General features: G+C 69.0%; 99 protein-coding genes and 1 pseudogene. 50 read left to right on the forward strand and 50 right to left on the reverse strand.

Annotated elements, in window-relative coordinates:
* The 3 genes from EPN98_RS15735 to EPN98_RS15745 form a co-directional block, all read left to right on the forward strand.
* Positions 1-852, forward strand: an 852-nt coding sequence (locus EPN98_RS15735) for a CocE/NonD family hydrolase (RefSeq protein WP_293363857.1), incomplete at its 5' end; no start/stop codon positions are given.
* 68 nt (positions 853-920) lie between these two features.
* Complete coding sequence (locus EPN98_RS15740; protein ID WP_293363858.1) at positions 921-1976, forward strand: phosphotransferase; 1056 nt, start codon at positions 921-923, stop codon at positions 1974-1976.
* Between the two features lie 4 nt (positions 1977-1980).
* Positions 1981-2754, forward strand: a complete 774-nt coding sequence (locus EPN98_RS15745) for an SDR family NAD(P)-dependent oxidoreductase (protein WP_293363859.1) — start codon at positions 1981-1983, stop codon at positions 2752-2754.
* On the opposite strand, the gene EPN98_RS15750 is transcribed toward EPN98_RS15745, so the two are convergent.
* Together EPN98_RS15750 and EPN98_RS15755 are read right to left on the reverse strand one after the other, a co-directional pair.
* The gene (locus EPN98_RS15750; protein ID WP_293363860.1) at positions 2751-4337 is read right to left on the reverse strand and encodes an amidohydrolase; all 1587 of its coding nucleotides are present in this window, start codon (positions 4335-4337) and stop codon (positions 2751-2753) included. The two genes, EPN98_RS15745 and EPN98_RS15750, sit on opposite strands and share 4 nt — an antisense overlap.
* Before the next feature lie 70 nt (positions 4338-4407).
* Positions 4408-5997 carry a tetratricopeptide repeat protein gene (locus EPN98_RS15755; protein WP_293363861.1) on the reverse strand — a complete coding sequence of 530 codons (1590 nt, stop codon included), beginning with the start codon at positions 5995-5997 and terminating at the stop codon, positions 4408-4410.
* A gap of 127 nt (positions 5998-6124) precedes the next feature.
* Here EPN98_RS15755 and purL point away from each other — a divergent pair, with 127 nt between their 5' ends.
* Positions 6125-8350: a phosphoribosylformylglycinamidine synthase subunit PurL gene (gene purL / locus EPN98_RS15760; protein WP_293363862.1), complete on the forward strand. Its 2226-nt coding sequence runs from the start codon at positions 6125-6127 to the stop codon at positions 8348-8350.
* A gap of 6 nt (positions 8351-8356) precedes the next feature.
* Here purL and EPN98_RS15765 read toward each other — a convergent pair whose 3' ends face one another.
* Entirely contained in the window at positions 8357-9166 is an 810-nt protein-coding gene (locus EPN98_RS15765; RefSeq protein WP_293363863.1) for an SDR family oxidoreductase, read from the reverse strand.
* 178 nt (positions 9167-9344) lie between these two features.
* Here EPN98_RS15765 and EPN98_RS15770 point away from each other — a divergent pair, with 178 nt between their 5' ends.
* Positions 9345-10517 carry an alanine racemase gene (locus EPN98_RS15770; protein ID WP_293363864.1) on the forward strand — a complete coding sequence of 391 codons (1173 nt, stop codon included), beginning with the start codon at positions 9345-9347 and terminating at the stop codon, positions 10515-10517.
* Between the two features lie 47 nt (positions 10518-10564).
* Positions 10565-11077 (forward strand): tetratricopeptide repeat protein, encoded by a 513-nt coding sequence (locus EPN98_RS15775; RefSeq protein ID WP_293363865.1) that lies wholly within the window; start codon positions 10565-10567, stop codon positions 11075-11077.
* Here the strand turns inward: EPN98_RS15775 and EPN98_RS15780 are convergent.
* Genes EPN98_RS15780 through EPN98_RS15790 form a run of 3 tightly spaced genes read right to left on the reverse strand, consistent with a single transcriptional unit; the run spans position 11074 to position 14422 of the window.
* The gene (locus EPN98_RS15780; RefSeq protein WP_293363866.1) at positions 11074-12093 is read right to left on the reverse strand and encodes a helix-turn-helix domain-containing protein; all 1020 of its coding nucleotides are present in this window, start codon (positions 12091-12093) and stop codon (positions 11074-11076) included. The two genes, EPN98_RS15775 and EPN98_RS15780, sit on opposite strands and share 4 nt — an antisense overlap.
* Before the next feature lie 30 nt (positions 12094-12123).
* The gene (locus tag EPN98_RS15785) at positions 12124-13956 is read right to left on the reverse strand and encodes an NAD(P)/FAD-dependent oxidoreductase (protein ID WP_293363867.1); all 1833 of its coding nucleotides are present in this window, start codon (positions 13954-13956) and stop codon (positions 12124-12126) included.
* Positions 13957-14005: 49 nt separating this feature from the next.
* The gene (locus EPN98_RS15790; protein ID WP_293363868.1) at positions 14006-14422 is read right to left on the reverse strand and encodes a GNAT family acetyltransferase; all 417 of its coding nucleotides are present in this window, start codon (positions 14420-14422) and stop codon (positions 14006-14008) included.
* A 127-nt stretch (positions 14423-14549) separates the two neighbouring features.
* On the opposite strand from EPN98_RS15790, the gene EPN98_RS15795 reads away from it, so the two are divergent.
* Positions 14550-15575, forward strand: a complete 1026-nt coding sequence (locus EPN98_RS15795; protein ID WP_293363869.1) for an NADP-dependent oxidoreductase — start codon at positions 14550-14552, stop codon at positions 15573-15575.
* On the opposite strand, the gene EPN98_RS15800 is transcribed toward EPN98_RS15795, so the two are convergent.
* Together EPN98_RS15800 and EPN98_RS15805 are read right to left on the reverse strand one after the other, a co-directional pair.
* Positions 15572-15802 carry a DUF4287 domain-containing protein gene (locus EPN98_RS15800; protein WP_293363870.1) on the reverse strand — a complete coding sequence of 77 codons (231 nt, stop codon included), beginning with the start codon at positions 15800-15802 and terminating at the stop codon, positions 15572-15574. The genes EPN98_RS15795 and EPN98_RS15800 overlap by 4 nt on opposite strands.
* 68 nt (positions 15803-15870) lie before the next feature.
* Positions 15871-16362 (reverse strand): CinA family protein, encoded by a 492-nt coding sequence (locus EPN98_RS15805; protein ID WP_293363952.1) that lies wholly within the window; start codon positions 16360-16362, stop codon positions 15871-15873.
* 175 nt (positions 16363-16537) lie between these two features.
* On the opposite strand from EPN98_RS15805, the gene EPN98_RS15810 reads away from it, so the two are divergent.
* The 5 genes from EPN98_RS15810 to EPN98_RS15830 all read left to right on the forward strand — a co-directional run bounded on the left by EPN98_RS15810 (position 16538) and on the right by EPN98_RS15830 (position 19526).
* Positions 16538-17770, forward strand: a complete 1233-nt coding sequence (locus EPN98_RS15810) for a serine hydrolase domain-containing protein (RefSeq protein ID WP_293363871.1) — start codon at positions 16538-16540, stop codon at positions 17768-17770.
* A 77-nt stretch (positions 17771-17847) separates the two neighbouring features.
* The gene (locus EPN98_RS15815) at positions 17848-18324 is read left to right on the forward strand and encodes a DUF1579 domain-containing protein (RefSeq protein ID WP_293363872.1); all 477 of its coding nucleotides are present in this window, start codon (positions 17848-17850) and stop codon (positions 18322-18324) included.
* A 63-nt stretch (positions 18325-18387) separates the two neighbouring features.
* On the forward strand, positions 18388-18621 hold the full coding sequence (locus tag EPN98_RS15820; protein ID WP_293363873.1) for a BolA family protein: 234 nt from the start codon (positions 18388-18390) through the stop codon (positions 18619-18621).
* Between the two features lie 60 nt (positions 18622-18681).
* Positions 18682-19029, forward strand: a complete 348-nt coding sequence (gene grxD / locus EPN98_RS15825) for a Grx4 family monothiol glutaredoxin (RefSeq protein WP_293363874.1) — start codon at positions 18682-18684, stop codon at positions 19027-19029.
* Between the two features lie 77 nt (positions 19030-19106).
* A complete protein-coding gene (locus EPN98_RS15830) occupies positions 19107-19526 on the forward strand; it encodes a thioesterase family protein (protein ID WP_293363875.1) in 420 nt (139 codons plus the stop codon).
* On the opposite strand, the gene EPN98_RS15835 is transcribed toward EPN98_RS15830, so the two are convergent.
* The 6 genes from EPN98_RS15835 to EPN98_RS15860 all read right to left on the reverse strand — a co-directional run bounded on the left by EPN98_RS15835 (position 19527) and on the right by EPN98_RS15860 (position 25252).
* Positions 19527-19901 carry a hypothetical protein gene (locus EPN98_RS15835; RefSeq protein WP_293363876.1) on the reverse strand — a complete coding sequence of 125 codons (375 nt, stop codon included), beginning with the start codon at positions 19899-19901 and terminating at the stop codon, positions 19527-19529. It abuts the gene before it with no gap.
* An 87-nt stretch (positions 19902-19988) separates the two neighbouring features.
* Complete coding sequence (gene rpsD / locus EPN98_RS15840) at positions 19989-20606, reverse strand: 30S ribosomal protein S4 (RefSeq protein ID WP_293363877.1); 618 nt, start codon at positions 20604-20606, stop codon at positions 19989-19991.
* A gap of 156 nt (positions 20607-20762) precedes the next feature.
* Entirely contained in the window at positions 20763-22088 is a 1326-nt protein-coding gene (locus EPN98_RS15845; RefSeq protein WP_293363878.1) for a DUF1254 domain-containing protein, read from the reverse strand.
* Positions 22089-22134: 46 nt separating this feature from the next.
* Complete coding sequence (locus EPN98_RS15850) at positions 22135-23373, reverse strand: DUF1254 domain-containing protein (RefSeq protein WP_293363879.1); 1239 nt, start codon at positions 23371-23373, stop codon at positions 22135-22137.
* Positions 23370-24458 (reverse strand): nitronate monooxygenase, encoded by a 1089-nt coding sequence (locus tag EPN98_RS15855; protein ID WP_293363880.1) that lies wholly within the window; start codon positions 24456-24458, stop codon positions 23370-23372. The genes EPN98_RS15850 and EPN98_RS15855 overlap by 4 nt, the downstream gene beginning before the upstream one ends.
* Complete coding sequence (locus EPN98_RS15860) at positions 24455-25252, reverse strand: RNA methyltransferase (RefSeq protein ID WP_293363881.1); 798 nt, start codon at positions 25250-25252, stop codon at positions 24455-24457. Before EPN98_RS15860 ends, EPN98_RS15855 begins: the two co-directional genes overlap by 4 nt.
* Positions 25253-25352: 100 nt before the next feature.
* Between EPN98_RS15860 and bla the strand changes: the two genes are divergently transcribed.
* Together bla and EPN98_RS15870 are read left to right on the forward strand one after the other, a co-directional pair.
* Positions 25353-26309, forward strand: a complete 957-nt coding sequence (bla, locus tag EPN98_RS15865) for a class A beta-lactamase (protein WP_293363882.1) — start codon at positions 25353-25355, stop codon at positions 26307-26309.
* A gap of 89 nt (positions 26310-26398) precedes the next feature.
* Positions 26399-27613 (forward strand): NADP-dependent isocitrate dehydrogenase, encoded by a 1215-nt coding sequence (locus EPN98_RS15870; RefSeq protein WP_293363883.1) that lies wholly within the window; start codon positions 26399-26401, stop codon positions 27611-27613.
* A 61-nt stretch (positions 27614-27674) separates the two neighbouring features.
* On the opposite strand, the gene EPN98_RS15875 is transcribed toward EPN98_RS15870, so the two are convergent.
* Positions 27675-27935 carry a hypothetical protein gene (locus EPN98_RS15875; protein WP_293363884.1) on the reverse strand — a complete coding sequence of 87 codons (261 nt, stop codon included), beginning with the start codon at positions 27933-27935 and terminating at the stop codon, positions 27675-27677.
* A gap of 340 nt (positions 27936-28275) precedes the next feature.
* Between EPN98_RS15875 and EPN98_RS15880 the strand changes: the two genes are divergently transcribed.
* Positions 28276-29253, forward strand: coding sequence for a calcium-binding protein (locus EPN98_RS15880; protein ID WP_293363885.1), 978 nt, complete (start codon positions 28276-28278; stop codon positions 29251-29253).
* Here EPN98_RS15880 and EPN98_RS15885 read toward each other — a convergent pair.
* From EPN98_RS15885 to EPN98_RS15905, 5 genes are all read right to left on the reverse strand, one after another.
* Positions 29246-29851 (reverse strand): hypothetical protein, encoded by a 606-nt coding sequence (locus EPN98_RS15885; protein WP_293363886.1) that lies wholly within the window; start codon positions 29849-29851, stop codon positions 29246-29248. The genes EPN98_RS15880 and EPN98_RS15885 overlap by 8 nt on opposite strands.
* A gap of 56 nt (positions 29852-29907) precedes the next feature.
* Positions 29908-32553, reverse strand: coding sequence for an alanine--tRNA ligase (gene alaS / locus EPN98_RS15890; RefSeq protein WP_293363887.1), 2646 nt, complete (start codon positions 32551-32553; stop codon positions 29908-29910).
* 133 nt (positions 32554-32686) lie between these two features.
* Positions 32687-33598 carry a sulfite exporter TauE/SafE family protein gene (locus EPN98_RS15895; RefSeq protein WP_293363888.1) on the reverse strand — a complete coding sequence of 304 codons (912 nt, stop codon included), beginning with the start codon at positions 33596-33598 and terminating at the stop codon, positions 32687-32689.
* A 210-nt stretch (positions 33599-33808) separates the two neighbouring features.
* On the reverse strand, positions 33809-34888 hold the full coding sequence (gene recA, locus EPN98_RS15900; RefSeq protein WP_293363889.1) for a recombinase RecA: 1080 nt from the start codon (positions 34886-34888) through the stop codon (positions 33809-33811).
* Between the two features lie 152 nt (positions 34889-35040).
* Positions 35041-36165: a hypothetical protein gene (locus EPN98_RS15905; protein ID WP_293363890.1), complete on the reverse strand. Its 1125-nt coding sequence runs from the start codon at positions 36163-36165 to the stop codon at positions 35041-35043.
* Between the two features lie 183 nt (positions 36166-36348).
* Here EPN98_RS15905 and EPN98_RS15910 point away from each other — a divergent pair, with 183 nt between their 5' ends.
* Positions 36349-38046, forward strand: coding sequence for a class I adenylate-forming enzyme family protein (locus EPN98_RS15910; RefSeq protein WP_293363891.1), 1698 nt, complete (start codon positions 36349-36351; stop codon positions 38044-38046).
* Between the two features lie 104 nt (positions 38047-38150).
* A complete protein-coding gene (gene katG, locus EPN98_RS15915) occupies positions 38151-40355 on the forward strand; it encodes a catalase/peroxidase HPI (RefSeq protein ID WP_293363892.1) in 2205 nt (734 codons plus the stop codon).
* 49 nt (positions 40356-40404) lie between these two features.
* Here the strand turns inward: katG and EPN98_RS15920 are convergent, their stop codons facing one another.
* Together EPN98_RS15920 and EPN98_RS15925 are read right to left on the reverse strand one after the other, a co-directional pair.
* On the reverse strand, positions 40405-42651 hold the full coding sequence (locus EPN98_RS15920) for a TonB-dependent receptor (protein WP_293363893.1): 2247 nt from the start codon (positions 42649-42651) through the stop codon (positions 40405-40407).
* Between the two features lie 92 nt (positions 42652-42743).
* Positions 42744-43853: a Gfo/Idh/MocA family oxidoreductase gene (locus EPN98_RS15925; RefSeq protein WP_293363894.1), complete on the reverse strand. Its 1110-nt coding sequence runs from the start codon at positions 43851-43853 to the stop codon at positions 42744-42746.
* A 104-nt stretch (positions 43854-43957) separates the two neighbouring features.
* On the opposite strand from EPN98_RS15925, the gene EPN98_RS15930 reads away from it, so the two are divergent.
* Positions 43958-45235, forward strand: a complete 1278-nt coding sequence (locus EPN98_RS15930; protein ID WP_293363895.1) for an MFS transporter — start codon at positions 43958-43960, stop codon at positions 45233-45235.
* Here EPN98_RS15930 and EPN98_RS15935 read toward each other — a convergent pair.
* The 3 genes from EPN98_RS15935 to EPN98_RS15945 are packed head-to-tail and all read right to left on the reverse strand — an operon-like array spanning position 45232 to position 47779.
* Positions 45232-45804: an NADPH-dependent FMN reductase gene (locus EPN98_RS15935; protein ID WP_293363896.1), complete on the reverse strand. Its 573-nt coding sequence runs from the start codon at positions 45802-45804 to the stop codon at positions 45232-45234. The two genes, EPN98_RS15930 and EPN98_RS15935, sit on opposite strands and share 4 nt — an antisense overlap.
* The gene (locus EPN98_RS15940; RefSeq protein WP_293363897.1) at positions 45801-46874 is read right to left on the reverse strand and encodes an LLM class flavin-dependent oxidoreductase; all 1074 of its coding nucleotides are present in this window, start codon (positions 46872-46874) and stop codon (positions 45801-45803) included. Before EPN98_RS15940 ends, EPN98_RS15935 begins: the two co-directional genes overlap by 4 nt.
* The gene (locus EPN98_RS15945) at positions 46871-47779 is read right to left on the reverse strand and encodes an aldo/keto reductase (protein WP_293363898.1); all 909 of its coding nucleotides are present in this window, start codon (positions 47777-47779) and stop codon (positions 46871-46873) included. The genes EPN98_RS15940 and EPN98_RS15945 overlap by 4 nt, the downstream gene beginning before the upstream one ends.
* Positions 47780-47931: 152 nt before the next feature.
* Between EPN98_RS15945 and EPN98_RS15950 the strand changes: the two genes are divergently transcribed.
* The gene (locus EPN98_RS15950; RefSeq protein WP_293363899.1) at positions 47932-48933 is read left to right on the forward strand and encodes a putative sulfate exporter family transporter; all 1002 of its coding nucleotides are present in this window, start codon (positions 47932-47934) and stop codon (positions 48931-48933) included.
* On the opposite strand, the gene EPN98_RS15955 is transcribed toward EPN98_RS15950, so the two are convergent.
* The 5 genes from EPN98_RS15955 to EPN98_RS15975 all read right to left on the reverse strand — a co-directional run bounded on the left by EPN98_RS15955 (position 48930) and on the right by EPN98_RS15975 (position 58260).
* Positions 48930-49934, reverse strand: coding sequence for a LacI family DNA-binding transcriptional regulator (locus tag EPN98_RS15955; RefSeq protein ID WP_293363900.1), 1005 nt, complete (start codon positions 49932-49934; stop codon positions 48930-48932). The genes EPN98_RS15950 and EPN98_RS15955 overlap by 4 nt on opposite strands.
* A 38-nt stretch (positions 49935-49972) precedes the next feature.
* Positions 49973-51838 carry a ShlB/FhaC/HecB family hemolysin secretion/activation protein gene (locus tag EPN98_RS15960; RefSeq protein ID WP_293363901.1) on the reverse strand — a complete coding sequence of 622 codons (1866 nt, stop codon included), beginning with the start codon at positions 51836-51838 and terminating at the stop codon, positions 49973-49975.
* Entirely contained in the window at positions 51835-54978 is a 3144-nt protein-coding gene (locus tag EPN98_RS15965) for a filamentous hemagglutinin N-terminal domain-containing protein (protein WP_293363902.1), read from the reverse strand. Before EPN98_RS15965 ends, EPN98_RS15960 begins: the two co-directional genes overlap by 4 nt.
* A gap of 17 nt (positions 54979-54995) precedes the next feature.
* Positions 54996-57389: a CHAT domain-containing protein gene (locus EPN98_RS15970; protein WP_293363903.1), complete on the reverse strand. Its 2394-nt coding sequence runs from the start codon at positions 57387-57389 to the stop codon at positions 54996-54998.
* Positions 57390-57468: 79 nt separating this feature from the next.
* Positions 57469-58260, reverse strand: a complete 792-nt coding sequence (locus EPN98_RS15975; RefSeq protein ID WP_293363904.1) for an SDR family oxidoreductase — start codon at positions 58258-58260, stop codon at positions 57469-57471.
* A gap of 152 nt (positions 58261-58412) precedes the next feature.
* Between EPN98_RS15975 and EPN98_RS15980 the strand changes: the two genes are divergently transcribed.
* Together EPN98_RS15980 and EPN98_RS15985 are read left to right on the forward strand one after the other, a co-directional pair.
* Positions 58413-61763: a carboxyl transferase domain-containing protein gene (locus tag EPN98_RS15980; protein ID WP_293363905.1), complete on the forward strand. Its 3351-nt coding sequence runs from the start codon at positions 58413-58415 to the stop codon at positions 61761-61763.
* A 301-nt stretch (positions 61764-62064) separates the two neighbouring features.
* Positions 62065-63825, forward strand: a complete 1761-nt coding sequence (locus EPN98_RS15985) for an adenylate/guanylate cyclase domain-containing protein (protein ID WP_293363906.1) — start codon at positions 62065-62067, stop codon at positions 63823-63825.
* Positions 63826-63832: 7 nt separating this feature from the next.
* Here the strand turns inward: EPN98_RS15985 and EPN98_RS15990 are convergent, their stop codons facing one another.
* Together EPN98_RS15990 and EPN98_RS15995 are read right to left on the reverse strand one after the other, a co-directional pair.
* Positions 63833-65794, reverse strand: a complete 1962-nt coding sequence (locus tag EPN98_RS15990) for a toll/interleukin-1 receptor domain-containing protein (protein WP_293363907.1) — start codon at positions 65792-65794, stop codon at positions 63833-63835.
* Positions 65795-65797: 3 nt separating this feature from the next.
* A complete protein-coding gene (locus EPN98_RS15995; RefSeq protein ID WP_293363908.1) occupies positions 65798-66871 on the reverse strand; it encodes a PEPxxWA-CTERM sorting domain-containing protein in 1074 nt (357 codons plus the stop codon).
* A 283-nt stretch (positions 66872-67154) separates the two neighbouring features.
* Here EPN98_RS15995 and EPN98_RS16000 point away from each other — a divergent pair, with 283 nt between their 5' ends.
* The 13 genes from EPN98_RS16000 to EPN98_RS16060 all read left to right on the forward strand — a co-directional run bounded on the left by EPN98_RS16000 (position 67155) and on the right by EPN98_RS16060 (position 77701).
* Positions 67155-67730 (forward strand): XRE family transcriptional regulator, encoded by a 576-nt coding sequence (locus EPN98_RS16000; protein ID WP_293363909.1) that lies wholly within the window; start codon positions 67155-67157, stop codon positions 67728-67730.
* A 322-nt stretch (positions 67731-68052) separates the two neighbouring features.
* Positions 68053-70002: a methyl-accepting chemotaxis protein gene (locus tag EPN98_RS16005; protein ID WP_293363910.1), complete on the forward strand. Its 1950-nt coding sequence runs from the start codon at positions 68053-68055 to the stop codon at positions 70000-70002.
* Between the two features lie 3 nt (positions 70003-70005).
* Positions 70006-70284, forward strand: coding sequence for an STAS domain-containing protein (locus EPN98_RS16010; RefSeq protein WP_293363911.1), 279 nt, complete (start codon positions 70006-70008; stop codon positions 70282-70284).
* A gap of 5 nt (positions 70285-70289) precedes the next feature.
* Complete coding sequence (locus EPN98_RS16015; RefSeq protein ID WP_293363912.1) at positions 70290-70655, forward strand: response regulator; 366 nt, start codon at positions 70290-70292, stop codon at positions 70653-70655.
* Between the two features lie 55 nt (positions 70656-70710).
* Positions 70711-72921, forward strand: coding sequence for a chemotaxis protein CheA (locus EPN98_RS16020; protein ID WP_293363913.1), 2211 nt, complete (start codon positions 70711-70713; stop codon positions 72919-72921).
* Positions 72922-72968: 47 nt separating this feature from the next.
* Complete coding sequence (locus tag EPN98_RS16025) at positions 72969-73406, forward strand: chemotaxis protein CheW (protein ID WP_293363953.1); 438 nt, start codon at positions 72969-72971, stop codon at positions 73404-73406.
* Position 73407: 1 nt separating this feature from the next.
* The gene (locus tag EPN98_RS16030; RefSeq protein ID WP_293363914.1) at positions 73408-74292 is read left to right on the forward strand and encodes a protein-glutamate O-methyltransferase CheR; all 885 of its coding nucleotides are present in this window, start codon (positions 73408-73410) and stop codon (positions 74290-74292) included.
* Positions 74289-75311 carry a chemotaxis response regulator protein-glutamate methylesterase gene (locus EPN98_RS16035; protein ID WP_293363915.1) on the forward strand — a complete coding sequence of 341 codons (1023 nt, stop codon included), beginning with the start codon at positions 74289-74291 and terminating at the stop codon, positions 75309-75311. The genes EPN98_RS16030 and EPN98_RS16035 overlap by 4 nt, the downstream gene beginning before the upstream one ends.
* Before the next feature lies 1 nt (position 75312).
* Entirely contained in the window at positions 75313-75702 is a 390-nt protein-coding gene (locus EPN98_RS16040) for a response regulator (protein ID WP_293363916.1), read from the forward strand.
* The gene (locus EPN98_RS16045; RefSeq protein ID WP_366558485.1) at positions 75699-76262 is read left to right on the forward strand and encodes a chemotaxis protein CheD; all 564 of its coding nucleotides are present in this window, start codon (positions 75699-75701) and stop codon (positions 76260-76262) included. The genes EPN98_RS16040 and EPN98_RS16045 overlap by 4 nt, the downstream gene beginning before the upstream one ends.
* Positions 76262-76624 (forward strand): hypothetical protein, encoded by a 363-nt coding sequence (locus EPN98_RS16050; RefSeq protein WP_293363917.1) that lies wholly within the window; start codon positions 76262-76264, stop codon positions 76622-76624. The genes EPN98_RS16045 and EPN98_RS16050 overlap by 1 nt, the downstream gene beginning before the upstream one ends.
* A 4-nt stretch (positions 76625-76628) precedes the next feature.
* The gene (locus tag EPN98_RS16055; RefSeq protein WP_293363918.1) at positions 76629-77228 is read left to right on the forward strand and encodes a response regulator; all 600 of its coding nucleotides are present in this window, start codon (positions 76629-76631) and stop codon (positions 77226-77228) included.
* Complete coding sequence (locus tag EPN98_RS16060; RefSeq protein WP_293363919.1) at positions 77228-77701, forward strand: hypothetical protein; 474 nt, start codon at positions 77228-77230, stop codon at positions 77699-77701. The genes EPN98_RS16055 and EPN98_RS16060 overlap by 1 nt, the downstream gene beginning before the upstream one ends.
* A 45-nt stretch (positions 77702-77746) precedes the next feature.
* Here EPN98_RS16060 and EPN98_RS16065 read toward each other — a convergent pair whose 3' ends face one another.
* Positions 77747-78100, reverse strand: a complete 354-nt coding sequence (locus tag EPN98_RS16065) for a hypothetical protein (RefSeq protein ID WP_293363920.1) — start codon at positions 78098-78100, stop codon at positions 77747-77749.
* Between the two features lie 618 nt (positions 78101-78718).
* On the opposite strand from EPN98_RS16065, the gene EPN98_RS16070 reads away from it, so the two are divergent.
* The gene (locus EPN98_RS16070) at positions 78719-80887 is read left to right on the forward strand and encodes an ATP-binding protein (protein WP_293363921.1); all 2169 of its coding nucleotides are present in this window, start codon (positions 78719-78721) and stop codon (positions 80885-80887) included.
* Positions 80888-80918: 31 nt separating this feature from the next.
* On the opposite strand, the gene EPN98_RS16075 is transcribed toward EPN98_RS16070, so the two are convergent.
* Positions 80919-82154 carry an acyl-CoA dehydrogenase family protein gene (locus EPN98_RS16075; RefSeq protein ID WP_293363922.1) on the reverse strand — a complete coding sequence of 412 codons (1236 nt, stop codon included), beginning with the start codon at positions 82152-82154 and terminating at the stop codon, positions 80919-80921.
* A gap of 136 nt (positions 82155-82290) precedes the next feature.
* On the opposite strand from EPN98_RS16075, the gene tauD reads away from it, so the two are divergent.
* Positions 82291-83163 carry a taurine dioxygenase gene (gene tauD / locus EPN98_RS16080; RefSeq protein ID WP_293363923.1) on the forward strand — a complete coding sequence of 291 codons (873 nt, stop codon included), beginning with the start codon at positions 82291-82293 and terminating at the stop codon, positions 83161-83163.
* A 36-nt stretch (positions 83164-83199) separates the two neighbouring features.
* On the opposite strand, the gene EPN98_RS16085 is transcribed toward tauD, so the two are convergent.
* From EPN98_RS16085 to EPN98_RS16095, 3 genes are all read right to left on the reverse strand, one after another.
* Positions 83200-83418, reverse strand: a complete 219-nt coding sequence (locus EPN98_RS16085; RefSeq protein WP_293363924.1) for a hypothetical protein — start codon at positions 83416-83418, stop codon at positions 83200-83202.
* 65 nt (positions 83419-83483) lie between these two features.
* Complete coding sequence (locus EPN98_RS16090; RefSeq protein ID WP_293363925.1) at positions 83484-84506, reverse strand: SRPBCC family protein; 1023 nt, start codon at positions 84504-84506, stop codon at positions 83484-83486.
* Positions 84507-84535: 29 nt separating this feature from the next.
* Positions 84536-85852: an amino acid permease gene (locus EPN98_RS16095; protein ID WP_293363926.1), complete on the reverse strand. Its 1317-nt coding sequence runs from the start codon at positions 85850-85852 to the stop codon at positions 84536-84538.
* 115 nt (positions 85853-85967) lie between these two features.
* Between EPN98_RS16095 and EPN98_RS16100 the strand changes: the two genes are divergently transcribed.
* From EPN98_RS16100 to EPN98_RS16120, 5 genes are all read left to right on the forward strand, one after another.
* On the forward strand, positions 85968-86342 hold the full coding sequence (locus EPN98_RS16100; RefSeq protein WP_293363927.1) for a BlaI/MecI/CopY family transcriptional regulator: 375 nt from the start codon (positions 85968-85970) through the stop codon (positions 86340-86342).
* Positions 86332-87153, forward strand: coding sequence for a M56 family metallopeptidase (locus tag EPN98_RS16105; protein ID WP_293363928.1), 822 nt, complete (start codon positions 86332-86334; stop codon positions 87151-87153). The genes EPN98_RS16100 and EPN98_RS16105 overlap by 11 nt, the downstream gene beginning before the upstream one ends.
* A gap of 163 nt (positions 87154-87316) precedes the next feature.
* On the forward strand, positions 87317-88228 hold the full coding sequence (locus EPN98_RS16110) for a M56 family metallopeptidase (protein WP_293363929.1): 912 nt from the start codon (positions 87317-87319) through the stop codon (positions 88226-88228).
* A 21-nt stretch (positions 88229-88249) separates the two neighbouring features.
* Positions 88250-88810 carry a hypothetical protein gene (locus EPN98_RS16115; RefSeq protein WP_293363930.1) on the forward strand — a complete coding sequence of 187 codons (561 nt, stop codon included), beginning with the start codon at positions 88250-88252 and terminating at the stop codon, positions 88808-88810.
* Between the two features lie 89 nt (positions 88811-88899).
* Positions 88900-89931, forward strand: coding sequence for an amidohydrolase family protein (locus EPN98_RS16120; protein ID WP_293363931.1), 1032 nt, complete (start codon positions 88900-88902; stop codon positions 89929-89931).
* 137 nt (positions 89932-90068) lie between these two features.
* On the opposite strand, the gene EPN98_RS16125 is transcribed toward EPN98_RS16120, so the two are convergent.
* The gene (locus EPN98_RS16125) at positions 90069-90650 is read right to left on the reverse strand and encodes a TIGR00730 family Rossman fold protein (protein WP_293363932.1); all 582 of its coding nucleotides are present in this window, start codon (positions 90648-90650) and stop codon (positions 90069-90071) included.
* Between the two features lie 144 nt (positions 90651-90794).
* Between EPN98_RS16125 and EPN98_RS24540 the strand changes: the two are divergent.
* The 3 genes and pseudogenes from EPN98_RS24540 to EPN98_RS16135 all read left to right on the forward strand — a co-directional run.
* Positions 90795-91025: pseudogene (locus tag EPN98_RS24540) on the forward strand (cold-shock protein); the annotation flags it as partial.
* Positions 91026-91214: 189 nt separating this feature from the next.
* Positions 91215-91433, forward strand: a complete 219-nt coding sequence (locus EPN98_RS24545) for a cold-shock protein (RefSeq protein ID WP_366558486.1) — start codon at positions 91215-91217, stop codon at positions 91431-91433.
* A gap of 108 nt (positions 91434-91541) precedes the next feature.
* Positions 91542-92030, forward strand: a complete 489-nt coding sequence (locus tag EPN98_RS16135; protein WP_293363934.1) for a hypothetical protein — start codon at positions 91542-91544, stop codon at positions 92028-92030.
* On the opposite strand, the gene EPN98_RS16140 is transcribed toward EPN98_RS16135, so the two are convergent.
* Positions 92027-93118 (reverse strand): Ca2+-dependent phosphoinositide-specific phospholipase C, encoded by a 1092-nt coding sequence (locus EPN98_RS16140; protein ID WP_293363935.1) that lies wholly within the window; start codon positions 93116-93118, stop codon positions 92027-92029. The two genes, EPN98_RS16135 and EPN98_RS16140, sit on opposite strands and share 4 nt — an antisense overlap.
* A gap of 129 nt (positions 93119-93247) precedes the next feature.
* On the opposite strand from EPN98_RS16140, the gene EPN98_RS16145 reads away from it, so the two are divergent.
* The 3 genes from EPN98_RS16145 (at position 93248) to EPN98_RS16155 (ending at position 97528) form a co-directional block, all read left to right on the forward strand.
* Entirely contained in the window at positions 93248-94810 is a 1563-nt protein-coding gene (locus EPN98_RS16145; RefSeq protein WP_293363936.1) for an EAL domain-containing protein, read from the forward strand.
* A gap of 180 nt (positions 94811-94990) precedes the next feature.
* Positions 94991-97009, forward strand: coding sequence for an elongation factor G (locus tag EPN98_RS16150; RefSeq protein ID WP_293363937.1), 2019 nt, complete (start codon positions 94991-94993; stop codon positions 97007-97009).
* A 129-nt stretch (positions 97010-97138) separates the two neighbouring features.
* Complete coding sequence (locus EPN98_RS16155; RefSeq protein ID WP_293363938.1) at positions 97139-97528, forward strand: VOC family protein; 390 nt, start codon at positions 97139-97141, stop codon at positions 97526-97528.
* Here EPN98_RS16155 and EPN98_RS16160 read toward each other — a convergent pair.
* Together EPN98_RS16160 and EPN98_RS16165 are read right to left on the reverse strand one after the other, a co-directional pair.
* Positions 97500-98135: a glutathione S-transferase family protein gene (locus EPN98_RS16160; RefSeq protein ID WP_293363939.1), complete on the reverse strand. Its 636-nt coding sequence runs from the start codon at positions 98133-98135 to the stop codon at positions 97500-97502. The genes EPN98_RS16155 and EPN98_RS16160 overlap by 29 nt on opposite strands.
* A gap of 67 nt (positions 98136-98202) precedes the next feature.
* A complete protein-coding gene (locus EPN98_RS16165; RefSeq protein WP_293363940.1) occupies positions 98203-98814 on the reverse strand; it encodes a DUF2306 domain-containing protein in 612 nt (203 codons plus the stop codon).
* Positions 98815-98977: 163 nt separating this feature from the next.
* On the opposite strand from EPN98_RS16165, the gene EPN98_RS16170 reads away from it, so the two are divergent.
* A complete protein-coding gene (locus EPN98_RS16170) occupies positions 98978-99745 on the forward strand; it encodes a LytTR family DNA-binding domain-containing protein (protein ID WP_293363941.1) in 768 nt (255 codons plus the stop codon).
* 364 nt (positions 99746-100109) lie between these two features.
* On the opposite strand, the gene EPN98_RS16175 is transcribed toward EPN98_RS16170, so the two are convergent.
* The 7 genes from EPN98_RS16175 to EPN98_RS16205 all read right to left on the reverse strand — a co-directional run bounded on the left by EPN98_RS16175 (position 100110) and on the right by EPN98_RS16205 (position 109580).
* Positions 100110-101846, reverse strand: coding sequence for a hypothetical protein (locus EPN98_RS16175; protein WP_293363942.1), 1737 nt, complete (start codon positions 101844-101846; stop codon positions 100110-100112).
* Between the two features lie 92 nt (positions 101847-101938).
* Positions 101939-102172: a hypothetical protein gene (locus EPN98_RS16180; RefSeq protein WP_293363943.1), complete on the reverse strand. Its 234-nt coding sequence runs from the start codon at positions 102170-102172 to the stop codon at positions 101939-101941.
* A 24-nt stretch (positions 102173-102196) separates the two neighbouring features.
* Positions 102197-102976: an alpha/beta fold hydrolase gene (locus EPN98_RS16185; RefSeq protein WP_293363944.1), complete on the reverse strand. Its 780-nt coding sequence runs from the start codon at positions 102974-102976 to the stop codon at positions 102197-102199.
* Positions 102976-103890 (reverse strand): alpha/beta hydrolase, encoded by a 915-nt coding sequence (locus EPN98_RS16190; RefSeq protein WP_293363945.1) that lies wholly within the window; start codon positions 103888-103890, stop codon positions 102976-102978. The genes EPN98_RS16185 and EPN98_RS16190 overlap by 1 nt, the downstream gene beginning before the upstream one ends.
* A gap of 95 nt (positions 103891-103985) precedes the next feature.
* Positions 103986-105824: a DUF885 family protein gene (locus EPN98_RS16195; protein ID WP_293363946.1), complete on the reverse strand. Its 1839-nt coding sequence runs from the start codon at positions 105822-105824 to the stop codon at positions 103986-103988.
* Positions 105825-105829: 5 nt separating this feature from the next.
* Entirely contained in the window at positions 105830-107644 is a 1815-nt protein-coding gene (locus EPN98_RS16200; RefSeq protein ID WP_293363947.1) for a DUF885 family protein, read from the reverse strand.
* Positions 107645-107789: 145 nt separating this feature from the next.
* Positions 107790-109580 carry a DUF885 family protein gene (locus tag EPN98_RS16205; protein WP_293363954.1) on the reverse strand — a complete coding sequence of 597 codons (1791 nt, stop codon included), beginning with the start codon at positions 109578-109580 and terminating at the stop codon, positions 107790-107792.
* Positions 109581-109785: 205 nt separating this feature from the next.
* Here EPN98_RS16205 and EPN98_RS16210 point away from each other — a divergent pair, with 205 nt between their 5' ends.
* Positions 109786-111102, forward strand: a complete 1317-nt coding sequence (locus EPN98_RS16210; RefSeq protein WP_293363948.1) for a M20/M25/M40 family metallo-hydrolase — start codon at positions 109786-109788, stop codon at positions 111100-111102.
* Between the two features lie 9 nt (positions 111103-111111).
* Here EPN98_RS16210 and EPN98_RS16215 read toward each other — a convergent pair whose 3' ends face one another.
* On the reverse strand, positions 111112-111636 hold the full coding sequence (locus tag EPN98_RS16215; RefSeq protein WP_293363949.1) for a DUF2867 domain-containing protein: 525 nt from the start codon (positions 111634-111636) through the stop codon (positions 111112-111114).
* An 86-nt stretch (positions 111637-111722) separates the two neighbouring features.
* Between EPN98_RS16215 and EPN98_RS16220 the strand changes: the two genes are divergently transcribed.
* On the forward strand, positions 111723-112913 hold the full coding sequence (locus EPN98_RS16220) for a TIGR03862 family flavoprotein (protein WP_293363950.1): 1191 nt from the start codon (positions 111723-111725) through the stop codon (positions 112911-112913).
* 182 nt (positions 112914-113095) lie between these two features.
* Here EPN98_RS16220 and EPN98_RS16225 read toward each other — a convergent pair whose 3' ends face one another.
* Complete coding sequence (locus EPN98_RS16225; RefSeq protein WP_293363951.1) at positions 113096-113962, reverse strand: TauD/TfdA family dioxygenase; 867 nt, start codon at positions 113960-113962, stop codon at positions 113096-113098.
* Positions 113963-114018: the final 56 nt, after the last annotated feature.

The following is a 114018-nucleotide window of genomic DNA, read 5'->3' on the forward strand; positions in this document are numbered from 1 at the left end:
CTCAAGCTGCCCGGCGACACCGCCACCGAGTTCCGGCTGACGGTCATGAAGCCGTTCCTCGACGAACACCTGAAGACGAACGGCCCCAAGGCCAACATCCCGCCGGTCTTCATCTTCGACAGCGGGTCCATGCGCTGGGACCGCCTGCAGAAGTATCCGCAGACCACCCAGCTCAAGCCCATCTACCTCAATCCCGGGATGGGGCTGTCGTTCGACAAGGCCATGGCCAAGGGCGGACCGATGTTCGAGGAGTACGTCTCCGACCCGGCGAAGCCGGTGCCCTATGTGCGCCGCCCGGTGCGGTGGGACGACGCCGACCAATGGCGCTTCTGGCTCACGTCGGACCAGCGCCACGTGGACGGGCGCCCCGACGTGCTGACCTTCGTGACCGAGCCCCTCAAGGCGCCGCTCAAGATTTCGGGCGAGCCGGTCGTGAACCTCTTCGCGTCCACCAGCGGCACCGACAGCGACTGGGTCGTGAAGCTGATCGACGTCTACCCCGATACGGTCCCGTCCGACCCGCAGATGGGCGGCTACGAACTGGGCGTGGCCATGGAGATCTTCCGCGGTCGCTACCGCGAAAGCCTCGAGAAGCCGACGGCGATCCCCGCCGGCAAGGTGCAGAACTACCGCTACGAACTGCCGCCTACGAACCACGTCTTCAAGCCGGGGCACCGGATCATGGTGCAGGTCCAGTCCAGCTGGTTCCCCCTCTACGACCGCAACCCGCAGACGTTCGTGCCGAACATCTTCTTCGCCAAGCCCTCGGACTACCGGAAAGCCACGCAGAGGATCTACGTCAGCGGCGAGACGGCGTCCTCGATCGAGCTTCCGGTGATCCCGGCGAACTGAGGCGCATTGTACGGGGGTTCCGTGGCGTCCCCGTTGACCCGGGCGGCGGGATTGGGAGCATGGCGACCATGAGCACCTCCGAAGCCCTCGATCCCCCGGTCCGCGACGTCCTCCCGGCGCACCGGTTCGATGAAGCCCGCCTCGCCGACTGGATGGCGGCGAACGTCGAGGGTTATCGCGGTCCGCTCCGCGTCCAGCAGTTCCAGGGCGGAGCCTCCAACCCGACGTTCCTGGTGACGGCCGGTGATGGCCACCGCTACGTCCTCCGCAAGAAGCCACCTGGCCAGCTTCTCGCGTCGGCTCACCAGGTCGACCGCGAGTTCCGAGCCATGCGCGCCCTCGAAGGGCACGTCCCGGTCCCCAGGATGCGCGCACTGTGCGAGGACCCCGACATCATCGGCGCCACGTTCTACGTCATGGACTATCTGGAAGGCCGCATCTTCCGCGACGCCACCCTCCCCGGCCTGACGCCCAAGGATCGCGCCGAGATCTACGACGACTTGAACGCCACCCTCGCCAAGCTGCACCAGGTGGACTTCGAAGCCGTGGGCCTGGGCGACTACGGCCGGCCCGGCAACTACTTCGAGCGTCAGATCGCCCGCTGGACCCGCCAGTACGAAGGCGCCAAGACCGACGAGATCCCGGCCATGGACGCGCTGATCGACAAGCTGCCGGCGCGCATTCCCCAGGACCAGTCGGTCTCGATCGCCCACGGCGACTACCGGCTCGAGAACGTCATGTTCCACCCCACCGAGAACCGCATCGTCGCGGTGCTGGACTGGGAGCTCTCCACCATCGGTCACCCGCTGGCCGATATCGCCTATAACGGCTTCATCTGGCGCTCGCATTCGCCGGGCTGGGGCAGTCTGGACGGCGTCGACTTCGCCACGTCGGGCATCCCGACCGAGGCCGAGTACGTGGCCCGCTACTGCGAACGCACCGGCCGCGGCGAGATCGAGGACTGGCCGTTCCTGATGGCGTTCTCCATCTTCCGCCTGGCCTCGATCAGCCAGGGCGTCTACCGCCGCATCCTGGGCGGCAACTCGGCCCGCGAAGGTGAGGCCATCAACGGCTGTCCGCCGCTGGCCGAGCAGGCGCTCGCCATCCTCGAAGGACGGGAATAGCCGCATGCACCTTGGACTGGACGGCAAGGTCATCTTCATCGCCGGCGCCAGCCGCGGAATTGGCCTGGGCATCGTGGAGGCGTGCCTGGCCGAGGGCGCGAAGCTGGCCATCACCGCCCGCGGCGCCGAGGCGCTGGAGGCCGAGCGCGCGCGCCTGGCCGACGCCTATGGCGCCGACCGGCTGCTGGCGATCAGCGGCGACATGCGCTACACCCAGGTCATCGAGGATGCAGTCGCCCGAACCGAGGACGAGCTGGGGCCGATCTTCGGCGCCGTCGCCAATGTCGGCCTCTATCCCTGCCCGCCCGGCTTCGAGGTGGACGACGAGACCTGGGATGCGGGCTTCACCCAGAACCTGGACTCGGCCTGGCGGCTGTCGCGCGCCGCCCTGCGCCGCATGACCCCGCGAGGCGAGGGCTCGGTCCTGCTGATCAGCTCGATCGCCGGGCTCGGCGCCCTGGGCACCGCCATGACCTACGGCACGTCCAAGGCGGCCATGAACCACATGACCAAGGAGCTGGCGCGCATCGCCGGCCCCAAGAACGTCCGCGTCAACGCCATCGCGCCCGGCAACATCATCTTCCCGGGCGGGACCTGGGAAGCGAACGCGACCGGCCCACGCGCCGAAAACTGGGCCCGCTGGATCCGCCGCGAAGTGCCGCTCAACCGCTATGGCAAGCCCGAAGAGATCGGCGCCGTGGCTGCGTTCCTGCTGAGCCCCCTCGCCAGCTTCGTCACCGGGGCCGTGGTGCCGGTGGATGGCGGGCAGACGCGCTAGGGCTTCGGCGGCGTCAGTTCCGGGAACTTCACACCCAGCTGATCCAGGTAGGTCGGGTACTTCCCGGCGTCGTAGTACAGCGGCTTCATCAGCGGCCGGTAGGTCGCCATGATGTCGGCGTTCCGTTCGATCACGGGCTTGTCGCCCGCGCCGATAATCGGATCGTACCGCCCTTCCTTGACCTGCTCGGTGGTGAAGTAGGTCCTGGCCGCCGGCAGCAGCTTGGGGTCGAGCAGCAGGTCCAGCACGGTCATCGCAACCACCTTGCCGCCTGAGACCACGCCCTTGTGCGCGATCGGCGTGGCCATCGACATGGCGTTCGCCCAGTTGTGGCCCGGCAGGTTCGGGATGTTCGAAGGATAGTTCAGCACCACCGTCGGCACGGTCCAGGAGATGTCGCCGATGTCGTCCGAGCCGCCGCTGACCGGCGGATCGGTGGGAGCCCCCAGAGGCTTCAGCTTGAGCGCGAGGCCGTCCTGGTCGCCGCCCACGAGCTTCTGCACGGCCTTTGCGAACGTCTGCTCATCGGGCGTCCAGGTCGGAAGCCCGACCTTGTCGATGTTGGCCTGCATCGCGAGCGCCATAGGCTTGCTGAAGTGGCGCGGGGCGGCGGTCCCCACGATCCGCCGGCTCACCGTGGTGTCGGTCATCGCCGCGGCGGCGTCGGCGATCTTGTTCCCCAGCGCGTAGTTTTTGGCGATGTTCTCGAAGTCGATCTCGCGGAAGAAATACCAGACGCTGGCCTTCGACGGGACGACGTTGGGCTGGTCGCCCCCATCCGAGATCACGTAGTGCGAGCGCTGCAGCGGGCGCAGGTGCTCGCGGCGCATGTTCCAGCCCATGTTCATCAGTTCGACCGCGTCCAACGCGCTCTTGCCCCGCCACGGCGCCATCGCCGAGTGCGCGGACTCGCCGCTGAAGGTGTACTCGACCGACACGAGACCGGTGCCCAGCGGCCGGCCCCAGCCGGTCTGCAGGTTGTCGCCGACGTGGGTGAAGATGGTGGCGTCGACATTCTTGAAGACGCCGTCGCGCACGAACCAGGCCTTGGCGCCCACCAGTTCCTCGGCCACGCCCGGCCAGAGCATCAGCGTTCCCGGTATCTTCTCCCGCGTCATGATCTCCTTGAGCGCAAGCGCGGCCACGATGTTCACCGCCTGGCCCGAGTTGTGGCCCTCGCCGTGTCCGGGGGCGCCCTCGATCATCGGCTTGCGGTAGGCCACGCCCGGCATCTGCGAGGCCTTGGGGATGCCGTCGATGTCGCTGCCCAGGGCGATCACCGGCCCGCCCGTCCCCGACGTCCAGGTCGCGGTCCAGGCGGTCGGCATGCCCGACACCCCGCGCGTGACCGTGAAGCCGTTCTTCTCCAGCAGGTCCGACAGGTAGCGGGAGGTCTCGAACTCCTGGTAGCCCAGCTCGCCGAAGCTGAAGACGGTGTCGACGATCTGCTGGGCCAGCTTGGCCTGGGCCTCGACCTTGGCCGCAGCCTCGGCCTTCAGCTTGGCCGGCGCGGGCGCCGCCATCGCCGGCTGGCCGGTCAGCACCGTAGCGGCGGCCACGCCCGCCAGAATCGTCCGAAACATGCCCAACTCCCCCTTACGCGAAGGCGACAGCCGGGCACGCCGCCGCGGGGAAATCAAGCCACGGCTGAACCTAGGCGAGTTCCGCCCAAAGCCTGTTCTCTATTTCGGCGAAGACGCCATCCCAGACGCCCCGCTCGGTCTGCCGGTACAGCCACATGTAGGGGTACCAGGGGCTGTCCGTCCGGCCCATAAGCCAGCGCCAGTCTGCTACATAAGGCAGCGCTACCAACGTCCGGACGCCGAGCGCGCCAGCCAGATGCGCTGTCGAGGTGTCGGGGGTGATGACGAAGTCGCAGGCCTCCATAGCGGCTGCGGTGTCCATGAACATGTCCGGCCCGGGATCGAAGTCGTCGCCCAAGGTCTCCACGGTCATGCCGGCAGGTAAGCTTTCGAGTTGATCCAGCCCGTTCACCTTCTGCAGGCTGATCAAGCGCACCAGCGGGATCGCACCAACGCGAGCCAGCATCGACAGCGGGAAGGACCGAGCCAGCGGCAGCGCATAGGGCTGAGTGCTGCCTTGCCAGACGACGCCGATCTTCAACCCCTCGGGCCCGATCCGCTCGCGCCACTTCGCCACCCGCGCCGGATCGGCCGAGATGTACCGCGCCACCCCGGGCAAGTTCTCCAACGTCGTCCCGAAGGCGTGCGGCAAGCTCATCAACGGCGCCTGCAGGTCGAAGTCCGGCGTCGCGCCCTCGTCGACTAGGTCGATCTCGCCGGTCAGGCCACGCAGCAGACCGTGAAGCGCCTTTGGCGCACCCAGCGTCACCTTCGCGCCCCGCGCCGCCGCCATGGTCGCGTAGCGGCTGAACTGGATCACGTCACCCAGGAACAGCTCGGGAAAGATGAAGAGCCGCTTGCCCGCGAGATCCTCCGCCCCCGTCCAGCGGTTCGGGAGGCCGTACCTGGGGTCCTCGAAGGTCGGGCACTTCGCCCGCCACTCGTACTCCGCGAAGCCCTCAGCCAGCCGCCCGGCCTGGAGCAGGCAGAAGGCGCGGTTATGGTGGCCGATGGCAAATTCCGGGTTGAGCGCGATCGCCGCATCGTAGCTCGCAATCGCCTCGTCCACTCGGCCCAGGGCGCGCAGGACGTTGCCGCGGTTGAAGTGCGCTGCGAGGCTGGAGGGGTTGAGCGCGGCGGCCGCCTGGAAGGCCGCCAGCGCCGCGTCGAACCGGCCCTCGGCGCTCAGCGCGCCGCCCAGACCCAGGTGGGCCGAAGCTAGGCCCGGCTTTCGCGCCAGCGCCTGCTCGAAGCTTAGCCGCGCGTCGGCCACGCGCCCCAGCGCCAGCTCGGCGTCTCCCTTTCGGCCATAGGCTTCTGCAAGATCGGGCTGCATCTCGATCGCCCGGGTGTACTCGCCTACCGCCTCGAAACGTCGCCCCAGCGCCATCAGCGCTTCGCCGAAGTTGGCGTACATCGCGGCCGTCGGCGGACCGGCGCCGAGCGCCAGCGCGAACAACTCCGCCGCTTTCTCCGGCTGACGAACCTGCATCGCGACCAGGCCCAGCTGATGGTAGGCCTCGGCGTGGCTTGGATCGCGTCGCAGCACTTCGGAATAGAGCCCCGACGCCGGCCCGAACTGCCCCTGCCGATGCATCGCCGCCGCCGCCTCCATCAGCGAGGCGGTGTCGACCTCGGGCGGGAACGGATCGGCGGGCATCTTGGCGGGCGCTCCTTGGGCAAGGTCGGCGGTAGCAGGTTCCCCCGACGCCCGTAAACCGCGGTGTTCAACGCCCGCGGCGCCGCGCCTCTCGCGCCCACGCGAGAGTCCGTCTAGAAGGCCCGCCATGAGCGCCCAGCCCACCAAGACCCTGGCCGAGAAGGCCGCTGAGTATGGCCTGAAAGCCGACGAGTACGACGTCATCGTCAAGCGGCTGAATCGCGAGCCGAACGACGTCGAACTGGGCGTCTTCTCGGTGATGTGGTCCGAGCACTGCAGCTACAAGTCCAGCAAGATCCACCTGGGTAAGTTCCCGACGTCGGGGCCCAAGGTGATCTGCGGTCCGGGCGAAAACGCCGGGGTCATCGACATCGGCGACGGCGAGGCCTGCATCTTCAAGATGGAGAGCCACAACCACCCCTCGTACATTGAGCCGTACCAGGGCGCGGCCACCGGCGTCGGCGGCATCATGCGCGACGTCTTCACAATGGGCGCCCGCCCGATCGCGCTGCTGAACGCGCTGCGCTTCGGCGACCCGAGCCATCCCAAGACCCGGCGCCTCGTCTCGGGCGTCGTCGCCGGCATCGGCGGTTACGGCAATTGCGTGGGCGTCCCGACTGTCGCCGGCGAGACCAATTTCCACCGCGGCTACGACGGCAACATCCTGGTCAACGCGATGTGCGTGGGCCTGGCCGACGCGGACAAGATCTTCTACTCGGCCGCCCCTGCGGCGGGCCTCAGCGTCGTCTACTTCGGCTCGAAGACGGGCCGCGATGGCATCCACGGCGCCACCATGGCCTCGGCGGAGTTCTCTGAAGACGCGGAGGAGAAGCGCCCGACCGTGCAGGTTGGCGACCCCTTCGCCGAGAAGCTGCTGATCGAGGCCACCCTGGAGCTGATGGCCTCGGGCGCGGTGGCCGCCATCCAGGACATGGGCGCGGCCGGCCTCACCTCCTCGTCGGTCGAAATGGCCGGCAAGGGCGGCGTCGGCATCGAGCTCGACCTCGACCACGTGCCCCAGCGCGAAGAGGGCATGACAGCCTACGAAATGATGCTGTCCGAGAGCCAGGAGCGCATGCTGGCGATCCTGAAGCCGGGCCGCGAGCGCGACGGCCACGCCATCTTCGAGAAGTGGGGTCTGGACGCCGCCATCATCGGCGTCACCACCGACACCGGCCACCTGGTGCTGAAGCACCACGGCCAGACGGTCGCCGACGTGCCTCTGGCGCCGCTGTTCGACGACGCGCCGCTGTACGACCGCCCCTGGGTCGCCCCGAAGGCGCATCCTGTGCTGTCGCCTGCCGACGTGCCGGCGCCGAGCGACTGGAACGCTGCGATCCTGAAGCTGATGAGCGCCCCCGACATGGCGTCCAAGCGCTGGCTATGGGAGCAGTACGACCGCCACGTAATGGCCGACACCCTTGAAGACTCGGCCACCGGCGCTGACGCGGGGATCGTGCGCGTCCACGGGGGGCGCAAGGCGTTGGCCATGACCTCGGACGTCACGCCCCGCTACGTGCAGGCCGATCCCTACGAGGGCGGCAAGCAGGCCGTCGCCGAGGCCTGGCGCAACCTGACGGCCGTGGGCGCCTCGCCGATCGCCATCACCGACAACCTCAATTTCGGCAATCCCGAGCGCCCCGAGATCATGGGCCAGATCGTGCGCGCTATCGACGGCATGGCCGAGGCCTGCCGCGCGCTCGACTTCCCGGTCGTGAGCGGCAACGTCAGCCTCTACAACGAGACCAACGGCGCGGCCATTCCGCCGACCCCGGCCGTGGGCGGCGTCGGCCTGATCGCCGACTACGGCAAGCGCGCGGACTTCGCGTCGCTGAAGCCGGGCGACCAGCTGGTTCTGATCGGCGAGACCACCGGCTGGTTGGGCGCCTCGATGTACCTCCGCGAGGTCCACGGCCGTGAAGAGGGGGCCCCGCCACCGGTCGACTTGGCGACCGAGAAACGCAATGGCGACCTGGTCCGCGACCTCATCCAATCGGGCGACGTGACCGTGGTCCACGACCTTTCGGATGGCGGGCTGGTGGCCGCGGCGGTCGAGATGGCCTTGGCGTCGGGTGTGGGCATGGCGCTGAACATCCAGGGCGATGTACCGGATCACGCTGTCTTTTTCGGTGAAGACCAGGCCCGATACCTGGTCGCGCTGCGCCGTGACCAACTCGACGAACTGGACGCCAAGGCCGAGGCGGCCGGCGTCGCCTACGACGTGGTGGGACAGGCCGGCGGCGACGAGGTGTCGTTCACCGGCCAGAGCGGCCTGCTGGCCGCCCTCCAGCTGGACGCGCTCAGGACGGCCCACGAAGGCTGGATGCCGGCCTTCATGGGCGAGCCAGCCTAAGGCGCGCTAGCCGCCCAGGAACGCCTGCCGGATTCCGGCGCGGAACGCCTCGACGCCCACGGCCAGCCGCTGGGCGTAGGTCGCCTTGGCGTCGTCGCCCGCCACGTAGCTGACCCTGTCGGCGTCATCGTTCACGGCGTCCCAGACGGCGTCGGCGATCTTTTCGGCGCTGGAGGCGTTCGACCGCCGCTCGGGGTTGGAAAACGCGGCGAACGTCCTGGCCATCGCCTCGCCATAGGCGCTGTGCTGGGTCATCACCAGCGAGCGGCTGGCGAAGTCGGTGGCGATGCCGCCGGGCGCCACCGTCTTCACCTTGATGCCGAACGGCGCGAGCTCGTAGGCGAGGCTCTCGCTCCAGCCTTCCAGGCCCCACTTGGTCGCGTGATAGACCGAGTTGAACGGGAAGGTGACCAGCCCGCCGATCGAGGTGGTGGTGAGGATCGTGCCCTGCCCCCGCTCGCGCATGGCCGGCAGGAACGCCTGCGTCACCCGCATCACGCCCAGCAGGTTGGTGTCGAGTTCGGCGCGCAGCTGTTCGTCCGTCGCACCTTCGAAGGGCCCGGCCAGGCCGTAGCCTGCGTTGTTGAAGAGGACGTCCACCGGACCCAGCGCCAGGGCCGCCTTCGCCGCCTCTGCGATCTGCGCCGGATTGGTGACGTCCAGCGCCATCACGGTGACGCCCTGCGCCGCCAGGTCGGCGCCCGCCGCCGGGTTGCGCATCGTGGCGATCACCTTCCAGCCCTTGCCCGCAAACAGCAGCGCCGTGGCGCGGCCCAGGCCGGTGGAGGCGCCGGTGATGAAGATCGTCTTGGTCATGTGTGGTCTCCCTGAGCCCCGATTGAAACCTGCCGCCCTACGAGGCGGCCATGCACAATCCGCTCAATCTCGTCGCTCATCCCCGCGCATGCGGGGACGCAGAGGCTTCCAGCCGCGTCCTGGACCCTCTAGCTAGCAATCGGGGCCCCGCACGCGCGGGGACGAGCGGGAGTGGCTCATGGACCAGGACATCGTTCGGGCGCACCTCGGACCGCTAGCCGACAAGCCGCACATGGCGCTGGCGATCGCGCACCTGGGCGCGCCCGGGTCGGCCGACACGATACCCACCCCGGCCGCGGTGATCGACCTCGACGCTTTCGACCGCAACGTCGCGAAGATGGCCGCGCGCGCCAAGGCCGCCGGGCTGGCTCTTCGTCCTCATGCCAAATCGCACAAGTGCGCCGCTCTGGTCCGCCGACAGCTGGCGGCCGGCGCGGTGGGCGTCTGCTGCGCCAAGCTGGCCGAGGCCGAGGCGTTAGCGGCGGCGGGGATCGGCCAGATCCTGGTCACCTCTCCGATCGCCGGCCCCGCCAGCGCCGCGCGCGCCGCGCAGTTGGCCGCATCCCTCCCCGACTTCCGCCTCGTGGTCGACCATCCCGACGCCGCCGCCGAGTTGGGCGCGGCGGCCACGTCGCCGATCCAGGTGGTCATCGACATCGACGTTGGCCTGGGCCGCACCGGCTGCCATGACGCCGAACAGGCCGCCGCCGTCGCCCGCGCCGTCCTGGCCCAGCCGAGCCTGCGTCTGCTGGGCGTGCAGGGCTACGGCGGCGCGTGGCAGCACATGGAGGGCGCCAATGCGCGGGCCTCAGCCGTCGCCGAAGGCATGCAGAAGCTCACCGCCGCCATCGCCGCCATCCGCGCCGAGGGCGGAGCGGTCGAGGTCGTCACCGGCGGCGGCACCGGCACCTTCGCCGCCGACGCCGCGCAGGGGGTATTGAACGAGGTTCAACCGGGCTCCTTCGCGTTCATGGACACCGAGTATCGCGACGCGCTGAAAGCCGACCCCGACGGCGAGTTCGAGCAGGCGGCGACCATCGTCAGCACCGTGATCACGACCAACCACCCCAAGTGGGTGACCCTGGACGCGGGCCTAAAGGCCTTCTCCACCGACGGACCGATGCCCCGAGCGCTGACGCCGAAGTTTGAGGCCTGCCGCTACCGCTTCTTCGGCGACGAGCACGGTATGCTCTCCCGGCCCGAGGGCGCGCCCGTCGCACGGGGCGAACGCATCGCCCTGGCTCCCGGCCACATCGACCCCACCCTGGATCGATACGACGTCTTCCACCTCGTGCAGGATGGCATACTCGTCGACATTGTGCTCGTGGATGCGCGAGGCGCCTCGCAATAGAATACAGCGCGGTCAGCCTTTGCCGTGATCTTGGAAGGGGTGAAGCGATGCGGATTGGCGCCCTGATCCTGACGGCCATTGTGGCCTGCGCATCGCCCGCCTGGTCTCAGTCCGAGACCGAGCTCTACGAGAGCGGGGCCAACGCCATGGCCGGCGCTCAGCGCGAGGTCACCCAACGCAACGTCGACGTGGCCACCAAAGCGCTGCGCGACAAGGACTACAAGACCGCGCGCAAGTATGCCCAGTCGGTCACCCGCGCCGATCCCAAGCGGGTCGAGGCCTGGCTTCTGCTAGGCTCAGCCCAGCAGGGTCTGCAGGATTGGAAGGGCGCACGGACCACCTACACCACAGCCGTGCGGCTCCACCCCACGCACCCCGAGGCGCGCGCCGGGCTGGGCGTCGCCTATGCCCGGACGGGCGATCCCAAGGCCACTGTCCAGTTGGCCTGGCTGGAGACCAAGCTGCGGGAATGCAGCGGCTGCTATCAGGCGGGTCAGCTCAGCAGACTCAAGGCCGACGTGGAAACCGCCATCCGCGAAACGGCGGCCAAGGGTTCCTAGCGCGTCGGCTGGGCGGCCAACTCCAGGACCCAGGACCGGAACATCTGCGCTGTTTCGGCGGCCGAACCGCTGGCGCTCCCGCCGCGGGCGTCCCGCGGCGTGTAGCCGAACCGGCGGCGGAACGCGGTGGTGAAGTGGGCGTGGCTGGAAAAGCCGTAGGCCAGCGCCAGCTCCGCCAGGCTGCGTGTCTCGGCGGGGTCGGAGAGCAGGATGTGAACGGCTTCGAGCCGTCGCCGCTGGATGTACTTGGCAATCCCACCGGTCGTCTGGAAGGCGCGGTAGAGGGTGGGCCGACTGACGCCCACGGCCTGGCAGATCGTCGCCGGTGACAGATCCCCGGACGCCAGTCGCGCCTCCACGTGGCGGCGGACGCGGAACGCCACCCGCCCTTCCATCGGCCCCGGCTCGGCGGGCTCGCCGGGGGCCAGGCTTTCGAGGCTCTCAGCAATCATGCGCAGGGTCGTGCGCTGGATCACCGGCGCATCCTCGAGACTGGCCTGTGGCAGGTGGCGCACCAGCGCGGCGAAGTGCTCGGCCAGTATCCGCGCCGGGGCCCCATCCAGCAGCCCCCCGTGCAGGTCGCCCGCCCGCGGCGCCATCCCCGCGATCGAGGCCCTGGGCACGGCCATCAGGATGAAGTCGGTGGGCGCCGTCGCAGCCCGCCAGGGCCGCGCGAAGTCGATGACACACACCTGCCCCGGGCGCAGCTCGCAGGCGCGTCCATCGAAATCGCCGGCCAGATGTCCGCGGGTCACCAGTCCGAAGGTGAAGGTGTCGCGCCCGTCCGCCGCGACGCGATCGGCCGAGCGTCGCAATTCGACCGGGCTCAGGCGACCACGGGTGACCACCAGTTCGCCCAGCAGCCATGACTCGGAAGCCACCGAGAAGTCGGCTTCGGCGACGCCGTCGGGCAGACAGACATCGTAGGCCCCGATCAGCGCCTCCCACCGCGCGCGGCGCTCGCCCACGGGGACCTCGGCGCCGTCGAAGCTGAGGTGCGGAATGCCGTCTGCCACCGATCCCTCCGCGCCGCGCTGCCCCCGGGGTCAGCGCAGGGACAGCCCCTTGAGGTCTCCCGCCGCGCGCCAGGCCTTCAGCACCTCGAAGAACACCAGCGGTCCCGCCCCGTACATGTCGGAGAAGAAGCCCTGGCGATTCCCCGCCTGCCCTTCCGAGTTGTAGTAGCCTGGGGTGCACTCTGAATAGTAGCGCTGTCCCATTCGCGCCAGGCTACGCACCTCCTGCACATAGGCCTCTTCGGCCTCGGGCGTCGGCTCCAGCACCTGGGCGCCGCGAGCCTTGGCTTCGGTCACCAGATGGGTCACGTGCCGCGCCTGCTCGTTCAGGGCCTGGGGCACGCTGATGGTGATGGCGGTCTGGGTGAAGCCCAGGAAAAAGCAGTTCGGGAAGCCGGTCGTGGTCAGGCCGTGCAGCGTGCGCAAGCCATCGGCCCAGTGCTGGGACAGCGTCGTGCCGCCCCGCCCCACAATGTCGTATCCTGCGCGACGGGTGTACGACGTGCCCACCTCGAACCCGGTCGCGAAGATCAGGCAGTCCACCGGATACTCCCGGCCGTTGGCCACGACCCCGGTCTTCGTAAGCGCCTCGACACCCTTTCCGTGCGTGTCCACCAGGGTCACGTTCGGCCGGTTGAAGGTCTGCAGGTACTCGTCGTGGAAGCACGGCCGCTTGCAGAACTGTCGGTACCAGGGCTTGAGCGCCGCGGCGGTGACGGGGTCCCGGACGATCGAGTCCACGCGGGCGCGGACCTGGTTCATTTTGCGATAGTCCGCCAGCTCCAGCAGTTGCCCGCGCTCCTCGCTGCTCAGGCGGCGGCCCAGCTTCTTGCCCGCTTCCTTCACCGCGCTGTTCTGCAGATTGCGGAAGATGTCGGTCCAGCCGTCGCTTACCAGGTCCACCTCGGCGCTGCCGCCCGAGACCACGGTGTTGAAATTGTCCATCCGGTGCTGCTGCCAGCCCGGGTGCAGGCTGGCGGCCCAGGCCGGATCGGTGGGCCCGTTGTTGCGCACGTCCACCGACGAGGGGGTGCGCTGGAAGACGTAGAGCTCTTTGGCCCACTCGCCCAGATGCGGGATGCACTGCACCCCTGTCGCGCCGGTGCCGATGATCCCGACCCGCTTGTCCTTGAGCCCCGTCAGGCCGCCGGTCGAGTCGCCGCCGGTGTAGCGATAGTCCCACCGGCTGGTGTGGAAGGTGTGCCCCTGGAAGTCGTTGATCCCCGGGATCCCGGGCAGCTTGGGTCGGCTCAGCGGGCCATTGGCCATGGCCACGTAGCGGGCCTTGAAGCGGTCGCCGCGGTTGGTCTCGATGACCCATTTTCCGTCCGCCTCGTCCCAGGCCATCCCGGTGATCGAGGTCTGCATCAGGGCGTCGTCGTAGAGCCTGAAATGCCGCGCGATCGCCTTGGAATGCTCCAGGATCTCGGGCGCGAACGAGTACTTGTGCTTGGGGATGTAGCCCAGCTCTTCCAGCAGCGGCAGGTAGACGTAGCTCTCCACGTCGCACATCGCGCCGGGATAGCGGTTCCAGTACCAGGTGCCGCCGAAATCGCCCGCCGCCTCGACCACCCGGATGCTATCGACCCCGGCCTCGCGCAGGCGCGCACCCATCAACAGGCCGCCGAACCCCCCGCCGATGATCGCGAATTCGACCTCGTCAGTGACAGGCTCCCGTGTGAAGCCCGGCTCCACATAGGGGTCGTCGACATAGTGCGAGAACTCGGCCGTGACCTCGACGTACTGCTCGATGCCGTCGCTTCGCAGCCGCTTGTCCCGCTCGAACAGGTACTTGGCGTGCAGGGCGTCGGGATCGAAATCGAGCTCGCCGACGATGGCTGTCAGTTCAGGGCGGATTGTCATGGCAAGAGAGTGCGCCGCTTACGTGCGCGTCCGTCAACCGCGGTTCGCTCTAGCCGATCACCTTCTGGAAGCAGGTCGTCTCGGTATCGCGGTAGCCCAGGCGCTCGTAGAAGCCGTGGGCGCGGGCATTGTCGGCGCGGACGAGCAGCTGGATCTTCCAGATCCCACGCGCCAGTAGCCACGCCTCTGCAGCATCCATCATGGCCCTGCCCAGCCCCTCGCCCTGCCGTTCGGGCGCGGACGCGACGTAGTAGACCCAGCCGCGATGCCCGTCCTCGCCCACCATGGCCGAAGCCACCACGCGATCGCCGTCTACGCCCACCAGCACGGTCGAATGCGGTCCCTTGCGCGCGAAGGCAATGTCGCGCGCCGGATCGTTCCACGGCCGCGACACGCCCGACGCGTTCCAGAGCGCGACCAACTGCGCCTCGTCGGCGGCCTCCATGTCCCGGATCGTCAACGCCACGCCCGCCCCCCGCCTCACGCCTCAAGCCTTCAGCGCGAGCCTAGCCAATCCCGGGCGACGCGGAACCCTTCGCCGGTTCCCTCACGTCCGGCTTGCAGGCCGCGCCCTGCGTCCGCACGATGGCCGCATGACCAACCGATACTGGACCCTCGCCCAGCGCCCGCCGCCGCCGTGGCCCGGCCCTGACACCTTTGCGCTGCGGGAGGCGGAGGTGCCGACCCCCGGTCCCGGACAGGCGCTGACTCGGACGATCTATGTGTCGCTCGATCCCTACCAGTGGGGCTACAAGCGCCGCGGCGTGGAGCCGGAGGGCGCGCCGTGCCACGCGCGGACGGTGGCCCAGGTGGTGCAGTCCAACATCGAGGGCCTGGCGCCCGGGGACTTCGTGTTCTGCACCAATGGCTGGGCCGAGTATGGCCTGATGGGCGAAGGCGTGCCGCGGCCCGGCTATATGGTCCCCCGCAAGCTCGACCCAGCGAAGGGCCGCATCTCCCAGGCGGTGGGCGTGCTGGGCATGCTGGGTCTCACGGCCTACGCCGGCATGATCCTGCAGGGCCTACCCAAGGCCGGCGAGACGGTGGTGGTCTCGGCCGCCTCCGGAGGCGTCGGCCAGATCGCGGGCCAGCTGGCCAAGCAGCGTGGCGCGCGCGTGGTGGGCATCGCCGGCAAACCCGAGAAATGCGCCTTCGTCACCGGCGAGCTGGGCTACGACGCCTGCGTCAGCCACCTGTCGCCGACCTTCGCCGACGATCTGAAGGCCGCCTGTCCAGGCGGGATCGACGTCTATTTCGAGAACGTGGGCGGCGCCGTGTTCGAGGCGGTCCTGCCGCTGTTCAACAAGGGCTCAAGGATGACCATCTGCGGCCTGATCGCCCACTACGGCGACGAGGGGGGCGACGCCGGCGCGGCCGAACGCGCCGCCGCCGAGGCTCGCGGTGTCAGCGTCAACAACCTCTTCGTCGGCGACTACGTCGAGGGCCACCACGACGCCTTCCTGGCCGAGGTCGGGCCATGGGTGGCCGACGGCAAGGTCCGCTACCTCGAGGACATCCGAGAGGGCCTGGAGAGCCTGCCGGCGGCCTTCGCCGAGATGCTGAAGGGCGGCAACTTCGGGAAGATGCTGGTGCGCATCAGTCCCGACCCCACGATCTAGGCGTCGCCCTCGGTCTTCGCACCCTTGAGCAACGCCACGATGGCCATGCCGTGGCCGCGGCCAAGGCCGAAGTCCTGCGCCAGCCAGGCCAGCACCTCGCCGGCCTTCACGCCCTTCCTCAGCACGCCGGCCTCGGTGAAGCCCTTTTCGGCCGCAAGGGCCCGCAGTTGATCCGGCGTCTTGCCGGTCTTGGTCTGGATGTTGTCGAGATAGGCTTGGAAGGACATGGTTCGAGACTCCGCTGGCGCGTCCCCCTTAGGACGCTCAGGTGCGCCCGATCCCGACAAGCCCGCACTCAGGCCTCCATGGCGTCCAAGGCCCTCTTGAGCAGCGACAGGGACGCCATCGCGAAGGCCAGCATGTTGGCCTGGCGGTCGCTCTCGGCCGTCTCGATGGTCAGCACCGCCTCCACCGGCCCCGCCACCGCCACGCAGGTGTGACCCGCCGCGTCGCCGTACGGATTGCCGGTCGGACCCGCCGCACCCGTCTCGGAGATGCCCCAGGTCGCGCCGTAGCGTTCGCGGGCGTTGCGGGCCAGGAGCTGGGCGTAGGGCTCGCTGGACGAACGCATGCCTTCCAGCGCCTCGCGCGGGATGTCTGTGAGCAGCACGCGCGCCTTTGGCGTGTAGACCACTGCGCCGCCCAGGTAGTAGGCGCTGGCGCCCGGCACGCTCAGCAGCGCGGCCGAAATCAGCCCGCCGGACGAGCTCTCGTTGACGGCGATCTTCTCGCCGCGGGCTTTCAGTCTCTCGCCGATCTCAGCGGCGAGCGCATAGAGCGCCTCCATACCCATCCTTCTCCCCCTGTCCCTTTGGGGACAGGATTCTTTGCTTAAGATCGAGAGCGCAATCCAGCTCCCCGACAGATCGTCCAGCCAAGCCGATGCGCTCTTGGCCAAACGCTTGTTCGGCGCCCATGATGGCGCATTGCAGGCAGAACGATAATCGTCGGGAGGAATTTTGATGGACGCCCAGTCGCAGTGGACCGGCCTGGACGCGGGCCGCCTGGAACGCATCGGCGAACACCTGGAGCGCAACTACATCGGCCCCGGCAAGATCGCGGGCTGCCAGGTCAGTGTCGCCCGCCACGGGCACCTCGCCTACTTCAAGTCGTTCGGCTCGATGGACCTGGAGCGCGACAAGCCCACCCGCGACGACACGATCTATCGCATCTACTCCATGACCAAGCCGATCACCTCGGTCGCGCTGATGACCCTGTACGAGCAGGGCTACTTCCAGCTGAACGACCCTGTCAGCCGCGTGGTCCCGTCCTGGAAGAACCACCGCGTGTGGGTCTCGGGCGAGGGCGACGATATGGTCACCGAGGCGCCGCATCGACCCATCACCTTCCGCGACGTGCTCTGCCACACCGCGGGCCTCACGTATGGCGGCGGCCTGCCCGGCGTGGGCATCCAGCACCCGATCGACAAGATCTACCGCGAGCTCAAAATCCGCTCGTTCGACGCCCCCGACAGCATGGCGGGCTTCATGGACAAGCTGTCGAAGGTGCCGCTGCGCTATCAGCCGGGCCAGGCCTGGATGTACTCGCTGGCCACCGACGTTTGTGGCGCCCTGGTCGAGCTGATCTCGGGCAAGCCGTTCGATCAGTACCTCGACGAGATGATCTTCAAGCCGCTGGGCATGAAGGACACATCGTTCCAGGTGGCCGCGGACAAGATCGACCGCTTCGCCGCCAACTATCAGCGCGGCCCCGACAAAAAACTCCAGCTGATCGACGACCCGGCCACGTCCAACTTCACCAAGACGCCAGGCTTTCAGTCGGGCGGCGGCGGGCTTACCGGCACCAGCGCCGACTATCTGCGGTTCTGCGAGATGCTGCGCCGGGGCGGCGAGCTGGACGGCCACCGCGTGCTGGGCCCGCGCACCATCGCCATGATGCACATGAACCACCTGCCCGGCGGCCGGAACCTGACCGACGTGGCGCTGGGCGGCTTCTCGGAGACCGCTTACGATGGCGTGGGCTTCGGCCTGGGCTTCGCGTCCTCGCTCAACGAAGTGGACGCGGGCGGCCTGGGCGCGGGCGACTACTACTGGGGCGGCGCGGCCTCGACGATCTTCTGGGTCGACCCCAAGGAGGACCTCAGCGTCGTCTTCATGACCCAGCTGATGCCGTCGGGCACCTTCAACTTCCGCGGCCAGCTGAAGAGCATCGTCTACTCATCGATTATCGATTGATGCGAGCGGCGTCGTCCTGCTGACAGACGGCTGTCAGCAGGCCCTGCCTAGGTTGCCCCAGACACGAGGGACGACCGATGGCCTATGACGCCCACGACGACGGACGCCGCGACTTCCACTTTCTGTACGGTCGCTGGGCCGTGCAGCACCGTCGCCTGACCGCGCGCGGGGTCGGCAGCGACGACTGGCACACCTTCGACGGCTCCAGCTTCACCCAGGGGCTGATGGACGGACTGTGCAACATCGAGGAGAACGACTTCGAGCGAGGAGGCCAGGGCGTCGCCTTCCGCAGCTTCGACGTGGCCCGCCAGATCTGGTCGATCCACTGGGTGTCGAGCGCCGACGGCCTGGTGCAGCCGCCGGTCCATGGCCGCTTCGACGGTGGGACAGGCCTGTTCTACGGCCAGGACCTCGACGGCGATCGGCCGGTGCAGGTGCGCTATCGTTGGGACGTGATCGACGTGGGCCAGGCGCGCTGGACGCAGTCGTTCTCGTATGACGGCGGCGCGACCTGGGAAGACAACTGGGTCATGCGTTTCACGCGCACGGCCTAAGGCGGCCGGGTTCAGCCGACCGCCCCTCTGGACGCCGAACGGACGGCACCTTAAGTCCGCTCCATGCCGATGTCCCAACCCGACCTTGAAGCCGCGCTGCGCGAAGGCTTCCCCGACGCGACCATCGAGGTGCACGACCTCGCCGGCGATGGCGATCACTACAAGGCCCGCATCGTGTCGGCCGCATTCGCCGGCCTGAACCGCGTGCGCCAGCACCAGCTGGTCTATGCCGCGCTGAAAGGCAGGATGGGCGGCGAACTGCACGCGCTGGCCCTGGAGACCAGTGCGCCCGCTTGACCCGGGGAACCTGCGTCCCTAGCTCTTTGATGACGATATCCGCGCCGAAAGGGCGAACCTATGTCTGACGCCGCCACCGCCAATCCCGTGCACGAATGGATCGCCAAGTCGGTCTCCGAGCACGACGTGATCCTGTTCATGAAGGGCGTGCCGGAGCAGCCCCAGTGCGGCTTCTCGGCGGTCACGGTCCAGATCCTCGACCATCTGGGCGTCGATTTCGTCGGCGTGAACGTCCTGCAGAACGACCAGCTGCGTGAAGGCATCAAGACCTTCTCCGACTGGCCGACGATTCCCCAGCTCTACGTGAAGGGCGAGTTCGTCGGCGGCTGCGACATCGTCCGCGAGATGTTCCAGTCGGGCGAGCTCAAGACGATGCTCGCCGAGCAGGGCCTTCTCCCGGACGCGTAGGCAGAAGTGGAAGCCGGTTTTGCCGTTCGACGCGTCCGACTTCTGACGAGGCCAGCCTCCCTTAGGGAGGCTCGGGCGTGACGAAACTGATCGAGCCGCCGGGAGGTCGCCAGATCTTCCGCCTCGAGTTCTCGCCCTCCCCCGCTGACATCGACGAGAACGGCCACGTCAACAACGTGGTCTACCTGCGCTGGGCGCAGGACATGGGCACCGCGCATTGGCGCTCGCTGGCCCCGCCTGACGCCCAGGCGACCTGGGCCTGGATCGCGCTGCGCCACGAGATCGACTATCGCCGCGCCCTGATGCCGGGTGAAACCGCGCAGGGCCGCACCTGGGTCGCCGAGACCGCGCAGGGCCCCCGCTATGACCGCTTCATCCGCATCGACGGCCCCGACGGCCAGATGTGCGCCCAGATCCACACCACCTGGGTCCTGATCGAACAAGCCACCGGCCGCCCCAGGCGCGTGCCGGAGTGGATCACCGAGATGTTTACCTGATCAGCTGCCCGGCCCCGTCCAGGCCGTTAGCGGGTTCAGCAGGAACACCTGCGCGCGAGGCTCGACGCCCAACTCGCGCCAAGTGAAGGTCAGGTCGGTCTTGCCCATGGCGAACGACTTGCACGGGTCGATCCGCTTGCGGCCAAACGCCAGGTGCACAGCCCCACCCTTGCGCTCGACGTAGAAGGCGAAGTCGGCCTTGGCGGTGCAGCCGTTGGACGCGACGCTGATCGTGATCGCCTCGCGTCCGGCGTCGGCGCGGTAGAGGGGCTCCAGCTCAGAGAGGCCCGAGTCCGGGGGCGCGCTCACGCGCACGCCCCCCGTGGCGCAGCCGGAGAGCGCCAGGGCCACCAGCATGAAGATCCGTCGGTTCATCGGGCGACTTCGCCACATGCGGCCCAAATGCAAAAGGCCCCGGAGTGATCCGGGGCCTTCGCAGCATCTGTTCGGTGTCGGCGCCGATTAGGACGCGTAGAACTCGACCACGAGGTTCGGTTCCATCTTCACCGGGTACGGAACTTCCGAGAGTTCCGGGGCGCGCACGAACGTGGCGGCCATGCCCTTGGCGTCGACAGTGATGTAGTCGGGCGTGTCACGTTCCGACGAACCCAGCGCTTCCAGCACCAGGGCCATGTTGCGCGAGCGCTCGCGGACCGAGACCACGTCGCCCGGCTTCACCCGGTACGACGCGATGTTCACGCGCTTTCCATTCACCAGCACGTGGCCGTGGTTGACGAACTGGCGGGCGGCGAACGGGGTCGGAACGAACTTGGAGCGGTAGACGACGGCATCCAGACGCGACTCGAGCAGCGCGATCAGGTTTTCCGAGGTGTTGCCCTTGCGGCGCGCCGCTTCCGTGTAGATGCGGACGAACTGCTTCTCGGTGATGTTGCCGTAGTAGCCCTTCAGCTTTTGCTTGGCGCGCAGCTGCAGGCCGAAGTCCGAGACCTTGGACTTGCGGCGCTGGCCGTGCTGGCCGGGGCCGTAGGCGCGGGTGTTGATGGGAGACTTCGGGCGACCCCAGACGTTTTCGCCCATCCGGCGGTCGAGTTTGTACTTGGCGCTATGGCGCTTGGACATATTCCACTCTCTCGTCGACGCGGGCCGGCATCCCCTTGCTGGGAATGCGATTTCAACGGCGGCCTTGCATCAATCCGTCATAGATTTCCGACCACACAGGCGAGCCCGGCGGTTGGAAGGCGCGGTGTATGACGGCCGGGCGGCCCGGAGTCAAGTTCAGGCGGCCGTGATCGGCGGCAGGCGGTAGCGGCCATCCATGAGTTCCGGCCGCGGCAGGTAGGCGCGGAAGCTGACCGTGAATGGGCCCTGGGCCGGCGCCGGCAGCCAGTTGCCGGTGCGGTCGCCGCCCGGATCGGTGCGAGCGATCCACAGGTCGAGCGAGCCGTCGGCGTTCTTCTTCAGCGTGCGCGTGCGGTCGCCGATCGCATAGCGCCGGATGGGGTTCTCGGTGAGGAAGAACTGCCCCTCAGGGGTGGCCTCGTACATGGTCAGCGACCAGAAGCCGTCGACCGGCGGCATCCGGTCGGCGGCGAACCGCATCACATAGGGCCCGGCGCCCGTGAACATGCGGCCCTGGTCGCCCACCGGGTTCATGTACATGGCCTCTGCGCCCGGCAGCGCCGCCAGCCCGCCCAGGGCGACGGCGGCGCGCAGCGCATAGTCCTGTCCATAGAAGCCCAGGTTCGAACGCGGGTAGTTCCAACCCTGAACGGTGCCGCCGACGCGGATCGTGCGCAGCGACTGGCGCGCCTCGGCCACGCCGGCTTCGATCTCGGCGACCTGGACGGGGCTGAACCGCCTGGGATCGAAGCCGCCGGAGCCGGTCAGGCCAAGCGCCGCCACACGCGCGAAGAAGGCCGCGTCCGTTCCCGGCGGCGGGTTCTCGCGCAGCAGCGCGGCGACCGAGGCGAAGTATTCCAGCGCGGGCGCGCCCCGGCCAGCGTAGACCGCCGTTCCCGGCGTCACGGTCGGCCCGGTGATCGCCAGCTGGGCCTGCAGCGCGTGCACCGCCGGCAGGTCCGCCTCGCCGTCCACCAGGATGCGGGACAGCAGCCAGCCGTGCGGCGTCGCCAGCCGCACCACATTGGGGCCTGAGCCCGCCTGCCCCGGCCCCACGATCGTGAACTTGCCGCCTGCCCCGCCGGTCGTCCTCGTGCCCAGGACGAAGTCGTTGTCCGTAAACATGTTCATGCCCGCGACCGAGATGTAGCGGTCGCCGGTGCGCGGCAGCGTGAGCGTGACCGGCCCCTTGGTGAGGTCGATCCAGGCGCTGGAATAGAGCGTATCGTTGTTGGGCGTCGTCACGCCCCGCGCGGTCGGATCCGCGAGGACCCGCGCGTGCCCGAAGCGGTTGACGCCCGCCGGAATGCCGACGGCGCGCCCGGCCACGGCGCGGGCCCGCGTGGACGCCATCTCGATCAGCGGCAGGCCGTAGAGCCAGGCGTCCCGCGCCGCCGACTTCAGGTCGCCCGCCTGCGCGAACGCCTTCGCGGGCGCCGCCCCGATCACCGCCAGCGCCGCCAGCACGTCACGCCTGTTCAATGGAACTCTCCCCTGGAAGTGAGCGGAACCTAGGGCCCCGCCCGCGTCAAACAACCTCCAGCGCAGGCATACGGTAATAGCCGTGAAGCAACTCCGGCTTGGGCAGGTAGGCGCGCATGAAGAGGGCGAACGGCGCGGCCGGCGCCGGCAGCCAGTTGCCCTCCCGCCCGGGGCCCGGGCTCTCGTGGCCGATCCAGATGTCGAGCGACCCGTCCGGGTTCGTTGTCAGGCCCGGCGTGCGGTCGCCGATGGCGTAGCGGTTCAGCGGGTTATCCCAGAAGAAGAACTGGCCGTCGTCGGTGGCCTCGTAGAGGCTGAGCGACCAGAACGAGTTCACCGGCAGGTGGCCATCGGCTGGGAAGTGGAGCCGCCAGTTCTGGGTCCCATCGAACAGCTTTCCGGGCAGCGGCCCCTCGCCCTGCAGATACATCGCCTCGGCCGGCGGGAGGGCCGCGAGACCGCCCAGGGCGACTGTGCCGCGAAGCTCGTAGTCCTGGTCGAAGTCGCCCAGACGGACGCTGGGATAGGACCATCCGCCGACAAAGTTGCCCGCCAGTCCGCCGCCGCCCCGGACAGCCCGGCGGCCTTCCGCAAAGCCCGCCTCGATCTCGGCCACCTCAGCCTTCGAGAACCGCCCTGCGTCGAAGCCCTCGGTCAGCCCCAGCGGCGCCATGCGGCGGAGCGCGGCAAGGTCGGTGACCGGCGGGGGATTGAGGGCCATGAGCGCGGCGGCGCTCGCGAAGTACGCCGCCCAGTCGGCCGCGCGGTCGGCATAAGGCCCCGGCGGATCGCCGCCTGGGCCCTGCATCGAAATCCCGGCCTGAACCTCTCGGGCGGCCTCCAGGTCGTGCGGCCCCTCGACCAGGATACGCGCCAGCGCCCAGACGTGGTCGGTGGGCGAGCGGACGATGTTCCAACCTTCCATGGCGTCGCGAGGCCCCACCAGCCGGAAGGTCCCGCCCGCAGGTCCCGTCGTCCGCGTGCCCAGGACGGCGAAGTTGTTGGTGTAGGCGTCCATCAGCGCCAGCGAGAGGTAGCGTTCGCCCGCCGCCGGCAAGGTGATCGTCACCGGCCCGGCCGAGAGGTCGATGTGCGCCGTGGAATACAGCGTGTCGGTGTTGGGCGTGGTGACCGCCCGGTGCTTGGGCGTCGCCAGATTGCGCACATGGGTGAAGACGCCCATCCGCTGACCCAGGCTCATGCCGCGCTGGCGCGTCGTCGCCACCTCGATCAGCGGCAGGGTGTAGATATAGGCGTCCCGCGCCGCCGTCCTCAGATCGCTCACCTGGGCTCCTGTCCTCGCCGCGTCCGTGCGGCGACCGCCTCAGCGGCGTTCCCCGCCTCGGCCCACCATCGCCGGATCATGTCGGCCGCCCGGCCCGGCTGCACGAGAGCTGCCGCCTGCCCGGCCCAGAGCGAGAGCAGCTCGGGATCGTCGGCCTGGGCGGCGGCGGCGCGCAGCGGCTGGGTCAGCCTGTTCTGGACAGGATAGGCGGGGACGTCGCCCTGCGCCCCATGCATCAGACGCATGAACCTGTTCTCCAGACCACGCGCATAGCGGCCCGAGAAGGCCCGTGTGAGGCGGGTGGTATCGTCAGGCGCCTGGGTCAGCGCGCGCCGCCATGGCGCGGGCGTCGTGGCCTCGTCCGCCAGCAGGAAGGCCGTGCCCATCTGGACGGCCGAAGCGCCCAGGGCCAGGGCGGCCGCCACGCCGCGCCCGTCCATAATCCCGCCCGCCGCGATCACCGGCAGTGGCACGGCGGCCCGGATCGTCGTCACCAGGGCCAATGTGCCGACAAGACTGCCGTCGAGTTCGCCCAGGAAATGGCCGCGGTGGCCGCCGGCCTCGAAGCCCTGGGCGCAGACCCCGTCGGCGCCAGCTTCGGCCCAGGCGCGCGCCTCGGCGACGTTGGTAGCCGTACCAATGACCAGCGTCCCCGCCGCCTGCAGCCGCGCGATCCGCTCGGGCGACACCAGCCCGAACGTGAATGACGCCGCCGGCGGCGCAGCGGCGACCAGCGCCTCGAACTGGGCGTCGAAATCAGGGGCGAACTGGTTCGGCGCCTCGGGCGGCGGCAGGCCAAGCTCAGCATAGAAGGGCGCAAGGCGGGCGATGGCGGCATCCACCTCGCCGGGCTTTGGATCGGCCTTCGGGCCGGAGAACAGGTTCACGATGAACGGCCGATCCGTGCGCTCACGGACAGCGGCGATCAGCGGCCCGATGTCGGCAGGCGGTAGCGCGGCGGCGGCCAGCGCGCCCAGCGCGCCGGCTTCGCTCACCGCCACAGCCAGGTCATCCAGCGATGCGCCCACCATCGGCGCCTGCACAATGGGGATCGGCAGGTCGTCGAGGAGGTCGGCGAGGCTCATCCCTCGCCTGCCTTCTTCTGGGCGATCTTCTCCAGCACCTTGCCCCGGCCGCGGGAGAGCGCCGTGATCACACCTCGGAACGTGCGGACCTCCTGGTCGGTGAAACGGGCCTTGGCCAGCGCCGCACGCAGGTTCTGGGTCATGTTCGGCGTCTTCTCGGGCGGATGGAAGAAGCCCGCGGTGTCCAGTTCGCGCTCCAGATGCTCGTAGAGCCCCAGCATGGCCTCGCCCGTCGCCGGCCCCGGCCCCTGCCTGAAGGCGGCCGGCGCCGCTGCCTCGACGGTCGTACGCCACTCGTAGGCATTGATCGCCACCGCCTGCCCCAGGTTCAGCGAGCGGAACTTGGGGTCGATCGGGATGGTCACCACCGCTTGGCAAAGCGCGATGTCGGACGTCTCCAGACCGGCCCGCTCGCCACCGAACAACAGCCCTACCCGCTCGCCGCGTCCGACAGCCTCGGACAGATCGGCGGCCGCCGAGCGCGGCGTGAGGACCGGCAGGCTCAGTTCACGCGGCCGGGCCGTTGTCGCGAACACGGTCTGCAGGTCGGCGATGGCGGCGGCGACGCTGTCGTAGACGCGGGCGTCGTTGAGCGGCCATTCGGCCCCCGAGGCCAGCGCCCAGGCGCGCTCCTGCGGCCAGCCGTCGCGCGGATTGACCAGCCGAAGGTCGGCCAATCCGAAGTTCGCCATCACGCGCGCCACCGCGCCGATGTTCTCGGCGAGCTGTGGCGCGTTGAGGATAATCACAGGCGCCCCGCCTGAAGTCGTAGATGCTGAGGACGGTTCGGACATGTCGCGCTTAAAGGAGCCTCGCTCGCCATTGGCAACCCTCACTCGCCGTTCTCTGCTGGCCGTGGCGCCGGCGGGCCTCCTCGCGGCCTGCGAACCCCGCATGCCGCTCACCGCCTCCACCACGCCCAAGCTGGACATCGAAGGCCTGCAGAAGGCCGTGGACGCGATCGCCGCGACGGCCCTCCCCGGAATGCTCGGCGTCGGGCTGATGAACCTCGAAAGCGGCCAGAGCTTTCTCACCAACCCTGACCGCCCTTTCCCGATGCAGAGCGTCTTCAAGCTGCCCCTGGCCGCGGCGGTGCTGGGCGAAGTCGATGCGGGCCACCTCGGCCTGACGACGCGCCTGACGATCCTGGAGGATCAGCTGTCGCCCCAGCATTCGCCGATCGCCACGGCCTGGCCCGGCCGGCGCGACTACACGGTCGAAGAGCTGCTCGAGGCCGTGCTCATCGAGAGCGACAACACCGCCGCCGACGTTCTGATGAGCCACATCGGCGGACCCGGCGTGGTGACCGCGTGGCTGATCGGCAAGCGGGTCCCGGAAATCCGCGTCGACCGCTATGAGCGCGAGCTGCCCGCCGACATCTACGGCATGCCATCGTTCCGCCCCGCCTGGCGCGATCCCACCGCGTTTGCCGCGGCGCGCGACGCCGTGCCGCCAAAGGTCAGGATGGCCGCCATGCGCCGCTACATGGCCGACCCGCGCGACACATCCACGCCCCGCGGCATGCTGGAGTTCCTGCAGCGTCTGGACCGCGGCGAACTGCTGAGCGCCGACTCGACGCGCCGGCTGACCGACCTGATGTCGCGTTGCACCCGAGGCGCCGGCCGGATTCGGGCCGGTCTGCGCCCGGGCGCGTTCCTGGCGCACCGGCCCGGGACCTCGGGCGTCGACCAGGGACTGTCGACCGTGCACAACGACGTGGGCGTCTTCACCCTGGCCGACAAGCGCGCCTATGCCCTCGCGGTCTTCCTGTCCGGAGCTACCCTGGATGACACCGGTCGCGACCGCGTCATCGCCCAGGTGGCGAGCGCGGCGGTGCGCGCGGTGGGATAGTTCCCCAACTTCCCCTGGGGAGCCTTTGCGTCAGCCTTTCCGGCGGCTATACGGCCTGAAACGCATTACGCCCGGAGCGCCTGCCCCTCATGGCCAAGATCAAAGTCGCCAACCCCGTCGTCGACCTCGACGGGGACGAGATGACCCGCATCATCTGGAAGTGGATCAAGGATAAGCTCATCCATCCCTTCCTCGATCTGGAGATCGAGTACTACGACCTTGGCATGGAAAACCGCGACGCCACCGACGACCAGGTGACGATCGACGCGGCTAACGCCATCAAGAAGCACGGCGTCGGCATCAAGTGCGCCACCATCACCCCGGACGAAGCCCGGGTGAAGGAGTTCGGTCTCAAGAAGATGTGGAAGTCGCCGAACGGCACGATCCGCAACATTCTGGACGGCGTCGTCTTCCGCGAGCCGATCATCTGCAAGAACGTTCCCCGGCTGATCCCCGGCTGGACCAAGCCGATCATCATCGGCCGTCACGCCTTCGGCGACCAGTATCGCGCCACCGACTTCGTCGTGCCGGGCCCCGGCAAGCTGACGATCAAGTTCGAAGGCGAAGACGGCAAGGTCATCGAGCACGACGTCTACGACTTCAAGGGCGCCGGCGTCGCCATGGCGATGTACAACGTCGAGGCCTCGATCCGCGACTTCGCCAAGGCCTGCTTCAACTACGCCCTGGCGCGGAAGTATCCCCTGTACCTCTCGACCAAGAACACGATCCTCAAGGCCTACGACGGCCGCTTCAAGGACATCTTCGAAGAGATCTACCAGGCGGAATACATCGAGAAGTTCAAGGCCGCCGGCCTGGTCTACGAGCACCGCCTGATCGACGATATGGTGGCGTCCTCGCTGAAGTGGAACGGCGACTTCATCTGGGCCTGCAAGAACTACGACGGCGACGTCCAGTCCGACCAGGTCGCTCAGGGCTTCGGCTCGCTGGGCCTGATGACGTCGGTTCTAATCACGCCGGACGGCAAGATCATGGAGGCCGAGGCCGCCCACGGCACCGTCACGCGCCACTACCGCCAGCATCAGAAGGGCGAAAGCACCTCGACCAACTCGATCGCCTCGATCTTCGCCTGGACGCAGGGCCTCAAGCACCGCGCCAAGCTGGACGGCAACGCCGAGCTCGAGCACTTCGCCAACACGCTGGAGAAGGTCTGCGTCTCGACCGTCGAGAGCGGCTCGATGACCAAAGACCTGGCGCTGCTGGTCGGCGATACGCAGGGCTGGCTCACCACCGAGGGCTTCCTCGACAAGGTGGCGTCCAACCTCGAGAAGGCGCTGGCGGCCTAGCCACCGCACTCAACGGTACACCAAGGCGCCGCCTGCGGATTTCGCGGGCGGCGCTTTTGATTCAGCGGCCCTTCATCCAGATGTCGAGAGGCTGCTTCTCCTCGTGGCGGACGAGGATCAAGTAGCCGAGCACGAAGGTCACGATTGACGCGATCGTGGCGCCCCAGAACCCTGCGGGCGAGGCGAACCACAGCGTCAGCCAGAAGATCGTGTTCCCGATGGCCAGCATGCACCAGCGCACGAGGATGCTGAACGCGTGATAGGTGCGCTCGTGGTCGACGACATCCTGGGTCTGGTCGCCGAAGTGACTGCGGTCGTCCATGTTGGACCTCCGATTGCCTGGGCGTTCAACGAGCGGACACCCGCTGGCCCGGTCTGTCAAATCCGAAGGTTCAGCCGTCGGGATCAGGCCGCATAGACGGGCCGCATCGCCCCGCGGGCCTCGCCGTAGCGCGGCTTGCAGACGCCGATGCAGGACGCCCTCGCCGCCCTTTAGGAGATCTACTGTCCAGCCGCGGTCGGGATCGCCGCGCTGACGGCCGAACGCGCCGAGCACCTGATCGACCACCGGCGGCGCCACCTCTCGGCCATTCATGGCGCGTTCAGCCGCGCGGGGCGCAACTGTGTCTGACGAGGGATGGTCACAACTATGAGGTCGGCAAGTGGCCGTTCTGGAAATCAGCCCCTACCAGGGCTTCGACATGGCCCGCGGCCTGTTCCCCGCGGGCGTCCTGCTCGACGTGTTCGATACCCGCTCATCGTTCCATTCCATCGCCTATGTCGACCCTGCCGGCGACGACGCCGAGGAAGACTTCTACGGCTACGGCTTCGCCTACAATTGGGACGGTGAGCTGATCGGCGGGGTCATCACTGACCAGGACCGCTATGTGGAAGGCCTGCAGGTCTTCGCGCTCTCGGACGCTCATATCTCGGTCGCAACGCAACTCTGGTACGCGGACCGTGGCGACGCCGTCGGCGAGCTCGCCTACGTGTTCCGAGGCGACGACGACCTGATCGGCAACCGCTACGACGACCGCCTGATCGGCATGGGCGGCGATGACGCCATCTGGGGCGGTGGCGGGGCCGACGACCTCTTCGGCGAAGACGGCGACGACTTCATCCGCGGTGAGGACGGCGACGACCTGATAGATGGCGGTTCCGGCCACGACGACCTGCATGGCAACGCGGGCTTCGACCTGATCTACGGCGGCGCGGGCGATGACTGGGCGGTCGGCGGCAAGGACGACGACGAGGTCTACGGCGAGGCTGGCGACGACGTCGTGCTGGGCAATCTGGGGGACGATAACCTGTCGGGCGGCGATGGCGACGACTGGGTGCGCGGCGGCCAGGGCGACGACGATATCCTGGGCGGCGCCGGCCGCGACTGGCTGTCGGGCGACCGCGGCGTCGACACACTCACCGGCGGGGCGGGCGCAGATGTCTTCCACACCTTCGGCGAGTCCGGCGAGGACTGGGTCACCGACTTCGTCGCCGGCGAGGGCGATCAGGTCTATGTGGTCGGCGCCTACAACGTGGCACAGCGGGGCGCGGACATGGTGATCACGGTCGAGGGCGGCGGGCGGATGATCCTGATGGACACCCAGCTGTCGAGCCTGCCGGCCGGCTGGATCTTCAGCTAAGCGCCAGCTCGGCGGCGAGCGCCTGCAGCTGGGCCGCCACCGAGCCCGGATGGCTGATCATGGCGAGGTGGTGCAGATCGGCCCGGCGCACCGGCCAGCCGCGGGCCTCCGCCCAGTCGGCTTGGTCGGTGTAGCGACGGCTGAGCCGCAGGTAGGCCGCGGGCGCACGCTCCCAGTCGCCAGAGGCGGGCGCGACGGCGTGGAGGAAACCTACTGGCGGGCGCGGCAGGTCGGCGACGAATGCGGCGCGCTGGGCCGGGTCGGGCAGGAAGCGCTGTAGCGGGTCGCGGTCGAACCACAGGTTCCAGGGCGCCAGGCAGCCGTCGAAGGCGCGGACCTCAAGGTGGGCCACGACCTCGGGGTCGACCTGGCGAAGGCTGCGGCCAGGGTGGGGCCGGACGGCGTCAACAAAGATCAGTCCCGAGGCGCCCGCTTCGGCCAGCGACGGGGCGAAGGCCCCGGCGCCGCTGTGCAGGACGGCGATCCAGGGCCCTTCGCCCATGACCGCCGCTGTCCGGCGCGCAACGCCCTCGTACCAGTCCGGCGGCTGCACGCCGCCATAGTCTACCGCCACCGCCTCAGGCAGTCGTCGGGCCAAGGGCCGCCACGCCGCTGCCCCCGTGAAGGGGCTGGGCACGAGGGCCAGCCGGGGCACTAGCCGGCCAGTGCCGCCTTCACGGCTGCGAGGCCCTCCTCGGCCTTGGAGCCGTCCGGCGCGCCGCCTTGGGCGAAGTCGGGGCGGCCGCCGGCCCCCTGCCCGCCCATGGCGAGCACCGCGGCCTTGGCGAGGTCGGCCGCGTTGAATCGGCCCTGCGCCGAACCGGTGACGGCCACGGTCACAGCGGCCTTGCCGTCGGCGGCGCCGATCAGCGCGATGACGCCGTCCGGCAGCTGCTTCTTGAACTCCTCGGCGATGGGCCGCAGGTCCTTGCCGCCGACGCCGTCCATGATCCGCGCCAGCACCTTGACGCCGCCGATCTCCTCCGGACCGGCCGCCGCCGCGCCGCCGCCGCCCATAGCGAGCTGGCGCTTGGCGTCGGCCAGTTCCTTCTCCAGCTTGCGGGCGCTGGCCTGCAGCGCCTCCACGCGGGCGGCCACCTCGGTCACCGGGACCTTGAACTGCTCGGCCAGCGACTTCGACACCGCCGCCTGCTCCAATAGGTACCGGCGCGCGCTCTCCCCCGTCAGCGCCTCGATCCGGCGAACGCCGGCGGCGACGCCCTGCTCCGAGACGATCTTGAAGATCGCGATGTCGCCCGTGCGGGCCACATGTGTGCCGCCACAGAGCTCCACCGAGTAGGCTGCATCCCCGGTCAGCGCCTTGCCGAGCGTCAGCACGCGAACGCTGTCACCGTACTTCTCGCCGAACAGGGCCATGGCCCCGGCCTCGATCGCCTCGGCCGCCGCCATCTGCTTGGTCTCGGCGGCGAGGTTCTGGCGGACCACCGCATTCACTTCCGCTTCGATGCGGTCGATCTCGTCAGGCGACAGCGGCGCGCCGTGGCTGAAGTCGAAGCGGATGCGCTCGCCGTCGACCATCTGGCCCTTCTGGGTCACATGGCGGCCCAGCACGTTGCGCAGCGCCGCGTGCAGCAGGTGGGTGGCCGAGTGGTTCGACCGCGTGGTGGCGCGGTTCGGGCCGTCGACTGACAGCTGCACCCGCGCGCCAGGGCTCAGGGCGCCCTCCAGGATCTCCAGGTCATGGACGTGGAGGTCCCCAGCTAGCTTCTGGACGTCGGTCACGCGCGCGCGGCCGCCATCCCAAGTGATCTCGCCCTTGTCGCCCGCCTGGCCGCCGCTCTCGGCGTAGAAGGGCGTGCGGTCGAACAGCGCCTGCACCGTCGCGCCGGTCGTGGCCCCATCGACCTCGCGGCCGTCCTCGACCAGGGTCAGCAGCTCGCCCGTACCCTCGGTCTCGTCGTAGCCGGTGAACACCGTCGGACCCAGGCGCTCGCGGATCGAGAACCATTCGGCCGCGGCGGCCACCTGGCCCGAGCCCTTCCACGCCCCGCGCGCCATCTCGCGCTGGCGGGCCATGGCCGCGTCATACTCGTCGAGGTTCACCGTGAGGCCCTTGGCGCGGACCGCGTCCTGGGTCAGGTCAAGCGGGAAGCCGTACGTGTCATAGAGCTTGAAGGCGGTCTCGCCCGACAGCACGTCGCCGTCCTTCAGGCCCGCGGTCGCCTCGTCCAGCAGCGCGAGGCCCCGGCCCAGGGTCACGCGGAAGCGCTCCTCTTCCTGGCGCAGGGTGTCGACGATGGCGTCCTGGGCGCGCTTCAGCTCGGGATAGGCGTCGCCCATCTCGGTCACCAGCGTGGGCGCCAGGCGGTGCATCAGGGGTTCTTCCGCGCCCAGCAGGTGGGCGTGGCGCATGGCGCGGCGCATGATGCGGCGGAGGACGTAACCGCGGCCCTCGTTCGAGGGCATCACGCCATCGGCGATCAGGAAGCTGGATGAGCGCAGATGGTCGGCGATCACCCGGTGCGACGGGCCGTTCGAGGCGCCGCCGGCGCCGCCCACCAGCTCGCGGCTGGCCTGGATGATCGTGCGGAACAGGTCGACGTCGTAGTTGTCGTGCACCCCCTGCAGGACGGCCGCGATGCGCTCCAGGCCCATGCCGGTGTCGATCGACGGCTTCGGCAGGCTTTCGCGACGACCGTCGGCGAACTGCTCGAACTGCATGAAGACGAGGTTCCAGATCTCGACGAACCGGTCGCCGTCCTCGTCCGGGCTGCCGGGCGGGCCGCCGGGGATGTGGTCGCCGTGATCGTAGAAGATCTCCGAGCACGGACCACAGGGGCCGGTGTCGCCCATCGACCAGAAATTGTCGCTGGTCGGAATGCGGATGATCTTGTGGTCGGGCAGGCCCGCAATCTTCTTCCAGAGATCGAAGGCCTCGTCGTCGGTGTGGTAGACAGTGACCGTCAGCTTGTCGGTCGGGAGCTTGAACTCCTTCGTCAGCAGGTCCCACGCGTGGACGATCGCGCGCTCCTTGAAGTAGTCGCCGAACGAGAAATTGCCCAGCATCTCGAAGAAGGTGTGGTGGCGCGCGGTGTAGCCGACGTTGTCCAGGTCGTTGTGCTTGCCGCCGGCGCGGACCGACTTCTGCGAGGACGCGGCGCGCGGCCACGGCGGGGTCTCGGCGCCGGTGAAATAGTTCTTGAAGGGCACCATCCCGGCGTTCACGAACAGCAGCGTGGGATCGTTCTGGGGCACCAGGGGGGCCGAAGCGACCACGGCGTGATCGTTCCTCTGGAAGAAGTCCAGGAAATGGGTCCGGATCTCGTTCAGGCTCGCCATCGGTCGCTACGTTTCATCAAGGTATTGGAACAGGGTTCCCACGTGGGGACCCGCGACCCTTTACGAAACCTCTGGCGCAACCGCCAAGGAGAAAGGCGGAGGTCGCCGTTTGGGCCGCAGGCCAGGACTAGGTTCAAGGCGCCGTGGCGGGACGGCGTGCGGACCACAGCATGCTGAACGCCGCATAGGTCACAACGACCACCACGAGGACGCGCAGCCAATCCAGCGGCAGCGACTTCACGATGTAGGCGGCAACCAGCACCGCCGGGATGCCGCCAAGGGTCAGGCCGAGGGCGGCGCGCAGGCTATAGCGGCCGCTGGCCACGAACCGCGATCCGCCGACAGGCATCAGGAAGGCGCATGAGCCCATCATGATGGGAAACGCCACCAGCGGGCTCATACCCAGCAGCGCGACCAGGATCAGGCACGGCGCGTAGAGGCCGATGCCCAGCATCATCAGCCCCCCGAGGACGAAGTTGGCCCCCAGGGCCAGCGCCAGCTTCGCGCCGGTCAGGCCCTTGGCGTCGCCGCCCACCGGCATGACGCCCAGGACGGCGGCCAGGAAGAGGCCGGCCGCCACCAGCAGCGCGACGCCCATCGCCAGTTGGATGACACGCGCCGGCGCGCGGGCCACGAAAGCGCCGCTCAGCCAGGCGCCGGCGACCGCCGCCGCGATCATGCCGACGAGTGTGACAGGGTCGACCTCTACGACAGCGATAAAGATCAGCGCCTGGGCGATGGTCGGCAGGGCGTGGCCGGCGTTGAGGGTGCCGGGGATCTGTTCGTCCGGTACGCGGCGGAACAGCTTGAAGGCCGCGGTGGTCGTGGCGAAGGCGCCGATGCCCAAGGTGTCGAAGAAGTTCGCGACCGCGCCGATGGCGAGATCGAGGAGGCCTGGTCGGCCCGGCGCGCCGTCGGCCGCCCGTGAGCGCTCCACCCGCCACCACCAGGCGGCGAAACCAACGGCTAGAGCCAGCAAGGCCGCCAGGATGAAAGGCGTGACCGGCAGCCCCTCGAACAAGCCGGGGTTCGGTTCCGATTGCATCACGGTCCCCCCAGGTCCGACGCGGGCCAAAACGACCTTAGCGCGCCGCGCCGCGCCCGATAGCCGTTTCCGCTCTCAGGGGCGCACGCCGGGCGTCCAGGCCGCAGGAGCGGGCGCCGAACGACAGACATCGGTCAGGGCCTCTACGCAAAGACGCCCGGGAGGGCCCGGGCGTCGGTGCGGTGCAGTCGGGAGGTGACGCCGCCGCGACTACAGCGAGCCGTCCTCGGCGTCCGCGTCCTCGGCGGGACCGACGAGCAGCTGCTCCTCGACCACGTCCTTGGCGCCTCTGACCTGCTTCTCGATCTGATTGGCCATGTCCGGGTTCTGCTTCAGGAACTCCCGCACGTTGTCGCGGCCCTGGCCGATGCGCTGGCTGTTCCACGAGAACCACGAGCCGGACTTCTCGATGACACCGGCCTTCACGCCCAGGTCGATGATTTCGCCCAGCTTAGAGATGCCCTCGCCGTACATGATGTCGAACTCCACCTCGCGGAACGGCGGAGCCACCTTGTTCTTCACCACCTTCACACGGACGTTGTTGCCGACGATTTCGTCGCGCTGCTTCACCGAGCCGGTGCGGCGGATGTCGAGGCGCACCGAGGCATAGAACTTCAGCGCGTTGCCGCCCGTGGTCGTCTCGGGAGAGCCGTACATCACGCCGATCTTCATGCGGATCTGGTTGATGAAGATCACCAGGGTCTTGGCCTTGGAGATCGAAGCCGTCAGCTTGCGCAGCGCCTGGCTCATCAGGCGGGCCTGCAGGCCCGGGAGCGAGTCGCCCATCTCGCCTTCGATTTCGGCCCGCGGCGTAAGAGCCGCCACTGAGTCGATCACGATCACGTCGACGGCGTTCGAGCGCACTAGGGTGTCGGTGATCTCCAGCGCCTGTTCGCCGGTGTCAGGCTGAGCCACCAGCAGGTCGTCCAGGTTGACGCCCAGCTTGAAGGCGTAGCCTGGATCCAGCGCATGCTCGGCGTCGACGAAGGCGGCGGTGCCGCCGGCTTTCTGCACCTCGGCGACGACGTGCAGGGCCAGCGTCGTCTTGCCCGACGACTCCGGCCCGTAGATCTCGATGATCCGCCCCTTGGGGAGGCCGCCAATACCGAGGGCCAGGTCGAGGCCGAGCGAGCCGGTGGAGTACGACTCCATCTCGACCTTGCCCTTTTCGCCAAGGCGCATGACCGAGCCCTTGCCGAACGCCCGATCAATCTGCGTCAGCGCCGCTTCGAGCGCCCGCGACTTTTCCGAATCTTCTTTACCCACGAGCCTCAACGCTGATTGCGACATGCTTTAGCGCCCTTCTATCCCACGATTCCGCCAACCGGATGGGCCAACCGCAGGCCCCGCTCGGGATGACCAAAGACGTACTCGCTTTGCCGAATGTTCGCAAGACGTTCCCAGAACAACATGCGTCCGATTTTGACGTATGTTGAGCCGGCCTAGTCCCGAGCGTGGCTGGCGATGAAGTCGCGCAGGTCGCGGTAGGCGTGAGCCTCCATGGCCCGGAGCGCGTCGATCTTGGCGTCGAGGCCGCCGGCGTCGAACTGCGCACGGGCCTGCACCGCAGCGGCGTTGTACCCGGCGAATCGCACCAGCTCGGCCGAGGGGTAGAGGGCGTCATTGAGCGCCCGCAAGCCAAGCACGACGCCGACGGCCGCAATCGCGACAGCCACCGGTGCGCGTGTGGCAAGCGTTTCGGGTCCGTAGCCGAGCAACAGCGCCAGGCCCGCAGCGCCGGCCGCGACGGCCGCGACCACCAGCGCGAGTCTGGCCAAGGCGGCGTTGGCTTCGGCGCGTCGGCGCGGCGCGCCCATCGATTCGCCCAGTTTGCGGCGGCTGTAGGCGATCTGGACATCGAACCGCTGGGCGCGCAGGCGCTCCAGCAGCCGGTCGAGGTCGGGGCCGCGCGTAGGCGGCGGGGGCGCATCGCGCCATTCCGGCAGGATCCAGACTTCGTCGTCGGCGACATCGCGGGCCAGGGCCCGGACCCGGTCGGCCATGTCGCGGGCCGGAGGCAGCGCTTCCAGCGCCCGGGCGCGGGTCGCTTTCCAGCCGGCCAGCGCGGTGTTGTCGGTCATCGCCGCGACCGCCTGATCGAGATTGTTGATCAGCACCTGAAAGTAGAGGCCGCGCGCGCGCTCGGTCCAGTAACGGCTCCCCAGCCACAGCTCGGTCGAGCGCGAAACCAGCCTGCGGGCCGCGACCAGCACGCCGGCGATAGCCGCGAGAGCCAGGGCGATCGCGCCCACGGCGACGGTGGCTGCCGGCGGCACGAGCAGCGCGATAGCCGCGACGGCCAGGGCCAGCACGCCGCACCCCCCCGCCATCAGGCCCAGCTGACGGCCGCGCCGGACGTGCTGGTTGGCCGGGCCCTCGTGTTGCTTGAACATCGCCCGCAGCTCGGGCCAGTCGAGAACGCGCAGCAACTGCGGCTGAACATTGCCCAGCGCCTGGCGGGCGTCCTTGTCCAGCAGGATGTCGTCGTTGTGCCATCCGGCCAGCGGATCGGCGAAGGCGGCCAGCCTGGAGTCGCCCCCGTGTCTCGGCGCTGAAGCGTCGGCCATGGCCATATCCCGTGAATCCCCTGGCTGTCAGCGATCCCGACCTGCGTCCTGCGGTCAAGATGTGGCGTGGCCGCGCGCGCCCCTCACCTTACGTCGGCTCGCGCTGCGGCGCCCTACGCGCTACCACAGTCGGGCGCGAGCCGTCCGAAGAGACGTCCGCCGCCGCCTTGCAGGGATGAGACAATGCACTACGCCGAGCTGAACCGGGCCTGGGCCGAACTGACCGCGCCCGGGGCGCCCTTCGAGATCGCGATCCAGGAGGTCGGCGGCGCGCCGATCCGGACTTTCAAGAATGCGCCACCGAACGTGAGGGCGCTCTGGCTGTCGACAGCCCAGTTCGCCGAGCGCGACTATCTCGTCTTCGACGACGAGCGGATCACCTATGGCGAGGCCCACCGGCAGGTGGCCTCCATCGCCAACTGGCTGATGGCCAAGGGGGTCAAGCCTGGCGACCGCGTGGCCGTCGCGATGCGGAATTATCCGGAGTGGATGCTGATCTACTGGGCCTGCGCCTGCATCGGGGTGGCCTGCGTCGGCATGAACGCCTGGTGGACCGCAGCCGAGATGGCCTACGGCATGACCGACGCCGGGCCCAAGGTCCTGTTCGCCGACGCCGAGCGGATCGCGCGGCTCGACGAGCAACCAGGCATGCTGGGCGACACGCTGCTGGTGGCGGTACGGGCGGAAGCCCCCGCCGGCGCAGCGTCCTGGGCCGAGGTGGTGGCGCACGGCGGGGCCCTGCCCGACGTGGCGGTCGCCCCGGACGACGACCTCTGCATCTTCTACACGTCGGGCACGACCGGCTTCCCCAAGGGCGCGCAGCTGACGCACCGCAGCTGCGTCTCCAACCTGATGAACATGATGTTCGCCGGTCAGGTCTCGACGCTGGCGACCCAGCGCGCGACCGGCGTGACGCCCGATCCGTCGGTAGCCCCGCCGATCCCCGTCACCCTGGTGACCACGCCTCTCTTCCACGTGACCGCCAACAACTGCGGCGCCTACGCCACCACCGCGGCCGGCGGCAAGATGGTGCTGATGTATCGCTGGGATGCGGGCGAGGCGCTGAAACTGATCGAGCGCGAGCGCTGCACCTCGGCTGGCGGCGTGCCCGTGATGGCGCGCGAGCTGATCAGCCATCCCGACTTCGCCAAGTATGACACCTCGAGCCTGCTCACGGTCGGCGGCGGCGGCGCACAGCTGCAGCCCGACCTGGTGGACAAGATCGACAAGGCGGTGGCCACGGCGCGCCCCAACACCGGCTATGGCATGACCGAGACATCGGGGATCATAACCTCGATCTCGGGCGACTTCTTCGTGGACAAGCCCGCAAGCTGCGGACGCGCGATGCCGACCTTCGAGGTGCGGGTAGTCGGCGACGATGGCCAACCGCTGCCGGCGGGACAGCCGGGCGAGCTGTGGGTGCGCGGGTCATCGGTGATCAAAGGCTACATCAACCGGCCCGAGGCCACGGCCGAGAGCATCACCGACGGCTGGCTGCATACGGGCGACGTGGCCTACCTCGACGAGGACCAGTTCATCTATCTGGTGGACCGCAAGAAGGACATGGTGCTGCGCGGCGGCGAGAACATCTACTGCGCCGAGGTGGAAGCCGCCTTGCACGGTCATCCGGGAGTGGCCGAGTGCTCGGTGTTCGGGGTGGCCGACCCGCGGCTGGGCGAGGAAGTGGGCGTGGCCGTCTTCCTAAAGCCTGGGGCTGAAGCGACCCCCGACGCCCTGCGCCAGCATTGCGGCGCGGCGATCGCGAAGCACAAGATCCCTCGCTACATCTGGATGATGGACCAGCCGCTGCCGCGGAACGCCAACGGCAAGTTCCTGAAGCGCGAGCTGCGTGACACTCTGAAGGTCGAGGACGCGGTCTAAGCGGCAGGACATAGGAAATCTCGATCGATCAGATAAGAACGATCGTTTTGTCATTAGGCCCCAGGTCGGCCTAGCTTGGGGAAACAACCCAGCGAGGTGACCCCATGGACGACGCCGCTCCCACCGGATGCCCGGTCAAACACCCTGCTGCCCGCCGTACCCTCACGGGCCGCACGAACCGCGACTGGTGGCCGAACCAGCTGTCGCTCGACATCCTGCACCAGCACGGCGCCTCGGGCGATCCCATGGGTCCGGGCTTCGACTACGCGACCGAGTTTAAGAGCCTCGACTACGCCGCGGTGAAGCGTGACCTGGCGGCGCTGATGACCGACAGCCAGCCCTGGTGGCCGGTCGACTACGGCCACTACGGCCCGTTCTTCATCCGCATGGCCTGGCACAGCGCCGGGACCTATCGCACCGGCGATGGGCGCGGCGGCGCTTCGGCGGGCGGACAGCGGTTCGCGCCGCTGAACAGCTGGCCGGACAACGCCAACCTGGACAAGGCGCGCCGGCTGCTCTGGCCAATCAAGCAGAAGTACGGCCGCAAGCTGAGCTGGGCCGACCTGATGATCCTGGCCGGCAACGTCGCCATCGAGTCCATGGGCGGGCCGGTGTTCGGCTTTGGCGGCGGCCGCGCCGATATCTGGGAGCCTCAGAAGGACATCTATTGGGGCGGCGAGGAGGAGTGGGTCGGCGTGACCCGCATCGACGAGGACGCCGGCCGCGCCCTGGAAAACCCGCTGGCGGCCATCCAGATGGGCCTGATCTACGTGAACCCCGAGGGCCCAGGCGGCAACGCCAACCCGGCCCAGTCGGCCCGCGACATCCGCGAGACGTTCGCCCGCATGGGCATGAATGACGAGGAGACGGTGGCTCTGACTGCCGGGGGCCACACGTTCGGCAAGTGTCACGGCGCGGGCGACGCCTCGAAGGTGGGTCCCGAGCCCGAGGGCGCGGACATCGCCGAACAGGGACTGGGCTGGCGCAGCGGCCACGAGAGCGGCGTGGGCGACCATACGATCACCAGCGGCCTCGAAGGCGCCTGGACGCCCAACCCCACCAAGTGGGACGGCGACTACTTCCGGATGCTCCTGGACTACGAGTACGAGCTGGTTCACAGCCCCGCCGGGGCCCGGCAGTGGCAGCCCATGGGTCAGAAGCCGGAAGATATGGCCCCCGGCGCGCACACCCCCGACAAGCGCCTGCCCACCATGATGACCACCGCCGACATGGCGATGAAGGTCGATCCGGCCTACCGCGCGATCTCGGAGCGGTTCCGCAGTCATCCGGAACAGTTCGCCGACGCCTTCGCCCGGGCCTGGTTCAAGCTGTGCCACCGCGACATGGGTCCAAAGGCCCGGTATCTCGGTCCCGAGGTCCCGGCTGAAGACCTGATCTGGCAGGATCCGATCCCGCCGGCGGAGCACCCACTGGTCAGCGAAGCCGACATCGAAGCCCTGAAGAACGAGATCATGGCCTCTGGCCTGTCGGTCGCCGAGCTGGTGCAGACGGCCTGGGCTTCGGCGTCGACCTATCGCAGCTCCGACCATCGGGGCGGCGCCAACGGCGCACGCATCCGCCTCGCGCCGCAGAAGGATTGGGAGGTCAATCAGCCCGAACAGCTGGCCAGGGTTCTGAAGGTGCTGGAAGGCATCAAGGCCGAGTTCGACGCTTCGGCCGGCGGCGGCAAGTCCGTGTCGATGGCCGACCTGATCGTCCTTGGCGGGGCCGCGGCGGTGGCCAAGGCCGCCCGCGACGCGGGCTTTGACATCGGCGTGCCCTTCACTCCCGGCCGCAACGACGCCCGAGCCGAGCAGACCGACACCGACAGCTTCGCAGTCCTCGAGCCCAAGGCCGACGGCTTTCGCAACTACCAGCAGGCGGCCTTCAGCGTGTCGCCGGAAGAGCTGCTGATCGACCGCGCCCAGCTTCTGGGTCTTACGGCGCCGGAGATGACGGCCCTGGTGGGCGGGCTGCGCGTGCTGGGGGCCAACCACGGCGGCAGCCGGCACGGGGCCTTTACCGACCGTCCGGGTCAGCTGACCAACGACTTCTTCGTCAACCTGCTCGACATGGGCGTGGCGTGGAAGCCGGCCGACGGCGATGACGCGTTCGTCGGCACGGACCGCAATACCGGCGCGCCGAAATGGACGGCGACCCGCGTCGATCTGATCTTCGGCTCGAACTCGCAGCTGCGGGCGTTGTCCGAAGTCTATGCGGCGGCCGATGCCGGCGAGACGTTCGTCCGCGCCTTCGTCGCCGCCTGGAGCAAGGTGATGAACGCCGACCGCTTCGATCTCAAGGCGTAGGCGACGGCCCCGTGACGCCGGGAAGCTCCCGGCGTCACGGACGTCTCGATCAGAAGTTCACCCGGGCGGTGACGCCGTAGTAGCGGTCAGCCTCGCGCGGGATCTGGAAGCGGAAGCTGCCGCCCGGGCCGCCGGACTCCACGTGAGTCGCGAAGCTCTGGTCGAACAGGTTCCGGACGACCGCCGTCACCCGGTACTTATCGTCAGGATCGGCTAGGCCCAGGCTGACATCCACCAGTTCGTAAGCCTCGATCCGGGTTCCGAGGCGGACAGCCGGGTTGGCGCTCAGTTCCGCATAGGTGCTCGACTGGAACGAGCCCTGCGCTCCCATCAGGACATCGAAGCCGCCGACGTCGCGAATGCGATACTCGACGTTGAGCGAACCCTTCCACTTGGGCGCGTAGGGCAGTTGCGTACCCGAAGGCACGACGCCCGTATTCACCCCCGCGATCGGCGCGCGGAACTTGTTGATGTGCGCGTCCGTGTACGCCAGACCACCGGACAGAGTCAGGTCGGCAAGCGGACGATAGAGGAAGTCAGCTTCCGCGCCGCGCGTTGAGATTGTTCCCGCGTTGGTGAAGCGGCTCACGACCACACCCGCGACAAGGTCCGGATTGTTGGCCTGGAAGTTGTGGTACTTGGCGTAGAAGGCCGCGAGGTTGAGGATGAGCCGGCCATCCAGCGCGGTGTTCTTCAGGCCCACTTCGAAGCTATCCGACGTTTCCGCCTCAATGACGTTGGTTCCCGTCGCCCCAAGATTGAAGAACAGGTTGAACGCCGGGCCCTTGTAGCCACGCGAGTAGGTCAGGTAGCCGACGCTGTCCTGCGACAGGTCGTATTGGATCCCCACCTTGCCCGACAGATCCGTGTTGTCGGTGTCTCCGGTGAACGAGAAGGGAGCGGAAATCCCCGGACCCGCTGTGCCTGTACGGCTCAGATACGCTTCCAGCTTGTCCGACGAAAGGCGAAGGCCGCCGAGCAGCCGCAGGCTGTCGGAGAGGTTCCAGGTCCCCTGTCCGAACAGGGCATAGTTCTTGAACACCGACCCGTGAGTCGTGGATCCGCTGATCCGGGTGGTCACCGCCCCGGGGGCCGAGCAGGGCGTCAGCGTCGTGGGAGCCGGCGCCAGAGTGCAACTCGCGACGTTCCGGGTGAATACCCGGTCGGTCTCGGCGCGAGAGTAATAGGCGCCCAGAACATACGAGAACGTCTGGTCCGCCGGAGACGCGATGCGGATCTCCTGAGTCAGAGTATTCGAGGTGGTCGGCCCAAAGTCGTGCAGTTCGTTAAGCCCCACGTAGGGCTGCGGCAGCCAGTCGCCGTCGCGGATCTCCTTGTTGTCCCATTCCCGGTAGGACGCGATGTACGTCAGCACGTGGCCGCCCAGGTCGTAGTCGGCCTGCAGCGAAACGCCGCCACTTTCCTCGATGGTCGACGTGACCAGGTTCTGGTTCACGAAACGGCTCTTGTCGCGGCGCGGCGACGGCAACACCTGCGCCGCCAGGTTGGTGGGAACATTGCCGATGATCTGCGCGCAGCAGTCATCGTCGGCCTTGCGATAGTCCGCGATGACGGTCAGCGTCAGGTTCTCGGTGGCTTCGGCTTCCACGATCGCGCGAACGCCATACCGTTCATAGCCATTCACCCGCGACCCGGTGGTGAGGTTGCGGATATTGCCGCCGTACGTGCCGTAGAAGCCGGTGACCCGGGCCTGGACGCCTGCGCCAAGCGGCGCATCCACTGCGCCGCGCAGTCGGAATTCGTCGCCGTTCGAACCGTAGCCGGCCTCGACATAGCTGCCCGCGCCCGGACGCTTGGTGACGATGTTGATGACGCCGGCCGAACTGTTCTTGCCGAACAGCGTTCCTTGCGGACCCCGCAGGACCTCGATCCGCTCCACGTCGACAAGGTCGCTGAACGCCTCCCCGGCGCGACTGTAGACCACTCCGTCCACCACCGAAGACACAGACGGCTCACCGGCGATTGAGAACGTCGAGGTGCCGACGCCGCGAAGGAAGATGACCTGGTTGAGTGAGGTGCCCGCCTTCCGGATGGAGAGCGTCGGAATGAGCCGTTGCGCCCCTTCCAGGTTGACCGCGCCGCTCGCCGCGATGGCGTCCCCCGAAACGACCGAGACAGCCAGGGGCACGTCCTGCAGCCGCTCTTCCCGCTTCTGGGCGGTGACGACGATCTCGCCAAGATCTGTGGCGCCCTCGCCGGCGGTCTGCGCCAACGCGGGCCCCGCGGTGACGATCGCCGCAATGGCCGCGCTCGTGATGAGGATGGTCTTTTTCATATCTCCCCCGATTCCTTGTTCTCGTTGGATTTGTCTGACGCTGTCATAGCGACAGCAGATTTTCGTGCGTTACGTCTGGTTCAGGCTTCGGTTCAGAAACCCAGTTCGCTCATCTCCACGACGCGCTTTTCTCGCGCGCTGATCTCAGCGGCAGTCCCGATGGCGACCGCCATCAGCCCGTCGTGAGCGGTGACTTCCACGGGACCTGCCCCGCGCACCGCGGCGTTGAACCGCTGGTGCTCGTAGAAGGTCGAGCCATGATGCGTGCCGGCCTTCAGCGCGGTGGCGTCGACATCCACAACGCGCTGTTCGACCTGCTTCGGGTTGCGGAACCCGACGCGCGGCGAATATACTATCGATCCAGTAGGAATTAAAACATCCAATCGACCGGCGTCACCGACGGCCGTGATCTCTTCCTGGTTCTCCGCGCCCTCGGCGAACATGCAGAGGTCGAGCATGGCGCGGACGCCGTTTGCGAAATCGACGGTGGTGTAGCTGTTGTCGATGATGTCGGGTCGGCGACCGTCGTAGCGCTCGTCCAGGTGGTTCACGTCCATGGCGCCCGAGCAATAGACACGCACCGCCTCAGAGCGGACGATCAGGCGCATCAAGTCAAAGAAATGACAGCACTTTTCGACCATCGTGCCGCCGGTGTTGACCGAGAAGCGGTTCCAGTCGCCAACCTTGGGAAGGAACGGAAAGCGGTGCTCGCGGATCGACAGCATCCGCAGCGCTCCGATGCGCCCGCCGTGCACCTCCTCGATGAAGGCCGCCGCCGGCGGCATGTAGCGGTACTCCATCGCCGTCCAGAACGGCGCGGAGCTCTTGGCCGCCCGCTCGACGATCCAGCGCGCATCCTCCAGCGTGGTGGCGAGCGGCTTCTCGCACAGGATGGACAGGCCCGCGTCGAACAGGGGTTCGAGGACGTCACGGTGGGTATAGTTGGGGCTGGAGACGATGACGCAATCCACCTCGCCGCTGGCGGCCAGCGCGGCGCTGTCGGCGTAGGTCTTGGCCTGTCCGGCGCGGGCGCCCAGAGCCTCGCGCGCCCAACCCAGCGATGTCTCCACGGGGTCGGCAAGCGCCGTCACGACCGCGCCCGGCGTGACCGCCAGGTTGTGGATGTGCTCGACGCCCATCATGCCCGTGCCAACCAGGCCGTAGCGCACCACCTCGGGCAAAAGCCCCTCCCCGAAATCCATATGACAACGCTGACTTATTGTGAGCATTCTCCCAGACCGCCCGGCGGGGCAAGCCCAAATGTTGCGCAGACGACAGCCGGGCCGGGATCGAGGGGAGGCCTGACTTGACGAGTTCCACGCGCGCCGAATCCAGCGAGCCCAGCCTCCGGATGCGTTGGATCCTGTTCGGGTTCCTTGCAGCGGCAGGCGTGCTGGCGCTGGTGGACCGCCAGATCATCTCGGTGCTGAAGCCCGAGATGGCCGCCGAACTAGGCTGGAGCGACGACGACTACGGCACGCTGGGGGCCTGGTTCCAGGGCGCCACAGCGGTAGCCCTTCTCGCCGCCGGTCCTCTCGTCGACAAGCTGGGCGTGAAGTGGGCCAACCCCATCGCCGTGTTCAGCTGGAGCGTGGCGGCCATGTTCCACGGCTGGGCGCACAGCCTCGTGCAGTTCACCCTCTGCCGCATCGGCCTGGGCGCCACCGAGGCCGCGGTGACGCCGACCGCCGTGAAGACCATCGCCACGATCTTCCCGCCCCACATGCGATCCACCGGCGTGGGGCTACAGAACGCCATCGCCAGCTTCGGGGCGATCAGCGCCCCCTTCATCATCCCCCTGATCGCCGCACCATTCGGATGGCGGGGCGCCTTCCTGGTGGCGGGCGCCATGGGCATCGTGTGGTCGATCGGCTGGCTGCTGGTGACCCGCCGGGTGAACTTCGGCGACACCGCGCCCGCGACGCCGGCGGAGATCGCCCTACCCCGCGGCGCCTTCTTCCGGGATCGCGCGGCCTGGGCGGTGGCCGGGGCCAAGTTCCTGAGCGACTCCACATGGTGGCTGCTGCTGTTCTGGATGCCGGACTTCCTGAACCGGCAGTTCGGACTCTCTGGCGCCGGGATCGCCGCGCCGCTGGCGCTGGCCTACACGGGCGCCGCGGTGGGATCGCTGGTCAGCGGCACGCTGGCCACAAGGTTCCTGGCGATGGGCGTGCCGGTGAACCGAGTGCGCAAGGTGGCGATGCTGATCAGCGGCCTGATGGTGTTGCCCATGCCGCTGGCGCTGCAGGCGACCAGCCCCTTTGCGGCGGCGGGCATCCTGGCGCTGGTGCTGGCCGCGCACCAGGGCTTCTCGACCAACCTCTTCGCCCTGATCACCGACGTCACCGAGAAGTCCAAGATCGGTCGCATGACCAGCTTCGGCGTGTTCAGCGGCAACATCGGCGGCATGCTGATCCTGAAGATCGCGGGCATGGTTCTGGCCGCGGGTCTCGGCTACCTGCCCCTGTTCCTGTTCGCGTCGGTGTCGTACCTGCTGGCGCTGGGCTGGATCCACGTGATGCTGCCGAATATCAAGATGGTGGACGCCAGCCAGCGGGGCGAGGCGCCCCTCGGGTTCCACTAGGCCAGGGCGGGACGCTTCAGGAAATCGACCACCTGCTGGCCTACCAGGCCAAGTTGGGCCATCACGGCCGGATCCGTGCAAACGCCGTCGTCGGCGAAGCGTGAGACGGCGCTGTTGACCGCCGCGGCCAGCGGTGTCGGCCAGCCGCGCAGCGCATGCACGATGCCCCGCAGGGCGGCGATGGTTCCCCCGGTCGCCTGCCAGCCATAGGCGGTGGCGATCACGCCCACGGGCATGCCTGTGAGATAGACGCGCGGATCGGCGGCGGTCTCCTCCAGCAGGTCCAACGCATTCTTGATCAGGCCCGAGACGCTGCCGTGATAGCCGGGAGATGCGATGATCACCCCGTCGGCGCGGCGTACGGCGTCGATGAACGCCCGCTCCTCGGCCGTCCGCTCAGCCTTCTGCGCATAGAGCGGCAGCCGTGAGAGGAAGGCGCCTCCGAACGCCTGGACATCAGCGCCGCGCTCCGCCGCGGCGCGAAGCGCGATCTCAAGCGCCCGCTCGGTGGACGACGGCGTGACCGTCGTACCGCCTATGCCGACGATAAAGGGCCGGCGCTGGGTCACGCGATGACCAGCGGACCGTGCTCCAGCTTGGGCAGGACATGGCGGGCGAACAGGTCGGCCTCGGCGGCGTGCGGATAGCCCGACAGGATGAAGGCCTCGATCCCCATGTCTCGGTAATCATTGAGCTTGGCCAAAACCTGGTCTGGGTCGCCCACGATGGCGGCGCCACAGCCCGAACGGGCGCGGCCGACGCCGGTCCACAGGTTGGGCTCGGCGTAACCGTCATCCGCGGCGCTCTCACGGAGCGCGGCCTGGGCCTGGACGCCGACAGAGGTGGAATCGAGCGACTTGGCGCGGATGGCCGCGCCCTGGGCGTCATCCAGCTTCGAGAGCAGACGATCGGCGGCGGCGCGAGCCTCGGCCTCGGTGTCGCGCACGATGACGTGGGCGCGGTAGCCGAACTTCAGCGTGCGGCCATACTTCGCCGCGCGCGCCGTCATGTCGGCGATGATATCGGCGACCACCTCCTTGCGGTCGGGCCACATCAGGAAGACGTCGCAGCCCTTGGCCGCCGCCTCGCGGGCGTCTTCCGACAGACCGCCGAAGTACAACAGCGGAGCCTTGCCCGAGACCGTGGTCACGCGCGGCGGATCCAGCTTGAGCTTCCAGTGCTCGCCGTCGTGGTCGAGCGGCTGACCGTTCAGCATGGTCTTCAGGATGCTCATGGCCTCGACCGTGCGGCCGTAGCGCGGGGCCGACGCCATCTTCTCTCCCGGCATGTCGGACGAGATGATGTTCACGGTCAGGCGGCCGCCCAGCAGCCGGTCGATGGTCGCGATCTGGCGGGCCAGCTGCGGCGGCCACATCTCGCCGATGCGCACGGCCATCAGCAGGCGCATCCGCTTCAGTTGCGGCGCGATGGCGGCCGCGAAGGCGGTGGTGTCGATGCCCAGCTCATAGCCCGACGGCAGCAGGATGTTGTCGAAACCGCCGGCCTCGGCCTGCAGGACGATATCGCGGCAATGCTCCCAGCTCGACTTCAGCATCGGGTCGGGCACGCCCAGGAACTCGTAGTCGTCGTCGCACAACGCCGAGAACCAGGACACTTCGCAGGGAGGACGGGTCGTCATGGCAGCGGCGCTCCGAGGCTTGCGACGAGGACCGCGTACCACTCGGCGCGGGTCCAGCGAGGAATGTAGGCTTGCGGGATCTCGGCGATGCGCGCCGGAGCCTGGGTTCCCACGATCGGGATCGGCTGGGCGGGATGCGCCATGATCCAGCTGTAGGCGGCGGCGGCGCGGCTGACGCCGGCCTCCTCCGCCTTCGCGTCCAGGGCCTGCGCGACGGCGCGCGTGCGGTCGTCGGCGGGTTTGGCGAGCCGCCCGCCGCCAAGGGGCGACCAGGCCAGCACGGCCATGCCGCGTGCGACCGCCTGATCGAGGACGCCGTCGCTCAAGGGGCTCACGGCGAGCGGGGAGAACTCAGGCTGGCACGACACGATGGGCAGCGGCAGGTGGGCGGCCAACGCCTCGACCTGCCAGGCCGTGAAGTTCGAGACGCCGACCGCGCCGATCTTGCCGGCCTGGTGCGCCGCCAGCAGCGCCTCGCCGATCTCGCTCGGATGGGTGAGCAGATCAGGGCGGTGAATCTGCCAGAGCGCCACGTGATCGACGCCCATGCGGGTCAGCGACGCGTCGATGGCCGACGTGAGGTACCCGGCGCTCGAATCGTAGGGCACGCCCATCGAAATGCCGCCCTTGGTGGCGATGACCATGCGCTGCGCAAGCGGCGGGTTCGCCGCCAGCACCCGGCCGAGCAGCGCCTCGGCCGCGCCAAACGGCTCGCCGTTGTCGGGTCCGTAGATGTCAGCGGTGTCGAAGAGGGTCACGCCCGCGTCCAGGGCAGCCTGCACGCGCGCCTCGGCTGCGCCGACGTCGTCGCCAGCGAACCGCCACATGCCCCATGCGATCGACGAAACCTCGGGGCCGCCTGGATACAGAGCTCGACGGGTCGGCGGTACGGGGAGATGGGTCATGGGCCTCTTCGTCACCAGCCTGAAGACTGCGGTTCTGCGGCGTCCCACCCCGGCGGCTTGCCCCGGATGACACCGTATGACTACGTTGTCATATTGATAGGTGAGCGGACAGGCCCTTGGCAAGCGGCGCCTGTCCGAGAGGGGCGGGTCCGGTGAGCGAGAGCGAGGTCACAAAGGGCGGCGTGCGGGCGCATTTGCCCGGACTCGCGGTCACAGCGCTGGCCACGCTGGCAGCCGCCTACGTCTCGGACCACTACGGCGCGCCGCTCACGCTGATGTGCCTACTGTTCGGCCTCGCCTTGAACTTCCTGGGGACGGACCGGCGTCTGGACCTGGGCCTGTCGTTCGCCTCGCGCACCCTCCTGCGCTGGGGGATCGTCTTTGTGGCGGCGCGGGTCACCCTGGTCGAGATCGCCGACCTGGGACCGATCGCCCTCCTCTGCGTAGCGGCGATCGTGGCGGCCACCCTGACGACCGGCGTGCTGGCGGCCCGGGGGCTGGGTTTCAGCGGCGCGTTCGGCGCCCTGTGCGGCGGGGCGGTGGCGATCTGCGGGGCGTCGGCGGCGATGGCCTTTGCCAGCCTGCTGGGCGAGCGTCGCGTGAGCCAGGCGCAGTTGACCCTCGTGCTGGTGGGCGTCTCGGCCGCAAGCGCGTTGAGCATGACGCTCTACCCGGTGCTGGCGCACCAACTGGCCTTCAGCGATCTGCAGGCGGGCTTCATGATGGGCGCATCGATCCATGACGTCGCCCAGGCGCTGGGGGCGGGCTACGCCTTCTCGAATCCGGCCGGCGAGACTGCGACGATCGTGAAGCTGGCGCGGGTCGCCCTGCTGGCGCCTGCGATGCTGGCGGTGGCCCTGTTCATCCCGCGCGAGCCAGGCGCGAAGATCGCCTCGTTCGTGCTGCCCTGGTTCGTGCTGGGCTTCTTCGGTCTGGCCGGCGTGAACTCTCTGGGGTGGATCCCACCTCAGGTCGCCGACCTGTCGGCCAGCGCCAGCAAGGCGCTGCTGGCCTGCGCGGTCACGGCGACCGGCGTGCGGTCCAACCTTCAGTCCCTGACGGCTGAAGGCCTGCGGCCCCTGCTCGCCATCGTGGCGGCGACCCTGGTGGCGCTGGCCCTGGCGACGGGCGCGGCTGCGTTCCTCATCGGCTAGCGCTTCCCGGGCGCCGCTGTGGACCCGCGGATCACCAGCTCGTGCGGCAGGCGTCGATGCACCACCTCGTCTTCGGCGCCGAACAGCAGGCTTGCTGCCGCATAGGCCAGTTCCCGGGTCGGCTGGCGCACAGTCGTCAGCGGCGGCCACAGCTGGCTGGCCAGGGCCGTATCGTCGAATCCCGCGACCGACAGATCGCCCGGCACGCTCAGGCCGCGCCGGTGGGCCACGGTCAGCACGCCGGCCGCCATGTCGTCGTTGCTGGCGAAGATTGCGGTGGGGGGCTGCGGCAGGTCGAGCAGGATGTCGGCGGCCGCCTCGCCCGAGGCGAAGTCGAACTGCCCGGGCCGCACATACTTGGGCTCGAAGGCGAGGCCCGCACGGTCCATTGCGCGGCGATAGCCGAACAGCCGCAGATCGCTGGCCGTATGGTTGGTGTGGCCGATGATGAAGCCGATACGGCGGTGGCCCAGCGCGATCAGATGGCTGGTCATGTCGTCGGCGGCCTGAACGTCATCCATCGACACCGAGGAACTGCGATCATGCTCGGTCCCCGGCGAGATCCGGACATAGGGCACGCCGCGGCGATCCAGTTCGGCGAGCGCCGCCGCGGCGTCGGTCACCGGCGACGACAGAATCACGCCGTCCACCTGGGTCTGATCGATCAACCCGCCGATCTCGCGCGCCAGGTTCGCCAACGCCACGTCGGTGGGTTGGGCCAGCATCCGCACCCCCTCCTCGATGCAGCGGGCCCAGACGCCGGTCTGGATCTGATGGATGTAGTGGGGGCTGTGATTGTCGTAGATCAGGGCGATCTGGTAGCTGCGGCTGCCCTTCAGGATGCGAGCGGCCACGCTGGGCTGGAAATTGAGCTGAGCCACGGCGCGCTCGACGGCCAGCCGCGTCTTCTCCGAGACGTACTTTTCCTTGTTCAGCACACGCGAGACGGTCTTCATGGACACGCCGGCGATGTCCGAGACGTCTTTGATGGTCGGGCGCATGTCGCTCATCTATGGCCTGACTGACGGGCTTGCGCCACCTAGGGCAACAGCAGCGGCCGCACTGTGATGCGGAACGACACGCCGCGGTCCTGCAGATCGCGTTTGCCGGCCGAGGCGACGTCCTTCAGCGCCTTTGCATAGGTGATCCGGGCGGAAAGAGCGTCGGCGGGGGTCCAGGCCAGCGAACCGCCGACGCTGTAGATGCGATGCACCGGCTGCGGGTCCTCGACGTTCGTCATGTAGGCCGCGTCAGCGAAGCCGGAGACGGTGAAGGCGCCCCAGTCGAAAGTGCGCCCCGTCCCCTGGCGTCCGCCCAGGCGGATCGGCCGGGCTACCTCAACCGAACCTACCGCGCCCCTGTCAGCCAGCAGCAGGTTCTCGCGATAGCCGCGAACCGTGCTCTCGCCGCCCGCCGAGAAGCGCTCGCCCGAGTAGAGGACGCCATCGGCCCACTGGCCATAGAACCGCGCGCGCAGCTCAAGGCCGTCGTCGGTCAGGCGCCGCGCGTAGTTCACCTGGGCCAGGACAGCGCGGAAGTCGCGCTCGGGCACGGGCAGGCCGGGGACGTCAGACTTGGTGCCGTCCAGCCCTTGCGTGCCGGTCACGGAGATGGCGAACACCTGGTCGACGTTGCGGACTACGTAGTCGCCCACGAAGCGCAGCGCCCGGTACTCGGTCTGGCCATCGACGGCGCCCGGCGCGAACGAGAACCGCTCGCCCAGGAGATAGGCGGTAGACTGCCGCCAGGCGAACATCATCCCCGCGCTCAGCGTGCGGGCCGAACGCCAGCGACCGGGCTGTGCGGCGGGCAGCAGCGGCGCATCCAGCAGCTTCCGGGTGACCCCTGCCTCGAACGCCATATCCTTGGCCTTGATGTCGAGCGGGGCCAGCAGGGCGTCGGTGACGGCGGCCTCGTTGATCGCGCCGCGCACCGAAATGGTGGTCTTGGGCGAGACGAACGGGAAAGCGTACGCCACCGTGGCGTCCTCGACGCCATCGGTCAGACCCGCCTCGACGCTCAGCCGGTCGCCCGCGCCGATCACGTTGCGCATGGATCCGCCGACCGCCTTGCGTTCACCGCCCACCGAGGGCGAGCGGTTGTTGGCATAGCTGACATAGAGGTCGAAGCGGTCCTGCGGCAGGACCGCCAGCGCCAGGCTGGCCTCGCCCGGCCGCGAGCCTGGCCGCAGGTCGGCGTTGATCGTGCGGATCGCCGGGTCCTCGGCCAGCAGGCGGAAGTCACGCTCCAGCTCGACGGCGCTCAGCGGCCGGCGGGCTGCGGCGGGCATGCGATCTTCGATGTAGCGGGCGTCCAGGCCCTTGGCGCGGCCGCCGATCCACTCGACGCTCAGCGGCGGAAGGTCGCCGCCGGGCGACGCCAGCGCGCCGTAGATGATCTCCAGCTCCAGGACGCCCGGCGCGCTCGACGGCCGAACCACGACGCCCGAATTGATGTAGCCGGCGCCCAGGAAGGCGCGGTTGGCCGCCTGGACCACGGCCAGCGCCCGCGACACGCCGCCGCCGGGCAGGCCGTTGTTGGAGAACTGGCGGCGCAGCCAAGCTTCGTTCAGCGCCTCGCCCGGATTGTGGTCCAGCCGCAGGCCGCCGATGTCGGCCGGCGGGGTCCACTGCGGCGGCGGGATCGCGTCGCGGTGCGGCCCCGAGACCTTGATGCGCAGATCGGTGACGGGCGCGCCACCGGTCGGCGCGACGCCGTCCGGACCCGCGGCGGCTGGCGCGGGGGCAAGGCCGGGCGCGGGCTGCGCGTAGGAGGGCGTTGGCGGCGGCGTCGACTGGGGGCCTGTGCGCCCCTGCGACAGGTCGGCCGGCTGGGCCGCGGCGGGCGCGGCCGCGGCCAGCACGGCGAGCGTGGCGGCGGTCGACACTTCGGACCAGCGGCTCAACGGCAGCCTCCGACAGGCGCTTCGGCGGGCTGGATGGGCGCGATGGGCTGGGCCTCGCGGGCGTAGGGGCCGACGGGGCGTGTGATCAGCTGGCTGACCGCGCCGGTGGAGCGGGCCGCCGGGCACTGCCCGCGCAGCACCTTGGAGGCGTCGAGCACCGACAGATCGCGACTGACCGTGCCGCTGGAGACGTCATACAGCCCTGTCTGAAGCCGGAAGTCGCCATCGACGTCCACCACGTTCAGCCGGTCGGTGGAGTTGATGAAATACCGGCTCTGGATCTGCACGTTCGCCCCGCGCTGCTGACCGAGGGCGAGGATGCGGCCGCCGTTCGAGATGATCGCGAGGGGGTCGACAATGGTGATCGCCCCGCCCGTGCCCGGTCCCGACGACGTCTGGATAACGCCGGGCGCTTCAGCCCCCTCCAGGACGAAGAGGCCGGGCCGCTTGATGCTGATGCCGATCGCGCCCGCAGCGCCTGCGAACGAGTTCGTGGATATGCGGCCGCCGTTCGAGATGGTGAGGTTGGCCGCGTCGATCAGGACAGTGCCCGCGTCACCCCCCGGGCCCATGAGGCCGCCAAAGCCGGGATTGCCGCTCTGGTTCTCGCTGCCGATGATCGATCCCAGACCGTCCACGCGCAGTTCGCCCGTCGCGATGGTGATCAGCCCTGCTGGGTTGGGGTTGGTGGAAAGCGTCGAGATCGCACCGCTGTTCACAACCCTCAGCGTGTCTGAGGTTAGGAACAGCGCGTTTGCCGAGCCGGTAGCGCCGACCTCGGCCGACGAGGCGATGCGGCCGCCATCGACCGTCAGGGTCTTGGCCTCGATAGACACCTCGCCGGCGTCTCCGGCCCCGGCCGTCGAGGTGCTTATGCTGCCGCCGTCGCCCACGGTCAGATTGTCAGCGACCAGAATGACCGAGCCTGCCCTGCCGTCCGCGTTACGGCCGATGGCTTCGGACAGGATATTGCCACCGCCCTCCAGCGTAATCGTCTTGGCCTCGATGTTGACCGAGCCGGCGTTCCCTTCCGACCGGGTCTGGGAGCGGATCTCGCCGAAGTTGCGCACGGCGAGGATGTCGGAGCTGATGACGAGGTCGCCACCCCTTCCCGAGGAGTAGGTGTCGGATGAGATGAACCCGCCATTGTCGACCAGGATCGACTTGGACACGACCGACACCGTCCCAGCGTTGCCGCCCTGCAGTGCGTCTGAACTGATGTAAGTGGACTCGAACCCGCCGCCATCGACCACCAGCTTGTCGGCGGAGATGACCACGTCGCCAGCGTCGCCGAGGTCGTAGCTGTCAGACGCGATCTGACCGCCGCGTTCCAGCAACAGGTCCTTGGCGACGACAGCGATATTGCCGGCATTGCCCGACCCCCTCGCGTCGGAGGTTATCCGGCCACCCCTTCGCAAGATCGCGGTGTTCGTCTGAATGAAGATGTCGCCTGCATTGCCGGAGCCGAACGTCTCGCCGGTGATGGCTGTGAAGTCCCGACCGGCGCCATCCAGAACGATCTCGTCGGCATCGATGAAGATGCCGCCCCCCTCGCCGCTGGTCTTGGAGCCCGACGAGATGATCGCGTCGTTCATGAAGAGCTTGCCGGTCGTGATCGACACCTGGCCGGCGTCGCCGGTTCCCCTGCTCGCCTGAGAGGTAATCGACGCCTCATCGACCAGCTCGATCCGGCCTGCCGCGATGGTGACCGAACCGGCGTCACCAACGTCCAGGGCGTCGGAGCGGATACCGGACGCGGTCTGCATCCGCAGCAGATCCTTCACCGTCACGATGACGTCGCCGCCCGCGCCCTCACTGGATGAGGTGGATGTGATGCTTCCCTTCGCGCTCATGAAGAGCGTATCGGCGGTCACAGTGACCAGACCGGCGTCGCCTGTGGCAAAGCCGAAGGTGTCGGACTCGACCCTCGCTCCGTCACCGGTGATTTCGACATCTCGACCCTCGATGAGGACGAAGCCGCCATCGGCTGCGCCCGTCGCGTTCGAGCGCACGGCCGTGTTGAGCAGCACGAGATCGCCCGTAGACCGCAGCAGAATGGCGCCGGGCGTGGCCCCCACGCCGTCCGCCGCGTCGTTCACCACCTCGGAATCGACGAAGAGGAGATCGCCGGTCTCGACCAGGATGCTGCCCGGCGATCCATCGTCGATCGCGCCGGCGATCAACTTAGCCGTGTCGAGGAAGATGGAGGGCGTCCGGATGACGATCGTCCCGGCGGCTTGGCCCGTAAAGCTCGCGACCTGGAAGCTGGTGGCGATCCCGTCGATCCGTTCGGAGGCCTGGACGAAGAGGTCGCCGCTGGAAAACAGCCCGCTCGTCTGGATGTCGAGGGCGCCGCCGTTCACCCGCAACGAACGGGCGCCCACGCTGCTGTCCACCGCCCCCAGCAGACTTGAAGAGATCTGCATGCGTCCGCGCCCGGGGGTCGCCAGAGGGTTGACGATCCGCACGGTTGACCGACCATCGCCCACCGCGCTCAGGTCCAGGCCGCGGGTGAGGATCTCGCTGTCGTCGATCACGAGGTTGCCAGCCGTGAACGAAAGCGTGGTCTCGGGCGCAGCGAAGGCGTCGCCGACGCCTTGAATATCGGGCCCGACCCCCAGGGCCGTGATGTCGCCCTGCCCGCCCAGGAACCCCCAGGCTTCGGGCGCCGCCACCGACAGTGTGGATCCGTTTGGCGTGGCGATGGCGAAGCGGTCGCCGTTGGCGAAACGAAGCTCGCCGGCGGTCGAGAAGTGCGCGGCCGACGGGACGTTCACCTGGGCGCCGGGGCCGAAGACGATGCCCGCCGGGTTCACGAAGTAGAACGTCGCGTTGGGCAGGGCCGTGGAGTCGATCGTCCCGTTGATCCGCGAAGCCTGGCCGCCGGTGACCCGGTTGATGACGTTGTTGACCGCCGCCGCGTCGCCGCCGCCCACCCAGCGGGCCGTGTCGCCGGCGCCCAGGTCGAACTGGCTGAAGCTGTGGAACAGGTTGCCCCCGGCGCGCGTGCCGCCCGCGATCGTGTAGGTGACGCCCGCCTGCCCTACGGTCGTGCCCAACGCGCGTCCGGCGGCGACGTCGGGGCTGATGACCGTCTGGCCGACGGCGGCCAGCGGCCAGCCCGCCAGAACCAGACCCATCGCCGCGACAGCCCCTCTCAACGCCACGCTCCCAGCAGGGTGAAAGCCGCCCAGATGTTGGGGTTGGCCAGGTCTCCGCCCTGGGCGATCAAGGACAGCTGGGCCTCGCGCAGCGCCTCGGACTTGGAGCGGCCCTCACGGTAGCGGCCATAAAAGCTCTTCATCAGTTCGGCCGTGCCGGCGTCGCTGACCGGCCACAGCGAGGCGATGGCGCTTCTGGCGCCCGCCTGCACGGCCGCGCCGGCCAGGCCCATGCTGGCCTCGTCGTCCCCAACCGCCGTCTCGCAAGCGCTGAGGATCAGGAGGTCCAGTTCGCCGCCACGCGTGCGATTTGCGCTCAGGATCTGGCGTAGTTCCGACAGCAGGATCACCTCGCCGTTGGCGACGATGAACGCGCGGTCCGAGCGGCCGTTGAACGAGGCGTGGGTGGCCAGGTGCAGGACGTCGACCTGCTCGCGGGTCAGCGCGCCCACGAGATCGGCCTTGCTGAAGTTCTCGATCACCCACGAGCGCTGAATGCGCTTGCCGTCGGTGACCGCGGCCAGGCGCGCCTCGGCGCCGGTGCCGTCCAGCTTCTCGAAGCGGCCGGCCGGGACGCGGACCTCCATCTCCAGGGAGGCGGCGACCAGCTGCTGGTTCTGGGCCTGGATGCCGCCCGCTTGGGAGTAGGCCAGTGCGGGAGCGATCGTGACGCGCGTCTTCTCGACCAGGTAGCGGTTCTGGCTGTCGATCAGCACCGAGAACGGCAGGCTGCGCAGGGCCCCGTCGGGCACGACCGCCAACAGCGACCCAGGGGTCAGCTCGGCCTCGATCGGCTTGATCAGGATGTCGTAGAGTTGCCGCGAGGCGGCGCGCCAGCTGTCGTCCTCGCCGCCGCTCAGCGAAACGACCGCCGCTTCCACAAGGCGCGCCACGTCCTGGCGATTGACGCTGCGATTGGGCGGCAGACGGCGAAACTCGGCCCCGGCCTGGCCGCCGGCCACATACAGCATCTCCAGCCGGTCGGGCAGCAGGATCGGATAGAGCAACACCTCGCCTGGCCGCAGGGCCTCGGGCTTGAGTGGGTCGCGGGCGGGGATGCACTCGCTGCCGAAGACGCTCTGCAGCTCGGCCTGCCGATAGGCCTCAAGGATCTGCTGCGCGCTCTTCACGCGGATCGCGGCGCCGGCGTCGGCGGCGCCGGCCAGCTGGACGTCGACCGCCCCCTGGAACACGCGGCGCATGTAGAGCGAGAACGCCGTCTCCTCGGTCAGCGGGTCGAACCTGGGCAGCAGCGGCCGGATCGCTTCCAGCGCCTCGTAGGCGGCCAGCACGTGGGCCTCGCGGTTGGCCGGGTCGAACTCGGAGAGCAGCAGGTGGAACTCAGGCAGGCGCGCCGGGAGGCTCCGCTGCGCCTCGAGCAGCAGCGCCTGGTCCATCATCTGCCGCGCCGCATTGGCGTCGCCGTTCGCCGCGGCCATTCGCGCGTCGAGGGCGGTCGCGTAGGCCTGGGCCGCCGGGGCAGAGGACACGCGCATGGCGGCGGTGACCCCGCTCATGCCGTCCAGCGGACCGCCAGCGTCGAGATAGGCCGACAGCAGCCGGCCCAAAAGCTCGGCGCGGAGGGTCGGATCCTGGATCTTGCGCGCGTCGGCCATGCCGTGGGCGGCCACGCCGACGGCTTCGCGCCGGAATTCGGCCGCCGCCGCGGCGTTCGTCTCGGCGACAGAGAGGCGCAGGCGAGCCAGCCGCAACTCGGCCAGCGCGGCCGTACGGTGGTCCTCGTTCGCGTGGGCCTGTTGCGCGGCGCAGCCCAGCGAGGCCACCGACAACGACAGGCTCGAGCTGACCACGAAGCTGGTGCGCATCAGCGCGACGCAGGGGTCGTCGCCCAGTTGCCCGACTTCGCGGGCGGCTTCCGACGGGCCGCGACTGGCCCGCCGGCCACCGCCACGGGTGCCCGTGGCCGGCGTCCCCGACAGCGAAACGAGACCCAGGCGATAGGCGGCCATGGAGGCGGGACCGCGGAGGTTCGCGCGGCTGGCCGTCTGGAACGCGCCCAGCAGGTAGGTCTGAGCCTGCAGCTGGCTGCCCTGGGCGCTGACCCGCATCAGTTCGCCGGCGGCCGAGCAGTACTCCGCGATCGCCAACGGCGACGGGCGTTCAGGACCCGACCCGCGCAGCTCCAGCGAAGGGGCGATCTCGGCGAACGGGTCTGCGGCCCCGCGCCGGGCCAGGCGGGACTCCGCCATTTCGGCGGCCTGTTGCAGCGCGCCGGCGCTGGGATAGGTCGGCAGGGTGACGTCGCCGGACGGGAGGCACAGGTCGTCGGTCAAGGCCGCGCGGGCCACGTCAGGCGACGCCGCCAGCACCCCAGACACCACCGCAGCCCCCGCCGCAGCCCACAGCCGTGTGACGCCCCCACGTCCCATCTCTACCCCCAGGACTTGGACCTACTGTGCCCGCGTGTTGGGGGTCGCTGTCAATGTATGGCAGCGCAAGACCCCGCCCTCAGGCCATGCCACGCGTGAGATCGCGACGGCTGGCGTCGCCCAGCTGGGATCCGCCGTCGCAGTCCAAGATCGTGCCCGTGACGTAGCTCGCGGAAGAGCTGCAGAGGAAGACGGCGGCCTCGGCCACCTCGTCGATACGGCCCCAGCGCTTGAGCGGAATGCGTTCCTGGTGGCCGCCGTCGGCCGACGCGCCGGGCGCGAGCCGGCTCATGCCCTCCGTGCCGGCGATCGGGCCCGGGGAGATGCCGTTCACGCGCACCTCGGGGCCCCACTCCATGGCCAGCACCCGGATAACCTGGTTGATGCCGGCCTTGGCGGCGCAGGCGTGGATCTGCAGCGGCGAGGCGTTCACGGCCTGGCCCGCGGTGATGGCGATCAGCGATGCGCCGGGCCGCGCCAACAGGTCGTAGCAGCCCCGGAACACGTTGAAGGTGCCGTTGAGGTCGATGTCGACGACGGTGCGGAAGGCGTTAGCCGACATGCCCAGCGCCGGGGCCAGGAAGTTGCCGGCCGCGCCCGAGATGACGATGTCGAGCGCGCCCATCTCGCCCGCGGCATGCTCCATGGCGCCGCGGATCGCGGCGTAGTCGCGAACGTCGGCGGTGAGACCCAGCGCGCCCTGCCCGATCTCGGCGGCGGCGTTCGCGGCCTTCTCCGGGTTGCGACCCAGCACGGCCACCTTGGCCCCCAGTTCGGCGAACCGCTTGGCGATGCCGAGATTGATGCCGCTGGTGCCGCCGGCCACAAACGCCGTCTTGCCGACCAGCAGGTTGTCCTTGAATGCGCTCACGTCCCGCTCCCTACGAAGTGTGGCGGCCGTGATGGACGTCTGCCCCTACGGATGGGAAGTCGGTTGGCGTCCGCCTCGGCAGGGTCGTAACGTCAGGCTGGACCCGCCCGAGCCGCCGCGAGAGCCGCCGGGACGAGGTCGGGGAGATGTCCATGCTCAAGCGTGTCCTGATCGCCAACCGCGGCGAGATCGCCATTCGGATCGCCCGCGCCGCGGCCGCACTTGGGATCGAGAGCGTCGCCGTCTACGCCCCCGCCGACGTGCGGGGACTGCACACGAGGTCCGCGACGCGGGCTATGGCGATCGGCGCCGGTGCGGGCGATGCGTTGGCGCCCTACCTGGATATCGACGCCATGATTGCGGCCGCCCAGGCGGCGGGATGCGACAGCGTACATCCAGGCTATGGCTTCCTGTCGGAGAACGCGGCCTTCGCGCGGCGCTGTCTGGCCGAGGGACTGACCTTCGTGGGCCCGCCTCCCGCGGCGCTGGAACTGTTCGGCGACAAGGTGAAGGCGCGCACACTGGCCGCCTCGCTCGGCGTGCCGACGGTTGCCGGGAGCGCAGGGACGCTGTCCACGGTCCAGGCGGCGGCCGAGGCGGCGGAGGCCGTGGGCTATCCGGTGATGCTGAAGGCTGCGGCCGGCGGCGGCGGGCGGGGCATGCGCCGGGTGGACGGGCCGGCTGAGCTGGAGGCCGCGCTCGCCCGCTGCCGCAGCGAAGCCGAGGCCGCGTTCGGCGATGGATCGGTGTTCCTGGAGAAGCTCATCGAGCGGCCGCGGCACATCGAGGTGCAGGTGCTGGCCGACGCCAAGGGCGACATCGTCCACCTGTGGGAGCGTGACTGTTCGGTCCAGCTGCGGAACCAGAAGGTCGTGGAAGTCGCTCCGGCGGCGGGGTTGCCCCCCGAACTCAGGACGGCGATCCTGGCCGACGCGGTTCGGCTGGCGAAGGCCGGCGGATGTCTGAACGCGGGGACAGTTGAGTTCCTGGTCTCGCCGGAGACCGGGCGGCACGTCTTCATCGAGTGCAACCCGCGCATCCAGGTGGAGCACACGGTCACCGAGGAGGTGACGGGCGTCGACCTCGTCGAGGCTCAGTTCCGGATCGCGGCGGGCGCGACACTGGGAGACCTGGGACTGGACGCGCCGCCACCGGCGCGCGGGTTCGCCGTGCAGGCGCGGGTGACCGCCACGGGGCCAGGAACGCTGGACGGCTACAAGGAGCCGACCGGGCCGGGCGTGCGCGTGGACAGCTGCGGCTACCCCGGGCTCACGCCGCCGCCTCAGTTCGACCCGATGTTCGCCAAGGTGATCGCGCGGGCGGGGACGCTGGCGGGCGCTGTCGAGCGGTGCGAGCGCGCGCTCAGTGAATTCCACATCGCCGGCCTGCCAACCAACCTGGCGCAGTTGCGAGCGATCCTGGCGGAGCCCTCGGTGGCGGCCGGCGACGCTCGTACGACCTTGCTGGCGGAGCGCCCCGGGCTGGGTTCCGCCACTCCCCCTCCCTCCCCGTCCCTGTCCCTGCTGGGGGCCCCTCGGTCCGGCCCGGGAGACGCACCGGCCCCGCCCGCGCTGGCGCTGGAAGCCGGCGAGGAGGGTATCGAGAGCCCGATGGGCGGATCGGTGATCGAGATCTCGGTCGCCGTCGGTGCGAACGTCGCGGCGGGGGACACCCTGATGGTGGTCAGCGCCATGAAGATGGAGACATCCGTCACCGCCCCATGCGCGGGCGTGGTGACGCGGCTGGCGACACTGGAGGCGGGATCGGCCGTCGCGGCCGGCCAGATCGTCGCCGCCCTCGCCCCCACGAAAGGCGCCGGGACGTCGGCGCCGCGCACCTATGGCGAGGACAGCTGGGCGCCGACGGTGCGCCAGGTGGAGGCGCTCCAGGCGATCGCCCACGCACGCTTCGCCCCCGACACCCAGGACCCGGGTGTGATCCGGCAGCGCAACCGCCAGAAACTGTCCTGCCGGGAGCGGATCGATCTCCTCCTCGACGATGGCAGCTTCCGCGAAGTGGGCAGCCTGGCCGGCTTTGCGAGCTATGACGCGGACGGCGGCATCGCCGATTTCACCCCCGCAAACCACGTGGGCGGCTGGGGCGCGGTGGAGGGCCGGCGCACCATCGTCTGCGCCGACGATTTCACATCGCGCGGCGGCCATTCGGACGGGGCGATCGGGCAGAAGAGCCGCTACCTGGACGAGCTTTCGATCACGCAGCGCTGTCCCTCGGTCCGCCTGCTGGACGGCTCCTCGGGCGGCGGCAGCGTGGCCACGATGGTGCCGAAGTCCGAGACAGGCGGGAGCGCCGCAAAGGAGAGTTCCGGCGCGATCACCGCAGGGCGGCCCCGAGTGTCCGGCGGCGGCGGCTCGTTCCTCCCAGGGCACCTGGGCAGCGAGATGTACGCGCAGCAGTTGGCCACTGTGCCGGTGGTGAACCTGTTGCTGGGCAGCGTGGTGGGGATCGGCGCAGCCAAAGCCGTGCTGGGGCACTTCTCGGTTATGGTGCGCGATATCGCTCAGCTGTTCGTTGCAGGCCCCCCGGTCGTGGCCCACGCCATGGGCTATGAGATCACCAAGGAAGACCTGGGCGACTGGCGGGTTCACGCCCGCAATGGGTCCGTGGACAACCTGGCCGAGTCCGAGGCGGACGCGGTGGCGCAGGCCCGCCGTTTCCTCAGCTATCTGCCACCCAGCGTCTACGACGCCCCGCCCCGGAGGCCCTGCGATGACTCGCCCGATCGGCGCGAGGAAGAACTGTTCACGATCGTGCCACGCAAACGCACGACCACGTTCGACATGCGCCGCGCGATCCGGCTGATGGCGGACAAGGGCAGCTTCTTCGAGATCGGGGCGCTGTGGGGCTCGGACCAGATCGTGGGCTTCGCACGCTTCAACGGCGTGCCCGTCGGCGTGCTGGCCTCGGACAGCCGGCACGAGAACGGGGGGGCGCTGACCGCCGACGGCTGCGACAAGCTCAAGCGCCACCTGGATCTCTGCGACCTGTTCCACCTTCCGGTCGTGAACCTGGTGGACAATCCGGGCTTCGCGGTCGGCCGCGAGCACGAGATCGCCGGCACGATCCGCAAGGGGGGCGAGTGGATGATCGCCTTCGCCCAGGTCAGCGTGCCGATCTTCACGGTGATTATGCGCCGCAGCTTCGGCGTGGCGGGCAACAACTATGCGACGCCCAAGGCCGGCGCCGGCGCGCGGGTCGTCTGGCCGGCGGCCGACGTGGGCGGAATCCCGCCGGAGGGCGGCATCGAGGCGGCCTACAAGCGCCAGTTGGCCGAGGCGGCCGATCCCGTGGCGCTGCGCGCCGAGATCGAGGCGCGGATTGAAAGCGTGCGTGGACCGCTGGGGCCGCTGAATCGCTTCCAGATGGAGGAGATGATCGACCCGCGCGACACCCGCGCCTGGATCTGCGACTGGGTCGAGAACGCCTGGCGCGTGGTCACTCAGCCCGCGCGCCTCGGGCCGCGACCACTCGGATTCCGGCCCTAGCTCGAGCAGCGTCGGCGCCTCGCCTGGAGGTCTCGCCTCGGCGGGATGCCCGAGCGGCCCAGTACACGCCACGCGACGTCCACCTCGACCGATGGACGTAGCCGCATTGTCGCGGTAGCGTCCGACGCAGCAATCGGGGCGGCGAACACCGCCTCTATTGGACGGGGCCAGAGGACGGGGCTGGGGTGCAAGGTCAGAGTCGCGATACCCGCCCTGTGAATCTTGGCGGATGCACGCTGTCTTCAAGACTGCGTCTTTGCCGACGTTTCGAGGAAGCGTCTTTCACCTTCAAGGGCGCGGCGTGACGATCCCTCAGTCTCCGCCGACCCCTGAGCACCGCGCCGCCTCGGTACGCGCCGCGCTGGCGCGAGGCGACCTGTTGGGTGCGTACGACGAAGTCGTGCGCCGTGGCAGCACCGATCACCACGGCCTGAACTATCTGGAGGTCCTGACCCTCGCGCGGTTGGGCGACACCGAGCGCGCGCTGCGTCTGTACGATGACTATGGCCTGGCCGAGGTGGACGACGTGGACTCGCTGTCGCTGAAGGCGCGGCTCCTCAAGGATCTCGCGTTCCAGGCGGACGGCGAGCCGAACCACGAAAAGCTGATGGCCGCCTGCGAGCTGTATCAGGCCGTGCACGTGCGCACCCGCTCCAGCTACCCCGCGATCAACGCGGCCAGCCTGGCCCTTATCGCGGGGCAGACCGAGCTGGCGCGCAAGCTGGCCGATGAGGTGGCGCGGGAAACCCCGCCCGAGCGGCGGCGAGGCTACTTCTCGCTGGCGACCCTGGCCGAGGCGCTGGTCGTACTGGGCGACGTGGCGGGCGCCCGGGACGCCCTGAGCCGGGCGCTCGAGGCCGAGGACGCCGATGTGGGCGCCCGATCCACCACCGTGCTGCAGCTACAACGTCTCGTGGCGGCAAAGAGCGTGGCTCCCGGGATGGAAAGTCTGCTGGAACTGGTCCAGCCGCCGCGGGTGGCGATGTTCTGCGGCAACATCTTCGTCGGCGGCGAGGAACTCGAGGCCAAGCTGGCGGCAGCGATGTCGGCTCTGATCGCTCGCGAGAACGTCGGCTTCGCCTATGGCGCGCTGGCCGCCGGCAGCGACATCGTGATCGCCGAACAGCTGATCGCGCGCGGGGCCGAGTTGCACGTCGTGCTACCCTTCGCCGAGGTCGACTTTCTGGAGCAATCGGTGGCCCCGGCGGGCGAGAGCTGGGTCGCCCGCTACCATGCCTGCAAGGCCGCCGCGACCGAAGTCACCTATGCCAGCAACATGACCTACATGGGCGGGATGGAGCAGTTCGCCTACGGGTCCAAAGTGACCATGGGCATGGCCCGACTGCGCGCCCGTCAGCTGCACGCCGAAGCGATCCAGCTGGTCATCGTCGAGGACCGCGGGGACGGTACGCTCTCGGGCTCGGACGTCACCGCCTGGCGCTCGACAGGCGGGCGCGCCGAGGTGGTGGCGGCGCCGCCCTTGACCCGACCGGTGATGCCCCCGCCGCCGCCCAAGCTGAACGTGGACCGGGGCGACTACGGCCTGATGTTCACCGACTATCCCGGCTTCTCGAAACTGGACGAGCGCGTCCTACCCATCTTCTGGGAGGAGGTAATGGTCCGGTCGGCCGGGATCCTCGAGGCCTACGGCAAGGTGATCCGCCAGGGCAACACCTGGGGCGATGCGATCTTCGCCGTCTTCGGCGATGCGCCAACGGCGGCGGCGGCGGCGCTCGACCTCTGCGAAGGCCTGGCCAAGGTGGACTGCAAGCGCCTTGGCGTGCGCGACGGCACGGCGATGCGGATCGCCCTGCACTATGGCTCGACCTACTCGGGCTACGACCCCGTGACCAAGCGGATGAACTACTACGGCAGCGAGGTCTCGAAGGCGGCGCGGATCGAGCCGGTGACGCCGTCAGGCAGCGTGTACGTGACGGAGCCGTTCGCTGCGGTGCTCGAGATGCAGAACGACCACCCGTTTGTCTGCAACTACGTCGGCAAGATCGCCCTGCCCAAGAACTACGGAACCTTCCCGCTGTATCGCCTCAGCCGCGCGGGCTAAGGGCCCGTCAGCTCTTCGCGGCCACGCGGCTTGGCGCCCGTTCTGAGATGGTCTTGCACTCCCCGGCGAGCTGGCGGGTGAAGCTGGCCTCGGCGCCCAGGGTCTCGGTGAGAATGCGGACCCCCGCTGCACAGTCGCTGCGGGCCTCGGCGAAGCGGCCTGCTTTCGCCAGGATCTTAGCCCGATTGACCAGCAGGTCGCCGTGGTTCGGGTGGATCTTGCCATAGCTGGCGTCGTAATTGCGCTTGGCGTCGGCCAGCGTGGCCAGGGCGGCGTCAGGGTCTCCGCGCGCGGATTCGATCATCGCCAGATAGACTTCCGCAATGCCGATCAGGAAGTGAGGCCCCCCGAACGCCTGGCGATAGATCGCGACCGCCTCGCGCAGCGAACGCTCGGCCTCACCCAGCTGACCCAGCCCCTGAAGGATCTGCCCCTGCATGGACAGCGTGTTCGCCAGGATCGGGTTGTCGGCGTCGAGCACCTTGCGCTGGATCCGTAGCGCCTCGGCGATCTGCTGGCGGGCCTTCGGAAGTTGCCCGGCGTTGAACGAGTTCTGGGCCAGCGCGAACCACGCCTTGCCCGACTGCAGATGGCTCGGTCCCAATTCCTTCTGGAACAGGACCAGAGACTCCTGCAGCGAGGCCTCCGCTGCGGCGAACTGACCGTCATCCGACAGCAGCAGGCCGCGATTGGAAAGGACTGACGCCATGAAGTTGGGCGGGGCGTCCTCGGCGCGTCGGGCGTAGTAGACCGCCAGATCCAGGGCCGCCAGGCCGTCCTTAACTCGCGACGCGTTCACGAGGATGCGTCCTCGGGCGAGTGACGCCTTGGCGCGCAGGAACGGCTGTGCCTCCGGATCGGGGCCTATCACCCGTTCGGCGTGTCTCACCGTCGCGAGCGACTTCTCGATCTGCCCCTGGAGACCATATGTCTGCGCCAGCACGAGCAGGGCGTCGACCCCGTCGGGCCCGGCCTTCTCGACCACCGGCATGGCCTTCTCGAGCGACGCCTGCGCCTCGCTGAGCAGGCCCAGGTTGTTGTACGCCCGCCCGAGGGTGGCCAGCAGACGCGCTTCGATGGTCGGCTGCCCGGCCAGTTCGCGTTGCGCGCGCTCGGCGCTGCGGCTGAGGATTGTCAGGGCGGTGATCGTCCGCGGATTGTCGGTGGCCGGATTCGAGAGCTCGAACGTGCCGACCAGATAGTCCGAAGCCGCCCGTGCCGCGGCCGCCTCATGTTCGGCGATCGCCCGCTGTGCGTTCGCTTCAATTCGGAGAGAGTTGGCGTAGAAGGCCAGTCCGCCGGTGACCACCATGCCCATGACCGCGCCGACGGCTACCGCCGTGGCCTGTGCGATGCGTCGTTGGGTCTCGCGCTGGACGAGGTCGTCGAGCTTGAGGCCGGTAAGGCCCGCGATCAGTTTCTGCGTGGCGAGCCGCGGCCCATCGGCCTCGCGACGATAGTCCGCCGCGATGGGCTCGGCCGGAACATCGGAGAGTTCGCCGCTCGGCCCGATCCGGAATCGCATCGCCTCGGGGAAGCACTCGCGATGGTCGCGGCCGGGAATCTCGCTGGCATGCGGCTCGCCATCGACCACCAGGGCCAGAACGCGGCCGTCGCCGTGGAACGCCTTGAACTGCTTGATCTCCTCGTTGACCCAGCGCGACCCCGCCGCGGCCGGAGAACAGATCACCAACAGGAACATCGACTGGCGAAGCGCAGCGGTCAGCTCGGCCGAGAGGTCGCCTGAGGCCGGAAGTTCCTCGCGGTCGCGGAAAATGGGACGCAGGCGCGACGGCGTGCGGCCCAACGCAGTGACTTTGCCGACCAGCTTCGAAGGAATGCGATAGGACTCGATCGCCCTATGCAGCCGTTGGGCGACCTCCTTGTCCCGATGGGAATAGCTGATGAACGCCCGGTAGGCGTACGCGGTCTCGGTACGTGCCTGGGTGTCCGTCTCAGCCGGCGTCATGCCTTAGCTGTACGACAGCGCCCCCCGACGCCGCAACGCCGCACCGAGCAGGCCGAAGCCCATAATCATCATCGCCCAGGTCGCGGGCTCGGGCACCGCGCCGCCGCCATTATTGAACTCGAACGGCGTGATCTCCCGCGGATCGAAGACGATGCCCGTGATCGGGTTTTCGCCGCCGCCGAAGCTGGACATCTGCATGCTGCCGAGCAGCCCCGTGCGCGCCTCGTCGAAGTCGGCCCCCCCGCCGCGGCCGATGGGGTCGCCGAAGCCGGAGTAGGCGACCAGGCAGGTGATCGAGGTGATGCACTCGGCCCGGGTGCGGCTGGTCACGCTGGTGCGATACTGGATCGTCTGGCTCTGACCGCTTTCGATAAGGGCGTTCAGCGGCAGGACGATGTGGGTCGAATCCCACGCGAAGGCCCAAGCGAACGGGTTGTCGTAAGCGGTGACGAAGCCGTCCAGCGCGCCGGGCTGGCTGATCCAGAAATTCCGCTGCAGGCCGTCGTAATAGTCGTACGACAGGGTCATGTAGCCGCTCAGCGAATAGAGCGTGACGTCGTTGCTGACGACGCTGAATTCGAAGTCAGAGTAGGCCAGCAGGCCGCTTTCGTCCGTAGAAACCAGGTCCTCGAAAGTCAGGCCCGACGAGGTCTGACCAAAGCCCGTGAAGATATTGTTGTCGGTGGCCGCGCCATCCCGATCCTGCAGGTAGAAGCCCATGCCCGCCGGGATGATCGTCGAGCCGAAGGTGTCGATGTCGAGCAGGTCCTCGCTGCCATTGAAGATCGTAATGTCGACGCCCGAGTACGACGTGGACTGGGCGAAGCCGCCCGAGACCGCCACGCCGCTCTCGAACGCGATCTTCTGCGAGGTGATGGTGTATAGGGCCTCGAGGCTTCCGCCTTCGCCGTTGTTGTCCCACAGATACCGGCCAGGCTTGTTCGCAGGGATCGTCAGGGTGTCCTGGGTGATCGTACCGCTGGCGAGGCCCGTGGCGTCCAAATTCAAGGATTGCGCACTCGCGCCGCCAGCGTAAAGCAGGGCAGACGCGACCGCCGTGATCATCAGGGCTCGCATTGACTTTCTCCAGCTTTCAGCAAGGCGGCGCACAACGCACGCCGGACCAACCCCATCTTATAATCGACCTTAACAGAAGCCGTTGAACCCGCGATGGCGTTCTTGCGTGAGTTGAAAAACACTCGCCTTGTTCGCGCGCCTATCCAGCATTTCTGGGTTACCGGAGCCCAGCGTTCGCTCAAAGTGGGCGCCCTTCCTGACAGGCTCGCATGCCGCGTTATGTGAATCGGCCTACCCTGGTCTGAGTTGCATCCAGAGGAACCTCGCGCGCATGCGCCCCCGCATGTCCGATCGAACCGGCGCCGCCATACGAAAGCTGCGGCTGGCGCGTGGCTGGAACCTCGCCACGCTCAGCGCCGAGAGCGGGGTGCCGATCTCGACGATCTCGCGGGTTGAACTGGGCCAGAACGCCCTGAACTACGAAAAGCTGATGCGGCTCTGCCGCGCGCTGGATGTGGACCTCGAGGGTCTGGTGACGCGCGAGGCCGAGGCTGCGCACGGCGGGTCGGGGCGCCGGGCGGTGCTGCGGGCTGGCGACGGGCCGCCGACGCGCACCGGAGGCAACACCGGTCGCAGGGCGGCCGCCGACCTGAAGGCCAAGAGCCTGTCGCCGATCATCGTGGATGTCACCGCCGCCAGTCTCGGCGCTCACGGCCCGATGACGGCCCATGACGGCGAGGCCTACGTGCTGGTTCTTGAGGGCGAGGTCGAGTTCCACTCCGAGCACTATGCGCCCCTGCGGCTCGCGGCCGGCGACGCCATCTATTTCGACGCGGCTTCCGGCTATGCCCTGCTCGCGCCCACGAGGCCGGCGCGCGCGCTCCTGGTCGCCGCCGGCGAGACCGCCTTCGGGCCCTGATTCGCCCATACCGTCGCCGGGTTGCAACGAAGACCCAGTCAACTCAAGTCCCGGTTGAGAATAGGCGCGCAACACAACAGCGTTTCCCATTCTCGCGTCCAGTTTCCCACTATTTACCAATAATCAAACCGCGCCTGGGATTGTCGGGATCGGCGGGGTCAGTCGGCTTCGCTCCAGCCCCGAAACGGCAACGGCGAACCACCCCATGCGGCGCTTCCGCTCCCCTGTAGACGACACATGCGCGGCGTCGCGCGGCGTTGCCTGCGGCTGGGCGCTCAAGAACCCCGCGTTCACCTTCCCCCGCTAAGTCTCAGAGACGATGATGGCCTTCCTCAACAACGTGAACATCTCCAAGAAGCTGACGGTCGGCTTTGCGGTCGTGGTGACTGTCGTCGCCATCATGTGCGCGGCGGTGTTCGCCAGCCTCATGAGCATCAAGAATGCCGTGACGCTCAACGACCAGACCGTGGCCGAGATGGGATTGGCCGACGACGTCCTCTACGCTCGCGTGGAACGTCAGAACGCGATCCGCGGCCTCGTGGCCAGCGGCGACCCTGAGTTCCTGAAGAAGATTGAAGAGGCAGAGAAGAAGTACGCCAGCGCGATCGAAAGCTGGGAAAAGGTGGCTCCGGAAGAAGCCGCGAAGATCGGCGCCATCAAGGCGGCGGTCGCGAAGGTGCAGGCCGAGGAAGCCGAGCTGATCGCCGCGGGCCAGGACCCGACGCGCCAGGCCGAGGCCATGATGCAACTTGGCACGAAGGGCCGCCTCAACGACTTCCGAAACGCGATCGCGACCGTGATGAAGCAGCAGGAAGCGATCCTGAAGCAGCGCGCCGCCGGGCAGGACGCCGCCCAGGCCTTCGCCATGACACTGCTGGCGGTCGGCTCGCTGCTCGCCGTCGCGCTGTCGGTGCTGATGGGCGCGGTGCTGGCCGGCGCCATCGCCAAGCCGGTGGCCGCCATGACGAACGCCATGGGCAAGCTGGCCTCGGGCGACACCAACGTCGACGTGCCCGCCGTGGGCCGTAAGGACGAAGTCGGCCGCATGGCCGCGGCCGTCCAGCACTTCAAGGACGCCGCGATCGAAAAGGCCCGCGTCGAAGCGGACGCCAATGAACACCGCCGTTCCGCTGAGGCCCTGCGCCAGCAGAGCGACGAGGAACGCGCCGCCACGGCGGCTGAGCAGGCGAGAGTGGTCGAGGGTCTCGCTCAGGGCCTCGACCGTCTGGCCGCCGGCGTGCTGACCTTCCGCCTGAACGAGGCTTTCCCGTCGCACTACGAGCAGCTCCGCGCGGACTTCAACCGCGCCATGGACACGCTGCAGACGACGATGCGCGAGGTCACGGTCAACGCGACGGCCGTGCGCTCGGGCGCCGGCGAGATCACCTCGGCCTCGGACGATTTGTCGCGCCGCACCGAGCAACAGGCCGCGAGCCTGGAAGAAACCGCCGCCGCTCTCGACCAGATCACCGCGACGGTCCGCAAGACGGCCGAGGGCGCCGCCCAATCGCGCGAAGCTGTTGGCGCCGCCAAGGGTGACGCCGAACGTTCGGGTGTCGTCGTCCGCGACGCCGTGGCCGCGATGAGCGAGATCGAAGGCTCGGCCAAGCAGATCGGGCAGATCATCGGCGTCATCGACGAGATCGCCTTCCAGACCAACCTGCTGGCGCTGAACGCCGGCGTCGAGGCGGCGCGCGCCGGCGACGCGGGCAAGGGCTTCGCGGTCGTGGCCTCGGAAGTCCGGGCCCTGGCGCAGCGGTCGGCCGAGGCCGCCAAGGAGATCAAGTCGCTGATCTCTGCCTCGTCGCAGCAGGTCGAGCGCGGCGTGGGCCTGGTCGGTGAAACGGGCAAGGTGCTGGAGCGCATCGTCTCGCAGGTCACCCAGATCAGCGGCGCGGTCGCCGAGATCGCCGCCTCCGCGCAGGAGCAGGCGACCGGCCTGCAGCAGGTGAACACCGCCATCAACCAGATGGACCAGGTGACTCAGCAGAACGCCGCCATGGTCGAGCAGGCCACCGCCGCCAGCCACGCCCTGGCCTCGGAGAGCGAGGCCCTGACCCGCCTGATCAGCCGCTTCGACACCGGCGCGGGCGTCAGCGCACCGCTCGCGGTTCCGGCTTCGGCCTCGCCTTCGGTCCGCGCGCCGAGAGCAACCGCGCAGTTCAGCGCCCCCGCCCCCTCGACCACGACCGCCATGAAGCACACCGGCCGCGGTGGCGCCGCGATCAAGTCGGTCAACGACATGGATGAAGACGCCTGGGATGAGTTCTAGACAATGACCCACACCGTGACCCTGGGCGACGCCCTCGACATGACCGCCGCCGCCCCGCTCGTCAAAGAGCTGCTGGGCGTCCGCGGACAGCCGCTCACGCTGGACGCCTCAAGCGTCCGCCGGCTCGGCGGCCAGTGCCTGCAGGTGCTGCTCTCGGCCCAGACGACCTGGGCGGCTGACGGCCAGCCCTTCGCGATCGTCGAACCCTCGCCCGAGTTTACGGAAGGCCTCGCCCTGATGGGTGCGACCGACCTGTGCCCCATCTCCCCTGTCCAGGACTGAACCCCATGAGCATGACTGTCCTCACCGTCGATGACTCCCGGACCATGCGCGAAATGCTGCGCCTGGCCCTCGCCGACGCCGGCTTCCGCGTCGTCCAGGCCGAAGACGGCCTGCACGGGCTGGAAGTCCTGCAGGCTGAAAAGCCTCAGGTCATCGTGACCGATATCAACATGCCGCGCATGGACGGCTTCGGCTTCATTGAAGAAGTCCGCGGCGACCAGCGCTATCGCGCCATCCCGATCCTGGTGCTGACGACGGAAAGCGACGCGGAAAAGAAGAACCGCGCACGCATGGCCGGCGCCACGGGCTGGATCGTGAAGCCCTTCAATCCCGACAAGCTGGTCGACGCCATCCGCCGCGTCGCCGCCTGACGACTGAACGCGACCTACCCTTCGCCCGCCCAAGACGAGTTCAAGGAAACGCCCAGTGGATCCGCTAGCCGCAATCCGGGAAACATTCTTCCAGGAATGTGAGGAACAGCTCGCCGAGCTGGAATCCGGCCTGCTCGCCATGGAAGGCGGGGATCAGGATCCCGAGACCATCAACGCGGTCTTCCGCGCGGTCCACTCGATCAAGGGCGGCGCTGGCGCCTTCCAGCTGGAAGCGCTGATCCGCTTCGCGCACGTCTTCGAGACCGCCTTGGACGAGATGCGCTCAGGTCGGGTGCCGATCACGCCCGATGTCCTGAAGACCATGCTTCGGGCCGCCGACGTGCTGGCCGATCTGGTGCGCGCGGCGCACGACGGGTCGGAAACAGAACATCCCCTCGCCTCTGGCCTTGTGGACGAACTGAAGGCCATGAGCGGCCAGGCCGCCGACGAGGACGAGGCGGAAGAGGACTGGGGCGACTTCGAATTCCAGCCGATGGCCGCGGCCGTCGACATGCCCGAGGCCCCTGCGGGTCCGGCTGGCTTCGTGGTGAAGTTCAAGCCGCGCGGCGACCTTTACGCCAAGGCCAACGAGGCGGCCCTGCTGCTGCGCGAGCTCGCGCGCCTGGGCCAGACCGTGGTGGAGCTGGACGCCCACGAGGTGCCGCCCCTGACCGAAATCGACCCCGAAGCGGCCTATCTCGCCTGGACCATCACCATCTCCGGCGACACCGACGAAATCGCGATCCGCGAAGTCTTCGAATGGGTCGATGGGGACTGCGAACTCGAGATCACGAAGCAGGGCCCGGCGGATGGCGGCTTCGACATGGCCTCGCTGCTGGCCCGCGTACAGGACGAAGCGCCCGCCGAAGACGAGGGTCCCGCCGTCGTCCCCGCCAACGCCGGCGAGGTCGATGTCGCCTCGCTGATCGCCAACCTGTCACCGGCCGCCGCGCCGGAGCCCGAACCCGCGCCCGCAATAGCCCCGCCCACCCTTTCGGTCGTGGCGAGCGCGCCCGCCCCAGCCGCTCCGGACGCCGCGCCCGAGGCGCAGGCCGCCGGCGGCCCTCGCAAGAGCGAGGCCGGCGCGACCATCCGCGTGGACCTCGACCGCGTCGATCGTCTGATCGACCTGGTCGGCGAGCTGGTCATCAACCAGGCGGTTCTGGCCCAGCGCGTGATGGAGGCGGGCCTGGCCCGCGCCAGCGCCGTCGCCATGGGCCTGGACGAACTGGAGCAGCTGACCCGGGAGATCCAGGACAGCGTGATGGCCATCCGCGCCCAGCCGGTGAAGTCGGTGTTCCAGCGAATGCCGCGACTTGTGCGCGAAGTGGCCGCCATGACCGGCAAGCCGGTCCGCCTGGTCACCGAAGGCGAAGGCACCGAGGTCGACAAGACCGTCATCGAGCGCCTGGCCGATCCGCTGACGCACATGATCCGCAACGCTATCGACCACGGACTGGAAAGCCCCGAGAAGCGCGCGGCCGCCGGCAAGCCCGCCGAAGGCGTGGTCAAGCTGGCCGCGTTCCATCGCTCGGGCCGCATCGTGATCGAGGTCTCGGACGACGGGGGCGGCATCAACCGCGAACGCGTCAAGGGCATCGCCATCGAGAAGGGCCTGGTCGCAGCAGAGGCCACCCTGTCGGACGAAGAGATCGACAATCTGATCTTCATGCCCGGCTTCTCCACGGCCGCCGAGGTGTCGGACATCTCGGGCCGCGGCGTGGGCATGGACGTTGTCCGCCGCTCGATCCAGGCGCTGGGCGGCCGGATCAACATCGTCTCCAAGCCCGGCAAGGGCTCCACCTTCACCATGAGCCTTCCGCTGACCCTCGCGGTCCTGGACGGCATGGTGGTTTCGGCCCACGGCCAGACCCTCGTCGCCCCGATCACCGCGATCGTCGAGACGCTGCAGCCCAAGGCCGAAGACGTCCACAGCCTGGGCGGCCACGCCCGGGTGATCTCGATCCGCGGCGGCTTCGTCCCTCTGATCGATGTGGGCATGGCGCTGGGTTACCGGCGCGATCCGCTCGAAGCGACCCAGGGCGTCGCGCTGCTGATCGAAGGCGAAGGCGGGTCCCGCGCGGCCCTGCTCGTCGACGCGATCCAGGGCCAGCGCCAGGTGGTCATCAAGTCTCTGGAAGCGAACTACCGGCAGGTGCCGGGCGTCGCCGCCGCCACCATCCTGGGCGACGGCCGCGTGGCCCTCATCCTCGACATCGACACCATCGTCACCGTTTCCCGCGGCGACATGCGCAAGGCATCGTGATCATGAACCAGATCCTCACCTCAAACGGCCAGGCTCAGGCTGGCGGCATGAAAGAGCTGATCTCCTTCCGGATCGGCGCGCAGGAGTTCTGCGTCGACATCATGGCCATCCGCGAGATCCGCGGTTGGACCGCCGCCACCGCGCTCCCACAATCCCCGTCCTTCGTGAAGGGCGTGATCAACCTGCGCGGCGCTGTGCTGCCCATCGTCGACCTGGCCTCGCGCCTGGGCTTCGAGAGCACCGAAGCGAGCGACCGCAACGTCATCATCGTCGCCCAGATCGGCGAACAGGTCGTGGGCCTGCTGGTCGACGCGGTGAGCGACATCCTGACGGTCACCGACGACGTGATCCAGCCCACGCCGGACGTGGCGTCCGAAACGGCGAAGTCGTTCATCCGCGGCCTGATCGCGATGGACGGCCGCATGATCAGCCTGATCGGCCTCGACCGCGTCCTGCCCGAAAACGTGGAACTCGAAGCCGCCTGACATGACCGTGTCCGCGACGACATCTACGCGCCAGGGCGCCAATATGGTCGACGGCGAGTTCGCCTTCACCGAAGCCGATTTCCGCAAGATCTCGGCGATGGTCCATGGCGACGCCGGCATTTCCCTGCCCGAGGCCAAGGCGACGCTCGTCTACTCGCGCCTGGCCAAGCGCCTGCGCGCCCTCGGCCTGACCAGCTTCAAGGACTATTGCGAGCTGGTCGCCGACGGCAACGGCGTGGACGAGCGCCAGAAGATGCTGGCGGCCCTTACGACGAACGTGACCCGGTTCTTCCGCGAGCCGCACCACTTCGATCATCTGAAGGAAAAGGTGCTTCCGCCGCTGCTCGACGCGGCGCGACGCGGCGGTAAGGTGAGGATCTGGTCCGCGGCCTGCTCCAGCGGACAGGAGCCCTTTTCGATCGCGATGACCATCCTATCGGTGATGCCCGAGGCCGTCGACAAGGACGTCAAGATCCTGGCGACCGACATCGATCCGAACATGGTCGCCGAAGGACGCAGCGGGACGTACGCGCCGCACCTGCTCGAGGGCATTCCCGACGCGTTCCGCAAACGCTGGACCTCCAGCGCCGGTGACGGCCGGGTGCGCATGAGCGACGACCTGCGCTCGATGATCACCTTCAACGAACTGAACCTGATCGGCGACTGGCCCATGAAGGGCAAGTTCGACGCCATCTTCTGCCGCAACGTCGCAATCTACTTCGAAGACGACACCCAGGCCCGCCTGTGGAGCCGCTTCGCCCCTCTCAACCAGGTGAACGGCGCCCTTTACATCGGCCATTCCGAACGGATCCAGGGCCCCGCCGTCACGGCCTATAAGCCCGACGGCGTCACCACCTATCGCCGCGTCCAGGAGGGCGCCCGATGAACACCCGTGTACTCGTTGTCGACGACTCGACCGTCATGCGCCAGCTGATCGGCGCGGCCCTTTCCGCTGACCCTGAGCTGGAGGTCGTGGGCGAGGCCGGCGATCCGCTGCAGGCGCGCGAAGCCATCAAGCTGCTGAACCCCGACGTCATCACTCTGGATGTCGAGATGCCGAACATGAACGGCATCGACTTCCTCGAGCGGATCATGCGCCTGCGGCCGATGCCGGTGGTGATGGTCTCGACCCTGACCGCCCGGGGCACCGACGCCACGCTCGCCGCTCTCGAGTTGGGGGCCGTGGACTGCATCGAGAAGCCGCGCGGCTCCGACGCCGAAGGTTTCCGGCAGATCGCCGAAAAGGTGAAGATGGCCGCCAAGGCCAGGGTCCGCCAGCGCATCAAGCGCGAAGAGCCCCACACCACCGACGACTTCACTCCGAACGACAAGATCGTGGCGATCGGATCGTCGACCGGCGGCGTCGAGGCGCTTCTCACGATGATCGAGCGGCTGCCCGCCAACTGCGCGCCGACGGTGATCACCCAACATATGCCGGCCAGCTTCACCAAGAGCTTCGCCGAGCGCCTGAACCGCGCCAGCGCGGCCACGGTCTCGGAAGCCCGCGACGGCGATCCGCTGGTCCCCGGCCGCGTCTATGTCGCGCCCGGCGGCGACTTCCACCTGGAAGTCGAGGGTACGAAGCACCTGCGGTGCAGGGTCACCCGGGGCGCCCCGGTCAGCGGCCACTGCCCCTCGGTCGACGTGCTGTTCAATTCCGTCGCGAAGTGCGCGAAGGACCGAAGCGTCGGCGTCATCCTGACCGGCATGGGTCGGGACGGCGCCAACGGCCTGCTCGCGATCCGCCAGGCCGGCGGTCGCACCCTCGGGCAGGACGAAGCCACCTGCGTTGTCTACGGCATGCCCCGCGCCGCCCACGAATTGGGCGCGGTGGAACGCCAACTCCCCCTGGAGCGGCTGGGCCCGGCCGTTCGAAACCTGACCAACAAGGAAATGGAACGCTGAGATGCCGGCGAGCTCTTCCCTCACCTGTCTAATCGTCGACGACCAGCAAACCATGCGTTCGCTGGTTCGCACAGGCCTGCAACAGCTCGGCTTCCGGACCATTTATGAGGCTCCGGATGGCGAGGAAGGCCTGCGCCAGATGCTGGCGCGGCCGATTCACCTCGTCATCTCCGACTACAATATGCCCAAGCTGGACGGCCTGGGGCTGCTGCGAGCCATTCGCTCGCATCCGCCGATCCAGAAGACGGCGTTCATCATGCTCACCGGCCGAGCCGACAAGGAGCTGGTGCAGCGGGCGGTGCAGTTCGGGGTCAACAACTACCTCGTGAAGCCGTTCACCGTGGGCACCCTCAAGGAAAAGATCGAAGCGATCTTCGGCGTCCTCGCGTGAGCTTCACTTCGCACGCCCAAGACCCCGCACACGACGCGGAGCTGCGCAAGATCCACGTGATCCAGGGGCAGTTCCATGTCGCAGACGGCGACGATGTGGTCCTGACCACGATCCTCGGGTCGTGCGTGGCTGCGTGCATCCGCGACACGGCGCTGGGGATCGGAGGGATGAACCACTTCCTCCTGCCCGGCTCCACGGGCGACGAAGGCTTGCGTTACGGCGTGCAGTCCATGGAACTCCTGCTCAACGCGCTGCTGCGCAAGGGCGCGCGGCGGGAACGGATGGAAGTCAAGCTGTTCGGCGGGGCTCACCTGTTCGATGGCCTGTCGGATGTGGGCGCTCAAAATTCGGCGTTCGCCGAGCAGTTCGTGCGTGACGAAGGACTCAACTACCTGGGCGGCTCGCTGCGCGGTGATCGCGCGCGCCGGATCCAGTACTGGCCGGTCAGCGGCCGCGCCCGCCAAATTCTACTCGCCCCCACGGAGTCCAAGGTCTTCGCGACCGAGCGTCGCCAGCCCATCGCGAAGGTGGAAGACACCGGCGCTCTGGAGCTCTTCTGATGAGCGGGCGAGCCGCCCTGCCCTGCCTGCGCGAGTCCCTGGACCTCGTAGCCCAGGAGGCCAGCGATCTGGTGAACTTGGGCGACCAGATCCAGGGCGTGATCTCGCGGCTCGTCAGCGCGGCGCTGCCCAGCGATCCCAGCCTGCTGATCGACGCTCAGGCGGCCGATCTGCTCAGTCAACGCCTGTCGGGCCTCGCGAATTTCGTGGGCGCCCTGGCCGAAGCCGCGCCGGCCGGCCTCGCAGCGGACATCGAGGCTGCGATCCGCACCCTGACCCTCGCCGAACAGGCGCGTCGCCTGTCGGGCCCCACCATGAGCCCCGCCCCGGAGACGGGCGAGATGATGACCTTCTGGGACTAACGTCTTGAGCCTGCCCTATACCAAAACAGAACGGGTCAACCTCTCGACCGCAGAGGTGATGCTGGCCTGCGGCGATCCTGAGGGGCTCAATATTCTGGCCGAGATGTTCGCGGGCTTCGGCGTGCACACACCACGCCGCTGTCTGACCGGCGCAGAGGCCCGCACGTCGATCAATGAGCGGATCCTGAACCTGATCGTGGTCGACAGCGCTCTGCAGGACCAGACCGGCTATGACTTCATCCATTGGCTGCGCCGCTGCGACGTCGCGCCAAACTGCTACGCGCCGGTGATCCTGCTCACCGGTCACACCAAGCCGTCGCAGATCTTCAAGGGTCGCGACGCCGGCGCCAGCTTCGTGGTGCGCAAGCCGGTCGCGCCGATGGTGATGATGCAGCGGATTCTATGGCTGCTGAACGACCAACGCAAATTCGTAACCTCGCCCGGCTACTGTGGTCCGGATCGCCGCGTGAAGGCGCTGGGTCCGCCCGTCGGCATGAAGGGTCGCCGACATGACGACCTGTCAGCAGAAGTCGGGGCCGCCTCCACGCCAAACCTCGGACAGGACGAAATCGACGCCCTGTTCAAGCCGAAAGCCGTCATTTGATGTCCACCGCCCGCATCTTCACCGTCGAGAACCAGCTGGCCAAGCTCGCCGACAGGCCCGGCGGCAAGACCGTGGCAGAGCACGTCCGGGCCGCCGAGATTCGCGTCCAGGGCGTTCGCGACGTCACGCTGGCGTCTCTCGTGGAGAAGGCAGAGGCTATGGCGGCGGCCGTCAGCGCGGGCAAGAACGGCAGCGACCCCAAGGCCTTCGACACCATCTACGACATTTCCAACGCGATCTTTGGCCTGGCGGGCACCTTCGGCCTGAAGGGGCTGGCCGAGGCCGCGTTCAGCCTGTGCGACCTGGCCGACAGCTTCCGCGGCGGCGAGTCGGTGAACTGGCCTTCGATTGATGTGCACGTGGACGGCATCCGCCTTCTCGCCAGCCTGGGCGACAAGGCCGAAGCCGCCGGCGCCGATACGATCCTGGAAGGCCTGCGCCGCGTTCGCGCCCGGGTGCTTCCGAACGGCTGACGCCCCGCCGGCGACGCCTAGCGTCCCGAAGACAGGGGCGGGCGCCTATTGCGGGCGTTGCGTTTCAGCGTCCCACGGCTCTTCGAGATCGGGCAACGCATCGGCCGCGGCCTGGAGAGCCTCCTCCAACACCCCCATCAGAGCCATCTGAGCCGGCAGCAGCTGAAGCCGCGACCGTGCGTCCTCAAGCACCTCGACCGTGCGGATCGCCGAGAACTCGTGGGCCCGCTCCAGCTCTTCATCCAGCGCCAGTTCCGTCGCCGCGCAATGAGCCGTCGACAGGGTCGCCACGGCGTGCAGCGCAGCCCGGCTCAGCGCCAGAGCAGCTTCGATGTCGGCGCTCATGGCGCAAACGGCGCGACGAAGGTCGTCATTCGTCGAGAGCATGGGGTGCGACACGGGTGGTCCTCTTGGTCTTGCCCTCAGCGTTACGGCGCGACCGTTAACGCGTGGATACCACTGGACGTCGCCACCGTTGGTGGTGTTGCGGCGGGTTGTCGCACCGGTGCAAAAGTCAAGGGGTGAGATTCAGATTGAGGACCCGGCCGGAGCGGGGGGTGGCGCTCCAGCCGGGTCAACGTCGCATCCCGGCGATGGTGGCGCCGGGCGCGCCGAACTCGTACGCACAAGCAAACATGAGTTTGTTGCCTGGTCGTTAAGATCACCCCGATGATCCACTCAGGCGATTTCTAACGGCGTGCGCCAGATCGTCGCACTAGCGCCACAAAATCTACGGCGCCCGTGATGTTCGCCAGACAAGGCACGCGTTAATCCACACACATCCGCCGAGATGCGAAATCTCGGCGGTTTTCTACACCTGAAACCTCTCCAGATTCCCACAATTAACCGCAGATTAGGCCGCCCCACCCTATTTCTCATTTTGAGTAACTCGGTGAGGCATCAGGCGATGCGTGTCCCCTCTGGCGTCTGCGAAGTGACGGTTCGATGACCGCCAGCCTCGCTGTGCGTCCAACAAGGGACGAGCGCGGAAGCTTCCAGGTTGTGCTGCGTCGGCGCGTGCGCGCGCACCGAACCCGGGTGGTCGAAGCCGGGTTGGTCGGCGTGTTGGCCTGGCTCGCCACTCAGAATAACTGGCTGGGCGTCTGGTACGCCGCCACCCTGGCCGCCGGGCTGATTGAGACGATCATCAGCCGCCGCGCCCTCGCCGCGCCGGATCCCTGGACCCACAGACGCTCAGCGTTCCTCGCACAGTGCGCAAGCGCCCTGATCTTCTCGAGTCTCGCCGCCGTTATCATCATGACCCCGACAGCGACCACACTGTCCGGGGCATGCTTCCTGTTGTGTGCGGTGTCGCTGGCGAATGCGCTCAAGTCGTCGGGTTCACGGCTGGCGATGTGGGCCCTCGTGCCGCCGCCGGCGATGGGCCTGATCGCCGCGCCGCTGTGGGTCGGGTTTGCGGGCGGGGCCGACGTGCCGCTGGGCGATACGCTGCTGATGGCGCTGGGCGGGGTGGGCTACACGATCTTCATTGTCCGCGCGACGATCACACTGGCCGCCGAGCGCAACGCCATGCGCGCGGCGATGCGCGAAGCCGAGGCTGACAAGCTACGTTGGCGCCAGGTGTTCCACCACAGCCCCATGGCGCGGGTGTGCTTCAACGCCGAGAATCTCTACGCCAGCCTTACGGCGGCGGCGCGTGGACGGACGAGACTCGGCGACGTGCTGCTGGAGCTCTACCCCAGCCGGGCGTCGGTTTTCGACGCCGTCCAGATGGTCGAAGCCAACGCCGAGGCGCGGAGCCTCTTCGCGCGCTTCGGCGGCGCTGGCGGATTCGGGGAGGACTTCCTGCCCGCCTTCGCAGAGGCGATGAACGCCATCGACGCCGACGGCGCCATGCCGCCCTTCGAGACCACCATGGTGCTGGGTGATGGTTCGACTCGCACCATCCGTGTTCACTACCGCGCCACAGCGAACGCGAACGGCGCACCGTGGAGCATGTGCCTGGCGGCCTATGACGACGTGACCGAGGCCCGGCGCGCGGTCCAGGTCCAGGAGGAGGCCCGTCTGGCCGCCGAGGCCGCCAATCGCACGAAGAGCGACTTCCTGGCCCGGATGAGCCACGAGATCCGCACGCCCTTGAACGGCGTGCTGGGCATGGCGCAGGCGATGGACCTCGAGCACCTGGAGCCGCGCCAACGTGAGCGCCTGAAGGTGATCCGAAACAGTGGCGGCGCCCTGCTGGAATTGCTGGACGACCTGCTGGACATCGCGCGCATCGACGCCGGGCGACTGACGCTTCGAATGGGCGAGTTCGACCTGCAGGCCGTGGTCCGCAGCGCCCATGACGCCTTCGCCGCTCAGGCGGCCGCAAAGGGCCTGTCGTTCCCGCTGGTATTGGACCCGGGCCTAGAAGGCCTGTGGCGCGGCGACGCCGGCCGCCTGCGCCAGATCCTCACCAACCTGATCTCGAACGGCGTCAAGTTCACCGAGTCCGGCGAAGTTTCGGTGCAGGTCGCGCTGACCGCCACCGGGGTGCGCATCGAGGTGGCCGACACCGGCATCGGCATCCCCCCCGACCGCATCGGCCGCCTGTTCGAGAAGTTCGTCCAGGCCGATGAGTCTTCCACCCGCCCCTACGGCGGCACTGGCCTTGGACTGGCCATCTGCCAGGAGCTGTGCCGGGCGATGGACGGGGCGATCTCCGCCAGCAGCGCGCCGGGCGTGGGCAGCACCTTTGCGCTGGAGCTGCCGCTGGGCCGGGTCGACGATGGCGCGTCCGAGGATCGTCCCGCCCCGCTCACGGGCGCCCTCGCGTCGAGTGGCTTGCGCGTTCTGGCCGCCGAGGACAACGACGTGAACCGGATCGTTCTGAAAACGCTGCTGAGCCAGTTGGGGATCGAGGCGACCCTCGTCGAGAACGGCGCCGAAGCCGTACGCGCGTGGGAGTCGGCGCATTGGGACATGATCCTTATGGACGTCCAGATGCCGGTCATGGACGGCCCCACCGCCACCATGACCATCCGCGCCCGCGAGACTTTGATGAGCCGCCCGCGTACCCCGATCCTCGCGGTCACCGCCAACACCATGCCGCACCAGGTGGCGAGCTATCGGGCTGCGGGAATGGACGACGTCGTGGCCAAGCCGCTGAACGTGCGCGACCTGCTGGGCGCATTGATCGGCGCCGCATCAATGGAAGAGGCGATACCCGAGCGTATCGCCTCCTGAACGCAGGACTGCTCGGCCCCTTCGCCTCAAGCTAGAGCAGGTCGCCGCCGCAGGCTCCTGCCGTGGTGCCCGTCGCCTGGAAGGCCTTGATCACATTGCGGCCCACCGTCCAGCGGTGCACCTCGTCGGGCCCGTCGACCAGGCGCTGCGAGCGGATGTGCGTGTACCAGGCGGCCAGCGGCGTATCGCGGCTGTAGCCCAGGGCGCCGTGCAGCTGGATCGCGGTGTCGACCACGTGGTGGACCATGTGGGCCAGGTAGACCTTCGCGATCGAGTTCTCCTGCCGCATGTCCATGCCCTTTTCCGCCTTGTAGGCGATGTGAAGCAGCATGAGGCGGCTGATGTAGAGCTGGCTTGCGCACTCGGCCATCATGAACTGGACGGCCTGGCGCTTGTGCAGCGCCGAACCGAAAGTCTCGCGGTTGGTGATGTGCGCCGCGGCCAGGTCCAGCGCGCGCTGGGCCATGGCGATGTTGTGCATGCCGTGGCGCAGGCGGCCGTAGGCCAGGCGGTGCTGGCCCATGTCGAAGCCGCGGCCCACGCCGCCGACGATGTTCTCGGCCGGAACCACCAGGTCCTTGATCTCGATCTCGGAGTGGCCGCCGCCCATGATGTGGCTGAGCGGACCCTCGGCGGCCATGGTCGGGATGTCGCGCTTGATCTTGTAGCCCGGGTTCGGCAGCTCGACGATGAACGTCGAGAACTGCTGATGGCGCGGGCCCTCGGTGTCGGTGCGGGCCATGACCAGGGCCAGATCCGCAGCGCTGGCGGCCGAGGAGAACCACTTCTCGCCGTTCAGGACGTAGTTCTCGTTGCCGTCCTTGACCGCGGTCGTGCGCATGCCGGTGGCGTCGGCGCCCGCGGCCTTCTCGGTCATCGAATAGCAGACGCGCTTCTCGCCGTTCAGCAGGGGCTTGAGGAACTTCTCCTTCTGATACTCCGTGCCGTGGGCGATGAGCGTCAGGATCGTGGCGTCGTCAGGCCCCTGCGAGTTCATCGACAGTGCGCCGATGTAGCTCTCGCCCAACTCCATCTGGACCAGCGCGTTGGCGAGCGGGCCCAGGCCCATGCCGCCGTACTCCTTGGGCACAAAGGGCATCCAGAGGCCCTGGGCGCGCGCCTTGGTGCGCAGCTCGTCGATGACCTTCTTGTAGCTCTCCTTGTCGGTGATCCGCTCCTGCGCGGGAATGCACTCGTCATGGACCCACTGGCGGACGCGCTCGCGGATGGCCTTGGCCTCGGCGGGAATCTCGAAGTCGATGGACATGGCGGCGCGTCTCCCAACAGTTGTTTGAATTTGGAAAACACGGTGCGGCGCCCACCTCACGCAGGCAAGTGGAAAGCGCCCGCCTTTGACGTGGCGTCCGGGATATCGTTCCCTCTGGGACGCAAGGAGACGCGTGATGTCGATGACGGTGCGGGCGCTGACGCCCACGATCGGGGCGGTGGTCGAGGGCCTGGACCTCTCGCAGGGCGTATCGGCAGACTTGGCCGGCGCGCTCCGCGCCGAACTCTTGAAGCATCAGGTCCTGTTCTTCGAAGACCAGCACCTGACGCCCGTTCAGCACCGCGACTTCGCCGCCCGCTTCGGCGAATTGCACACTCATCCGCTCTATCCCGGCGTGCCCGAGGCGCCTGAGCTGTTCATTCTGGACAACCACAAGGACAACCCGACCGACAACGACAGCTGGCACACTGACGTCACCTTCATCGAGACCCCGCCGATGGGCTCGATCCTCTATGCCAAGAGCCTGCCGGCCAGCGGAGGCGACACGATCTGGGCGAACATGAAGGCCGCCTATGAGGCGTTGTCGCCGTCGTTCCGCGGCTATCTGGAAGGCCTCGACGCCGTGCACGACTTCGCCCGCGGATTTCCGCAGCGCGGCATCGTCGCCAATGCGGCCGGGGCGGAGAAGCACGCGAAGGCGATGGCCGAGCACCCGCCCGTGCTGCACCCGGTGGTTCGCACCCATCCCGAGACCGGCGAGGACGCGCTGTTCGTGAACTTCGGCTTCACCGAGCGGCTCAAGGGCCTGCGGCGAAAGGAAAGCGACGCGATACTGGGCATGCTGTTCGAGCATGTGACCAAACCCGAGTTTCAGGTCCGCTTCCGTTGGAGTCCGAACGCTATCGCCTTCTGGGACAACCGGATCACCCAGCATTACGCGGTCAACGACTACCTGCCGCACCGTCGGATCATGAACCGCGCCACGATCCTCGGCGACCGCCCCTATCACCACTCGCGAAAGCCCGCGCAGGCGTTGGCGGCCGAGTAGGACTCGGCTTGGCGTCGCGCCGGATCGGCATCCGATCTAGGCGTTCAACGCCGCTTCCGTGGCTTCCATCTCGTCGCGAATCCAATCGTGGCCGCTGGTCACCATCACGCCTTCCAGCGCAGTGATGTGGCCGCGCAGACGGTCGCGGATGTCCTTGGGCACGTCGTCCCGGGTGGCGATCCACCGGGCGATCTGATGGACCGCGAAGGCGCTGTGCAGGGCCAGACGATCACGATCGTCGTCGGAGAGCTTCATTGGCGGGCTCCGTAGTTGCAGGCCCACCATAGCACGGGCCGAGCGCTTCTGCTGAGGCGTCGACGCTACCCGACAACGGCCAGCGTGGGCGGCCTGGGCAGCCCCAGGCGCTCGGCGACGCGGTCCTGGAACCAGGCCACGCCCTGCTCGTGCTTCGGCGAGAGGACCCCGCCCTGATAGACGCCGGCCTCGAGGTTGCGCTGCACCTTCTCGCAGATCTGCAGGTCCTGGACGGTGACCAGGTCGGAGAACTCGAACAGCGCCGGCAGCTCATGGGCGCAGGCCGGGTCAAAGAAGTAGAAGTAGTCCAGCCGGGTGTGAGCCGGGCCCACGGCCGTCATCCGTTCGACCATGTAGCCGTGCCGATAGACATTGATCGCCAGGTTCGGCCACAGCCACACCCATAGGCCACCGTAGACGGACGCATCGCGCAGCGGCGCATGGGCGAAGATCACCTCGTCCTCGATCTCCGTCCGGTACTCGGCCACCACGACGTCCCCGTCGAACTCGGGGTGCACGCTCTTGATGTGATAGCCCTCGAGATAGTTCTCGACGTAGGCCTTCCAGTTGCAGCGGATGTCGTGGCGGCGCGCCTCCACCAGCGGGAATGACGACTGCTCGTCGGCCCAGCGACGCGCCAGCGGCGCCATCAGGTCGGCCAGCGGCCGGGCGTCCAGGTCCTGGTTCACGAAGATCAGGCCGCGCCAGGTCTCGAGCCGCACGGGGTAGAGGCCGTACTCGCGGGGGTCGAAGCCTGGCAGGACGCCGAAGTCGACCGCGCTGCGCAGGCGCCCGTCCAGGGCGTACTTCCAGCCGTGGTAGCGGCACGTGAAGGCGTCGCCGCAGTGGCCGGCGCCGTCGGCCACCAGAGCGCCGGCCCGGTGGCGGCAGACATTGTGGAAGCCGGCCAACTCGCCATCGCCCTTGCGCACCACGACAACCGGCGCGCCGCCCAGAACGTCGGCCAGGTAGTCGCCGGGGGCGGGCAGTTGGCGCTCGTGGCCGATGAACTGCCAGCTTGGCCGGATCACGCGCTGGCGGTCGGTCCGCAGGGCCTCGTCGCCGCGATAGAGTTCGACCGGGAGCATAGCGCCGCCTCCGCTGGATCGCGCGCCCTTTAGCGCCGACGCAGCCAAAGATACAGCAGGCCTGCGGCACCCAGCGGCACGACGGCCAGGGCCAGCTCCAGGGGCTTGGCCTGGGCGATCAGGGCCAGCGAGCAGGCGATGGCGGCTGCCGCGGTCGCGATGGCCCAGGTGCGCCTGCCCCCCTCGAACCGACCCGCCAGCCGGATCAGGGAAACGCCGGCCAGGATGTAGCAGTACAGCGCCAGCAGCACCGCCATGTTGGCCAGCGTGCCGAACTGTTCGCCGATGGTGGGCGTCGCCGTCAGCGCGGCGATCAGGCTCATCAGGACGCCGGCGGCCAGCAGGTTGATCTCGGAGGCGCGCTCGCCTGGACGGGTCCGGAAGATGGCGGGGAACGCGCCGGCGTCGGCGCCGCTGCGGGTGGTCTCGGCGGTGACCAGGGTCCAGCCGGTCAGGCACCCGGCGGCGCGGAGCAGCGCGCACACCGCGATCACCGCGCCGAGGCCGAGGCCGAGGACGCTGCGGGCTGCGTCGGCGAACGGGGCGGTCGAGCTGGCCAGTTCGGCGCCCGGGATGATGCCCATCACGACGGAGGTGGCCGCGATGTAGAGCACCGCCACCCCGCCCACGCCCACCAGGGTGGCGCGAGGCACGTTGCGGACGGGGTCGCGGACGACGCCGGCGGCGGCGGCGGCGCACTCCAGGCCGAGGAAGGCCCAGAACGCGGTCAACGCCGAACGGCCGATGGCTTCGCCGAAGCCAAGGCCCTGCGGGTTCCAGGCGTCGAGGAACACCTGCGGCTGGAACCAAAGCCAGCCGCCGATCGCCGCGGCCGCCACGGGCAGCAGGCCGACGCCCAGGGTCAGCCCCTCCATACGGGCGACGGCGCGGGGGCCGATCCAGCTGATCGCGACGGCCATCCAGAGGACGACCAGGGTGGCGCCCAATCGGGGGCCGGCCTCGTTGAGGCCCGGCACGAGGTAGGCCCCCGCGCCGACGACGGCGAGCGCGACCGCCACGTTGCCGATCCAGCAGAGCGTCCAGAACGCCACGGTGGTCTGCACGCCGAAGAACTGGCCCAGGCCGGCCTGGACGTAGGCGCCCATCCCCGTGGCCTCAGGCGCCGCCTGCGAGAGCCAGGCGAACAGGCCGGCGATGGCCAGGGCGGCAAGCGTGGCGGCCCCCCAGCCCAGGATCGAGATCGAGCCCACGGCGCCGAAGGTGGCCGGAAGGAGGTACACGCCCGAGCCGACCATCGAGCCCGCCACGAGGGCCGCGGCCCCCATGACGCCGACCTTGCCGTGGTGGGACGGGACGTTCGCCTGCGCCGCTGCCGCTTCCGCCATCAAATCGCCCCCGGGACTCAGGTGACTATGGAAGGTCCCCGACGGGCTTGACAGTCCAATTTACACGCGTAACGTCGGGAGCTTGCTACGCGCGTAAGATCCGAAGAACCCACACATGTCGAAAATCTCCGGCGCCGAGAGCCACATCATGGAAGCCCTATGGACCCGGGGGCCGCTCACCGCCGAGGAGCTGGTGCAGTCGGTGGGCCGGGAACAGGCGTGGGGCGAGGCCACCGTCAAGACGCTGATCAACCGCCTCCTGAAGAAGAAGGCGCTGAAGTCCGAGCGCTCGGGGGGCCGCGCGCTCTACCAGGCGCTGGTCAGCCGCGAGGAGTACGTCACCGGCGAAAGCCAGGGTCTGCTCGACCGCCTGTTCGGCGGCCAGCTGGCCCCGCTCGTCGCCCACTATGCCCAGCACCGTGCGCTGTCGCCCGCCGAGGTGGCCCGGCTGAAGAAGCTGATCGCGGAGCTGGACGACGATGGCCAGTAGCCTCGAGGCGATCTTCGGCCCCGAGCCCGGCGCCTTCCTCGCCAGCGCGTTCGTGCTGGCGAATGTGGTGGGCGGCGTGGCGGTCGCAGCCGTCGCCATCCTGCGGCTGCCGATCCGGCGGCTGATCGGTCCCAGCGCGGCCTACAATCTCTGGATCCTGCCCCCGCTGGCCGCCGCAGCCACGCCGGTCGCTATTTTGGTCTCCCACGCCAACACGCCCGTCGGGGCGCTGTTCGACCTGCCCGCCGCCGCCACGGTGCTGGGCGGGGTCTGGGCGCTGGGCGCGCTGGCGCTGGCGTTGATCTTCGCCGTGGCGCAGGCGCAGTTCATGGCCGAGGTGCGCGCCGGTCGCGCCGGCCCCGCCGTGGTCGGGCTGATCTATCCGCGCATCGTGCTGCCTTCCGAGGACAGCGGCTACACGGCCCCGGAACGCGACCTGATCCGGGCGCACGAACGCGAGCACGTGGCGCGCAAGGACCCCCGCGCCGCTGCGGCGGCCGCCCTGCTCCAGTGCCTGTGCTGGTTCAACCCTCTGGTCCATCTGGCCGCCTACCTGGTGCGGCTGGACCAGGAACTGGCCTGCGATGCGGCGGTGATCCGCAGCCGGCCGCAGGCGCGCGGGCTCTACGCCCAAACGTTGCTCAAGACCCAGCTGGCGCACACGCCCCTGCCCTTCGGCTGCTACTGGCCCGCCCGCGGCCTGCACCCGCTGGAGGTGCGGATCGGCCTGCTCAAGCGCCGGTCGGGCCAGCCCGGGCGCGGCGACGGCTCCGCCGTGGTCAGCGCCACCGTCGAGTCCATCCGTCCCTAGACGGCCGATCCCGCCCGAATTCGGACCAGCTGCGCCATAAATCCGCCGTCACGCAGGTCGCCCGATTGTGACCTTGCAACGTCGCTTGACAGCGGAATTTACATGCGTAACTTCACATCAGGCTACGCATGTAAGACGCAGCTCATCGCGGAGTTGGACGCCGATGGCGAGTGATATCCTGGCGGCGATCATCCGGGCCAACCTGGTCGGGGCCCTGGCGATCCTGGTGGTGCTGGCGTTGCGGCTGCCCATGCGTCGCCGCTTCGGCCCCGAACTGGCTTACGGCCTCTGGGCCATCCCGCCGATCGCGTTCGTCGCCACCCTGATGCCGCCGCCGGTGCTGCTGGACGATCCGGCGGCCGACCCCTTCGCCCTGGCGCAGGATCACTCGGCCCTGGCGATGGCGCTGTGGGTGTCCGGGCTGGCGCTGGCCGTCGCGCTGTTCGCCCGCGCCCAGATGAAGTTCATGGCCGCCGCCCGCATGGGCTGCGCCGGACCGTCGGTGGTGGGCGTGGTCAACCCGCGGATCATCATGCCCCGCGACGAGGGCGCCTATTCCGCCGAGGAGCGCGAGCTGATCCGCGCCCACGAGCGCCAGCACATCGCCCGCGCCGATCCCCGCGCCGGCGCCCTCGCCACCGCGTTCCAGGCGATCTGCTGGTTCAACCCGCTGGTCCACGTGGCCGCCCACCTGATGCGGCTGGATCAGGAGCTGGCCTGCGACGCCGGCGTCCTGCGCGCCCGCCCGCACGACCGCGCCCTCTATGCCCGCACCCTGCTGAAGACCCAGCTCGCGACCCAGGCCCTGCCCTTCGGCTGCCACTGGCCCGCCGCCGCGCCGCATCCGCTGGAGGTGCGGGTGGTGACCCTGGCCCGGCCGGTCAGCCATGACGGGATCACGGGCCCGGTCCTGCTGGGCGTCGCGATCGTCACCGCCGCCCTGATGGCCTGGAACGCCCAGCCGCCCGGCGAGAAGCATCCGCCGCCGGTCATCGTCTTCCTCGAGCAGCAGGCGAAACGCCCCGTCTCGGTGATGCTGGTCGACGCCCCGCGCCGCCCGACCGCGCAGCCCTAAGCCCGACTTCGGAGGCCTCCCGTGAAGACCCTGCCCTGCCGGGCGCGACGGCTCGCGCCTGCGATCCTGCTCGTCCCTGTCATGCTGGTTCTGGCCGCCTGCAGCGCGCCCCAGCGCCAGTCGCGGCTGACCGACCTGCAGGCCGACGTCGACCCACCTGAGCTTTGGCGCGTCGAGAGCCTCGACCATAGGGGCGTCGTCAACGGCGCTCTGGACGTATGCGTCGACCAGTCAATGCGCGACGGCTTCGCCCGGGCGGACGCCGAGATCTGGGGACGCCCCTGCCTGCCGCATCGCGACGCGGTGGACACGCCCAACCTCTACGCCGTGCGCTGCGAGATCGACGGCCGCCGCTTCGGCCTGACGCTCAACCGCAGCGGCGACCTGCGCCGCGACTTCACAGCCGCCTTCTCGCTGACGGCGCTGGACGGAAGCGGCGCGACGGCCAAGCAGGTGCGGCGCTTCCGGCGCGAGGGCGCGTGCCCTGCCGGCTGGATCATCGGAGATCAGGCCCGGGTCGGCAGCGCCAAAGGCGTGAACGCGCTGGCCGGGACCTGGAGCGGCATGGGGCGCAGCGAATGATCGGTCTTAACCTCACCTGGTCCTTCGGCGGTTGAAGGTCGCCACGTCAGCCCGCTACCGTGCGCGCAACAAGCAAGCGGGAGAAAACGATGCCGGAAGCCATTCTCGACCCCGAGCTGCCGATCGTCGATCCGCACCACCACCTGTGGGACCGCAGCATGGCGCCCCGGCCCACGGGCCCGCAGCATCCGTTCACCACCGCCATCGAGCCGGCCCAGCGCTACCTGCTGGACGAGCTGCTGGCCGACACCGGCAGCGGCCACAACGTGATCGCCACGGTCTTCCTGGAGTGCGGCGCCTTCTACAAGGCCGACGGCCCGGTCGAGCTGCGGCCGGTGGGCGAGACCGAGTTCGTGAACGGCGTCGCCGCCATGAGCGCCAGCGGCCTGTACGGGCCGACCCGCGCGTGCGCCGGCATCGTCAGCCGCGCCGACCTGACCTTGGGCGATGGCGTGAAAGCGGTGCTGGAGGCGCATGACCGCGCGGGCGGCGGGCGCTTCCGCGGCATCCGCAACAGCGCCTCGTGGGACGCCGATCCCGAGGTGCTGGGCCCGCTCAATCGCATGCAGGCCGGCCACTATCTGCGCGACGATTTCCGCGCGGGGTTCAGGCACCTCGCGCCCATGGGCTTCTCGTTCGACGCCTGGATGCTGGAGCCGCAGCTGCCCGACCTGATCGACCTGGCTCGCGCCTTCCCCGACACCACCATCGTGCTCGACCACGTGGGCACCCCGATCGGCCGCGGCGCCTACACCGGCAAGCTGGACGAACGCTTCGGGATCTGGCGCGACAACATCCGTGAGCTGGCCAAGTCGCCCAACGTGGTGGTCAAGCTGGGCGGCCTGGCCATGGCCTTCTGCAACTTCCCCTCGTTCCTGGCCGAGCCGCGGGTCCCGTCGGAACAGCTGGCGAAGGAGTGGGGCCCGTACATCGAGACCTGCATCGAAGCCTTCGGCGCCGATCGCTGCATGTTCGAGTCGAACTTCCCGGTCGACATGGGCAGCTGCACCTACGCGGTGCTGTGGAACGCCTTCAAACGCATCGCCGCGGGCGCCTCGGCCGACGAGAAGACGGCGCTGTTCTCGGGCACCGCGACGAAGGTGTATCGGCTGGAGCTCTGAGGCGCGCCAGCGCCCCCTCCACCGCTTCGCGGTCCCCCTCCCCCATTGGCATGGGGGAGGAACTGATGCGGAAAGATCGCCCCCCAGTTCCTCACCCGCTTGCGGGGGAGGGGGACCGCGAAGCGGTGGAGGGGGCGCTACGGCCGGGGCTTGGCGTTGCTCCACTTGGGCGCCGGCGCGACGTAGTTGCGGAACGCCTCCAGCGCCGGCTCTGTCGCGTCGGCGTAGATCAGCATGTCGACGTACTGCTGCCCGATGAACCCGCTGTCGGCCATCTTCTGGATCGTCTGAGCCATCAGGTCGTAATAGCCGCTGGTGTTCACGAACCCGCACGGCTTGGCGTGGATGCCCAGCAGCGCCCAGGTCCACTGCTCGAAGATCTCCTCGAACGTGCCGGGGCCGCCCGGGAGGCACAGAAACGCGTCCGACAGATCGGCCATCTTCAGCTTGCGTTCGTGCATCGATTTCACGACGTGCAGCTCGGTCAGGCCCCGATGCGCGATCTCGGCGTTGACCAGATCCTCCGGCATCACGCCCAGCACGCGACCGCCCGCAGCCAACGCCGCGTCGGCCACGGCGCCCATCAATCCGGTCTTGCCGCCGCCATAGACCAGGGTCAGTCCGGCCTGCGCGATGGCGGTCCCGCAAAGGACCGCTTCCTGCATGAATTTCGGGTCCGCTCCAGGCGATGACCCACAGAAAACACAGATGTTCTTCAAGTCAGCGCCTGACTGCAGAGCTGTGGCGAAAGGGTCGCTCCCTTATTCCGAATACCAGCGTGTGTCACGACCGCTGGTCTAACGGAAATTCCGCGGCTACAACTTCTGTACGGCTCGTCAGGGCGATTAGCCGGGCGCATCCCCATGGGCGGCGCGGGACTTCTATTTGCGGTTAGGTTTCGACGAATGGCGAGCGGCACGGTTAAGTGGTTCAACACGGCTAAAGGCTTCGGTTTCATCCAACCTGACGATGGCGGCGCAGACGTCTTCGTTCACATTTCGGCTCTGAATCAAGCAGGCCTCGACAGCCTCAACGAGGGCGACAAGGTCGCCTACGAACTCGAGCAGGATCGGCGCTCGGGCAAGCTGGCGGCGACCGGCATCGTGGTCACCGAGGCGGGCGCCCCTGCGCCGCGTCGCTCGGGCGGCTTCGGCGGCGGCGGTGACCGCGGCGGCTACGGCGGCGGTGGCGGCGGCGGCTACGGCGGCGGCGGTCGTGACCGCGGCTTCGGCGGCGGCGGCGGCTTCGGCGGCGGCGGCGGCGGTCGTGACCGCGGCGCCGTGATGGGCTCCGGCTCGGGCGAAGTGAAGTGGTTCAACCCCACCAAGGGCTTCGGTTTCATCAAGCCTGAGGGTGGCGGCCAGGACATCTTCGTCCACATCTCGGCGGTCGAGCAGGCCGGCCTGTCGGGCCTCAACGAAGGCCAGCGGGTCAACTTCGACCTCGAGCAGGACCGTCGTTCGGGCAAGACCTCCGCGACCAACCTGAAGGTCTCGGGCTAACGCTCCTGGGGGCCTGCTCCAGCGGGCCCCCGTTCAGCCCCGGCTGAACCGCAACGCCCCTACGGCGTTGAGAACGCTCCAAGCGAGAAACCTCGTGGAGCGTTGATTGTGCGTCCCTTTCTCAGCATCGCCGCCTGTAGCCTGATCGCTGCGCCGGGCGCCGCCATGGCGCAAACCCTGCCGCTTTCCGAGCCGCCGCATCCCGCGGTCCTGGCGCCCACGCCCACGCTGGCGCCGACCCGACCCGCGCCCGACGCGGTCACCGTCCCGCCGCCGCCGGCGCCCGAAGCCGGCGCAGCGCCTCCCCAACTCGAGCCGCCCACGACCGTCCCCCCGGTGATCGTGGCCAAGGAGGACAAGGGCGGCGGGGCCAAGACCGTGGTCGGCACGACGGCCCTTGGCGTCGCCGGCGGCCTCGCGGGCGCGGCGGTGGCCGGACCCGTCGGCAAGTTCGCCGGCGGCTTCATCTTCAAGCGCGTCGCCCAGGGCCTGTTCGGCGACAAGGACAAGACGCCCGAGCTGACAGTGATCCCCCAGACGCCGGCGGCCGCCGACTCCGCCATGCCGGCCGCTGACCGCGTAGCCGACGAGCGCTAGGGCCGAACCGGCGATGGCCGCGCGATCCCGCCCCCCGGCAGCTTCGCCACATAGGGCCCGAAGCGCACATCCGGGGTCATGTAGTCGGTGGAGACATACTGCGCCCCCGAAGCGAAGGCGGCGGCCTGCCGCGAGGTGTCGTTCGTGCGGGCTTCGCGGGTGTCGGCGTCGGCGCGGGTGCGCACGATGAGCCCCGCCTTGATCGCCGCCGCGATCCGGGCGGCCTGCTCCTTGGGCTCGTTCAGCGTGATGTAGCCGGCGGCCGGCGACGTCTCGTCGACGTTCACGAAGGCCGCGCGCCCTTCCAGCACCTTGCGATCCCCGCGGTAGCGGGCGACCTGGTCGGGCGGGCAATCGAGCGCGATCATCACCTTGCCGCGCGCGGCCTTCAGCGACGGCCAGGCGCCGGCCGCGGCGGCCTCGCGCAGGGTGGCGTGTTTGCCCTGCACCTTGTCGGGCGTGATCAGATCGATCTCCGGAAACACGGATCGGATCTCGGCGTCGACGAGGTCCATGGCCTTGGCGTCGAACAGCGGCGCCTTGATCGCGCCGGGCATCGAGGGGCCGCCTTCCTTCAGGTTCAGCAGGATGATCAGCGGAACGTGGTCGCGATGCCTGAGCGACCAGGCGCGGACTTCCTTCAGGCACTGGACGAACAGCGGACAGGTCACACGGTAGTCGACGGAGGGCTCGTGGATCACCTTCAGGCCCCGCTGGCGGTAGGGCGTAAAGTCGTAGGGCTCGGCCTTGGCGCCGGCCATCTTGAAGCCCAGCGGCGCGGCGTAGAGGCCGGTGTCGGGGTCGTAAACGATGTCGATTTCCAGTTGCCGGGCGCCGGCGTCCAGCTGCTGGGTCAGCGGCGGGTGGCTGTAGTCGATCGCGTCGGCTTCCTTGGGGTTGATCGCGCGGATCATCGCAAGTTCGTTCGGCGCGATGGCCATCTTGTAGCTGTTGTGGGTGCCGATCGCCTGCATGGCGTTCATCGGCAGGGCGTCGACGGCGGCCCGCGTACAGCCGGGCTGGCCCGAGGGCTTCTCCAGGTCGCAGGCGGCGGAGACAGCGGCGGCGGCGATCAGGGCGGCGAGCATACGTCGTTCCTAGCGGAGGGTTCGCGACGCTAGCGTGACGCCCACGTCCAGGGAACGCGTTCCGGCGCCGGGTCCGGTGGAACGCTGTCTTAAGGCTGGCCCGTCATTGTGGCGAGCGAAGGAAGCCTCTTGTCCACACCCCACAGATTCCTCGGCTTCGGCTTTGCTGCGGCCGACCTGCTTCTCGAGATTCGCCTCGACGGTCGGGTCGGCCTCGCCCTGGGCGCCGGCGAGGCTGCGCTGGGTGTCCCGGACACAAAGCTGGCCGGCCGGTCCTGGCGCAGCCTTATCGACGCCGCCGATCACCCGATGGTCGAAGCGCTGTTCGCAGGTCTGGACGATGGCGCTCGCGCCGGGCCGGTCGTGGTGGGCGTCGAAGGATCGGCGGACAGGTTCGCCGCCCTCTCGGCCATCCGCCTGCCGCAGAACCAGGGCGCGATCTCGTGCGGCGTCGCCCGCGCGCGGGGTCCCCGTGTGGTCGGGTTGCAGGATCGCGAGGCCTTCGCGAGCCGCGCCGCCGAGCTTTTGGCGGGCGCGTCCCAGGATCTGGAACTGGCCTTCGTCGATCTCGGCGGTCTCGGCGCCGCCGCGGCGGCCGGGGCGCCACAGCATTTCGAAGCCTTCGTCGCAGGCGCGCTGCGGGCGCAGGCCTACCTGGGCGAAGCGCCGACCGCGGTGGGCCAGGACCGCTACGCCCTGCTCCGCGGACGCGACGAGCCGACATCGGCCATGCTCGGCAGGCTGACCCGATGGCTGTCCGATGCGGGCCTGAACGACGTGGCGCCGGCCGTGGCCGCCATGCCGCTCACCGGGGCGGTGCGGCCGCGGCAGATGGCGCAGGCGCTCCGCTTCACCCTGGACCAGGTGCTGAAGGACGGCTTTGCCCGGCCCCTGCCAGACAACCTGGCCGCGGCGCTGGAGCAGGCGATGGAGGCGGCGCTGAGCCGCAGCGGGGCGTTGGGCGCCGCGATCCGCCACCGCCGCTTCACACTGGCCTACCAGCCGGTGGTGGCGCTGGCCGGCGGCGCGCTGCACCACCACGAGGTGCTGGTCCGCTTCGGCACGAACGGCAGCCCGTTCCCCGCCATCCGCATGGCCGAGGAGATGGATCTGATCCAGGCGCTGGACGGCGCCGTGCTGGAAGAGACGCTGGCGGTGCTCAGCAAGGACCCCGCGCTGAGGCTGGCCGTCAATGTGTCGGGGCGCAGCATCATGAGCGAAGGATACGTCGCCCGCGCGACCGACCTGTTGCGCGATCGGCCCTGGGCCCGGGGCCGCCTGATGTTCGAGGTGACGGAAAGCGCCGCCATCGAGGACCTGGCCCTGGCCGACCGGCACGTGCAGGCGCTGCGCGGGGCGGGTTGCGACGTCTGCCTCGACGACTTCGGCGCGGGCGCCGCCTCGCTGGCCTACCTGCAGCAACTCACGCTGGACGTGGTCAAGATCGACGGCCGCTATATCCGCGACCTGCAGCACGGCGGGCGCGAGGCGACGTTCGTGCGCCACCTCGTGAACATGTGCCGCGAGCTCAAGGTCAGGACGGTCGCCGAGATGGTGGAGACGCCCGAGGCCGAGAACGCCGTGCGCCGGGCGGGCGTGGACTATGCCCAGGGATGGCTCTACGGCCGCGCCACGGCGACGCCGATTCAGGACGTGAGCTTTGCGAAGGGCGTGGTTCGCGAAGCGTCCTGAAACCTCACGGCTTCGTGAGACGCGCGCCGCAGATTTCCGGGCGTAGAGTTTTGCCACAGGGCGGCGTCTGACCGGCCCAGAGTTCCGGTCGCCGACCGTCCATAACCGCGCGCAAGGGCGGCTCGACACTCCCGCGAGACGGGGCGCCCTGAGCGCCCTCGGTGATGGGAGAACGTGACCATGGCAATCCGAGAAAAGGGGTCGGTTCGGGCGCTTGCGCTCGTCGGCCCCACGAGCTCCGGCAAGACCGCCCTGATGGAGGCCCTGCTGGAAGCCGCGACCGGTCAGGCGGTGCGGCCCGGCGAGGTGGGAGACTCCAGTCCCGAAGCCAGGGCGCGCGGACACTCGGTCGAGCTGAACATCGCCGGCTTCGATTTCATGGGCGACCACTATGTCGTCGTCGACTGCCCCGGATCCCTTGAGTTCTGCGCCGAGATCGATCCGGCGCTCCCGGCCGTGGACCTGGCCATCGTGGTGGCGGAGCCCGACCCGGCCAAGGCCGTGCTTCTGCAGCCCACCCTGCGCGAGCTGGAGCGGCTGGGCGTGCCGCACGCGCTCTTCATCAACAAGATGGACCACGCCCACGGCGCCTTGCAGGACCTGCTGGACGCGCTGGCCCCCGTCTCGTCGGCGCCGCTGGTGGCGCGGCAGATCCCGACGTGGAGCGGCGACAAGGTCACCGGCTACATCGACCTGGCCCTGGAGCGGTGCTTCGTCTACCGGCCCGGCAAGCCATCCGAGCAGGTCGAGATCCCCTCCGACCTGCAGAAGGAGGAAGCCGACGCGCGCTTCCACATGCTGGAGCAGATGGCCGACTTCGACGACGCGCTGATGGAACAGCTGTTGTCCGACATGACGCCCAGCCGCGACGTGGTCTTCACCGACCTGGTCAAGGAGATGAACGACGGCCTGATCGTGCCGGTGTTCTTCGGCTCGGCGCAGAACGGGTTCGGCGTCCGCCGCCTGCTGAAGGCGCTGCGCCACGAGACGCCGCCGACCGAGATGGCGGCCAACCGCCTGGGGATCACCTCCGGCGCCTACGTGCTGAAGGCGGCTTATGCGGGCCAGTCCGGCAAGCTGGCCTATGCGCGGGTGTTCGGCGGCAAGCTGGCGGACGGGGCCGAGTTCGTGCTGCCCGACGGGACGCGCAGCCGCGCCGGCGGGCTCAGCCAGGTGCAGGGCTCGGCGCTGAAGAAGCTGGGCGAGGCGCCAGTTGGTGACATCTGCGCGATCGGCAAGGTCGAGCAGGCGGCGGCGGGGCAGATCCTGTCCACCACCGGCCAGCCGCAGGCGGTGCGGGCGCAGGCCCGGGCCCGTCGGCCGCTGTTCGCCGTGGCGCTGTCGGCGAAGAACCGCAGCGACGACGTCCGCCTGTCCGGGGCCCTCAACAAGCTGATCGAGGAGGACACCGGCCTGTCGCTGACCCACGACGCCGAGCAGCGCCAGGTGCTGCTATCGGGCCAGGGCGAGGGCCACGTGCGCCTCGCGCTGGAGCGGTTGAAGCGGCGGTTCGGGGTCGACATCGACGCGGTCCAGCCCCGGACGCCCTATCGCGAGACGCTGGCCCGCGGCGTCCAGCAGCGGTCGCGGCACAAGAAGCAGTCGGGCGGCCACGGCCAGTTCGCCGACATCACGGTGGAGGTGAAGCCCCTGCCCCGCGGCTCAGGCTTCGTGTTCACCTCGAAGGTGGTGGGCGGCGCCGTGCCGAAGCAGTGGATCCCGGCGGTCGAGATGGGCGTTCGCGACGGCCTGGCCAAGGGGCCCAAGGGCTTCCCGGTCACCGACCTGGAGGTCACCCTGCTGGACGGTCAGACCCACAGCGTCGACTCCTCGGAAATGGCGTTCCGCACCGTGGGGCGCCTGGCGATCGAGGAGGCGATGGCCCAGACGGGCACCATCCTGCTCGAGCCGATCGAGAAGCTGACAGTGTTCTCGCCGACGCCCAGCGCCAGCCACGTGACCTCGGCCCTGACGGCCCGGCGCGGCCAGATCCTGGGGCTGGCGCCCCGCGAGGACTGGCGCGGCTGGGAGCGCATCGAGGCCTACCTGCCGCAGAGCGAACGGCAGGGACTGATCGCCGAGCTGCGCGGCCTGACCCAGGGCCTGGGGGCGTTCGAGGCCGACTTCGACCACATGAGCGAGCTCCACGGCAGGCTGGCGGACGAGGCGTCGCAGGGCACGCGGGCTTCCCTTCCTTAATGGGGAGGGACGGATCGCGAAGCGATCAGGGTGGGGAAGTGTCGATCCTCCCCACCCTCGGAGCTTGGCCCTCACTGCCCCACCCTGGCCGCTGGCGCGGCCTGTCCCTCCCCATTAAGGGAGGGAGAGATGCGCCTGACCCTCACCGCCCTCCTCGTCCGCGACTACGACGAGGCGATCGACTTCTATGTCCGCAAGGTCGGGTTCGACCTGGTGGAGGACACCGACATGGGCGGGGGAAAGCGGTGGGTCGTGGTGCGGCCGCCGGGATCGGAGGGCGGCCTGCTGCTGGCCCGGGCGTCGGGCGATCAGGCGCGGGTGGTAGGCGACCAGGGCGGCGGGCGGGTCTGGCTGTTCCTGCACACCGACGACTTCGGCCGCGACCAGGGGAGGATGGCCGCGGCCGGCGTCCGGTTCCTGGAGACCCCCCGCCACGAGCCCTACGGGACCGTGGCGGTGTTCGAGGACCTCTACGGGAACAAGTGGGACCTCATTCAGCCGGCTGCGGCTGGGGGATGAGTGCATCGTCGATCTGTGCGGCGCGCACCGCGGCCGGGCGGGCGTCCAGGCGCGCGACATAGTCTTCGAACACCGGCCGCTTCTCGATCGTGCCGAAGCCCATGCCCCAGCCGAGGTGGGCGCCGATGTACAGGTCGGCGGCGGTGAAGCTGTCACCGACGAGGAATTCGCGGCCCTTGAGCGCGCCCTCCAGCGTGTTCAGCACATCGGCGGCGCAGCCGAAGCCGACCATCATCCGCTGGTCCTCGGGCACCTCGAGCTTCAGGGCGGCGAACGACGCCATCTGCTCGACGGGACCGGCGCCGAAGAAGAGCCAGCGATAGTAGGGTCCGCGATCCCTGCTGCCCGGCGCCGGCGCCAGGTTGGCCTGCGGGAAGGCGTCGGCCAGGTAGGCGCAGATGGCGGCGCTCTCGGTCACCACCGCGCCGCCATGGACGATGGCCGGCACCTTGCCCATCGGGTTGATGGCCAGGAACTCGGGGCTCTTGGTCGCCCCGCTCTCCCACGTGAGGATCCGGGTCTCGTAGGGCTGGCCCACTTCCTCGAGCATCCAGCGGATGATGCGGCCGCGCGACATGGGATTGGTGTAGAAGACGAGGTCGGACATGGGGGGACTCCTTGTGGACCGGCACTAAACGCCCGGCCTGCTGACAGGGCCATGTCAGCAGCGTCGCTCAGGCGGCAGCCGACGCACGCGGGGCGGCGCGGCGGATGTAGAGCTCGGCCGCCAGCAGGTTGGGGATCCAGCTGATCCAGGCGGTCGCCACGTAGATCTGCTCGAACGTCAGCCCCGACATGACCCCGATCGGCAGGTAGAGCCGCAGCGTCACGGCGGCGAAGGTCAGCGAGAACGAGCGGATCATCCAGCGGCGGTGAGCGTCGAACCGACGCGCCCGCGCGGTCAGCCAGCCCTGGGCGGTGGTGTAGATCCACGCCGGCGCCAGCAGGCCGAAGCCCACGGCCGCCACGGGCCCCGCCGTGGTCCCGAACGCCAGGATAAAGCCCGCCGCGCCGCCGGCGATGCAGCTCGTGGCGTAGATGCGGCCCAGCCAGCGGTGCAGCGTGCGCCGCCGCCGGACGGCCGGCAGGAACTGGAAGGCGCCGACCATCAGCGCCGTGCCCGCGCCGCCCGCATGAAGGGCCAGCCAGGGCCGGGCGAAGAGGTTGCCGAAGATGGCGGGCGACAGGTGCTGGATCTGGGGCGCGAAGTACCAGGCGTAGCCGGCCACGCCCACGCTGAGGAAGGCGAGCAGGCCCCAGCCCGTCCACGGAAGGATGCGCGTCATCGGTCGGTCTCTCGTTGGCGTCGATGCGCCAGGGGTGGCCGGGCGGCGGCGGCGCGCCAAGGGGCCGATGCGCGAGCGGCGCCACGGCTTCGCGAACGGATGCGCCATTTCCGTCAGTCGTGGCAGGATCGCGCGAACGACTCAGGCCGCCTTCGAGCCCTGCATGACCGACCTCCCGGCCCGCCGCCTTTCCGCCGACAGCCGCCTTCGCCGGTTCGCGGCCGAGGTCGCGCTGTGGGTGGCGATCGGCGTGGTGATGGCGATCCTGGGACCGTTCGGCTCGTCCGAGCGTTCGCTGGGCGAGCGGCTGATCTACTGGCAGGTCTGCATGGTGGGCGGCGGCTTCATCGGCATCGCCATCGACGCGCCGGTCCGCCGGCGGATCGGTCACTTCTGGCTACGGCTGGGCGTGGTCAGCGTGGCGATGACGCCGTTCGTGACCCTGCTGGTGGGCCTGACCAACCACTACCTGGGCCACATGCGGCCGACCGCCGCCAACTTCGTCGAGCCCACGTTCCAGGTGTTCGTCGTCTGCTTCGCGGTGATGTGCCTGCGCCAGCTGGCCTGGGCCGAGCCGGTGGTGGTGGTCGCAACCCCCGAGGCGCCCGAGGACCCGCTGGCCGCCTTCCGCCAACGCCTGTCGGCCAAGCGGCGCGGGGCGGCGCTGATCGCGGTGGAGGCCGAGGATCACTACCTGCGCGTCCATACAGACGCGGGCGACGAACTGATCACCGCCCGCTTCGGCGACGCCCTGGCCGAACTCCGGGACGCGCCCGGCTTCCAGACCCACCGCTCGTGGTGGGTCGCCGCCGACGCCATCGACGAGGTGACGTGGCGGCGCGGCCGCGGCGAGGCGAAGCTGAAGTGCGGGCTCACCGTGCCCATCAGCCGGAGCAACGCTGGGCCGTTGAAGGCGGCGGGGTGGTTCTGAGGGGACATTTCCCTCCCCTCTGGGGAGGGACAGGCCGCGCATTGGCCAGGGTGGGGAGGTGTCGATCCTGCCCGACGTCCGCGCTTTGGCCCACACTCCCCCACCCTGACGGCTTCGCCGTCTGTCCCTCCCCCGAGGGGAGGGAGACTCACGCGGCGGCCGCCAGTTCGGGCGCGGGCAGCCGCGGGCCGGTCGTTGGCCGCGTCGGCGTCCTGGGCCGCCTGCGCGCGGGCCGCGATGAGGAAGAGACTTGGCCATACGCTCTGCCTCCGGGTCCAACACCTGCGTGCGCCGGTTCGACGGCGCCGCCCTCTCCCGGCCTCTCCCACGGCGCTGCCGCGCCTGGGAGAGGAGCGAAGGGGGTCTAGAGCCGCGACGTCTCGATCTTGGTGTCCGCCCGCTTCCACGCCTCGGCGAGGTCGGCCTTGGCCTGCGTGGCGTCCTTGCCCTGGGCTTCCAGGGCTTTCACCAGGCCGGCCAGGGCCCAGCCGTCTCGGCGGTAGTGGTGGAGGCTGTCGTGGTAGACGTGTTCGGCCTCGGCGGGTTTGCCAGCCTCCAGGAGGGCGGCGCCGAGGAGATGGGCCACCGGGCGGTGCCAGTAGGCGGGTTCGGTGTAGGGGAGCGCGCGTTCGAGTTGCTGGGCGCGTCTGAAGTGTTCGACGGCGGCGGTCAGGTCGCCGGACTTGCGGGCGATCTCGCCGTCGACGCTGGCCAGGGCCACGGGGATCATGGCCTCGGCGGGGACGTTGAAAGCCACGTACTTGTCGAACCTGATCTTCTGCAGCGCCGCGATGCGGGCGCGCGAGGCGCGGGCGCCCTTCAGGTCGCCAGTGTTGGCCTGGGCGAAGGCGCGGGCGTAGAGCCACATGGCGGTGTCGAGTTCGAGGGCCCTGTCGGGCGCGGGCTCGGCCAGGATCTCCTTCCACTTGCCGAAGCGCAGCAGCGTGACCACCGGGGTGAAGTTGTAGAGCTCGGCGATCGACATCTGCTTGGACAGGTTGGGCGCGTCGACGGCTTTGACGAGGCGGCGCGAGGCGTCGATGGCGGCCTGGTAGCGACCCTCCATCTCGGCCGAGGTCCAGAGGAAGTGGATGTTGTGGCCGTAGTAGGCGGCCGGATAGAAGCCCTGGGCCTTGCAGGCGGCGATGTAGTTCTCGTCGGCGACAGCGGCGACCTCGTTGGCGGCCGCGGCGTCGGCGTAGCGGCCCACGCGGTAGTAGATGTGGCTGGGCATGTGGACGATGTGGCCAGCGCCCGGCATCAGCTTCAGCAGCCGGTCGGCGGCGGGCTCGGCGCGCTCGGGCGTGGTCGAGGCCTCGACGGCGTGGATGTAGAGGTGCAGCGCGCCGGGGTGGTTGGGCGCCTTGGCCAGGACGTCTTCCAGGGTGGCGACGATCTGGGCGCCGTGGCCCTTGGGCGTGACGCCATCGGCGGCCCAGTAGTCCCAGGGCTGGGTGTCCATCATGGCTTCGGCCCAGAGCGTCTGGGCGTCGAGGTCGTCGGGGTAGGCGCGGGCCAGGTCGCCCATGGCCTGGGCGAAGGCCTCGTTGAGGGCGGCGCGGTCGGCGGTCTTGCTCTGAGCGTATCGCTTGGCCAGCGCGGCGATCCAGGCCTGTTCGCGAGGCGTCGTCTTCGGCGCCAGCGCCTGGGCGTTCTGCACGGCCAGCCAGGCGGGGCCGACGGCGTCGTCCTGCATCGGCAGGTTGATGTTGGGGCCCAGCGCGAAGGCCACGCCCCACCAGCACATGGCGCAGCTCGGATCGAGGCGGGCGCCCTCGCGGAACGAGCGGATCGCCTCGGCGTGGTTGAACCCGAAGACCAGGTTGACCCCCTGGTCGAAGAACTTCTGCGCCTCGGCGTTGGCGGTGACCGGCATGTGGAAGACGCCCAGGCCGGCGAACACCGGGGCGCCCGGCTTGTCGGCCTGGCCGCCGTAGATGGACGGCATGGGCGGCAGGCCCATGCTCATGGGACCCATGCCCTGGGGGCCCATCTTCGACATGTCGTGCGGCTGGGCCGTGGCGGCCGTGGCCCACAGGCTGGACGCCAGCAGGACGGGGGCGGCCCACGTCGCAACGATGGGGGCGATCTTCGAGTTCATCGCAGAGTCCTCGCGAAAGTCATCGGCGCGCAGCCTGAGCCCAAGCGGCGCCTTTCGCTAGTGTACTCCTGGCCGGGTCGTCCGGAGGCGCCTCAGGCGCGAAGATCTGCGATCGCGCCGGGGACGTAGGCCGCGGGCTGGACCTGTTGCGTCGGCGAAGCGCCCTGGGCGAGCGCGCCGCTCAGCTGCACGGCCGGGCCACGGTCGGGCCTGGCCTCGTCGGCCTGAGGCGCCTCTTTCGGCCTGGCCGGATCGACGCCCTTCTTGGCGAGCTCCACGTCCGAGCAGTTGCGGCAGACGTAGCCGTTGACGATTTCCATCGACATGCGGCCACGCTGACACGGGCGCGGTTAAGCGCGGGTTTGCGCCTTCAGCCCATCCAGGAAGCCCACGATGGCGGCGTTGAACGCCTCGGGCCTGTCGATGTTGGCCGCGTGGCCGGCGCCCTCGATGACGGCCTTCTTCGCGCCGGGGATCTTGGCGGCCATGTAGTCGCTGGCGGCCAGGAACGGCGCGTCCTCCGAGCCCACCACCACGAGGGACGGCACGCGGATGTCGGGCAGCGACAGGATCACGCCGGCGTCGCGCTGGGTGAGCATGCCGCGGGCCGCCAGCGCGAGGCCCTTGGCGCTGCGGTGGCGCGCCAGGCGGCGTTCGGGACTGCCCGCTTCCAGGCCATTCAGGCCCTCGGTCTCGTAGCGCTGGGCGGTCTTGAGCGACGTGCGGTTCCAGCCCTCGCGGGCCTCGTCGTTCTTGTAGCCGGGGCCGGTGTCGATGATCAGCAGCGCCTCGGTCCGCTCGCGGTGAACGCGGTGGAAAGCCAGCGACATGTAACCGCCCAGCGAGAGGCCGCCGATGATCGCGCTGGCGGCGCCGACCGTGTCGAGCAGCGCGGCCATGTCGGCCACGGTCGCCGGCTCGGAATAGAGGGCCGGATCATCGGGGCTGTCGGACTGGCCGTGGCCGCGCATGTCCCAGATCACCAGCCGGTGGTCCTTCGACAGGGCGGCGACCTGGCCCTGCCACATCTGGGAGGTGGCCGAGTAGCCGTGGGTGAGGAGGATGGTGGGACCGGAACCGTGGACCTCGTAGTAGAGGTTCACGCCGTCGGGACGCTGGAGCATGGGCATCAGGCGACCTCCGCCGCATTGCGCGCGCCTTGGGCGCGGGTCACGGCCTTGAGGATGCCGTCGACGAGGGTGTCGAAGAGGGCCGGCGGGAAGTCGTGACCCATGCCGGGGATCACCACCAGCTCGGCGCCGGGGATGTTCGCGACGGTGTCCTGGCCGCCCGTCAGCGGCACCAGCGGGTCGTCGGCGCCATGGAGGACGACGGTGGGCGCCGTGATGGTGGCCAGCTTGGGCCGGCGGTCCGGCGAGGCCGCGGCGGCGGCGTACTGGCGCTGGAAGCCGGCGGGCGAGTAGCTGCGGTTGAAGTCGTTGCGGATGCGCAGCCTGGTCTCCTCGGGGTCGGGCGGATAGCCCGGCGAGCCGACGGCGAAGGCGCCCTTCACGCTGTGGGCGAGGTAGCCCTCGAAATCGACCAGCGGGTCGGGGCCGCGGTCGTTCAGCACCGCGATGGCCTCGGGCCTGGCCGGCGGCAGGCTGCGGTTGCCCGTGGTGGACATGATCGAGGTGAGCGAAAGGGTGCGCGGGGCGTGATCGGCCGCCACCAGCTGGGCCACCATGCCGCCCAGCGAGGCGCCGACGATGTGCGCGCGTTCGATCTCCAGCGCGTCCAGCAGGCCCACGGCGTCCCTGGCCATGTCGTCCAGCAGATAGGGCACGTCGGGCGTCCGGCCCTCGCTCAGCGCCTTGAACATCGCCGGGAAGTCCGGCGTGCCCTCCAGCTTGGTGGAGAGGCCGACGTCGCGGTTGTCGAAGCGGATGACCCTGAGCCCGCGGGCCGCCAGCTTGTCCACGAAGGCGCTGGGCCAGCGGGTCATCTGGGCGCCCAGACCCATGATCAGCAGCAGCGGATCGCCGTCGTCCGGCCCGGTGACGTCGTACTCGAGCTCGATCCCGTTCGCCTGTGCGCGCGGCATGGCGTCCTCCCTTGTTCGTTGGGAGGCATCGAAGGCCGTTTGCGGGGGGATGTCGAGATAGATGGCCTGAAAGGCGCCCCCCGCTTCGCTGATGCTCAGGCCGCCTTCTGGCTGGCGATCCAGCGGCGGACGTTGGTCTCGACCACCGGCAGGGGCAGCGCGCCGCCGCCCAGGACCACGTCGTGGAACCTGCGGTAGTCGAACTTCGCCCCCAGCTCGCGGCGGCTCTCGTCGCGCAGCTGCTGCAGGCGGATCATGCCGATCTTGTAGCAGGTGGCCTGGCCGGGATTGAGGAAGTAGCGCTGGATCTCGGCGCGGACGGCGGCCTCGGGCTGGGCCGAGTTGGCCAGGAAGTAGGCGACCGCCTGTTCCTCGCTCCAGGCCTTGTGGTGGATGCCGGTGTCGACGACGAGGCGGATCGCCCGCCAGATCTCGCCCGAGAGCCGGCCGAAGTCGTTGTAGGGGTCGACGTCGAAGCCCATCTCCTTGGCCAGCGCCTCGGAGTAGAGCCCCCACCCTTCCGAGAAGGCGGTGTAGCCGTACTGGGTGCGGAACTTCGGCAGCCCGGTGAGCTCCTGGGCGATCGAGATCTGCATGTGATGGCCGGGCAGGCCTTCGTGATAGGCGATGTTCTCCAGCTGGTAACTGGGCATCGCGTTCATGTCGCTGAGGTGCGAGTAGAAGATGCCCGGGCGCGAGCCGTCGGGCGTGCCGGCGAAGTAGTGCTGGGCGGCGCCGGGGATCTCGCGGAACGCCTCGACGCGGCGGACCACCAGGTCGGCCTTGGGCAGGATGCCGAAGTACTCGGGCAGCTTCTTCTTCATGCCCGCCAGATAGGCGTCGGCCTGGGTGAGATACGCCTGGCGGCCCTCGTCGGTGTTGGGGAAGTAGAAGCGCTTGTCGGTGCGCATGAAGACGAAGAACTCGGGCAGCGTGCCCGTGAAGCCCGTCTTGGCCTTGACCACCTCCATCTCGCCGCGGATGCGGGCCACCTCGCGCAGGCCGAGGTCGTGGATCTCGTCGGCCGTCATGTCGGTGGTGGTCTGCAGCTTCAGCATGTCGGCGTAGTAGGCGCGGCCGTTGGGCAGCGCGTGGGCCCCGGCGGCGACCTCGGCCGTCTTCGGCATGTCCTCGTTGAGCCAGGCGACCACGCGGCCGTAGGCCGGCTGCAGCTGGCCGGTCATCGCGTCCGCCGCGGCCTTCACGTAGCCGTCGGCCTGGGCCTGGGTGATCTTGCCGGCGGCGCGCAGGGCCTCGGTCTTGGTCTTGAAGTCGGCGAAGAGCGGCGAGTCCGGCCCGGCGGTGAACGGCGCGCCCTTGGTGACGCGGGCGATGTCGGCCAGGCCCTGCTTGTAGTCGAAGCGCGGCATGCGCACGCCGTCGGCGGCCGCGGCCCTGGCCCGCACCAGCAGGGTGTCCAGCGCCTCGTCGATCCGACCGATGCGGGCGACGTACGCGTCGAGGTCGGACGGCTCGTCCACGCGATGGAAGTTGATCAGGAAGTTCGGCAGGCCGACGTGGGCCGAGCCGCGGGCGAAGACGTAGCGGTGGCGGCGCCACTTGGCGCGCAGCTGCGAGCGCTCCAGCTCCAGCGCCCACATGTCGTACGAGGTGCGGGCCGCGTCATCCAGCTGGGCCGGATCGAACCGGGCCTTCATCTTGGCGACGCTCTGACGGCGCCAGGCCAGCGCTTTGTCGGCCGCCGCCTCGCTGCGGTCGGTGAGCTTGTCGTAGTGCTCCTTGCGGCCCTGGGAGGTCAGCTCCTCGGGGTCCATCTGCAGCTCTTCCTCGTACTGGGCGTCGAGGAAGGCGGTGAGCGCCTTGGACTGTTCGGCGACCTTGGGATCGCGCGACTGGGCCCAGGCGGGGGCGGCCGTGGCCAGGCCCGCCGCGGCGGCGGTGGCGAGGAAGCTGCGGCGGTGGATGGCGTTCATCGGTCTCAGGCCTTGTTGGCGGCGATCCAGCGGTCGACGACGCCTTCCGCCACGGTGAGGGGCATGGCGCCGCCGAGCAGGACGGCGTCGTGGAACTTACGGATGTCGAAGCGGGGGCCGAGCGCCGCCTGGGCTTTGCCGCGCAGGCGCAGCCAGGTGAGCTTGCCCACCATGTAGGCGCAGGCCTGGCCGGGCCGGATGCAGTAGCGCTCGATCTCGGTCGTCGCCGAGCTACGCGGGCTGCCGTCGATGGAGACCATGGTGTCGATGGCCTTCTCGCGGCTCCACTTCATGGCGTGCAGGCCGGTGTCGACCACCAGGCGCGCGGCGCGGAACAGCGAGGCCTGGATCTGGCCCAGTTCGCCCAGCGGGTCGTCCCTGTACATGCCCATCTCAAGCGCGACCTGCTCGGAGTAGAGCGCCCAGCCCTCGGCGAAGGCGGGGAAGCCGGCGGTCCGGCGCAGCATCGGCAGGTCGGCCTCCTGCTGCAGGGAGCGCTGCAGGTGATGGCCCGGGATGCTCTCGTGGTAGGTCAGCGTCTTGAGCGTCCACGAGGGGTTCTCGGCGCTGTCGCGCAGATTGATCCAGTAGATGCCGGGCCGCGAGCCATCCAGGGCGGGCCGGTTGTAGTAGCCGCCCGGCGCGCCGGCCTCGATGAACTTGGGCACGCGGCGGATCTCGACATTGGCCTTGGGCAGCGCGCCGAACTGTTCGGGCAGCCGCGGCCGGATCTCGGCGACCAGCTTGTTGAGGTCGGCGATCAGCTGTTCCTTGGCTTCGTCGGTGTTGGCGTAGTGGTATTTGGTGTCGGCGAAGAGGGCTGCGATCCGCTCGCCCACCGTGCCCTTCGTCATCCCCTGCTTGGCCAGGATCACCTCGGCCCGCGCGCCGAGTTCCCGGGCCGTGTCGAGGCCCATCTGGTGGACCTCCTTGGGCGTGAGCGTGGTGGTGGTGAAGTTCTTGAGCGCGTCGCGGTAGTAGGCCTCGCCGTCGGGCAGCTTCCAGACGCCGGCCTCCTGGGTGGCGCGCGGCTGCAGCGACTTCAGAAGTTCGATCTGGCGATCCAGCGCCGGGTAGACATAGGCCGCGACGGCCCGCTGGGCGGCGGCGTCGTAGTTCCCCTCGATGCCCTTGGCCTTCACGCGACTGGTCAGCTGGGTGACCAGCGGCGAGGCGGCCGGCGCCGAGGCGCGCAGGCCCTGCATCTGGCCGATCGCCCGCTCCAGGATGAACGCCGGCGGGACCACGCCCAGCTGAACGTCGCGGCGGACGCGGCCGATCTCCTCGTCCATGACCACGCCGAACGCCACGAGGCGTTCGAGGTAGGCGTCGGCGTCGGCCTTCACCTCGATGCCGTGCTGCGAGCCCAGGAAGTCGGGGATGTCCTGGTAGGCGCCGGTGAGCTGCGACAGCACATAGGGCTGGCCCGCGCCCTCCATGCCGTAGGCGTAGCGCTTGCCCGCCGCCGCATTGGCCTCGAGCGTGAAGTGGACCGCGTCGTAGTTGGCCTGGTCGAAGGCGCTGAGTTTCGACCGGTCGATGGCCTTCATCTCGGCGAGTTGGCTGACCGTGCGGTCCTTGGCCTCGTCCAGCGCCTGGATCGAGGCGGAGTCCAGCTTCGACTTGGCCGCGGCGCGCTCGCCCTTGTCGAGGCCCAGGCGCGTGACGGCCTCGGGGCTCGCGGCGAGGTTCGCCTCGAAGATGCGGTCGAAGAGCGCGCGGAGCCTGGCGTCCTCGGCGGTGTGCTGGGCGAGCGCGGGCCCAGCGGCGGCAAGCGCCGCCGATGTGGCGAGGAAGGTGCGGCGGTCGACTTGCTTCAACAGCGTGTCCCTTTTGCTCCCCTCCCCGCTTGCGGGGAGGGGCCGGGGGTGGGGGTGCGTACCTGTGAGTTCGGCGCTCACACCCCCACCCCAACCCCTCCCCGCAAGGGGGAGGGGCTAGCGTTGGAGATGTCGGCGCGGCCCATCAGCCGGCCTTCGTCCTGGCGATGTAGAGGTCGACCACGTTCTCCAGCGCGGTCAGGGGCATCGATCCCGAGAGCAGTACGGCGTCGTGGAACTTGCGGGGATCGTACTTCGCGCCCAGGGCCGCCTTGGCCTTCTCGCGCAGGCGCAGGATGGTGACCTTGCCCACCATGTAGCTGCAGGCCTGGCCGGGCCAGACCGAGTAGCGCTCGATCTCCTGGGCGGCCAGCGGCTCGGGATCGCCCTCGATGGCGCGCATCTCGGCGATGGCCCTCTCACGGCTCCACTTCAGGTGATGCAGGCCTGAGTCACAGACCAGACGGGCCGAGCGCAGCAGGGCGTCGTGGATGTAGCCCAGCTCGTTCAGGGGCTCGCCCTTGTAGAGACCCATCTCCTGGACGACCTGTTCGGAGTAGAGCGCCCAGCCCTCGGCGTAGGCGCCGAACCCCATGACGCGGCGGATCATCGGCAGGTCGGCCTCGCGCTGCATGGCGATCTGCATGTGATGGCCGGGGACGCCCTCGTGATAGGTCGTGGTCGGCAGGAACCAGTACGGGCTCTCGGCCGTGTCGCGCAGATTCAGCCAGTAGACCCCCGGGCGCGAGCCATCGAGGCTGGGAGACTCGTAGTGGGTGGACGCCCCGCCCTCGGTGGCGGCGGGAATGCGGCGGATCTCCAGAGGCGCCTTGGGCAGCGTGCCGAACTGTTCGGGCAGCCGCTTCTGCATGGCCTGCACCACCTTGTTCAGGTCGGCGATGATCTGGGCCTTGCCGGCGTCGGTGTTCGGATAGACGCCCTTCTTGCTCTCGTAGAGGGCGATGTAGCGCTCGCCCACCGTGCCCTTGGTGAAGCCGATCTCCTTGAAGAGGACGTCAGCCCGGGCCGACAGCTCGGCGGTCACGTCGCGGCCCATCTTGTAGACCTCGTCGGGCGTGATCTTGCTGGTCGTCTGGGCGGCCAGGACGTGGTGGTAGTAGGCCTGTCCGTCGGGCAGCCGCCAGATGCCGGCGTCGTGCACGGCCTTGGCCTTCAGGCTCTCCAGCAGCGCCATCTGGCGGTCCAGAGCGGGCAGCACCCGGCCTTCGTAGACTTTGGTCGCCTCGACGGCCCAGTCGCCGGCGACGCCCTTGGCCTTGGCCTTGTTCACGAGAGAGGTCACCAGGGTCGACTTGTCGGCCGGCTGGCGCAGCACCTTCATGCCCGCCAGGGCGCCGGCGATGGCGAAGTCAGGCGGGATGACGCCCAGGCCCACGTCGTGGCGCACCCGCTCGATCTCGTCGTCCAGCGTGCGGGCGAAGGCGTCCATGCGCGAGAGGTAAGCCTGGGCGTCCTCGCGGCTCTCGACCGAGTGCTGGCTGTCGAGAAAGTCGGGCACCTCCTGCCAGGCGCCGCAGATCTGGGCCAGGACGTAGGGGCTGCCCGTGCCGGCGCCGCCGTACTTGAAGCGCCTGGCGCCCTCGTCGGTGGCCTCGAGTTCGAACAGCAGGGTGTCGTAGTTGACCGCGGCCATGCCGGTGAGCTGTTTGCGGTCGATCTGCCTGAGGCGGCGCAACTGGTCTGCGTTTCGGGCCCGCCGCCTGGCCACGCCGGCCAGCGAGGCGTCATGCAGCTGCGCCTTGGCGGCGGCGCGCTCGCCCTTGTCGAGGCCCAGCGAGGTGACCAGCTCGGGGCTGTCTTCCAAGGCCTCGTTGAACACCTGGTCGAGGAAGGCGGTGAGCTGGGCTTCCGCGCTGTTCGGCTGGGCGCCGACACGGGTCGCGGCCAGGGCCGCGGCGGCGCCTGCGGCCATCATGATCTGCCGGCGATTCTGCACGTGACGCGTCCCCGTTACACCTTGTGACGCGAAGGCTTAGAGGGCGCGATGCGGCGACGGCAAGGCGCAGGGGTCGGATTGGGGCATTAATTCCCGGTAATCCGGAACTTCGTGCCCTTAGGTCTGGCGGCGCGCGGTGCGATCGGCTGTATTGCCCCCGTTGCCAGGCAAGGAATCCATTTCGATGTTACGTGTTTCGCGATCCGCGCTGGTCGCCGCCCTGGCGTTCTCCATCGCCGCGCCGGCCTTCGCGGCCGACCCGATGCCCGTGGTGGTGACGCCTGCCCAGGCCGACAAGACCGTCGCCAAGATCCGCGGCGGCGCCGGCTTCAAGGCTGCACTGGCGGCTCTCGACGCCGAGCACGACCGCATCGTCGCCGACACCATCACCCTCACCGAAATCCCGGCGCCGCCCTTCAAGGAAGAGAAGCGCGCCCGGGCCTACATGGAGATGCTGAAGGCGCATGGCCTGAGCGACGTCGAGATGGACGCCGAGGGCAATGTGATGGGCCTGCGTCGCGGCACGGGCAAGCCCGGCGGCAACATCGTCGTGATCGCCGCCCACCTCGACACTGTCTTCCCCGAAGAGGTCAGCGTGAAGGTGCGCCGCGAGGGCACCAAGCTGCACGCCCCGGGGGTCGGCGACGACACCCATTCGCTGGCCGTGCTGCTGGGCTACATTCGTGCGCTGGACGCGGCCAAGATCAAGACGAACAAGGACATCCTGTTCGTGGGCAACGTGGGCGAAGAAGGCCCCGGCGACCTGCGCGGATCGCGCTACATCTTCACGAAGGGCAAGTACAAGGACCGCATCGCCGCCTTCTTCTCGATGGACGGCACGTCCGCGGCGCGGGTCACCTCGGGCGCGGTGGGCTCGCGGCGCTATCGCGTCACCTTCAGGGGGCCGGGCGGCCACAGCTACGGCGCCTATGGGCTGGTGAACCCGATGGCGGCGATGGGCGCGACCGTGGTCGAGATGAACAAGATCAAGACGCCGGCCAAGCCCAAGACCACCTACATGACCAGCGTGGTGGGCGGCGGGACGTCGGTGAACTCGATCCCCGACGCCATCTGGCTCGAAGTCGACATGCGCTCCGAGAGCAAGGACGAGCTGGCCAAGATCGACGGCCAGTTCCTGCAGATCGTCGAGGGCGCGGTCTCGGCCGAGAACGCGGCGCGCTCCACCGCCGCGGGCAAGATCAGCGCCGAGGTGAAGCTGATCGGCGACCGTCCCACGGGAAACACCCGCGAGGACGCCGAGATCGTGCAGATGACGGCCGCCGCCGTGCGCGGGGCCGGCTACACCCCGATCCTGGGCGCCGGCTCCACCGACTCCAATGTGCCGATCAGCCTGGGCATCCCGGCGGTGACCATCGGCTCGGGCGCCGGCGGGGGCGGCCGCGCGCACGCGGTGGACGAATGGATCGACGTGGCCAAGCCCGAGAGCCTCAAGGGCATGACCGTGGGTCTTGTGGCCCTGCTGGCGATGGCGGGGACGTAGAGCGTCTGCTCAGATCCGCCCCTGCCGGACGGCGTTGGCCAGCAGCCAGCGCATGCCGACGATGTGGAAGGGCGCGATCGCGACCAGGTACGCCTTGCCCGCCAGATTGTGCGGCTGGCAGAGCGTCGTGACGGTGACGGCGGCGCCGTCCGGACCCCGCGTCCGCAGGATCGAAACCCGGAAGTCGAGATGACGATTGTCACGCCCCGCGATGATCTCGTCGTCGGCCAGCGCATAGGTCGGCCATGGTCCGATCCGGTCTCCGACCGCGTAGGTGGGCTTGACCGACGGGGCAAGGATCTCGTCGTCCGGCGCCACAGCCAATCCCCACCGCGCCGCGAGCCGATTCCGTGCGATCAGTATCGCCTTCATCCAGGACGGATGGTGTCCGAAGATCGAAAAGAACAGGTCGGGCATCGTCTCATGCCGGACGGTCAGCGGGGCGGAGTGGACGTCCTGGAACCAGGCGCGCGGCGTGAAGATCTCCGGCAGCCGGGACCCGAGGGGGATCTTGGTCGAGACGGCGGTCGCCACGGGGCGCAGCTCTTTCAGGTCGGGGACTTGCGAGGACGGCTCGCCTTACATTGTGCGCGGATGATCTGCGCCGCCAGCCTGAACCCATGACCACCGTCGCCATCATCGGCGGCGGGCCAGCGGGCCTGTTCGCGGCCGAGCGACTGGCCGCGGCGGGCTGTGCGGTGACGGTCTACGAGCAGATGCCGTCCGTGGGGCGCAAGTTCCTGATGGCCGGGCGTGGCGGGCTGAACCTGACCCACTCCGAGGACTTCGAGGCCTTCAGGGCACGCTATCGGGAAACAGCGGCGTGGCTTCGGCCGCATCTCGAGGCGTTTCCGCCCAGCGCGCTGATCGCCTGGGCCGAAGGGCTGGGCCAGCCGACGTTCGTGGGCTCGTCAGGCCGGGTGTTCCCGCGGGCGCTCAAGGCTTCGCCGCTGCTGCGGGCCTGGCTGGCGCGACTCTCCGACCTGGGTGTCGAGATCCGGACCCGCGCCCAGTGGGAGGGCTGGACCGACGATGGGGCGCTGCGTTTCCAAACGCCCGCGGGCGAGACGACCGTGCGGCCGGATGCGACGGTGCTGGCGCTGGGCGGCGCCAGCTGGCCGCGGCTGGGATCGGACGGCGCCTGGACCGCCTGGCTGCCCGACATCGCGCCTTTCCGACCCGCCAACATGGGCTTCGACGTCGCCTGGAGCCCGGTCATGCGCGGTTTCGCGGGCCAGCCGCTCAAGGGGATCGCGCTGCGGTTCGGCGACCGCGTCGTACGGGGCGAGGCGATGATCGCCGGCTATGGCCTCGAGGGCGGGGTGTTCTATGCGCTGTCGGCGCCGCTCCGCGAGGCGATCGAGGCGGAAGACTCGGCGACCGTCAGCTTCGACCTGCGCCCGGACATGACGGTCGACGACCTGGCGGGGCGGCTAGGCCGCGCCCGGGGCGGCCAGTCGCTGTCGAACCAGCTTCGCAAGGCGCTGAAGCTCTCGCCCGTCGAGATCAACCTGCTGCGCGAGGCGCACGGCAAGGCCCTGCCGACCGATCCCGCGGCGTTGGCAAGCGCGATCAAGGACGCGCCGATCCGGCTCACCGGCGTGCAAGGCCTGGCGCGCGCGATATCGTCGGCGGGGGGCGTCCGCCTGGGGGCTCTCGACGAGGATCTGATGCTGAAGGCCCGACCGGACGTGTTCGTGGCGGGGGAGATGCTGGACTGGGAGGCGCCGACCGGCGGCTACCTCCTGCAGGCGACCTTCGCGACGGCGTCCGCGGCCGCGCGAGGGGTTCTGAAGCGCCTCGGGGCCTAGAAGGCGTTCAGCAGCATCGGGCCGACCAGGGGGATCGCCATCGTGACGGCGAAACCGAAGCTCATCAGGGCCAGGGCGATCTTCATGGCGTCTCTCCTTTGACGCCTCCTAGGTAGAGACCGGCCGGCCTCGGCGCACTCCCCGCTTTCGCAGGACAGTTCTGCTGATTTGGAAGAGGTCGCCTACTCCGCCGCCGCCGCGACCTTGGCCACCTGGGGCCAGGGGTCGACCGTCACGCGGCGCATGTGCCGGCGCTGGCCGGGGTAGTCGTTGAGGGCGAAATGCCAGACCGAGCGGTTGTCCCAGAAGGCCACGGAGCCCGGACGCCAGCTGAAGCGGCAGGTGAAGCCCTCGTAGCGGCAGTGGTTGAACAGATAGTCCAGCAGCGCCTTGGATTCGCTGGTCTTCCAGCCCTCGATCTTCAGCGTGAAGGCCGGATTCACGTACAGCGCCTTGCGGCCCGTCTCGGGGTGGACCAGCACCATCGGGTGGACGTACTCGCCCACATAGCCATCGGCCTCGGCCACGTTCATGGAGCCCCGCTTCTGCGCAGATGCGCCCTGAGCGGAGTATTCGCGGCTGGCGGAATGGACGGCGTTCAGGCCCTCCAGCGTCGCCTTCAGGCCGGGAGAGAGGGCGTCGTAGGCGGCCGCCTGGCTGGCGAACAGCGTGTCGCCGCCCCACTCCGGCAGCTCGACCGCATAGAGGATCGAGCCGATCGCGGGGGTCTCCAGGAAACTCATGTCCGAATGCCAGCCCCCGCCGAAGTTGATGCGGTCGGACGGCTCCTTGATGATCTCCATAACCTCGGGCTGGTCGGCCATGCCGGCGACGTAGGGATGGATGTTCAGCGGACCGAAGCGGCGGCCGAACGCCACCTGCTGGGCCGGAGTCAGATCCTGGTCGCGGAAGAAGATCACCTGGTGCTCGACCAGCGCCTGGCGGATCGCCGCGATCGTGTCGTCGGCCAGGGGCTGGGCCAGGTCGACGCCGGTGATCTCGGCCCCCAGCGCGCCGGCCACGCGGCGGATGTTCAGGGTTCCAGTCATCGTCGGCTCCTCCCGGACGGTCGTGTTATTCTGAACAGAATAAGGAGACGCCGCCC

Origin of the sequence: Phenylobacterium sp. (genome assembly GCF_004299445.1) — a bacterium.
Taxonomy (GTDB): domain Bacteria; phylum Pseudomonadota; class Alphaproteobacteria; order Caulobacterales; family Caulobacteraceae; genus Phenylobacterium.

Excerpts from the sequence above, each read along its gene's own strand:
- EPN98_RS15740 (WP_293363858.1), top strand. The coding sequence starts at position 921 with ATGAGCACCTCCGAAGCCCTCGATCCCCCGGTCCGCGACGTCCTCCCG.
- EPN98_RS15745 (WP_293363859.1), top strand. The coding sequence starts at position 1,981 with ATGCACCTTGGACTGGACGGCAAGGTCATCTTCATCGCCGGCGCCAGC.
- EPN98_RS15750 (WP_293363860.1), bottom strand. The coding sequence starts at position 4,337 with ATGTTTCGGACGATTCTGGCGGGCGTGGCCGCCGCTACGGTGCTGACC.
- EPN98_RS15755 (WP_293363861.1), bottom strand. The coding sequence starts at position 5,997 with ATGCCCGCCGATCCGTTCCCGCCCGAGGTCGACACCGCCTCGCTGATG.
- purL (WP_293363862.1), top strand. The coding sequence starts at position 6,125 with ATGAGCGCCCAGCCCACCAAGACCCTGGCCGAGAAGGCCGCTGAGTAT.
- EPN98_RS15765 (WP_293363863.1), bottom strand. The coding sequence starts at position 9,166 with ATGACCAAGACGATCTTCATCACCGGCGCCTCCACCGGCCTGGGCCGC.
- EPN98_RS15770 (WP_293363864.1), top strand. The coding sequence starts at position 9,345 with ATGGACCAGGACATCGTTCGGGCGCACCTCGGACCGCTAGCCGACAAG.
- EPN98_RS15775 (WP_293363865.1), top strand. The coding sequence starts at position 10,565 with ATGCGGATTGGCGCCCTGATCCTGACGGCCATTGTGGCCTGCGCATCG.
- EPN98_RS15785 (WP_293363867.1), bottom strand. The coding sequence starts at position 13,956 with ATGACAATCCGCCCTGAACTGACAGCCATCGTCGGCGAGCTCGATTTC.
- EPN98_RS15795 (WP_293363869.1), top strand. The coding sequence starts at position 14,550 with ATGACCAACCGATACTGGACCCTCGCCCAGCGCCCGCCGCCGCCGTGG.
- EPN98_RS15800 (WP_293363870.1), bottom strand. The coding sequence starts at position 15,802 with ATGTCCTTCCAAGCCTATCTCGACAACATCCAGACCAAGACCGGCAAG.
- EPN98_RS15805 (WP_293363952.1), bottom strand. The coding sequence starts at position 16,362 with ATGGAGGCGCTCTATGCGCTCGCCGCTGAGATCGGCGAGAGACTGAAA.
- EPN98_RS15810 (WP_293363871.1), top strand. The coding sequence starts at position 16,538 with ATGGACGCCCAGTCGCAGTGGACCGGCCTGGACGCGGGCCGCCTGGAA.
- EPN98_RS15815 (WP_293363872.1), top strand. The coding sequence starts at position 17,848 with ATGGCCTATGACGCCCACGACGACGGACGCCGCGACTTCCACTTTCTG.
- EPN98_RS15820 (WP_293363873.1), top strand. The coding sequence starts at position 18,388 with ATGCCGATGTCCCAACCCGACCTTGAAGCCGCGCTGCGCGAAGGCTTC.
- grxD (WP_293363874.1), top strand. The coding sequence starts at position 18,682 with ATGTCTGACGCCGCCACCGCCAATCCCGTGCACGAATGGATCGCCAAG.
- EPN98_RS15835 (WP_293363876.1), bottom strand. The coding sequence starts at position 19,901 with ATGAACCGACGGATCTTCATGCTGGTGGCCCTGGCGCTCTCCGGCTGC.
- rpsD (WP_293363877.1), bottom strand. The coding sequence starts at position 20,606 with ATGTCCAAGCGCCATAGCGCCAAGTACAAACTCGACCGCCGGATGGGC.
- EPN98_RS15855 (WP_293363880.1), bottom strand. The coding sequence starts at position 24,458 with ATGAGCCTCGCCGACCTCCTCGACGACCTGCCGATCCCCATTGTGCAG.
- EPN98_RS15860 (WP_293363881.1), bottom strand. The coding sequence starts at position 25,252 with ATGTCCGAACCGTCCTCAGCATCTACGACTTCAGGCGGGGCGCCTGTG.
- bla (WP_293363882.1), top strand. The coding sequence starts at position 25,353 with ATGCCGCTCACCGCCTCCACCACGCCCAAGCTGGACATCGAAGGCCTG.
- EPN98_RS15870 (WP_293363883.1), top strand. The coding sequence starts at position 26,399 with ATGGCCAAGATCAAAGTCGCCAACCCCGTCGTCGACCTCGACGGGGAC.
- EPN98_RS15875 (WP_293363884.1), bottom strand. The coding sequence starts at position 27,935 with ATGGACGACCGCAGTCACTTCGGCGACCAGACCCAGGATGTCGTCGAC.
- alaS (WP_293363887.1), bottom strand. The coding sequence starts at position 32,553 with ATGGCGAGCCTGAACGAGATCCGGACCCATTTCCTGGACTTCTTCCAG.
- EPN98_RS15895 (WP_293363888.1), bottom strand. The coding sequence starts at position 33,598 with ATGCAATCGGAACCGAACCCCGGCTTGTTCGAGGGGCTGCCGGTCACG.
- recA (WP_293363889.1), bottom strand. The coding sequence starts at position 34,888 with ATGTCGCAATCAGCGTTGAGGCTCGTGGGTAAAGAAGATTCGGAAAAG.
- EPN98_RS15905 (WP_293363890.1), bottom strand. The coding sequence starts at position 36,165 with ATGGCCGACGCTTCAGCGCCGAGACACGGGGGCGACTCCAGGCTGGCC.
- EPN98_RS15910 (WP_293363891.1), top strand. The coding sequence starts at position 36,349 with ATGCACTACGCCGAGCTGAACCGGGCCTGGGCCGAACTGACCGCGCCC.
- katG (WP_293363892.1), top strand. The coding sequence starts at position 38,151 with ATGGACGACGCCGCTCCCACCGGATGCCCGGTCAAACACCCTGCTGCC.
- EPN98_RS15920 (WP_293363893.1), bottom strand. The coding sequence starts at position 42,651 with ATGAAAAAGACCATCCTCATCACGAGCGCGGCCATTGCGGCGATCGTC.
- EPN98_RS15925 (WP_293363894.1), bottom strand. The coding sequence starts at position 43,853 with ATGGATTTCGGGGAGGGGCTTTTGCCCGAGGTGGTGCGCTACGGCCTG.
- EPN98_RS15940 (WP_293363897.1), bottom strand. The coding sequence starts at position 46,874 with ATGACGACCCGTCCTCCCTGCGAAGTGTCCTGGTTCTCGGCGTTGTGC.
- EPN98_RS15945 (WP_293363898.1), bottom strand. The coding sequence starts at position 47,779 with ATGACCCATCTCCCCGTACCGCCGACCCGTCGAGCTCTGTATCCAGGC.
- EPN98_RS15955 (WP_293363900.1), bottom strand. The coding sequence starts at position 49,934 with ATGCGCCCGACCATCAAAGACGTCTCGGACATCGCCGGCGTGTCCATG.
- EPN98_RS15965 (WP_293363902.1), bottom strand. The coding sequence starts at position 54,978 with ATGGGTCTGGTTCTGGCGGGCTGGCCGCTGGCCGCCGTCGGCCAGACG.
- EPN98_RS15970 (WP_293363903.1), bottom strand. The coding sequence starts at position 57,389 with ATGGGACGTGGGGGCGTCACACGGCTGTGGGCTGCGGCGGGGGCTGCG.
- EPN98_RS15980 (WP_293363905.1), top strand. The coding sequence starts at position 58,413 with ATGCTCAAGCGTGTCCTGATCGCCAACCGCGGCGAGATCGCCATTCGG.
- EPN98_RS15990 (WP_293363907.1), bottom strand. The coding sequence starts at position 65,794 with ATGACGCCGGCTGAGACGGACACCCAGGCACGTACCGAGACCGCGTAC.
- EPN98_RS15995 (WP_293363908.1), bottom strand. The coding sequence starts at position 66,871 with ATGCGAGCCCTGATGATCACGGCGGTCGCGTCTGCCCTGCTTTACGCT.
- EPN98_RS16000 (WP_293363909.1), top strand. The coding sequence starts at position 67,155 with ATGTCCGATCGAACCGGCGCCGCCATACGAAAGCTGCGGCTGGCGCGT.
- EPN98_RS16005 (WP_293363910.1), top strand. The coding sequence starts at position 68,053 with ATGGCCTTCCTCAACAACGTGAACATCTCCAAGAAGCTGACGGTCGGC.
- EPN98_RS16010 (WP_293363911.1), top strand. The coding sequence starts at position 70,006 with ATGACCCACACCGTGACCCTGGGCGACGCCCTCGACATGACCGCCGCC.
- EPN98_RS16015 (WP_293363912.1), top strand. The coding sequence starts at position 70,290 with ATGAGCATGACTGTCCTCACCGTCGATGACTCCCGGACCATGCGCGAA.
- EPN98_RS16025 (WP_293363953.1), top strand. The coding sequence starts at position 72,969 with ATGAAAGAGCTGATCTCCTTCCGGATCGGCGCGCAGGAGTTCTGCGTC.
- EPN98_RS16030 (WP_293363914.1), top strand. The coding sequence starts at position 73,408 with ATGACCGTGTCCGCGACGACATCTACGCGCCAGGGCGCCAATATGGTC.
- EPN98_RS16035 (WP_293363915.1), top strand. The coding sequence starts at position 74,289 with ATGAACACCCGTGTACTCGTTGTCGACGACTCGACCGTCATGCGCCAG.
- EPN98_RS16040 (WP_293363916.1), top strand. The coding sequence starts at position 75,313 with ATGCCGGCGAGCTCTTCCCTCACCTGTCTAATCGTCGACGACCAGCAA.
- EPN98_RS16050 (WP_293363917.1), top strand. The coding sequence starts at position 76,262 with ATGAGCGGGCGAGCCGCCCTGCCCTGCCTGCGCGAGTCCCTGGACCTC.
- EPN98_RS16060 (WP_293363919.1), top strand. The coding sequence starts at position 77,228 with ATGTCCACCGCCCGCATCTTCACCGTCGAGAACCAGCTGGCCAAGCTC.
- EPN98_RS16075 (WP_293363922.1), bottom strand. The coding sequence starts at position 82,154 with ATGTCCATCGACTTCGAGATTCCCGCCGAGGCCAAGGCCATCCGCGAG.
- tauD (WP_293363923.1), top strand. The coding sequence starts at position 82,291 with ATGTCGATGACGGTGCGGGCGCTGACGCCCACGATCGGGGCGGTGGTC.
- EPN98_RS16085 (WP_293363924.1), bottom strand. The coding sequence starts at position 83,418 with ATGAAGCTCTCCGACGACGATCGTGATCGTCTGGCCCTGCACAGCGCC.
- EPN98_RS16090 (WP_293363925.1), bottom strand. The coding sequence starts at position 84,506 with ATGCTCCCGGTCGAACTCTATCGCGGCGACGAGGCCCTGCGGACCGAC.
- EPN98_RS16095 (WP_293363926.1), bottom strand. The coding sequence starts at position 85,852 with ATGGCGGAAGCGGCAGCGGCGCAGGCGAACGTCCCGTCCCACCACGGC.
- EPN98_RS16100 (WP_293363927.1), top strand. The coding sequence starts at position 85,968 with ATGTCGAAAATCTCCGGCGCCGAGAGCCACATCATGGAAGCCCTATGG.
- EPN98_RS16105 (WP_293363928.1), top strand. The coding sequence starts at position 86,332 with ATGGCCAGTAGCCTCGAGGCGATCTTCGGCCCCGAGCCCGGCGCCTTC.
- EPN98_RS16110 (WP_293363929.1), top strand. The coding sequence starts at position 87,317 with ATGGCGAGTGATATCCTGGCGGCGATCATCCGGGCCAACCTGGTCGGG.
- EPN98_RS16120 (WP_293363931.1), top strand. The coding sequence starts at position 88,900 with ATGCCGGAAGCCATTCTCGACCCCGAGCTGCCGATCGTCGATCCGCAC.
- EPN98_RS24545 (WP_366558486.1), top strand. The coding sequence starts at position 91,215 with ATGGGCTCCGGCTCGGGCGAAGTGAAGTGGTTCAACCCCACCAAGGGC.
- EPN98_RS16140 (WP_293363935.1), bottom strand. The coding sequence starts at position 93,118 with ATGCTCGCCGCCCTGATCGCCGCCGCCGCTGTCTCCGCCGCCTGCGAC.
- EPN98_RS16150 (WP_293363937.1), top strand. The coding sequence starts at position 94,991 with ATGGCAATCCGAGAAAAGGGGTCGGTTCGGGCGCTTGCGCTCGTCGGC.
- EPN98_RS16155 (WP_293363938.1), top strand. The coding sequence starts at position 97,139 with ATGCGCCTGACCCTCACCGCCCTCCTCGTCCGCGACTACGACGAGGCG.
- EPN98_RS16160 (WP_293363939.1), bottom strand. The coding sequence starts at position 98,135 with ATGTCCGACCTCGTCTTCTACACCAATCCCATGTCGCGCGGCCGCATC.
- EPN98_RS16165 (WP_293363940.1), bottom strand. The coding sequence starts at position 98,814 with ATGACGCGCATCCTTCCGTGGACGGGCTGGGGCCTGCTCGCCTTCCTC.
- EPN98_RS16170 (WP_293363941.1), top strand. The coding sequence starts at position 98,978 with ATGACCGACCTCCCGGCCCGCCGCCTTTCCGCCGACAGCCGCCTTCGC.
- EPN98_RS16175 (WP_293363942.1), bottom strand. The coding sequence starts at position 101,846 with ATGAACTCGAAGATCGCCCCCATCGTTGCGACGTGGGCCGCCCCCGTC.
- EPN98_RS16180 (WP_293363943.1), bottom strand. The coding sequence starts at position 102,172 with ATGTCGATGGAAATCGTCAACGGCTACGTCTGCCGCAACTGCTCGGAC.
- EPN98_RS16185 (WP_293363944.1), bottom strand. The coding sequence starts at position 102,976 with ATGCCCATGCTCCAGCGTCCCGACGGCGTGAACCTCTACTACGAGGTC.
- EPN98_RS16190 (WP_293363945.1), bottom strand. The coding sequence starts at position 103,890 with ATGCCGCGCGCACAGGCGAACGGGATCGAGCTCGAGTACGACGTCACC.
- EPN98_RS16195 (WP_293363946.1), bottom strand. The coding sequence starts at position 105,824 with ATGAACGCCATCCACCGCCGCAGCTTCCTCGCCACCGCCGCCGCGGCG.
- EPN98_RS16205 (WP_293363954.1), bottom strand. The coding sequence starts at position 109,580 with ATGATGGCCGCAGGCGCCGCCGCGGCCCTGGCCGCGACCCGTGTCGGC.
- EPN98_RS16210 (WP_293363948.1), top strand. The coding sequence starts at position 109,786 with ATGTTACGTGTTTCGCGATCCGCGCTGGTCGCCGCCCTGGCGTTCTCC.
- EPN98_RS16220 (WP_293363950.1), top strand. The coding sequence starts at position 111,723 with ATGACCACCGTCGCCATCATCGGCGGCGGGCCAGCGGGCCTGTTCGCG.
- EPN98_RS16225 (WP_293363951.1), bottom strand. The coding sequence starts at position 113,962 with ATGACTGGAACCCTGAACATCCGCCGCGTGGCCGGCGCGCTGGGGGCC.